Genomic DNA, 115343 nt, shown 5'->3' with positions numbered 1-115343 from the left:
GCTCTTCTTTGCAGCGTACCTTTTCATCAGACTTCTATTTTACGGGATGAAAAAGCTTTTTAATAGACATTCCAAAGAAATAACAGTGGATGATTCTTCATCTGATAATACAGATCTTCCTATTTCTAGGAGTAAAAGATATCAGAGTAAATAAGCAAATAAAGGGACAAATTCTCCTATCATTTCTAGAATTTGTCCCTTTCTCTTCTCATATATAACCAATTGCATTCTGTCGTAGCATGTCTTCTAATTCTATCGCATTAACAGGTTCAGAAAAGAAATAGCCTTGACCTAAGTAACAATGATAATCTAACAATAAATTAATCTGATTTTCCTCTTCAATTCCTTCTACAATAACATTCAAGCCAAGATTATTGCCCATCTCTATCATTGTTTTTAATATGGTACGTTGATTATCATCATTAAGATTTTCCATAAAAGCTTTATCTATCTTAATAGAATTGATTGGTAGTTTTTGCAAAATATATAAAGAAGAATAGCCCGTTCCAAAATCATCAATGGATATTGATATTCCTAAACTTCTTAACTGACTTAATATTTTCGTAGATTCCTGTATATCCTGCATAATACTCTCTGTTATTTCTAATTCAATAATGCTAGTAGGTAAAGAGACATTCTCTAATGTTTTTTGCACATTTGCTATAAAATCATCTTGTTGTAGCTGTATAACAGAGACATTTACTGAGATGGTTAAATCCATAAAACCATTCTTTCTCCAAATCTTAATCTGTTCACACGCTTTCTTTAATACCCAATTACCAATTGCAATAATCTGCCCTGTTTCTTCTGCTATAGGGATAAATTCCACTGGGGAGACAAGTCCTAATTTTGGATGTTGCCAGCGAAGTAATGCTTCAACACTAATGATTTTTCTATTTCTTAAATCTACTTTTGGTTGATATAAGAGGAAGAATTGATTTTCTTTTACCGCTTTACTTAGCCCTTGTTCTAATAGTAGCTTCCGCTTAACGTTTGCCATCCGTTCTGAATGAAAATGCTGGAAATGATTTTTTCCTGTTTCTTTTACATAGTTCATAGCAATATCTGCGTTTCTAAGTAATTCTTCTGCTGATTTTCCATTCTCAGGATAAATACTACTACCAATACTCGTTGTTACCATTATTTCACAATCAGAAAGGAAAAATGGGTCACCAAACTGCCTTACTATCCTTTTCGATTGTTCTACACAATATTCTTCCGTTGTATTGGATAGTATGATTACAAATTCATCTCCACCAATTCGAAAGAGGTATTCCCCATTACTAATGAAAGATTCTAGCCTTTTCGCAGCCTGAACTAAGATTTGATCTCCTTTGTCATGTCCTAATGAATCATTTACTGTTTTAAACCGATCTAGATTAATTAATAGAATGCCAGTATTAGTGTCCTTTTTACATCTTATCAAGTGATTTAAGATTTCTAGAAAACTAATTCTATTTTTCAAACCAGTAAGTGAATCATGATTAGCTATATATGTATACTCTTTTCTTAATTTTTCATTTTTATTTAGCACAAAGGACTGGTATATAATAATAAAAAGAAGCAAAACGGATAATCCTAAGCTTATTGCATTAAATTCCCATCTACTAGTAAAAACTAAAAAAAGAAGCATTATGATACTTAAGTAAGGAAAAATAGAGATTTCCTCTTTTGCTCTATCATATACCATGTTCTCTTGGTGAGCGCTCTCCCTCTTCCGATCATAAACAGCTGCATAGCCAATAAATAATAAAGAAAATATCCAAAAAACATCTAAAATAGTACCGTATTGGAAGGTATTATGAATAGAGGAATAGACTAAGTATGTATCAGCAATAACCTGAAATAGAAAACCACAGCTAATTGTCAGCATTAACTTTTTCTCAGAACTGTATTTTGTAACATAATATAATACCGATAAAACAAATAAAATAATGATATTTGTGATTGGATATCCTAATGTTACCAGTCGTTTAAAAAAGGAGCCAGTAGTTGATTGTAATAGAGGCTGAATTAAGTAATCAATGCTAATAGAAAAGATAGTGATTGCATATATGATCATGTAAAAAAATTGAAAGCCAATAGAAACTTTCTTACTCACTGCCTGTATCTTAACAAGTAAGGCTGTTATGAAAAATAAATAGGCTATAAACCATAAACTATAAGAAATAATGGTCTGATTAATCATCCCAAACTTTAGTTGTCCATATAACCAAATAAAATTGGACAATAAATAAAATTGGACTCCAATCAGAATAAACCTCCAAAAGAGTTTTTTCACGCTTTTATTCTTCACTAAGGACCATATCCAGTAGAGACTAAATAATCCTGCTCCTATTTGCATGATATTTAATCCTAAAGCTATTAACCATTTGTTATCATAAAAGAGAATATTCCACCCCATGAAAATAAATAGAGTGCTAACAAATGTGAATCCTACTATTCTTTTAACACTCCACATGTCTTCTCCTCACTATTACTGCTTATTCGATTGCGCTCGTCATATTAACAGCTTTTAAGAAACATTATTTATTTCATCAGGCTTATATGATTTAGAGCATTAAGCAACAATCTTATAAAAACTGTAATACAAGATAAAATATAGTACTATTTTACCATCATTTGAAAAAATCTAACAATATTTTTCATGATATAGCCTATATTTATAGGGATTTAAATGAGAAAGAAAGCAAATATGTAAATGTCAAAGTAACTATGTGCTGCTATGACTGTTTTTATAAATTTATAAATACCCTATTTCTAGATTGCGGCTGTTTCAATCTTACAAAGTCATTGTGAGGAGCCTTCTAAGAACCGTTCCTCTTCATTTTTTTTGCTTTCATGGTTCTGATACCTCTTTAATGAACCGCTTTTTTAATTAGTTGGAGTTATTAAGATAATAGAAACAGTTTTCTGAATGCACAATAACCAAGTTAATTTAGCATTTCAGTCTGTTTACACTTATGATAGAGACTCTTTAGTGTAATACCAGTAGTTATTAAGAGGAGCAATAACAAAGTAGATAGGAGATAAAAAGAAGTGTTAGGATAATAGGAGAATTGAATATAATAGTAAATAGAAATGCCTATTAAAATAGTTAAAAACATTTCAAATACAAAAGCAACTAACATGAACATGATATATGGATATACTATCCCTTTATGATTTACATGTTCCAAAGTTATCCCTTCCCAAAAAAGATTAGCCAATCTATTTTCTTTCATGGAGTCCACTCCTTCGGAAGAATAGTTCTTCCCCTTATTTATAGACTATCTCCCGGCTCTTCATGAAGTCTTTTACCAACAGGCACTCGTCTTATCATCCTAATAGATGGACTCTCTCTATCCGTGAGACATTCTATAAATAATTCTATGATTCTACTTTGGAAATATCCCTATTAAATGAAGGTTTGTTCATTGTCTTGTTTTGCTAAATTGTGTAAGATAGACTCTTATTAGATCAAAAAAATTTATGTCCTGAGGTGCTAATATGTTTACAATGAATACCTATACAGACCGTGGAATGAAAATGGTCAAGTTAGAAAATAATGCACTACAATCTAAACTACTTCTCTCCCTTACTAGAGGAGGCATGATTACGGAGTTAACAATAAAAAATGAATCTCTCTTGTATATGGATAATGATTCTTTCTATGATATGAGTAAAAGCATTCGGGGTGGCATTCCTATTCTTTTCCCCATTTGTGGAGCTTTAACAAATAAGCAATATAGATGGAACAACCATACTTATGCAATGAATAATCATGGATTTGCTCGAGATATGGAGTGGGTCGTTGAAAGAACTGAACTAACAGAGGATTATGCTGAGATTGATGTAAGTTTAACTTCAACACAAGAAACCTTGGATGCCTTTCCATTTGCTTTTACCATTCTATTCACATACACACTTAATGCTTCTTCACTTATGATTAAGCAACAATTTATCAACGATTCAGAAGACGAAATGCCAATATCCGCTGGTTTCCATCCATATTTCAAAGGAAATCATAAGAAAATTAACTATACTATTCCCTCTACTAAACGCTTCGATTACCATGATAGACAATGGAAGGATAAAAGTGGTTTTCCAACTGAAGTATCCCTCCATGAAGCACAGGTTTTCACTGAACTAAAAGAAAATGTAGTAATATTCCAAAATGAAAATCATTCTTCTATTCAATTAACCTTTAGTCCAGAATATAAATATATAGCTGTATGGACAGAGAAGGAAGAAGAATATGTATGTATCGAGCCTTGGATGGGCTTGATGGATGAGATAAATACAAATAGAAATATAACTACCATCTCACCAAAAAGTGCATTAGAGACAAACTTTACGATAGAAATGCTATAAAAAATGAAGATGAATAATTTATGTGGCATTAGTCTGTCGAGAACTTGCATAGGTAATGAACTAACGGAATAGGGGATGATTTCTGTGGGGCTCGCGCTGAGCCGCGGTCTACACATGCGCCTGCAGGGGCTCAGCTGTCTCGCAGATCCCACAGGGAGTCTCACCCATGGAACGTAGATCATCTGGATAAAAATTCTATTTTATCTTTCTAAATTACTTTTGCGTCAAGCTGATGCCATAGATCTTTTTGGGATGTTAGTTTTCTTAAGTATTTCATTGGTCAACCTGTTCGAAAGGGATAGAAGACTTTCAACTGTCTCATTACAAAATCCAATATCACCGCATCGATTTTAATTTTACTATTTACATTTGAATAGGTGACGTACATACAAGCTCTCTCGTTTTCTATTGAATATACCAGGGGTTTCACCGTTATTTTCACTTTTTTTCCCATAGACAATTTTGTTTTTCAACATTATGAGGATGAGGCCTAATTCGTTTGGCCTCATCCTTTCCTACTCTCACTTATAAAGATCTCGACTCTTATAGCCAGCTGCTAAAATTACGTTCTTCCACATTTTTACCCGTCATTCATATAAATTCAATCCAAAATCCCTTCATTTATTTTTCTCCAATTATCTTTGAATACAAGTTTACTATTCTTTCATTACGTCTATATAGAGAGAAAGACGAAAGGTGTGATTAAAATGGTTACAAACAAAGATTTAAAGGATAAAACGGTTGACCGTGATTTTAAGGTTACAGATGAACAAAGGAAGGTAAAAGAGGAGAAAGAAAAGAAAAGTAAAAAAGAAGATAAGTAATTAGCCTTAATAAGAAGGAACAGTCTCCTTCTTAACAGAAAGTAACTGTTCCTTCTTAATTATTGTAGATTTTCACTTAACAAATCATGTACTTTTTCTTTTTCTTCTTCAGAAACAATCAAGTAATATGTTTCTCCTGGTGGGGTCCCTTCTCCAGTAACTTCATATTGTTCAATAGATGATAATACTTTTCGATAATTTTTTTGGATATCCATCATTTGATCAAAAGCAATATTTGTTTTAACATTTTTACCTAAAGCATCTAGGATTTCTTTGAAATTTTTGACAGAGGAAACACTGGTTGCTTTATCAATAATACTATTTAAGACCTTACGCTGTCTTTCATTTCTTCCAAAATCACCGTTAGGATCCAAATGACGCATTCTAATAAACCCAAGTGCTTTGGCTCCGTTCAATTTTATTTCTCCCTTTTTATAATGGTATCCTGGTTTATAGTATCCTTCATCATACCAGTCCAAATCATTTTGAACTGTTATGCCTCCAAGAGCATCAACAAGTGCGCTTAATGCTTCCATATTAACTTGGATATAATAGTCCATATGAATACCAGTGAAATCTTCTACAGTAGCTTTTGCCATATCAACTCCGCCATAAGCATATGCAGAATTAATTTTTGTCACTTTTCCTTTTCCAATGATTTCTGTTTTAGTGTCACGTGGTATGCTTACTATTTGCATTTTTTCTTTTTCAGGATTAAGTGTTAGTACCATAAGTGCGTCGGATCGTCCAACGTCTCCTTCTCTTTCGTCTACTCCCATAAGTAAAATAGAAATTGGTTCTCGCGCTTCTAAAACTTCTTCTTTTTCTTGACTATTACTATTCTTATCTTCCTCAGTCGGAGTATACATGTCTTCAGCTGTTTTTTCTACACTATTATAAACATAATAAACATATGACCCTAACACGATGACAATTATTGCCAAAACGGTAAATATAGTATATCTAACTCTTTTCCTATTAATTCTTCTTTTTGCTCTCATTTTAAACTCTCTTTCTTTTATGTTTTATTTCAATAGTTTCTTTAATCCACAATCTTAAAAATAACATATACTTGAAGTATTATAAAGAAAGAAAATGAAAAAATGATGAAAAAAGGATTATTTTGGAGAAAAATGTATTATTAACTCAATCTTTGTATCAATTAAAACAAATAATTTCAACAAGCAGTATTTTCTAACATATAATAACAACATTCCATGTTAGAAAAATAATCACAAATGTATACTGAAGAGGTTTCTTTTTATATAATAGCCAATCATGGCACATCTATGCATTGAATAATATCTCCCGTTTAATGAACTAACTACATTAGTAGTAAGAAGATATTTCGATATCTTCTTACTGGACTTTTAAAATACACCCCAAGTGCTGGAGCATTCCTACTCCTCCGTCATTTGCTGCACTTCCCCCAATACCTATTAATATCCTTTTTACACCATGTCAAGAGCATGCTTAATTATGTGTAGAAAACAGGCAATTTCCCTTATCTTCATTTATTAATGTTAAGACATAGCATGGTGTTTGTTATCAAACTTCCATCCTGGGAAATAAAACTGCATTTCTATTAAATCACCTCGGGAATTTAACCCCATTTCATTTGCTTTTAAAATTAGCATAGGTACCTATCATCAAGGAACAATTCGTGCACTAGAAAAGGTGCTATTGTTTCTATCTATATAATGGAAAAAGCGACGGAACCAGGTATAACTAAGAATGATTGGATTAAGCGAGGAACCAGATCACTCATTGCAGAGTTAGTTCGGGTAACAGCAGAATTTCTAATAAGTCAGGAGTTTTCTATCCAAACACTGTATATCTAATACAGACTAATGATTAAGAGAGGTTAGCAGATAATGTAACCTCTCTTCTCTTATGCATTGTTATTGCCAACCAATTAATACAAGGAAGCCAATGATCCATATCATGGGAATACAATGAATGATAATAGTATTCTTGTTTTTCTTAATCTGTATACCCAGCCTAAAATGGAACATATAAGCACTGCTACAGGATAAAGACCAATTCCCCCCACAAAAGCAATATTAGTAAATCCAACACCATTATCAAAGCTCATAAAGGATAATCCAAACACAATTAACCAAGGTAGCAAGCTTGCCACATATATTACTTCACTTATAATCAAAAAGATAATCATTTTTTTACTCCTTCAAACAAGTACGTCCTGCCTAATCATTTGTTTTCTGCTTTATTTAGCCCCACTCACTTTCAGGTGCCCAATAGAGAATATTAGTGCTGCTAATCCTAACCAGAAGGATTCTCCTATTATAGCGGCAAGAAAGAATATACAACAAGGTAGTACTGCCATTGGGATTGGAATAAGCAAAAAAGAACAAAATAAAAAACTATACTTTCTTCCATTAAGGAGATATCTTACCCAAAGAAAGTAGTATGCACAAAGACAAAAAACTAATAACATCCACCAAATATTCAATGATATAAATTCTATTGGGGTAGTAATCACAAAAAACAGACAACTTACTTGCCCTAGTCTTTCTATTGCATAAAAGAAGAAATGACTCTTATTACTTTCAGTGGGAACATCTTTTGGTGGGAATAAACTTAAAAATAACAAATTAGGAAGAAGTAATAATACACTTATCAACAAGCCATTATAGGAGACTAATAGAGACATGGATTCTCTCCTTATTTTATTATTAACGATTTTCAAAGTTATTAGTAGCTAGTTAAATGGTAAGATGATTCTAATTCTTAACTCACCATCTCAAGCACTTTCTCTAATAGAACAACTTTATCATTATTATAATCACTAACTGTCGCTCTGGATATAGTTATATGTATATATAAATAACTCTCTAATATTCAAGCACAACGAAAGTCTACTTTCTTGATTATTATAGGTAATAAAGCATAGAATATAAGCGTAATCAATGAAATTGGGAAGATTAAGATGAAGGAAAAGGAGTTGCTTATTTTGGCTCAATCATTACAAGGTAAAGTTGCTTTTATTACTGGAGCAGGAAGAGGGATTGGAAAAGCAGTGGCTATTGCTCTAGCAAAAGAAGGTATAAATATCGGATTATTTGGTCGTACAGAAGAGTCACTTAAAGAGGTTTCTATGGAGTTAGAGCAATATGGTGTTCAATCATCCTATGCAATCATGGATGTATCCTCTTTAGAGGATGTTGAAAAAGCTATAGAGAATGTTACTACTACATTAGGCAAAGTCGATATTCTAATCAATAATGCGGGAATTGCAAAGTTTGAATCCTTAGTGGATATGGATCCTAGCACTTGGAAAGAAATTATTGATGTGAATTTAATGGGTCCATACTATGTAACAAAGACTGTACTGCCTCAGCTAATAGAAAAAAATGCTGGAGATATTATTAATATTTCCTCTACAAGTGGCCTTAATGGTGCTGCAACCTCAAGTGCTTACAGTGCATCTAAGTTCGGATTGATTGGAATGACTGAATCGTTAGCGCAAGAAGTTCGTAGAAACAATATACGTGTTACTGCCTTAACTCCTAGTACTGTAGTGACTGATTTAGCTGTCGAAACGAACTTAATAAGTGGAAATCAAGACAAATACATGCAACCAGAAGATATAGCAGAAATAATTGTTTCCCAATTAAAATTAAATCCTCGTATTTATATTAAAAATGCTAGTATGATAGCTACTAATCCATTTTAATGTAAGTGTCTCCTTGAGGTTAATTACCTGTAGAAGAATAGTCGGAGGATTTCCGACTATTTTATTTTCATCTTGAAATATAGCTCCAATAGGCGGAGTTTTTCCGACTATTTACTATAAACGCATAAAATATATAGATTTTTCTTTACTTAACCGGAAAAACTCCCCTTAATATCCTCAAAATAGGAGTTAATCTGCACTTAACCGGAAATTTTCCGCTTATTTTTCTGATTGCTACAGTTTTGATGGTGTGCCAAACATATTTTAGCACCTAAGGAATTGGCCAGGGGTTTCTTTTCTAAAAAAGAAGTCTGGAATTGACCAGGCTTCTTCTTATTTATTAACGCATATTTAGTTCGTTTGGATGTGGCCCTTTACGTCTGTTCTTATTAATGCCATTTATTTCTCTCATCTCATCAGCACTTAACTCAAAGTCAAAGACTTGGAAGTTTTCTTCAATTCTAGAAGGAGTAACTGATTTAGGAATAACAATTGTGTTATTTTGCAAATGCCAGCGTAATACCACTTGTGCAGGAGTTTTTCCTTTTGCTTCTGCAATGTTCGTAACAACTTCGTCTTGCAAGACCTCTCCACCTTGGTCCAGTGGACTCCATGCTTCAATAAAAATATCATGATCAGCACAAAATTCTTTTAATTCTGTTTGTGCTAAATATGGATGACATTCTACTTGATTAAGTACTGGCTTCACTTCACACTCTTTTATAATACGTTCCAAATGCTCTATTTCAAAGTTACAAACGCCAATTGCTTTTACTCTGCCATCTTTATAAAGTTTTTCTAATGCTCTATATGTATCCACATACTCATCATACTCAGGAGTTGGCCAATGGATCAAATACAGATCAATATAATCAAGACCTAATCTCTCTAAGCTTTCATCAAATGCTCTTAACGTGTTTTCATATCCTTGATCACTATTCCAAACCTTTGTTGTAATAAACAAATCTTCACGAGGAATAGAAGAATCCTTGATTGCTTTTCCAACACCCTTTTCATTCTTATAAACCATAGCGGTATCAATGGAAGTATACCCAACCTTAAATGCCGTACTAACTGCAACTGCAGCCTCTTCATCTGCAACTTGCCATACACCGAAACCTAGCTGAGGCATCTTCAAACCATTATTTAATGTAACAAAGTTCATTCTACACACTCCCTTATTCTTAATCACTTACTAGTGTACCGTGCTAAAAAAATTATTACAAAAATAATGTTCTCCCTTTAGAAGAAAATCATACAAAAAAGGCTATCCTTTATAAACTCTTAGGAATAGCCTTCTAATTAATTAATAAAACTTAACAATTTTTTCTAATGGTAATCTACTTGAGTTAAAAGCAGGTGCTTTTGCTTTCCCTAAAGCAATTAGAGTAATTGGGAATTGATTCTCTGGAAGTTCGAAACGCTTTGCAAACGCCGCTTTATCGAATCCACCCATTACAACTGTGTCATATCCACGCTCTTTTGCTAATAATAGAATTTGCATAGAGATTAAACCTGCATCATGACTAGCAATTTGAGATAACACTTGCTGTGGAAACTTAGAATATGAATTATAAGTATTAGCAGCATATTTTTCTGCAGTGTCTTGATCCATATATCCTAGAGCAACATTTTGTGCATAGATATTTTCTGCATTTTCATATGCTTTTGTATCTCCTAAAACTGCAATAATAGCAGATGATTCTTCAATTTGTGCTTGATTATTTCCAATAGCTCTTAATTCCTTTTTCATTTCTTGATCTTGAATGACAATAAATCTCCAAGCCTGTAGGTTACTAGAAGATGGGGCACTAGAAGCAATTTCTAGAATCTCTTCAATTTCTTTCTTTTCTATTTTATATTCAGAGTCATAAACTCTAACTGATTTACGTGCTTTCATAACTTCTTCTAAATGGGACATTTTATCTCACTCCTTCTAATGTATCGATAGTACATTGTATATAAAAACTAACTTATCATTAGTAAGTTAGCTTGTCAAAAAAGTTGACTTACTATCTGTTTAAAGTATTAAATAGATTCATACACCATTCATATATAGCTCTTTAATCTACTTTTTAATTTTTCCTTCGCACCCTTCTTCCACCATTTTACTGCTGATAACGAAACCTGCTCTTTCTCCGCAATTTCTCTTACAGTCAGTTGATAAATAAAGGTATCGATCACCCATTTTGTCTCATATTTAGATAATCCATAGCAAAGTCCCCTCATATAGTCTTCCTCTTCTTTGTATAACTCAGGACTTATTAGTAAGTCCCAAAACTCATCTTTTGGATAAGCACTCCTATCTGCTTGTCTTCCTCTTTTCTTCAGTTCATCTAGAAAACGACCTCTCATATGCCGATACAAATAATTACTATATTCCCCCTTTTCTTGGTTAAAATTTTCACTCGCTTCCCATATACTAATAAGTCCCATTTGCATAAATTCATCTTTATCCTTGTAAATAGCTAATTTTTTAATCATGTGATGAATCATTGGTGTAAATTCACGTACTAATTGATCATAGCTTTTCCTGTCCACAAGCTTTTCCTTTCAGAAAAGTACTTTTCTTCTGTTTTCCTAGGTAGCTTTACATTACTAAAAAGTAATATTTTATACCTCTATAGAAATAAACAGAATGCTTCATAGAAACGAAATATTTCTTTTATATGAATGGCATAAGTGGAAAAATAAAACGTTAAACTTGCAAAATAATTGTAATTTAGTGTTTTACTTATATAAATTCATGGGTAAAAACAACTAACTAAATAGCTAGCTCTTGGTATTCCATTCGGAGTTAGTTTTAAGAATATTAAAAATTTTTCAATGTTATTTCAACTTAATTCGCAAGTGTGTTCACACCAGTAATGACATAGCCCCAGCTAACTTTACAAATATTTCCTTCGACGTTTTACACTGTTTTTCGACTGCAAATTTATTTGACAGGCGCAAAAATGTTCGCGATAATTGGAAGCATAAAATTTTTGGGAGGGGTTGCGTGAATATTATTGAAACATTTATTTCAAATGGAAATACGTTACTTTGGGGGTATGTACTGATAGCACTACTGCTTATACTCGGTATTTACTTCACCATTGGCTCGAGGTTTGCACAAGTAAGGTATATTAGCGAAATGTTCCGACTACTAAAAGTCAAGGAAAAAGAGACCGAAAATGCTAGCACGAAACAAATTTCTTCTCTACAAGCATTTTTTGTAGGGGCAGGTACTCGAATTGGTACAGGCAATCTTGCAGGAGTAGCCATTGCCTTAGCAATTGGAGGACCTGGAGCAGTATTTTGGATGTGGATGGTAGCCATTCTCGGTAGTGCCAGCTCTTTTGTTGAAAACACTCTGGCACAAATTTATAAAACGAAAGATAATGGACGATTTAAAGGTGGTCCTGCTTACTATATGAAAAAACAGCTTAATAAAAAATGGATGAGTGTCATTTTTGCTGTTATGATGATCCTTTCATATGGTACCACCTTTAACGCAGTACAAAGTAACACAATTGCAGTTGCATTAGAAAATTCCTTTGGTATCAGCCCAATCATTGCTGGAATTGCATTAGTTTTTCTTACTAGTTTAGTAGTATTTGGTGGTATTAAACGAATTGCTGATATCTCATCAATAATTGTTCCCTTTATGGCCTTTGGCTACATTCTCCTTGCAGTCTTTGTAGTAATCACAAATATTACAGAGATTCCTCATGTTTTAGCATTAATTTTTAAGAGTGCTTTCGGTTTGGAACAAGTAGTTGGCGGAGGTATTGCCGCAGCTATTATGAATGGAGTAAAAAGAGGACTTTTCTCCAATGGCGCTGGGATTGGCGGAGATCCGATAGCTGCTGCTACAGCATCCGTATCCCACCCAGCTAAACAAGGATTTATTCAAGCATTAGGAGTATTTTTTGATACATTGCTTGTATGTTCAGCCACAGCATTTATCATACTAACCTCTAATGCATATGGAACTGGCCTGACTGGTATTGAATTATCACAAGCTGCCATGGCTGAGCATTTTGGCACTTGGGGCGGAATGTTTTTAGGAGTAGCCATCTTCTTATTTGCCTTTACTTCTATCATTGGCTGTTACTACTACGGAGAAGCTAACTTACCATTCATCAATAAAAGTAAGATTTTCTTACAATTTTATCGTATATTAGCACTAGGAATGGTCATGTTCGGTGCGGTTGCAAATTTACAAATTGTTTGGGATTTGGCAGACTTTACGATGGCCATTATGGCAATTGTCAACCTAATTGCCATTGCAATCCTTGGTCCTATTGCCTTTAAAGCCCTTGACCATTATATGAAGCAGCGGAAATTAGGAAAAGAACCTGTTTTCTATCGAGATGACATTAAAGGATTAAATGGCGTAGAAGCTTGGCCAACAAGAAAAAAAGAAACAATAAAAGAAGTTATATAAGAGAAGATAATTAGTAAAAAAGAGCTTTGCCAACCAGGCAAGGCCTTTTTTACTGTGATGAAGAACAATGTAGCAATTGAGTATAAGTTGAAACCATTTGAAAGATATCGGTAAACCATTGGATTTGAACTTAGCAGCTCAATTCAAATCCACTTCATTCAAAAAAGCGCAGAGAGTGAATCTCTACGCTTCAAACTATCAACAACCACTAAGATTGCGGTTGTTGTTTTACTCATCTGTACTCCATCAATGTACGTAACGACTTCTAGAGTTCTTATAATACCTTCTCCAAGAAATCTCTTGTTCGCTCATTTTGAGGATTCCCAAAAATCTCCTGTGGTGTCCCCTCTTCTACGATAAAGCCTTTATCCATAAAAATTACTCGATCTGCTACTTCTCTTGCAAATCCCATTTCATGAGTAACAATGACCATTGTCATTCCCTCTTGTGCTAGCTGCTTAATAACATTAAGTACTTCGCCAACCATTTCAGGATCTAAGGCACTAGTAGGTTCATCAAATAGCATAATATCAGGGTTCATTGCTAGTGCACGGGCAATCGCTACCCTTTGCTTTTGACCACCAGATAAGTTAGCTGGTCTAGCTTGTGCTTTATCCTTTAGTCCTACTCGCTCTAACAATTCAAGTGCTTTCGCTTTTGCTTGTTCTTTTGTAGCCTTTTTTAACTCAACAGGTGCAAGAGTAATATTTTCTAGAACCGTTAAATTTGGAAATAAATTAAAGTGCTGAAACACCATTCCAATGTTTTCTCTCACTTTGTTTATGTCTGTATTCTTATCTGTTAGATGTGTATTATTAACCAATACATCTCCACCAGTTACTTCTTCTAACATGTTCAAACAACGAAGAAGTGTACTTTTTCCAGATCCAGAAGGTCCGATTAGACATACTACTTCGCCTTCTTTGACTTCTAAATCAATTGACTTTAATACTTCTAAACTTCCATATGATTTCTTTAGATCAGTTACTTTAAGCTTGGCCATTTTTAATCCTTCTTTCTAACACATTTGAGACTTTGGTTAAAATGATAATTACAATAAAGTACATAATACCAACGATTAACCACATCTGGAATGACTCAAGGTTTCTAGCGATAATAATCTTTCCACTTTGAGTAAGTTCATTAATTCCGATAATGGATAATATAGAAGTATCTTTCAACGTGATAACAAACTGGTTAATAAAAGATGGAATCATTAATTGTACTGCTTGTGGTAAAACAACTTTAGCCATTGCTTTTCCATAAGGAAGACCTAAACTTCGAGCTGCCTCCATTTGACCTTTATCAACTGATTGAATTCCACCACGAACAATTTCCGCCATATAAGCACCCGCATTTAAGCTTAGTGTTATAAGACCTGCAGCGACTGCAGAAATTCGGAAATCTAGTGCTGCTGGGATACCAAAGTAAATAAAGAAAGCTTGAACAATTAAAGGTGTACCTCTAAATATATCAATATAAATGATAGCTAATGTACTTAATACTTTGTTTTTTGCAATTCGGAATAAACCAAACATTATACCTAAAATAGTCGCAATAATTAATGAAACAACTGTTAAAAATAAGGTCATACCTAACCCAGAAAGTAGGCTTGGCATACTTTCTTTTATTAGCCCAAAGAAGCCTGTATCTACTTTTGCTTCATCAGATCCTGTTTCTAGATACTTGTCCAAAATCTCTTGGTATTCACCAGAAGCCTTAAGGTTAGTAAGTCCGTTATTGAACATCTCTAAAAGTTCCGTATTTTGTCCTTTAGAAACAGCAAATCCATATGAAGCACCTGCTTCTTTATCTGTAACACTCTTTAGTCCATTTCCTTGCTTAATTCCGTAAGCTAATACCGGATAATCATCAAATACGGCAACAGAGTTCCCTGTACGTACGTCCTCATACATATTTGCTGAATCATCAAATGTAACAATTTGAAAACCGTATTGATCTTGAATACTTTCAGCAAAGCTAGCTCCCTCTGTACCTGTTTTAACCGCTACTTTTTCGCCTTTTAAATCTTCATAAGAAGTAATATTGTCATTTTCACTATCAACAGCCATTATGATGCCTGAATCAAAGTATGGATCAGAGAAATCAAACTTCTTTTGTCTTTCCTCTGTAATGCTCATACCTGCGATAACAGCATCTACTTGTTGTGATTCTAACGCTTGAACTGCTGCATTAAAGCCTAAAGGCTTTACTTCATATTTAAATCCTTGATCTTTTGCTATTGCAGCTAAAAGATCCATATCTATCCCAACAAAATCCCCATTAACATCTTGAAATTCAAATGGAGCAAAGGTAATATCTGTGGCAATCTGATAGGTTTTCTCCTCTGCTTGAACCTTAGAAGTAGGAAGGATGATATTAAATGCAGTAAAGATAACTGCGAAGAATAATATAAAACTGGTTAACCTCTTGCTTACTTTCATATATCTAGCTCCTTACAATAATGTATGATAAGAACAGAATTTGCTCTTTCCAATTTTCATGTCAGAAAATCTAACAAAAACATAATTTACATAATACTATGTATTTGAAGAATTGTACAGATAGGATTTTTTCACAAGTATCAAGAAGCTTTCCTAGTAAAGCAAACTAATAACAAGGGAACTTTATGATTTTTATTATTTCTAAATAGAGAAGAATAGATGCAAACATTTTCATTTACTACCTAAAACAATATAAAAAGTAATAAAGGAAGTAGAATTTACATTGCAAAATATACTTATATTATTTAATTAAGATAGCCTCAAGAGGGCACATGAACAACTAAGCTCTAACCATCAATGCATGGATTTAGAATCCTTTTTTACTGATTATGATAAACATCTTATTACTACTTCCCATGAACAATTGGATCAACCGTTTGTATTTGAACATGCAAACAGATACTTCTTAGTAAATTCCATTGACTTTGTGTACGAAGAAGGACAAGCAAAGTTACATGCTCTTGTTGACATTACTCAGGAAAAAGAAAATGAAAGGCTAATAATTCGAATAGAAAAAATGCCGACTATACACATAGTCGACATTTTCTTACAAACCCTTTATTAATTATGTTCCACTTTCACTCTTTTAACAAAGAAAGCAAGAACTAAACCAATTACAGCAATAATGATAGCAAAGATAAATGATCTATGAACACCTTCTGTAAATGCTAATAATGGATTTAATGGGTTAGCTGGATCAGCAGGGCTGCTTAAATAAGCTTTAGTCCCTGAAGACAATAAGGATATGGCAATAGCAGTTCCGATTGCACCAGCAACCTGTTGCAATGTATTCATAATAGCTGTTCCATCTGGATATAATTCTGGCGGTAACTGATTTAAACCATTAGTTTGAGCTGGCATCATTATCATTGAAACACCCACCATTAATACAATTAACATTCCAATGATAAAACCTTTTGATGTCTCTAAATCAATCGTAGATAAACCGAATAACGCGCCAATAACCAATACAAGACCAGGAATAACTAACCATCTAGGTCCGAACTTATCAAATAGCCCACCCATAATTGGAGATAATAATCCATTCATTAATCCACCAGGAAGTAAAAGTAACCCTGCAGTAAATGTGCTAAGTGCTAATACATTCTGTAAGTAAAGTGGTAATAAAATCATGGACGAAAGCATAACCATCATAACAATTACTACTAAAATTAAGCCAAGTACGAACATTGGATATTGAAATGCTCTTAAGTTAATAACAGGCTGCTTCATTTTCAACTGACGAATTGAGAATAGTAATAAACCTAGTACACCAGCAACTAAGGCAATGATTACTTCATGACTTCCCCAGCCTCCGCCTTCACCTGCACTACTAAATCCGTAAACAATTCCTCCAAAACCAATAGTAGAAAGTATGATAGATAAGATATCCATTTTTGGTTTAGTAGGAGTTGTAACATTTTGCATAAAGAAACTCCCAAACACAAGAGCAACTACTAAAAGTGGTAAAGAAATCCAGAAAATCCAGTGCCAAGTTAATGATTTCAGGATTAATCCTGAAATAGTTGGACCAACAGCTGGAGCAAAACTAATTACTAACCCCATTAAGCCCATTGTTTTCCCACGATTTTGTGGTGGGACAAGTACTAATATTGTATTAAACATTAACGGTAATAGTAGTGCTGTTCCAACCGCTTGCACAACACGAGCAATCATTAGTATGGTAAAAGTTGGTGCAATTGCTGCAATAACTGTCCCTACAATAGAAAAAATGAGTGATGTAATAAATAATTGTCTAGTTGTAAACCATTGTAGTATTAATCCTGATACAGGAACTAAAATACCAAGTGTTAATAAATATCCTGTTGTTAACCATTGTACTGTTGTTTCCCCAATACCAAAATCACCAATAATACTTTGTAATGCCATATTAAGAGCAGTTTCACTAAAAAGACCAATAAAACCTGCAATTAGGAATGAAGCAATAATAGGCATTGTTTTTATATCATCTCTAGCAATAGCTGAGCCATTATTAGCAGACATATCAATATTCATTCTTGTGTTTTCCCCCTTTTAATCTGTAAAAATTATTGTTTCAACAACATTTCTAATTGATTGGAAATACATCGAAGTGGATAACTACTTTTATTTGTAACAGCAAGCATGCAACCACCCTCAATTAAAGCATTTAGAGTGACCCCTAACTCCCTTGCTTGATCTGCATCAAACCCAAAATCCTCTAGCCTTTTTGTATAGAGATCTTGCCAAGCATTAAAGGTTTCTGCACAAGCTTTACGTAAAGACTCATGTGTACTGGCAGTTTCTGATGCAATTAAGCTAATTTGCAACCCTTCTACTTCCATGCTTCCATGCTGATCACACATATTGGCGATAGAATTCACATGGAGTTGAAATGACTCAATAGCTGACTCACCTTTACACAAGTCTTCTCTTGTCTTTTCCAGAACAAGCTCTTTCATGCGCATAATAGCCTCTCTTGCAATTTCCTCTTTCCCGTTTGGAAAATGATAATAGAGAGAACCTTTTGGTGCACCACTTTCCTCAATGATTTGCTTGAGACCTGTAGCGTGATATCCTTGTAGTTGAAATAAATGAGTAGCAGTCATTAGTATTGCATCTCTTTTACTATTTTGCTTCTTCACGTATAATCATCTCTTTTTTGTAGAATAAAATTATAACGACTGGTCTACATAATAATAATGCGATGTTATTTTTATGTCAAGATAATCTAGGTATCTTTTTTACATTTTAACTATGTATATATTATTAACACCTCCTGATACGTTCATTCTCATTATGTCTAATAAGATACTTGTTTTCCACATTACATCTATTAATTTTTTGTAAATAATTTATCAACAGGTTCATCATTTAGACAGGAAGAATTTCTATAATGAAGACATTACACAAATTAAGATAACTAGCTACTGTGGAGCACTTTCACCTATACATTACCGTTACTGGTAATCACCCGATATGGAATACATAAAAAAGGAGGGAAATTGAAAACCATCCCCACCTTAGCACTTAGTAAATATTCTTCTTTACCAAACCTAATACAAAACATTTCTCATATTGATTGATTTATTTATTTTTTCTTCTTTCCATGTGATCGCTTTCCTTTAGATTTACCCTTGCCTCCACATGACTTGCTTCTTTTAGACTTGCCTTTGCCTCCACACGATTTGTTTCCTTTAGACTTGTCTTTGCCTCCACACGATTTGTTTCCTTTAGACTTGTCTTTGCCTCCACACGATTTGCTTCCTTTAGACTTGCCTTTGCCTCCACATGACTTGCTTCCTTTAGACTTGTCTTTGCCTCCACACGATTTGTTTCCTTTAGACTTGTCTTTGCCTCCACACGATTTGCTTCCTTTAGACTTATCCTTGCCTCCACATGACTTGCTTCCTTTAGACTTGTCTTTGCCTCCACACGATTTGTTTCCTTTGGACTTGTCTTTGTCTCCACACGATTTATTCCCTTTGGACTTGTCCTTGTCTCCACAGGACTTATCCCCTTTGGACTTGTCCTTATCTCCACAGGATTTATTCCCTTTGGACTTGTCCTTGTCTCCACAGGACTTATCCCCTTTGGACTTGTCCTTATCTCCACAGGATTTATTCCCTTTGGACTTGTCCTTGTCGCCACACGATTTATTCCCTTTGGACTTGTCCTTGTCTCCACAGGACTTATTCCCTTTGGACTTGTCCTTGTCTCCACAGGATTTATTCCCTTTGGACTTGTCCTTATCTCCACATGACTTGTGACCTTTAGATTTTCCTTTCTCATTTGATAATGTTATGTCAGTTTGCTCCCTACTTTCTTCTACTGGATTATTATTCAAAAAAGATTCTAAACCATTTTTCATTACGTCTTTTATAGCTTCTTTTATTAACTGACTTTGGCTCAAAACTCCCACCACTTTCATTCAATTTAGTACAGTCTATGCTCTGTGTGAAAGTACTGTTTAGACTCCTAACCAAGTTAGAAAAATTTATATTAGCCCATTCTGCAACTTTCTAGATAAACACACATATCGTAAAAATAAATAGTGAGAGGAATAAATAGTATGAAATCATATAACATTTATATTCAACCTAATGATTATAAATATTTGAGAAGTAACGTCTGGACCGATGAATATGTACCAGGTTATTTAAAAGATGGGAAAAACAAGTACCAAATAGATATTTCGTATCGTGGACATTCTATAAGGAATTATGATAAAAAATCATATAATATCTTATTTCAGAATCCCCATACGATAAAAGGTGCACATGAAATTCATCTGAACGCTGAGTCTAAAGATCCTTCTTTGATTCGAAATAAACTTTCTTTAGATTTTTTCCATGAGATTGGTATTATAGCTCCGCAATCTCAGCATGTTACCTTAACGATTAATGGGCAACGAAGAGGATTATATCTTCAGTTAGAGTCTTTTGATGAATATTCATTACGAAGAAGGAATCTAGCAAATGGGAGCATTTTCTATGCCACAGATGATGATGCGAATTTTTCACTTTTAACAGCTGAGGGAGATCCTAAATTGGAATTATTACAAGGCTACACGCCGAAATATGTAGTGTCGAAGGAAGAAAAAAAATTATTCGCAGAGCTAATATTAAGTCTTAATACACTTTCTAACCTGGAGTTTGAAGAAAGAATTCCTAAAATATTGGATGTAGACAATTATTTAACATGGCTTGCTGGGGTTGTCTGCATACAGCATTTTGACGGTTTCGACCATAACTATGCCATGTATTATAATAGTTCGACACAATTACTTGAGATCTCTCCATGGGATTGTGACGGAACATGGGGCAGAAATAGGCATGGAAATTCACTGCTTTATGATGTGGTACCAATACAAGGATATAACACCTTATCTGCAAGACTACTTCATATTAATCACTTTAGAAATAAATATAAAGAAATAGTCGAGAATATATTAAGCAATCAGTTTACTATTGAAGCACAAAATCCTATAATTGAAAATTTATTCTCCACTATAATACCTCAACTCGAAAACGATTATTCTACAGTACAAAACACTCTTGAAAAAGAAAAACAGCTTATTCTTACATTTATCGAAAACAGAAATAAATATCTATATAGCCAGTTGCCTATTATTTAGTCCACCTATACGGAATGGTCATTAAAACCTCGCTCTTCGCTTCTTCCAAGAGAAGTTTAAATATATTTACACGAACTATTAGACTAATATCCCTTGTAGGAAGTTACCTAGTAGTTCATGTACTTTCATTAGCTGAGTTATTCCCCATTCTTTTTCCTTTTGTTATTGTGATTTCTGGCTACAATTATGGATATATCATTTACCAAACACTGTGAAAATCAGTAAAATAGGCAATTGCAATAGTACCTTATCTTCTCTCGGCACATATACATACAGGGAAAACATCATGGGAGGGAAAATGGGGAATGAATCTGGCACTGTTACAAACATTAGTAGGAAAAGTAGTTAAGGTCGATAGAGGTGGCCCTGAGTCAAAGGTTGGTAAATTAGTTGCTGTAGGAGAAGATTTTTTTACAATCTTAATAGAAAAAGACGGAATTGTATATTATAAAATGCAGCATGTAAAAAGCCTTACTGAAAATGCAAAGAAAAGTCTTCCATTTGAACTTGAAATTCCAGCAGGTTTCGAATTCAAATATAGCACTTCTTTTATAGGTATACTTGACTCTCTTAAATATTTTTGGGTTAAAATTAACCGCGGTGGTAAGGATAGCATTGAAGGAGTATTAGAAGATATTACTAGCGACTATATTACAGTTGTGTCCAATGAAGAAATTATTAGACTATCTACATTCCATATCCGTAATATTAGCTATGGATTAGTAGTTGAAAAACCAGAAAAAGAAGAGAAGAATGAAGAAAAGAAAGAAGAGAAAGATTCTAACAAAGAAAGCTAAGAATACAACTATTATCTTCATTAGAGTTAGAATTATATAATCGTTAGAAGGCTTTAATAAGCCTTCTAACATTTCTTCTTTAGGTAAGAACACATATTAGAGTGAGGAGGTTTATATAATGAAGGAACTGAGTTTTCCCCAAGCCCTAAAACAATTAGAAGGCTACAAAGTTAGAACATTTATCAATCATTCAGAAATAGTGGATGGCATTTTAATTAAAGCGGAAGATGACCATATTGTACTACAAATTGAAAATAAAATTTTTTATTATTCCTTTAATCAAATTCATGCCGTTACAAAAAATGCAAAAAACATCTCGCAGCATAACTCTGTACTGCCTCATGAAAGTAAACAATATTTACTCGATATATTACATGAATTTAAATATAGTTGGATCACTATTCAAAGCATCAATAATCAGTTTTTCTCAGGTTTATTAAGCAGAATAACAGATGGATATGTCATGCTCATAAACGAGGATGACCAGATTTATATACAAAAATCTTTTATTGTTGGCGTTTATAAAGGCAATCAAGAAGATATCGAAAATGAAGAAAAAGAAGATTCTTTACAAACAGACAATGTAGACCAAAATTTAGCTATTCAGGAGGAAGAGAGTAGTAGTTTAGAACCTCAAAGAACAGAAAGTCAATTAGAAGACACAGAATCTTTTTCTCTGAAAGACTCTCAAACGGACACTATCCATGCAGAAGATCCCCAAACAGAAGAAAAACTTATTTTAAATGAAGAGAGCCCTATCCAATCTAATCATACACTAGACATACTTAATCAGAGCCTTAAAGAAAATAACATTACAGAGCAAGATAATAATATAGAAGATGCAAACATATTACCTTTAGTTGAAGATATTACACCTACTGCAGTTGAGATAGAATCCATCAATTCTTCACCTGACAATCAAAATAAATTCAATAATAGCCCCTCAACTAAGAATATTTTCGATTTAAATATGCTTCCACTACTACCTAGAAAAAAGAAAGATTCCACCGAGAATGTTAAAAAGAAAGATTACAGCATTATGCCAAAAACAGATAACTTATCCGATTATATTTCTCATCCATTAAATCCACTAGGCAATTCTAATTTACATTTACAAAGAAAAAAAGACCAACAAAACCCACAACCTCAAGATACTATTGAAGAGCCAGCATTAAACATCCGTCCAGTTAACACAATAACAATAGACTTAAAAGAACAAAATTACCAATTAGAAAAACAATATTATTCTCTTATGAAACATGCCGAGTTTATGTATAAGAAATTGAGGAATGAGCGCTTAAAAAAGTAATGTCCTTATTTAATAGCTGATAGATTGGAAGATTTCAAACTAATTGAATGTTTCCAATCTATCAGCTATCCCATTAAGAAGATTATATATAAATCTCTATTTCAGATTACTATATATCCAACATGATTTAAAACATAATAAAGGAGCTATAAGAAATGAATAGTTTCAAGCACTTAATTGATGAGGATGTGGATGTAGAAATTTCCGGAAAAACATATTTCTCTGGTATTTTAATTGATAATGGACTAGATATATTAGTTCTTTACAATGAGCAAAAATACATGTATATCCCTTTACTTCATATACACAATATCAAAAAGCGAAGTAACTTAGAATACTCGCTTGAGAAACCCTCTGCTGAAATGCCTTTTCAAATGGAGCAAGAATCAATTTCCTATCGTAAAATATTAATGAACGCCAAAGGGCAATTCATCGAACTATGTGTTACTGGAAATAGATCTATACATGGTTATATTACTAATGTATTGAATGACTATGTTCTTTTTTACTCTCCAGTTTTCAAAAATGTCTTTATTTCCTTACAACATATCAAATGGCTTCTGCCTTATAACACAAATCTAACACCCTATACTTTAAGCAATGCAGACTTACCAGTTGTTCCTTCCAACATTCCGCTATCTCGTACTTTTGAAGAACAATTAAAAAAATATACTGGTCAATTACTCGTTTTTGATTTGGGAGACAACCCAAACAAGATTGGATTAGTAAAAAGCATCTCTAATAATATAGTGGAACTAGTAGACGCTGAAGGGCAATTAATATACTGGAAACTTTCCCACTTAAAATCTGTTCATTTATCTTAGAATTTTATGCTATTATAATCATATATTTTAATATATTCCCCTAAGATAAACTCTTCCAAAACTTTTTTGTCTTAGGGGATTTTTTGTTCTTTTATTTTAATTGAACTACATCATTGCGATTTACATAAGTATTCTTTTAAAAACAAACGAACGGCCTTAGACCTATGGTATAGTATAGTATAGAGCTAATGCCGCTTAAGCTGTTTGTATTTGTATGTTCCCTACTGTCTTCTTGCTACTTGCTTTCATTTGTATGGTTAATTATTACTTTTAAGTAATCTACTAAGCTTTAGAATCTGCCTTCATCTTATTTTAATTAGTAAAAGAATAAATCTAACCAAATATATAGAATCACAATGGAAAAAATTACAGTTGCTGGGATCACGATAAGAGTAACCTTCATATAATTCCCCCATGAAACTTTTACATTATGTTGCTTTAAGATATGCATCCAAATTAATGTAGCTAGTGTTCCTGTAGGAATCAACAATGCTCCTATATCACTACCAATAATATTTGCTAGATATAAAGTTTGTAGCACAATCGGTTCTAAATTCATTTCTGTCAAAGTAAACGTACCAATCATTAAAGCAGGATGATTATTAAAAACATTTGACATGAGTGTTAATATCGAACCCATAATTAGACTTACTTTGAACAAATGATCATCCATTATCGGTTCTAAATGTTGCACTAAAAAATTCGTAAGTCCAATATTGTGGAGCCCATAGACAACAATATACATAGCATAAGCAAATACAAAAATATCCCACGGTGTTTTCTTCACCATATCACTAGGATTGATTTTCAAGTAAAACCATCTCCACCCTAAAAGGAGAACAGAGCTACTTACTGCAACAATTGAAATAGGAATATCATAATAGGAAGCTACAAACAGGGCAATTCTTACCAGAAAAATAAAAGCGAATACACCAACCATTAGTTTTGATTGTCGCTTCAGATCTTCTACATTCGGTTCTGAGTGTAATGGATGCAAGGAAGGAATCTTTCTATAATCTATATTATTCTTAATAAGAGGTATTTTTTTGGGTAGGTGTCTATAAAAGACTCCGAGCAGAATGAAATAGAGGAATGCCAGACCAACTATCCCTGGGATAAACATCATGGCAGTTTGCATATATAGATCTAACCCAATCATATTTAACGATATTAAATTAACAATATTACTAACCCCAATAGGTACACTAGAAGCAGTGGCAATAAGTGCACCACTTATTAAATAAGGAAATTTCTCTTTTTGTTTCAACCCAATTTTTCTAAAAAGCATTAATAAAACAGGAGTAGTAATAATAATGCTGCCATCGTTATTTAGAAATAAAGTCATAAGAAAGCAAAGAAGGTTAGTAAGCCAAAAGAGTCGTATACCAGATCCTTTTGCAGCAATCAATAATCTCGTAGCAGCCCAATGAAAGAAACCAATGCTCTCCATTGTCAAGGCCATAACCATTGTAGCAATTATGGTTAGCGCGGCTCCGGTAACCTTTGATCCAATATCTGCGACATCAGCTAACGATACACTTCCGCTTATAAAGATTAACACAGCACCAATAGTTGCTGCTGTTGCTTCATTCATGCCTTTCGGACGAAAAAAAATAAGGATCATCGTTATTAGAAAAGAAATTAATGTAAATATAGAAGTTATATCATTCAAAATATACACACCTCCAGGCTATTGAACTACGATTCATATTTTCACACTCCTTCATTTGTCTTTAATCCATGCTTGTACTATATGATACGTTAACTATACAAATTTGATATAAACAATCATCTAGTTGTTCCTAAAAATCAACTAGTATCTTTATAAGGTAAATGACCTAGTAAGATACATTTACTAATTTCTTAAACGCATTTTCATAAAAATAAGGTTGTACTACCATTCAGAAAGTGAATAATAGTACAACCTTGCTCAATCAAGATATTTTATAGTCAATCCTTTATACTCTGTTAATGTTACAAATTTTCTCCATTCGAACATATTACTTCTTTATACCAATCAAAACTCTTTTTCTTCGTTCTCTTAAAACTTCCATTACCATAGTCATCTAAATCTACATGTATAAAGCCATATCGTTTACTCACCTCAGAAGTAGAAACACTAATAATATCAATTGGTCCCCAGCTTGTATATCCCATTAACTCTACACCATCAGAGATAGCTTCTCTCATTTGTACAATGTGCTCTTTTAAGTAATTAATACGATAATCGTCTTCGATAAAACCATTCTCGTTTGGTTTATCAATAGCACCTAAACCATTTTCTACAACAAACAATGGAATTTGATAACGGTCATACAGTTTATTCAAAGTAACACGTAGTCCAATTGAATCAATCTGCCATCCCCAATCAGATGATTCAAGATATGGATTCTTCAATCCAGAAAATAGATTCCCAGGAGCTCTTTCCCCATGAGGCCCAGCACTTTCTACTAAAGACATATAATAACTGAAAGAAATATAATCTACTTTATTTTTTAAAAGGATATCTTCATCTGTTTCTTCCATTACTATTTCAATATTATTCTCTTTAAAGTATTCTTTAATGAAGTTTGGATAGTATCCTCTTACTTGTACATCTGTATAGAAGAAATTCATTTGCTCTTGTTTTAATGTTTTTAACACGTCATGTGGATTACATGTTTCTGCATATGTTTCTAATCTTGCCAGCATACAGCCAATTTGTGCATCTGGATTAATCTCTCTACAAAGCTTAACAGCTAGTGCACTTGCAACAAACTGATGATGTAACGCTTGATAAATTGCTTGATCCAAGTTTTCAAATCTATCTGTAATTAAACCTCCACCATTATATGGTGCTAATGCAATTGCATTAATTTCATTAAAGGTTAACCAATATTTCACTTTATTACGATATCTAGTAAATACGGTTTCTGCGTATTTTGTGAACATATCTATGACACGTCTATCTACCCAACCATTAAATCTATCTACAATAGATGCAGGCATTTCATAATGAGATAAAGTTACTAATGGCTCTATATTATATTTTGCAAGTTCATCAAAAACATCATCATAGAATTTTAAGCCTTCTTCATTAGGTTGTAAATCATCTCCATTTGGAAAAATACGTGCCCAAGAGATAGACATGCGGAATGTTTTAAACCCCATTTCGCCAAATAAAGCAATATCTTCTTTATAGTGTTGATAAAAATCAATTCCCCATCTTTTTGGATAAAGTCTATCTGAATCTTCTTTAAAAGCTTCTAAAAATTGCTCTGAAGTAACATGTACAGCATTATCTCCGTGACGTTCTTCTTTTGGAATAAAAGGAATCATATCAGCAGTTGATAGCCCTTTACCTCCAAGATTATAACCACCTTCTAGTTGATTGGCAGCTGTTGCGCCACCCCATAAAAATCCTTCTGGAAATCTTTTTGCCATTGTAGTACACTCCTTCTTATTTTTTTATAGTAAATAACACTTCTTCTGCTTGAATTTCCTGATGTTCTATGTCTGTTTTATCAATAGAGCTATATTGATCACTATTTGTCATAATAACTAATGTCACCATTTTATAGCCTTCACTTCGAATTGCTTCTCGATCAAATGTAATAAGTTCTTGCCCTCTTTGCACCTTTTGCCCTTGTTCAACCTTTACATCGAAATATTTACCTTCTAAATTAACGGTTTCAAGTCCAATATGAACGAGAATTTCTGAACCATTTTCTGAACGTAGACCAATTGCATGCTTTGTTGGATAGATCATTGCAACAGTTCCGTCAAATGGAGCTACTAATGAATTTTCAGAAGGCTCAATTGCCATACTTTTTCCTAATATCTCACCAGAAAAAGTTTTATCTGGGACTTCTTGAAGTGGTACCACTTTTCCTGTTAAAGGGCTGCTTATTTCCTCCCTTTCAGTAGAAGAAATAGCTTCCACTTTATCTTCGTTCTGTTCTTGTCCTTCTTCTTCAGCAGGAACATCTTCAAATCCTAAAACAAGTGTCATAACAAATGCAATAATAAATGCCACAATAATAGAGATGATTGTATACACTAAATTCATCGAATTGGCTGGATCAATATAAACTGGGAATGCCTCTAAGCCTTGTAGAATAAAGCCAAAACATTTTACTCCAAAGTAAACAACCATTCCACCACTTACAGCACCAGCAATCATGGTCGCATATAATGGACGCTTAAGCTTTAAGTTCACTCCAAAAACAGCAGGCTCTGTTACACCTAATAATGCAGAAACCCCTGTAGAAATACCAAGAGATTTTAATTTTTTATTCTTCGTTCTTAGAGCAACAGCAAATGCAGCACCTGCTTGTGCTAAACTATTTACAATATTTAATGGTAAAATAGCAGTATCATAACCATATTTACCCATATTTTGCAAGATTATTGGAGCAAAACCATAATGCATACCAGTTACTACAAACACAGGCATTAAACCACCTATTAAAATACCTGCAAAAACACCACCATGCTCATAAATCCAGGCAACCGCGATTCCTACATAATCTCCAACTACAAATCCGATTGGACCAGCAACAATTAAAGTAAAAGGAATCATAATTAGGAATACAATAGTCGGCGTTAATACTACTTTTACGGTATTAGGAACTATTCTATTAACTACCTTATAGACATAACTTAAAACCCAAACTGCTATAATAATCGGAATAACGGTTGCGCTATATCCGATAAATGGAACTGACAATCCTAAAAACTTTAAGCCAGCCTCACCACTTGCAACTCCAGCTGTAATAGTTGGATAAAGTAAAGCACCTGCTAACGCCACTGCTAAGTATTCACTTACTTTAAATCTTTTCGCAGCTGAAATTGCCAATAAGAATGGAAGGAAATAGAAAGCTGCATCAGAAATAATTGTAAAAACTTGATATGCATCACTTTCTACTGAAATCCAGCCTAACACTTGCAATAAAGCAAGTATCCCTTTCATCATTCCAGCCCCAGCAATAGCTGGAATAACTGGTGAAAACACCCCAGAAATCATGTCAAAAAATCTACTTACTAGCTTTTTCTTGCTTGCACTTGATACATCATCTACACTTGGATTACTATTACCTACTAAAGCTTCTACTTCTTTGAATACTTCCATTACCTTATTTCCAATAATGACCTGAAACTGACCATTTTGAAATTGAGCACCCATTACTGCGGAAATCTTTCTGATACCTTCCACATCTACTTTGTTTTCATCCTTGACATGGAATCTCAGCCTTGTAACACAGTGCCAGGATCTTGTGACATTTTCCTTACCACCAATTTTTTCTATAATGTCTTTTGCTAATTGTGCATTACTCATTTTCTTTACTCCTATTCTGTCATCTATTTATTTTGCACAAAATAAAAAACCTAAATATATTAAAAGAACAGTAGTTGTTCTAAAAATATACTTAGGTAATGCCTGATTGAACAGTAACACCCTAATTTGTTGCTTCTCTTCTGGAAGTCATACGATGTATATGAATGGTTAAATAGGCAAGCTCATCATTAGAGCATTGCCAGTTATACTCTATGTGCAAATACTTCTCAATCTTCTTTACACAATTATAAGCATCTGGATATCTTTCTTTTATAATGTTATATAAGGACGTAATTTCTTCTACTATTTTTTCTTCATGATTTAATTGCCTTAAAATAAAATAGCGTAAATGCGTGAGTAGCCTTGAATAGTTAATAGAATCTTCTTGTATTTTCATTTGATAATGATAGCTAATGATTTCAAGAATTTTATTTGTAATTTCTGCTATTCGCAAGGTTTCTTTCATCTCTTCACTCTTATGCTGTGCATTCACAAAGTGTAAAGCAATGGAGGTTGCTTCATATTCAGGTAAATCAATATTCGTAAATCGCTTAATTAATTCGAGAGCCTTCATCCCTATCTTATATTCTTCTTTGTAAAGATTTTTCACTTCCCAATGAAGGGGATTCTTTATTAATAAGCTATCCTGATACCTTTCTAGTGCGAAATTCAAATGATCAGCCAATGTGATAATAAATGCATCACTTAATTTCTTCTGCAATATATCTTCTCCTAACCGAATAATTTGATTTGTTAGGAAAATATAATCAGCAGGAATACTATTTAGTATGCTTGTTAACTGATTGGATTCAGGAGAATCTAATGAATATATTTTATCAACTAATTTAGGTTCAATTTCTTCATATTTTTTCTTGTTAAAACCAACCCCTTTTCCCATCACAATGATTTCGTTTCCACTATTATCTAAGGCAAGAGCAACATTATTATTAAATGCTTGTTTTAATTTCATTGATAATCCCTCTTATTTTATGAATAAAATAAAAAAACCAATTACAATCGTAAGAACATAGTTTTCCCTAGTTCTTTACAATTATAATTGGTTATGCCTGATCGAATCAGTAACAATCCTAAATTTTGATTTTATTTTATCATGTAAAGAAAACGTTGTCAATGATAGTTTTCCCACTATTCTTTACCCATATTAACTAAACTCACCACTTTGAAATTTGTTAGAAAAAGAGTTTGATTTATATAGCTTTATGCTTCTCCACTTGAAATTCCCTTATATCAGGCCTACCTATCGAATAATAATTTAGACCTGCTTTTTTAGCGCCTTCTAATGTGAAACAATTCCTACCATCATATATGAAAGGAGTTTGCATTTTTCCTTTAAACAAGTCTAAATCCATGCTTTTTATTTCATCCCACTCGGTAAAAATAAAGCAAAGATCTGCGTTATCCACCGCAGCTTCTGGGGTTTCTTCGTACTTAATTTGTGTAGGATACAGCTTTTTAAAATTCTCTGCTCCCACAGGATCATAGGCATGAACTTCTGCTCCCTCACTCAACAATAGCTTTATATTTGGAATAGATGGAGCATCTCGCAAGTCATCTGTACCTGGCTTGAATGTGAGCCCAAGAACAGCAACTTTCTTTCCTTGAAAAGCTGAAAAATCATTGCGTGCTTTAGAAATTAATTTAAACTTTTGTTTTTCATTCACTTCAATAGCAGCTTTCACTGTTCGTAATACATATCCTTCCTCTTCTGCTAACCAATGCAATGCCTTTGTATCTTTTGGAAAACAAGAACCCCCATAACCAATACCCGGGTTTAGAAATTTGTCACCAATTCTCACATCATAACTCATTCCTTGCGTAACATCCTCTATATTTGCTCCAACTGTTTCGCATAGATTAGCAATATCATTGATAAAAGAGATTTTTAGTGCTAAAAAATCATTAGATGCATACTTCACCATTTCTGCACTACGACGATTCATTACTACTATTGGTTGGTTGAATGGTTCATATATATTAGTAAGAACTTCCCTAGCATAGTCACTTTCGACACCTATAACGATACGAGAAGCACGTAAAGTATCTCTTATAGCTGTTCCTTGAGATAAAAATTCAGGATTAGATGCAACTTCAACATATACATCTTGTTTCAAATGCTGTTTTACAAATGCCTCTACACGGTCATTTGTACCAATTGGCACAGTTGATTTAATTACTATTAAACAGTCACGTGTCACTGACTCCGCAATTTCGCGAGCCACATTAAATACATAATTCAAATTTGCTGATCCATCCTCATTTTCAGGAGTGCCAACACCTATAAAGATGACATCTGACTTTGCATAGGCACTTTTATAATCTGCTGTAAATGCTATTCTCTCTTTATTTCTTTCCATTAAAACATCTAACTCTGGTTCATAAATGGGCGAAATACCTAGGTTTAAGAGTGTTATCTTCTCTAAAGACTGATCGACACATGTAACCTGATGACCTAAATCTGCTAAACAAACCCCTGTCACTAAACCAACATAGCCAGTTCCCGCCACAGTAATATTCATTCTAATAATCTCCTTATGTAGTATTTAAACATACTCTTGGACTATTATTATTTTAGAAGATTTTTATATTCTCTCTATATTTTTTTTGTATATCTTTATTAAAACCATGTAAAGGATAAATAAAAGCACAGAAGAATAACTCCTGCGCCTGATTATAAGTCTTATTCATGATGAGTTTTATCTACTTTTTCCTTTATATTTCGCTTATTGCCTTTACTGTTATCTCCACTTATTTCTGCCGATTGGTTACCTCTTGGCGAATTCTGATTTTTACTTCCATTATTGAATTTCTTCGTCATTATTATGTTTCACTCCTTTCTTTAGTTCTATTAGGGTTTCCTTAACACTAGAAATTTATTAATTCATTTCGAGTAGTAAGCTAACTCAAAAAAGATATTCAAGCTATTATTACTTGAATACCTTTTTTGAGTTTTATAACAAAAGCATTAAGCATCCATCACACATCTAAACCCAGTATTCCCACTAGAACTATCCATTGTATTACTTGTTCTAGCAGCTACGCGATATCTATTGCAATAGGAATCATGACAGAGATAAGAGCCACCTCTTAATGATTTAGTGTTTCCCATTGGCGGTCCTTTAGGATCTTCTAATGAATCCTTTTGATGATAAGTAGGATGAAACCAGTCTGAACACCATTCCCATACATTACCTGCCATATTATAGAAGCCATAACCGTTACTCACAAAGCTATCTACAGGGGCTGTCCCTAAAAATCCATCTTCTTCTGTGTTAATCCTCGGAAACTCTCCTTGCCAAATATTACACATGTGCTTGCCGTTAGGATGAAGCTCATTGCCCCAAATATATTTATTTTGTTCCAATCCTCCACGAGCTGCAAACTCCCATTCCGCTTCAGTTGGAAGTCTTTTACCTGCCCATTCACAGTAAGCTATGGCGTCATTCCATGAAATATGGACAACTGGGTGATTCCATCTATTTTCTAAAGAGGAGTTCGGACCTTCAGGGTGCTTCCAATAAGCTCCTTCCATCACACGCCACCAAGGTGTGTTTCTTGGGACTCTTGTGTAGGTTGCAGCATCACGCTCTGATAAAAGTAAATGAAAGACAAAAGACCAGTCGAACTTTTCGGCATCTGTTTTATAATTAGTCTCCTCGACAAAACGTGCAAATTCTTTGTTGGTGACAGCATATATATCCATATAAAACGGACTAACTTTGACCTTTCTTATTGGACCTTCTCCGTCTAAAGGAAAACCGTCTTTATCTTCAGTTCCCATTAAGAACTCTCCACCCTCAAGAAAAATCATATCTTCTTTTTTCGGTGTCTCACTCTTTTTAATAACTAATTCTTCTTCATTTAATTCTACAAAGTCCATAGAACTTCTACTTGCCGTACAACATGAATTTACTTTTATATCCTTTTCCATAGCTATCACCCTTCTAGAATATAAATGCTCCTACAATACCTGCCCCCAATATAACAAATAAAGGATGTGCTTTCCATCTCATTAAGAAATAAAGTGATACAAGGCATATTAATAATAGCCAGATCATTTCCATATTAATATGGAAAGAAATAACATTATTGGAATAGGCAAATTTAATGGCAGCATAAGCAATTAAACTCGTAACAATTGGTCTTAGCCCATAAAAACCCGCTTTAACAAGTTTATGCTCATTTACTTTCTTAAAGAAAATTGCCATCAATAATATAATTACCAAGGATGGAATGGTCATAGCTAATGAAGAAATAATTCCACCAGGTATTCCTGCTAGTTGATAACCAACCAAAGTTGCGCTATTTGTAGCAATTGGTCCTGGTGACATACCTGCAACTGCCATGATATCTGTAAATTCACTTGTATTTAGCCATCCTCTAGAAGATACTCCTTGTTCAATGACAGGAATCATAGCATAACCACCACCGAACGAAACAGTACCAATTAGAAGGAAAAATAAAAATAATTGAATAAGCATAAGATTCTCCTCTTTCTAGCTTGCTTGATCGGTTTGGCTAGCATTAGTCTGCTGCTCTTCTTTTTCAAACTGAACCACAATTCCTAGTTTCTCTTTTATCTTTGTTATCAAAATCCCAAGTATAGCGCCTAATACAATCACTAAAATAGGATGAAGCTTTAATATAATCATTCCTAAAACCATAATCATAGATAATATTGCTGTAGATTTATCAATAATAGATGTCTTACTAATTTTAAAAGCAGCATACGTAATTAAAGCTACTACAGCCCCACTTATTCCTTTAAACGCTGCATTTACATACGTATTATCTTGAAAATATAAATATAAACTACCTAATGTTACAACTATAATAAAGGTTGGTATAAGTGCTCCGAACATGGCTATAAGTGCTCCAAGTATTCCTCGAATCCGATAACCAATATAAATGGAAGCATTAATTGCAATAGCCCCAGGTGCAGTTCCTGCTAAAGCTAATGTATCCGAAACCTCTTGCATTTTCATCCACTTTTTTCTAAAGACAATTTCTCTTTCAATAATAGGTATCATGGCATAGCCACCACCGAAAGTGATCGGACTCATCCTAAAAAACACCCAAAAAATTTCTAACAATGATACTTTTTCTTTCATGATATCTCCCTCAATCTATTTTAAGAATAGAACGAATGAGCTTCCTGTTCTTTATTTATATCATAACACACTTTTATCCATTTTGGATAAAAGTAAACATATCTTTATAAAATTAATATTTATCCAACATTTATATAAGAAGAAAATGCAGAATTTCTATTTAATAAGAACCTACTTTTTCCCCTACTTCAACTTTTTAGCTCCTTTGTTAGCACAAAGGAGCCCATATAGTATTCTAAATTACTTACTATTTTTCTCTAATCCCAATCGCACATATTGTTCTTCTGGTGCATCACTTTTTTGCATTAAATCCACCAATTTCTTACTCATTTCTATCTCTAGTTTATCGTCAACAATAGGATTCTCCTGTTGTGGATCCTTTTGCAGATCAAATAACAAGTTTCCAGTCTTAAAGGTGTTGTACCAGTTCTTCACAGGGATCTTAAGATGTGGTGAATTGTTTGTAAAAGCCGTTCCTGGTACGAGTTCTGCATCATTTATTAATTCTTGACTTAAGAATCCTCTCATATTGGTAACCGCTAATGTATGGTTGAATAATGGGCCGTTCTCTTCATTAGTAGAAGCTCTCATATACGTGTATCTACCATCATGAATATTTACATAGGAGCCATGTGTTCCAAATAATACAGTGTCATGATTTTTTTCTTTTTCTTTCTCTAAAACTGGAAGAAGAGAATTTCCAAGAACCATAGTATTTTCAAATGGAACATTAAAGTAATCCATCAAAGTAACTGGAATATCAATGGTCTGGGAAAGCGCATCACATCTAGTACCAGCCACTGTTACATTTGGTACATGAATAAAGAAAGGTATATGAATAACTTCCTCATATAATGGAGCAATGTTTTTTCCAATCCAATTATGTTCTCCTAATAAGAAACCATGGTCAGTATCGACAATTAGCATGGTATCTTTCCACATATCATGCTCATCCATATAATCTAATATCTTTCCAAGATGGTAATCACACATACTAACTAAAGCAGCATATTCTTTTTGAAGAGCTTCGAAATCTTTTTCTTCGTAATCTCCTTCATTTACAGACTGATATGCTGGCCAGTAAGGTATATCCTTGCTATCTACACAATCATAAATCTTCCTATATTTTTCTGGCACATAGAAAGGTTCATGTGGATCGAAGCATTCTATTTGTAAGAACCAATCATCTAGATCTTTATGTGATTGTAAGAAGTCAAGACCGGCAGCAATTGTTTGAACACTAGACATATCCTCTTCCTTTTGCTGTCTAGTTCTATTTGCATAATGCTGAAGGACAGATAGGCCATTTTTATTCATTTTATGATTATTCTCATTTGGAAGGGCTTCGCCTCTTGCAATCCATCGATCCCCTTCCTGCCCACGAAATCCTTCCCAGGTAGAATAGCGATTATGATAGGTTGCTCCCCCATCCTCAAAATAGTGGGAGTGATCTGTTACTAAGTGAGTATATATTCCATCTTTTTGCAAGTTTTCAAACACAGATCCATCAAATGACTCAAGTGGTCCCCACGCACGATGCAAGAAATTATAATTACCTGTATGCAATTCCCTTCTTGCAGGCATACAAGGCATACTCCCTCCATAGAATTGATCAAATGTAACCGTCTTTTCCTGTAAGCGTTTAAAATTAGGTGCATATACCCATTCATTATTATAATTTGGAAGAAAATTTCGAGATAAAGTATCAAACATCACCATTACTGCTCTCATATTATTTCTTCTCCTCTCATCTAGTAAATTATTATTATTTTTATTACTTTCTATTATATAGCCTTTTCGCTTATTTTTGGCTTGATGCGTTCAAGTTGGGAAATTACCCGCCATTTTGGGAAAAGTTATTTAGTGTTCGTTGAAATACCCCACTGTGATATTTATCATAGTAGTTTCAAAAATCTTTATGCTGTAATAAAGAGATACAAAATCATCTAAGGTGGTAATCTAGAATGAAACAAAATCTACTTTCTGCACCAATGGGAACTGTCCTTTTAAAGACTGTATCTGAAGGCTGTAATCTAGCATGTGATTATTGCTATTATAGTAGTCTTGAGAATAAGAACAATATTCAAACCTTTGATTTGATGGTTTTAGAGAAATTTATTAAAGAATATGCCGATTATAGCACTGGATATATGTCTTTTGCATGGCAAGGAGGAGAACCTCTTCTCGCCGGTCTTCCTTTCTTTGAAAAAGTCATAGAATTGCAAAAAAAATATGCCAAAAAAGGCACAGTAATAAGTAATGCCTTGCAAACAAACGGTACGCTTATCACAAAGGAATGGGCAAAGTTTTTTAAGAAATATAACTTCCTAGTTGGCGTAAGTCTTGATGGTCCTGCCGAAATACATGATAAAAGAAGACCAAATCGTGGTGGAAAAGGAAGCTTTGCTCAAGTAATGAACAGTATTCAGCATTTAAAAGAGGCAAGTGTGGATTTTAACATACTTACAGTCATTCATGAAGATAACGTGTTAAGAGGCCAAGATTTAATGAACTTCTATACAAAAGAGGGATTCCAGTATATTCAATTTATCCCTTGTATGGATTTTCGCTCACAAAATATCCATACACCAGGAAGGTTTCTAATTACACCACAGGAATATGGTCAGTTTCTCTGTGACGCATTCGATATTTGGTTTAATGAGGGAACTCCTGAAACCTCGATTCGTTTTTTCGATGAATATTTAAGTGTCTCCTTACATCAAGAAGGTTCCTTATGCACGCATAGAAAAGCATGTCCAAAAATGTTAGTTCTAGAGTCTAATGGAAATGCCTATCCTTGCGACTTCTATATAGATCAAGATTTATGTTTGGGAAATATCGGAACAGATAGTTTAACAGACATTCTAAATAACACCATTTATGATACCTTTCTAACGAAGAAAGAGAATGTATCATCTAAGTGCAAAGAGTGTGAGTTTTTTAAATACTGCCATGGTGGATGTCCGAGAAACAGGAATGAGCAGGAAGGGAAGAATTTCGATTATTTCTGTGAAAGCTATCAAATCATCTATGCTTACTCAACCAATCGCATGAAATTATTAACAAATACTATTAAAGGTCAATGGAAGAAACAATTTATCCAAACTGGTCACACGCTTCCAGATCGAAATGATATGTGCTTTTGTAGGAGTGGTAAAAAGTATAAAAAATGTTGTGCTTTATTACCCGTTTAAGTAAAAGACATCCTTTTAGTGAATAAGGATGTCTTTTTTATTTCTATTAGAAAAAGGGAAAGTTCCCCTCTCCCTTTTTTACTTTTATACAGTTACTGTTATAATTTTCCCACCGAAATCAACGGCTTGTTCATCAGCAACAATAATCTCTTTATACTGATCATGATTTGTAACCACAACTGGTGTAACAATAGGATATCCTGCTGCCTTAATTGCTTCTATGTCGAACTCTATCAACAGTTGGCCTTTTTCTACTCTATCTCCCTGTTGGATGGATGTAGAATAATATTTACCCTCAAGTTGCACTGTGTCCATTCCAATATGCATCAAGACTTCTGCTCCAGTATCTGTTGTTATCCCAATAGCATGCTTTGTTGGAAATATTGCGGAAACCGTCCCATTAACAGGAGAAACTAATTTGCCTTCTGTTGGAACAATGGCAACTCCTTTTCCAAGTAGGCCAGAAGAGAATGCAGCATCTTCAATACCAGATAATTTTTTCACTTCTCCCTTTAAAGGACTAGCGATATCTTCATTGCTAATAGTTATCGTTTTATTTTCCGTTGTATCTTCTTTAGCAGCAGCTTTTTGTGCTTGTTTCTCTAGTTCTTCTTTTTCTTTCTTTCTATCAATTCCGAAGAAGTATGTTAATGTAAAACCTACTACTAAGTTAGATGCCATTGCAATAACTGCACCCCAGAAGCCCATATCTAAACCGCCATCTGGGCTAATTTTTGTTGGAAGACCAAAAATCCCCAGTCCGCCCATCATATATGCTTTTGTACCCATGATTCCCATAATTACTCCACCTATAGCAGATGTAATGAGGGTGATGATAAAGGGTCTTTTTAACGGAAGTGTCATTCCATAAAGTGCTGGTTCTGAAACCCCGAATACTGCAGAAATAAATGCAGGAATACTTAACGTTTTATATTGCTTTTGCTTTGTAGCTACTAATATACCTAATACCACACCTGCAGTTGCTAAAGATGTTGCTGAGTTAAATGCTAAAATGTAATCACTACCGTGTACACTAATATTGTTGATCGCAATTGGTACTAATCCCCAATGCAACCCGAACATAACAAATACTTGCCATAATCCACCTACTACTAATCCTGTAAGAATTGGACTTAAATCATATATCCAAAGAGTTCCTTCTCCTAATAACTTTCCTACCCATGTTGCAATTGGTCCAATGACAATAAATGTTAATGGAACAATAACTAATAAAGTTAAGAATGGTACTAAGAAGTTTTTTACAACATCTGGAATAACCTTTGCTAACCATTTTTCTATTTTTGAACCAACAAAAGTTGCTAAAATAATTGGTATAACAGATGACGAATAAGACATTAAAATAACCGGAATACCTAGAAATGTAATATGAATTGGTGATTCAAATAAGGTGCCAGCAAACAGCGTGTAAAGCGGCTCACCAGCTGTCAAACCGGCTAAGCTTGGATAAACTAATGAAGCTCCTATTGCCATACCAATAAAATGATTACCACCAAACTTCTTCATTGCTGTATAACCTAAGAACACGGGGAAGAAGTAAAATAACGAATCTCCTACTGCATTTAAGATGTAATAAGTTCCTGTTGTATTTGCATACCATCCTAATGCCACAAATAAAGCGTTGAACCCTTTAATCATACCAGTTGCTGCTAACACACCTAATGTTGGTGCAAAGATACCAGAGATCATATCTATAAATTTATTAAAAAGTCCTTGTTTATCCCCCTGAGTATCTTCATCAGTTGCAACTTGTGTTTTATTTTCAAAACCCCCAATTGCAACTACGTCTTTATAAACGTCTGGAACATGATTTCCAATAACTACTTGATATTGTCCACTGCTTTTCATAACGGTTATAATATCATCCATTTCTTTTAAGACTTCCGTATTCGCTTTACCTTCATCCTTTAATTTAAAACGCAAACGTGTGATACAGTGTACTACACTATTAACGTTTTCTTTTCCACCGACATTCTCTATTATGTCTTTTGCTAATTGTTCGTATTTCATATTTTCCTGCCTCCCCTATATTTGCTTCCTGAGACAAATCCATTTCTGGACTAATAAGCTACTAATATTGTGATCAAAATTAATTCTCTTATCATGTATATCATTTATGAAAGCGCCCTCTATACGTATTATATGTTATTGCATTAATTTTTGGAGACCTTTTCACTAGTTTGGGAAAGCGCTTCATAGTTTGGGAAGTTATTTTAAAACCTATAAGCAATGAGAAAATCATCCACATTATAAAAAAACCTTGCCGTTTTAAAAGACAAGGTTTTTAAGAAGAAGCTGACCATATAGGGTACTTTTTATATTCTTCTATTAATAAATTCTACATAATTGTAAACAATTACTTCAATAATAACGTGAATGGGACTATATAAGGAATAGATAGCAGTATCCGTAGTGGGTGCGTCTATTTGTGCATTTATGTGAAAGGTAGAATTATTTGCTAACCAGTTATTTTCACTAGCTGTTATCCCTAGTATTTTGACATTCTTTAATATAGGTGTCGTTAACGCTTCCTTTAATAAAGGATTATTACCTGATCCTGAAAAGATAATTAGTAAATCCTTCTCACACATTCTTTCAATCATAACTTGATAAAGACTAGTATGCCCAAATGGCAGTACCTGCATCTCTTTTCCCATACCTAAGAACATTCGCTGTAATTCTGATGCTTGATTCTGTTGTGCCCATCCAGTCCCAATAATATAAATATGTTCACTTTCCTTAATAGCTCTAAATAGTTCTTCCATATTAGCGTTTTTTAAGTGCTCTATCGTATTAGTAACACTAGTTATAATCCGTTCATCTAGATTACTATTTTCTACCTGTTCATCGGAGAAGAAATTTCCCCATTTCATAAAGTTCTTTAATTCTGTAAAACCGGAAAATCCTAATTTCTGTGCAAATCGCAGAACCGAAGATTTAGATGTTAGGCTATTATTCGCAAGTTGGTTAATGCTTAATTTATGGATTATTTCTTTATTTTCTAAAATGTATTTGGCAATCGCAAGCTCTCCTTCACTTAGAGAAGCATACTTTTCATTAATAAGGCCTTCTAGCTTCATATGATTGCCCCCTTCTACTCCTATATTATTAGTTCATCATATCATAACTTATACTCAAAACGGATAAAAGCATTGAACTTACATTAACTATCTTTTCTTGGAAAATAAAAAAAACATGATTTCTCATGTTTTTTATCTTATGTTTGTGAATTTAAATATGAATTAAAAATCTCAATAGCTCCACCTAATGCAACCGACTTCTCTCCTATAGTGCTTTTTTGAATGGTGATATTGGTATTTATATATAGGTTGTCTTTTATCGTTTTCACTACTTCTTGATAATAAGCAGGATACTGGTAAATCAGCTTACCATGAAGAAACACTTTTGTTGGATGTAAAATATTTATTATATTACTTAAACCAATACCATAATAGGAAGCAGAACGTAAAACAATCTCTTTTACATTAGTGTCATTTTTTTCTAATGATTCCATAATATACTCAAATGCATTAACCTGATTATCAGATACAGTCAACCCTATTTGCTCTTGTATTTCTTTTATTAATGCATCATAAGTAGTATATGTTGCTAAACATCCTCTTTTTCCGCAACTACACTCTTTTCCATTGATATCAATTACAATATGACCAGCTGCGCTAGAATCACCAGCTTGACTATTACCAGAGAGTCCTCTTTCTAAAAATCCCGTTCTAACCCCATACCCATTAATGCAATAAAGAATGGAATCCTCTACCAAGCTATTTAAGTAATATTCAGCATATGCAGCTGTATTTGCCCCATTGTTTAGAGTAATGGGCACAGAAAATTCTCGTTTCAACATTTGCACTATTGGTACATCAAGCCATGCTTTAGCTACAAAACTATCAGGGTTTAAAATAACTCCTTTTTCCCTATCAAGTGGTCCCACAGAACCAATCCCAATTCCTAATAATGTATCTTCATTTATTTGATGCTTTTTTAATATTTCCTTTAAGGAATCAATTATGTCTGGAATCACCTTTTCAGGAGTATCCTCTCTATTTAGCTTAAAATGAATTCTCTCTAATTCTTCAAATAGCATATTTGTTAACATTGCAGTTACATGGGTTCTTGATATATCAACACCAATAATATAAGCAGCATCTGGTACGATTGCATAATAGGTAGGTGGCCGCCCACCAGATGGCTCTCCTTTTCCCACATTTAAGATATATCCTTTATTCTCTAACTCGTAGATCATGCGGGTTAAGGTTGTTTGAGGAAGATGAAAGGCTTGGAGCATTTCAATTTTGGAAGTTCTTTTATGAGTATGTATAAATTTATATAGCTGCTTTTTTATATTATTTTTTTCTGAGCTATCTAATAAGAATTGCTTTAACATCTTATCACTCTGTTCCCTGTTTTTATTAATAATATATCATAGATAAGAGAGAATTTGGAAGATAATCTAGTAATATCAAATATGAATAGTAGGGATTTATTATAATGTTACTTTTTAACGCAAAAAAACCTTTCACCTATTTGACTAGATGAAAGGTTTTTCACTCTTTAGTTAGTTGCTAGGTCTAATAATACTTCTCCCTTTTTCACTTTTCCAGACATTACTGCTGTAATATCTGCATATGAATTGGTGTTTGTAATAATAACAGGAGTAATTACATCATAACCTTGGCCTTTAATTGCTTCAATATCAAAAGAAGTAATTTTATCTCCAACGTTAACTCTTGCTCCTTCTTCTAGATGAGTTGTAAAGTATTGACCATTTAATTGTACTGTATCTAAACCTACATGAATTAGAATTTCAGCACCTGTATCACTTGTAATACCAATAGCATGCTTTGTTTTGAAAAGTGTTGTTATAGTACCTGATACTGGTGAAACTACTTCTCCCACCTCAGGATAGATTGCAATTCCTTTACCCATTAATTCTTGTGCAAAAGTTGGATCATTAACTTCACTTAATGGTTTTACTTCTCCAGTGATTGGGCTATGAACTTGTGTAGAAGTGAAAGCAGTCGCTACTACTTCTTCTTTAACAGTAGTTGGAGCTTCTTCTTTTGTCCCTTCTTCTACAACGTCTTCAAATCCAATTAGATAAGAAATAATAGTTGCTGCTATGAAAGCAATTACTAAACCGATCATTGCATGAACAAATGTTGGTCCGATGAAAGCTGGGATACCTGGTAAACCTGCAGCACCTGCTAGAATATATGCTGCTACTTTTGTTATACCCATATATGCACCACCGACTGCTGCACCTAATAATGCTCCAATAAATGGTTTTTTCAGACGTACGTTAACTCCATACATTGCTGGTTCTGTAATACCCATTAATGCTGTAACACTCACAGAATAAGAAAGAGATTTAAATTTTGGACTTTTTGTTTTTAATGCTACTGCAAATGATGCCCCTGCTTGCCCCATGTTCGCTAAGAACATTGCTGGAATCATATAATCAAAGCCATTAACTGTAATATTGTTAATCATGATTGGAACTAACGCATAGTGCATACCTGTCATAATAATAACAGAGAATGTACCTGCTAAAAGAATCATCGCAACTAAACCTGCATTTTCAAATAAGAAGTTAATTCCAGTTGATAAATACTCACCAAGGATTGCTCCAAGCGGTCCTACCGTAATTAATGTTACTGGTACTACTACTAGTAATGTTACTGTTGGAACAACAATTAATTTTAGTGATGCATGTGTTACACGATCAATCCATTTTTCTACATAGGAAGCAATCCAGATTGCTAATAGAATTGGAATAACAGTTGAAGAATAAGTTGCAATCGTAACTGGTAGTCCGATAAATGAAATTGGGTCACCTGCTGCAAACAATGCCGATAAATTCGGGTGAAGTATAGCCGCACCTATTGCTGCCCCAATATACATGTTGCTTCCAAATTTTCTTGCTGCACTAACTGCTAGGATAATTGGCATGAAATAAAATGCCCCGTCTCCAATAACATTTAATATAGTATGTGTTTGACTTCCTTCTGCTACCCAGCCAAGTAATACAAAGATGGCTAGAATCCCTTTGATCATCCCCGCACCAGCGATAGCTGGTAAAATCGGAGTGAATACACCAGAGATAACATCAAAAATGGCACTTATTACATTTTGTTTTCCTCCACTTTGTGTACCACCACTTGATGCTCCATCACTAAGTTTGCTATTTTCTAAAATAGCTTTATAAACTTTAGGTACTTCATTTCCGATAATAATCTGAAACTGGGCACCGCTAATATTCGTTCCCATTACTCCGTCAAGAGACTCTAATTGTGAGCGCTTAACTTTGTTGTTATCTTTTAAATTAAAACGTAGTCTAGTCATACAATGGATAACGTTGTTAACGTTTTCTTCTCCACCTACAAGTTGCAAAATATCTTTGGATAATTTATTATGATCCATAAGGATACCTCCAGAATTTTTTAGGTATTTAATTATTTTCAAAAAGGATTGGGGTGGCCGCCCCGATTCTTTTTCGTTTAGAATTGTTTCATTTCCTAAAACAAGTCTTATTCAATAAAAAAAACCTAAACTACCTCTATACATAGAATATTAGTTTACATACAATAAAATATGCATTCTAATAATTTCTATTTAGTAAAGGTAGCTTAGGTTTTGCCTGCTTATCAGTAACAATCCTAAACCGAATAATTAATTTATGTTCTTAATTTACCACCGTACTAAAAATATGTCAACGTTTTCTTTTCTATTTAAAAAAATTATTTTATGACAGTTACAATTCGTTCTCCTACTGCCACATTCTCAACTTCTACAGTCAAAACATCTAGATAGCCTAAATAGTTTGTTACGATAACAGGTGTGATAATATTAAATCCAGAAGCCGTAATCTCTTGAATATCAAATCTACCTATTAACTCCCCTTGCCCAATCTGCTGCCCTTCTTCTACAAGAGTCTCAAAATATTTTCCGTCTAATTGCACCGTATCAATTCCTATATGAATTAATATTTCTACTCCATCATCAGATCTCAGTCCGATAGCATGTCCTGTTGGGAAGACAGTCGAAACAACTCCACTAATGGGTGCATACAATAACCCTTCAACAGGGATTATGGCAACGCCTTTCCCAATGGCCTCTGAAGCAAAAACTGGATCAGGAACTTCTGATAAAGGAAATAATGCACCTTGAAAAGGACTTTGAAGAATTATTCCGTTAACACCTTTATTATCATATTCCAGAGTGGTCAAATTAGGCTTCATATTATCATCGGTTTTATCCTCTTTAGCCTCAAATCCAATAATATAAGTCAAAAATGCAGCTACACCAAAGGCAATAGCAATACTTATAAGGAATATTCCAAATCCTTCTCCAAAAAATACGGGCAAAGATGCCAGTCCAGGAAAAGACATTCCAGCCGATTTAGCTCCAGAATATCCAGCAAGTGCACCTCCTATTCCACCTGAAACACAACCAATAATAAATGGTTTTTTATAACGGAGGTTTATACCGTATATAGCTGGCTCTGTCACACCAAAGATTCCAGCTAAGCTTGCAGAAGCAGCTATTGATCTTACTTCTTTCTTCTTCGCTTTTAACCAAACACCTAAAGCTGCTCCTGCTTGTGCGAATATAGCTGGGGTAATGATAACTGCCAATGTATCATAGCCAAAACTACTTAAATTATTGGTGACAATAGGTGCAATTCCCCAATGCAATCCAAATATAACTAAAATTTGCCATAAGGCTCCCATAAATGCTCCTGCAAGGACCTCACTACCATCATAAATCCATTCATACATATAGGCTAACCAGTCACTAACATAATTTCCAACTGGCCCAAACACTAACAGAGTAAATGGAACCATTATAGTAATTAAAACCATTGGAGTAAAAAAAGGGCGTATAGCAGCATGTGACCACTTGTTTAATAGTGGCTGAATTTTTGACATACTATATACAGCCAACACAATTGGAATAACAGAAGAAGAATAGTTAGTTAATAAAATCGGTATACCGAAGAAATCCAATTTTATTTCGCTCTCATAAGCAACTATAAGATCAGGATAGATAAGTGATCCTGCTATTACTACTGCTACAAAAGGATCTGCTTTAAATTTTTTGGCAGATGTAAATGCTAGTATAAGGGGTAAGAAATAAAATAAACTATCAGATGCAGCATAAAGTACCAAATATGCTCCATCCTCTTCAGAAAGCAATCCTATTGCTAATGCAATGGTTAATAATCCCTTTAAAATACCTGCTCCTGCTAAAGCACCAACCATTGGTGAAAATACACTTGAAATAATGTCAATAAATTTACTCAAAGGACCTTCTTTGTGAATAGAAAGGTTGTTTTTTTTCAATACATGATCCAAATCAGCAGTCTCCATTAATTCTTTATATATTTCGTAAACATCACTACCAATCACTAATTGAAATTGCCCACCTACCTCCATTACTTGTATAATTTCTGGTAGGCTTTCTAAAGCCTGTTTATTTGCCTGCTTTTTGTCTATTAACTTAAATCTGAGCCTAGTAGTACAATGTACGACAGAGTAAACGTTTTCTTCTCCACCGATTAAATCTAGTATCTTATTAGCTAATTGCTTATAATCCACTATAAATCCTCCTTGCTTAAATAAAAACCTAAATATTTGACTTAACTCAAGCATCCATTCACTTGCTAAGTCAGATATTTAGGCTTTCTCTCTCTATTTCTTTTGTTCATTCCACTCATGACGGTTCGTAACCCGTTGAATATGGATAATAAGATAAATTTTATCATCATTCGTAATTTCCCAATTATACGTTTTCCTCACAAAATTCGCGATTTTCTCTGTACATTGATAGGCATTGTCATACTTATTTTTTACTTGCTCGAACAGAAATACATCTGCTTCTTCCTCTGTTTTTTCTTTTCTCAGATAGCGTAGAGCAAAGAAACGTAGATGTGTTAGAAAGCGCTCATAATTAATAGATGTTTCATCTAAAGTCATATTGAAATGATATTTCACAATACTTAGGATACTATTTACCATCTTGGTAACATGTACAGCCGCTTCTACATTTTCTCCAGTCAACTGACTATTAACTAAATGAAGAGCAATGGAAGCTGCTTCATCCTCACCCAGTTTCACATTTGTCTCACTTTCAATAATTTCTAATGCTTTTAATGCTACTTTGAATTCTTGCTTATAGTATTTTCTTATTTCCCAAAGTAAGGCATTCTTTAATTCAATTCCTTGCTTATGGCGACTAATGGCAAAGCTTAAATGATCCGTTAGTGCCACATATAAATAATCATCTAATTTATAGGATAATTGCGATTTAGCGTACGTTAAAATTTTGTATGCAATATCAAGATATAGCTCAGAGGCATCTGCTAACAAATCTGCTAACTTATCAGAAACACCCTGCTTTTCTAGAACAAAGGTCTTCTCTACTTTTGATAAATCAACCATGTCCCCTACTTTTTTTTGAAAAGCTAGTCCTCTTCCCATTACTACAATCTCTTGATTATTAGCATCCTCTGATAGAATAACATTATTATTAAGCACTTTTTTTATTTCCATCTACACTCGCCCTTATATTTTGAATAATTTAGTCCATTCTATGGTCCTTCTTGGAGCAACCCTTATGTTTCCCTATCAGGGGGTAGATTCTCCACTATTAAAAAACAGTAACTTTACTACAAAAAAAACCTAATAAAATAATAGAATACCCTTTCAAGTATCCAATTATTCTTTAGGTAACCGTACTAATTTTGTTACAAACAACTGTAAACGTTTAATCTTTTTATAACATTTAGAAAAATGACTGTCAACTAGGTTTTTGTAAAGTGCAGTGGAATATAAAGAATAATTGAGGACTAAACATGTGATTTGAAACGATTTGTTAGGAAGTGGCATACTCCGTCTTCATCACAAGTTAATTCCGTCACTTCTAATGCTAGTTCTTTAATATGATCTGCTGCATTTTGCATCGCAACTGGCATGGAGACATATTGAAGCATTTGAATATCATTGTTACTATCTCCGATTCCCATTGTGTCTTCTACAGAAATGTGAAATCTTTCTAACATTTCCTTTATTCCTGTCGCTTTATGTACATTTGCTACCATTACTTCCACATTATGTTCAGAAGAGGAAGACGAACTAAAGTTTATTTCCTGTTTCATCTGTTCTAATTCTTCAATCCACTCTTGAATATGTTCTTTAGATCTAGAAAAGAAATAAAACTTCGAAAATTTGGTTCCTGAGATAGATTCCTTCCAAGAAATCTTATGTTCAATGGCTTCTTTTCGAGACAACCACTCATTAATCCCAACGCTTTCAGGCTTTGGATCTCTAATTTCATCCATCATATAGGTTTTATCCTGAATCAATGTCATTCTTTGCTCATCATATGGAAAAAGCTCATAATATACTTTATTTGCACGTGCTCTTTCCACTATTTTTTCAACTAATTCTAAAGAAAGGGTATGCTGAAATAATATTTCTTCCCCCACATATCCAGCCATTCCATTCGATGTTACATATCCATCCACTTGGAAACCTTCTGGAACAACGGAATGTATCTCATCATAGGAACGACCAGTGGCGATAAACACAAAAATTCCTTCCTTACGTAAATCATCAATTAGTTCTTTTGTCTTCAGACTAACTTTATTCTGATGATTTAAAATGGTTCCATCCATATCTAAAAAAATTGCTTTTGGTTTTTTTAACAAGTTATTTCCCTCCATTCCATCCTCTTTCAGTATACACTTTATTTTATATTGCCCCTACAAAAGATACGGAAATATACATTAAATTTACGTTTAATGAAAAAAAGTAATTGAGTTTTCACCCAATTACTTTTTAGCTCTTATTATATTTAAGCAGAAGTAGCCCCTTGACCACCATCTATACGGTAGTAAGATCCTGAGATAAAGGAAGCTTCTTCTGATGCTAAAAATGCCATTAAATTAGCAATTTCTTCAGCAGTTGCGTAGCGTTTTAGTGGAACAGATGCTTCAAATTGTTCCTTAGCGTTACCTTCATTCCCTGGCATTGCATTCGTTTCAATAGATCGCATCATTTGTGTATCTACTCCAGATGGCGCAACAGCATTGACTCTTACATTGTATGGAGCACCTTCTAAAGCAGCTGTTTTTGTTAAACCTATCACTCCATGTTTAGAAGCAACATATAATCCCATGCCAGGAGCTCCCAGTAATCCCCCATTAGAAGCTGTATTTACAATTGCACCACTTTTTTGTTCATTCATTACTTTTAATACATATTTAAGGCCATAAAATACACCTTTAAGGTTTACGTTAATTACTGCATCAAAATTTTCAGATGTTTGATCAACAAGATTAGCAAATGCTCCATTAATTCCTGCATTATTTATAAATACATCAATGCTACCGAAATGATCTTTCGTTGCTTGCACAAAGCTTTTAACATCTTCTTCTACTGCAACATTTCCTTCTAATAATAAAATATCATCACTATTTATTTCTTTAGCAATGTTTGTAAGATTCTCTTTCTTTAAATCCACTAATGCTAGCTTTGCTCCCTCATTAGCAAACTTCTTAGCAGCCGCAATTCCGATTCCACCAGCTGCACCTGTTATTAATACTACTTTACCAGAAAAACTCATAATAAATTCCTCCATTAATAATGTTAGTTAATCTTTAACTGCCCTTCTATCTCAGTATAAGACTTTTAGATTTACGAATCATTTATTTTGCTCATCATTTTTAAAAACTCTAAATGCGTTCACTCTGGCTGGCAATAGTTTAGGATTAATAGAAAAGTAGTTCCAATTCCCACATGGCTTTCTACTTTTATTTCACCTTTCATTTCACGAATAATTCGATAGGTTAAGGTCAACCCAACACCCGTTCCTTTATCTTTAGTGGAATAATAAGGAGTCCCTAATTGCTTCACCTGTTTTTCTGTCATCCCTATTCCATTATCACAGATTTTTATATACACCTTATCTGATTTCTTATAGGCTGCTATTAGTAACATACCCGATTCTTGCATGGCTTCTACGCTATTTTTCATTATGTTGATTAATGCTTGTCTAAATTCATTTTTTCTTCCTAATGAGACAAGACCTTCTTCAATAGTTGCCTCAATTTGTATATTATGTGTATATGTATAAGATTCCATAATATCTTTTATCTTTTTTAATTCTGACGTTATATTTAAATATTCGTGTTCCTCTTTAGTTAATGGTTTTGCCAAGGATAAGTAATCATTAATAATATCTTCTGTACGACTTAGCTCCCCTAACGATATTTCCATAAATTTCAATTGCCTTTCTGAAAGGTTCGTGTCCGTTCTCATTAATTGCAAGAAGCCTTTAACAGATGTCATCGGGTTTCTGACCTCATGGGCTACAGAAGCAGCAAGTTGACTTACTGTATTTAATCTTTCTGCTGCTTGTAATTGCATTTGATTGTCTAGTTGCCAATCATAATAATTTATAATATATACAACAATGGCTATTGTAGCTGTTGATAAAGTTACATAAAAAAACAATAAATAAACCTGTTCTATCCTTTCAGAATATAAAAGATATACTACTCTAGTGATTGTAATAAACCAATAAACGCAGGCTAGTAGAAAGAGTTTTCCTTTCAAAGAAAGCGCATCCAACTTTTAGTTAGATATATCATTATGGTGGAAGCAATGGAGTAATTTAACATTGTAATAAGAAAATGCATAGAGTAAGAAAAGTGGAAACACAGTAAGATCATAATTAACGCGATACCAACTCTCGTTCCTCCGTAAAAAAAGCCAATTATTATTGGAATTACTTTAAAATCAAATTGATAGCTATCTGTTATGCGGATGGGATTTAGCATGGTTAGTATGAGCATAATACTCAAAGCCACAAAGAATTTAGAGCAAATTTGGCTCCTAAAATTCTGATTCTCCCTAACAAACAAAAGATAACAAACCAAAGGCAGTACCGTAACTAATAAATGATAAGAAACATGTTCAATGGTCAGCACTTAAGACCAGCCTTTCTGGATATGCATGTAAAATTTCATGCTACTATTCAATTTTGTATGTATCTAAAAATCATCTAGGATAAGTTTCCAAATAATTGAACTGATGACTTAATGTAAATTTCGCTTTCAAACTTGTTAATTCCTGTATAAAATGAAAAAAAACGTTAGTTCCTTCAAAGAGGACTAACGTTTTCTCTTTCTACATTTATATCCTTATGCTCCCATTGTCTCTTTCAAAACTTTTACAGAATGAGCAAATTGTTGTTGCTCTTTTTCTGTAAGTGGAACTTCCATTACTTCACGAATACCATCTCTATTGACAACTGCTGGGGCACCTATGAAAACATCACTTTGTCCATATTCTCCATCTAAGTACACAGAGACTGGAAGAATAGCATTCTCATTCCCTAGTATAGCTTTTGTAATTCTTACTAGAGACATTCCAATTCCATAATAGGTAGCACCTTTACGATCAATAATATGATAAGCTGCGTCGCGTGTTTGAATAAAGATATCATCTAAATCTTTTTGGCTATATTTCTCATTTTTATTTAATAATGCTTCCATACTTTCTAAGCCAATTGTAGTACGGCTCCATACAGGTAATTCTGTGTCACCATGCTCTCCAATAATAGCTGTATGCACATTACGAGTATCTACATCGAAGTACTCACCAAGCATATAACGGAAACGCGCTGTATCTAATGTAGTACCTGAACCAATAACTCTTTCTTTTGGAAGTCCAGATTCTTTCCAAGTAACATATGTTAAGATATCAACTGGATTCGTTGCAATTAAGAAGATACCATTGAATCCACTATCCATTACACTTTTAACTATATCTTTAAAGATAGCTGTATTTTTCGCCACTAAATCTAAGCGAGTTTCACCTGGTTTTTGTGGGAGTCCTGCAGTAATAACAACTAAATCAGCTAGTCCACAATCTTCATAATTTCCACTCCATACTTTAACAGGAGATGGTGCGAAAGGTGCACCGTGATTTAAATCCATTGCTTCTCCTTCTGCTCTTCTTTCGTTCACATCTATTAAAACTAATTCTTCTGCTACCCCTTGATTAATGAAAGAATAAGCATAACTACATCCAACTGCTCCAGTTCCAATTAATACTACGCGATTAATATTTTGTTTTTTCATTTTAAATTTCTCCTCTGTTTGTTTTTTTATATTTTTTGCAGATTTAGTTATAAAATCATTTTAGATAGAGATTGTTATCTTAAAATAACATCCAGCTAATTATTCCAATTAGAACTAAGAGAATAAGACTGTATTTAATAGTGATGCTAAACAATTTACTTTCTTGCCCAGCTAATCCCACCGCAGCAGCTGCTACAGCAATCGATTGTGGAGAAATCATTTTAGCCATTGTTCCTCCCATTACATTCACAGCAACCATTGATTCTGGTACAATTCCAATTTGAGAAGCTGTAACGGATTGTAATGGAGCAAATAAAGAACCACTGTTTACTACAGATCCTGTTAGGAATACCCCTAACCATCCTAAGATTGGTGAGAATAATGGGAAGATAGAACCTGTTGACGCAAAAGCTAGTCCAAGTGTTGAAGACATGCCAGAATACGTACAAATATAAGCAAATGCTAGAACACTACAGATAGTTAATACTGGTGATAATAATTCTTTACCTGTTTCCTTAAATGTCTCACCTATTAAAGATTTACTAGATTTAAATAAGATACAAGCAAATATAATAGTAATTACAATTGCTGTTGTTGTAGATGAAAATAAATCTAGTTTAAACACAGCAGCATATGGTGTTGCCTCAGGTACAATTGGTGCTAGTTTTATGACATTGTTATTTAAAAACGGTATTGGTAATAAGAACACTAGTTTTTCTAAAGGACGGCCAACAATAAATAAGTTTTTCACAAAATTTAAGTTAAATAGTGTCACTATAATTGTTAAAAAAATGAATGGTAACCATGCATGTGCAATGGTGCCAAGAGAATATTTAATGCTTTTAGATTCTACTTTTTCTTTATTAATACGATAGATTTCTTTTGGTTGCCAAAATTGTAGAAATACTGCAAGAGCTATTAAACTAACAATAGCTGCAAAGATATCTGCTAAAGCTGCGCCTATGAAATAAAGTACAGCTGCTTGAGTGATTGCAAAGGATATACTACTTACTAGAATAGCTGGGAATGTTTGTTTAATTCCATTCATTCCATCAATGATAAAGATTAATAAGAATGCTACAACGATACTAAGAACTGGTATAACTAATGCTGTATATCTACCAACTAGAAGACCATCAAGTCCAGTTAGTAATGCAGGTACTGTAACTGGTATCCCCATTGCTCCGAATGATCCACCAGCAATATTTGCGATTAAACAAAGACTAGCTGCATATAAGGGTTTAAATCCTAAACCTACTAAGATCGCAGCTGTAATAGCAACTGGAGCTCCAAATCCTGCTGCTCCTTCTAGAAAAGCTCCAAAGGAGAAAGCAACTATTAAAACTTGTAAACGTTGATCTGATGTAATAAAAGAAATAGAATTTTCAATGATAGCAAATTTGCCTGTTTTAACGGTAATTTTATAAAGGAAGATAGCTGCAAATACGATGGATGCAACTGGCCAAATACCAGCAACCATTCCATAGAATGCTGACATTGCTACTAAAACTACTGGCATTTTGTAAAAAAGGATTGCAACAAGAGCAGCAACAATAATACTATATGCACCAGCAATATATCCTTTTAGTTTAAAGACAGTAAGCATTAGAATAAAAAAGATAATTGGTATTGCGGCAATTATTGCGGAAACCCAGATATTGTTCATTGGATCATAAACTTGATTCCATGGTGCCATGACAAATGTCACTCCTTAAAATTTGTAATATTATTGGTTACAGGTTAATTATATATTCTATCTTGTAAAATACATCACATAATTATGTCTATATTTTGAACACTATTATAAAACGTTTACAATAGACTATCTCCAGACAAAATTTAGACACAAATATAGAATTCACTTGTAGATTAACCTTTCTACTAAAAAATATTCTCAAGTTGTTTAACTTGATTAAAAATTCATTCTTTTCTACCATTAGAAATGTACATATATATAACTAGTGAAACAAAGGAGGAGAAAAAATCATGAGTAGTAAAGTAGCCATCATTACAGGCGGAGGAAATGGCCTTGGCAGAGCAGTTGCCATTAAGCTAGCTAAAGCAGGTGTTAATAGCACCATTGTCGATGTTTCGGAGCAAGCCGGTAAAGAAACAGTACGTCTAGTAGAAGAATTAGGAGCAAAAGCCATTTTTGTAAAAGCTGATGTTAGTAAGGCTGAGCAAGTGAAGAATTATGTAGATCAGACAGTAGAAGCATTTGGAACAATAGATATGTTCTATAATAATGCAGGGATATCTGGACCTGGAAAGCGATTTGCAGAAAACACAATAGAAGAAATTGATCAGGTTCTCTCTATTAATTTATCTGGTGCTTTATATGGACTTAAATATGTATTAGAAGTAATGTTAAAAAACGGTGGAGGTTCGATTGTAAATACTTCCTCTACTGCAGGTTTAGTAGGGCAAGAAACAGTTGGCTCTTATTCCGCTACAAAGCACGGAATTGTTGGTATAACCAAAACAATTGCAGCAGAATATGCTAGAGAAGGCATCCAAATTAATGCCATTGCACCAGGTACAACAGAAACTCCAATGGTAAAGGAATATCGTGAGAAAAATCCAGAAAACTTTAAACTTGTAGAGGCTGGTATTCCACAACGACGACTTGGTCAATCTGAAGAAGTCGCAGAATTAGTAGTTTTCTTATTAAACGGAGAAGCTAAGTATATTAATGGAGCAGTTGTTCCAATTGATGGTGGATTTACGGCTCAATAAAAAGCGAAAAAAAGAGGTACCGATAAAATATAGGGTACCTCTTTTTTTATGCTTTTTAGAATAGCTACTGTTTTCCTTTAAAACTATGACTTAATATTGCTTAAATTAACATACATTGGCTATAAGAGCTTAACACTTTCACCAAAACCCCTCCCGTAATCTATCTAAGTAGTAACTATCTTATTGCTATTGCTCATAAAAAATAGAATAGCCTAGTAAAAAAAATATTCTAATATCAAAACTCTTTAATTGACAAGTTTCGATAATAGAAATAAAATAGGATTGTTCACAAAATCGACATATAAAAAGAAACATAATGGGAGGAATTATTCATGGCAAACTTACAAGGTCAGGTTGCAATTGTAACAGGGGGAGCTTCTGGTATTGGCTTAGCAACAGCAAAAGCATTTCTAGATAAAGGGGCAAAGGTTGTTATTGCGGATTACAATGAAGCTGCAGGAAAAGTAGTAGAACAAGAGTTAAAGAAAAATTATAAAAACGTTTTATTTGTTACTACAAATGTAGCAGATGAGCAATCTGTTGAAAATCTAGTAAAAACAGCTGTTGATACTTTTGGTCAATTAGATGTTATCTTCAATAATGCAGGTATTGGGGTACAAACTCCTACTCACGAGTTAACTACAGAAGAATATAAACGTGTTATCGCAGTAAACCAAGACGGAGTATTCTACGGTGTGAAATATGCGCTTCGTGAAATGTTAAAAACAGGTGGCGGTGTAATCATTAACACTTCTTCTATTTTAGGATCTGTTGGGGAGCCAACCTCTATTCCTTACGCAGCAAGTAAAGGAGCTGTAAACCAAATCACTAAATCAGTAGCAATCGAATATGGCGATCGTAATATTCGTGTAAATGCTGTTGCTCCTGGATTTATTGAATCTGGTATGGTTAGTAAAGAAGCATTAGGTGATTTCTATGATGGCTTAGTAGCTAAGCATCCTATTGGTCGCTTAGGAAACCCAGAAGAAATTGCACATGCAGTAGTATTTTTAGCAGAAAATGATTTCGTAACAGGAACTACTTTGTTTGTTGATGGTGGATATACCGCTATCTAATATATGAAAGGAAAAAGTCAGTTGGTTGTCACCAATTGACTTTTTCTTCTATTATTATACTTTCTCCTGACGTTACCTTCTCATCAGTATAACTCTAACCTCTATCCCCTATAGACATACTAACTTCATTCAATAATGAAGCATAATCCACTGTTGCATAGTCTGTCACATCTACTTCAAACAGTACTCCTAACTCAAAAGTATCATACCCTCTAGTTGTGCACCTTCTCATAAATTCTTCGTAAGTTAATAGATTATCGGCGTCTTTACGATGCTCGAGGTTATCACCTTTTTTATACGATTTCACTATGTGACTTAAATGTCTACTTGTATCTAAATCACGATTCTTTTGCCTTTCAAAAAGTACATCTAAATCTGCTATCAACCGAATAGTAATAACTTGATAATGATACATTTCACTCATTCTTGAGATACTAGGTTTTTGCTTGTCACTGAAAGGATAATCCAAAATGACATTATTCCCCATTACCATTTGAGATTCCAAAACATCATAAAATTTTTCCCAAGCTAGATTGATTAGTTCTTCCTTTTCGTCTAAATTACGAAAGCCATAATAATCAAAGAAATCTTCTTTTATTTCATCTGGAGAAATAACTGTTAGAATTCCGAGTTTTTTCTTAATAATAGAACCAAGAAAACTTTTTCCTGTACCTGGAAAACCCGCTAATAGAATTAAGACTCTATCCAAAATATCACCCCATTACCAAAGAAAGAGAGTCCATCCTCATCCCATGCACTCTCTTTCTATTTTTACTTAAAATGGTGAAATGCTTTTATACTAAACTATTAATCTTGCCTTCTTTATTCATAAAGATATCGATTTTATGCTTCACTATTTCCTTTACTGCTTCATTACAAGGGATAATATTATGTCTTAAGGATTTATTTTCTTTCGTTTCTTCAAATTTCTGTTTAGCTGTTTTCGTCCACGTTACTAGTAACTCTGTTCCCACGTTGAATTTTCGAATACCATTATCAATTAATTCTCCGATATCCCTCTCATTAACCCCAGTACCACCATGAATAACTAATGGTACATCTACGATTGCATCAATTTCTTTTAATAGAGGGATATTTACTTCTGTTTTGGACTTATATTGTCCATGATTTGTACCAATGGCAATGGCAAGTGCATCTACACCAGTAGCTTGCACAAAGGCAAGTGCATCTTTCGGATCTGTATAAACTTTGTCACTTTCTTCTACATGAATTCCTTCCTCTGTTCCACCAATTGTACCGAGTTCTCCTTCTACAGAGACACCATGCCTATGTGCATATTCTACAACTGCTCTTGTTTTCATGATATTTTCTTTAAAAGGTAAGTGAGAGCCATCAAACATAACGGAAGTATATCCCTTATCGATTGCCTCTTTAATATCATTAAAGTCTCTAGCATGATCTAGATGGAGCACTACATCCACCATCTCTTTTTCTGCCATTGATTTACAAACTGCCACAAGATTTTCATGGCCAATATACTTCGCTGTATCAATACTTGTTTGAATTATAATCGGTGCTCCCTTTTCTTTTGCTGCTCGAATCATATCTGGAAGCATCTCCAAATTATGCGCATTAAAGGCACCTACTGTATAATTTAATGCTTCTGCTTTAGTTGTTACTTCTTTTAATGTAGTATACATACTCACTTTTCCTCCTTTATATTTGTTCCTATCTCGCACCACGAGTGACATCTTTTGAAATTTGCATTAATTCATCCATTTTCTTTAAGTAAACTTGTAAAGTATCCTGATCATTAGCTTTAAGAGCCTCTGTTCGTTTCTTGTTATACAGCTTTAATAACGTTTTATAGCTAGCACCAATTGATTTTTTTACTTCTAAGCTTTTTTCAAAAGCAAGAATGGCCTCATTCTCTTCTTCTAGTTCATCATAAGCTAAACCAATCTCTTCGAAAGCCTTTGCTTTCTCCACTTCTACTAAGGTAGTAGCCTCCGTGGTTTTAGTGGAAATAAACTGTAGCAATTCTTCTTTTCTCTCTTCTGTTAAAACTTGCTCTTGAATCTTTTCTGGAGCTTCTTTCTCTTTCTTTTTCTTAAACCAAAGCATCACAATCCTTCCTTTCTACTAAGATATAGTTAAAATGCTTTCATCAACGGACCAATAAGCCAAGCGTATAAAAGAGCTACTGTTACTGTATCTACATCTGTTGCTGTTGCATTAACAAAGCCCATGGAATTAAAGATTGTAACTAATAGTGCTGGTAATAATGTAATGAAGAATCCGTGAAAGATACCCCCTATAATGGCTCCTCGACGTCCACCTGTTAAGTTACCAAAGATCCCTGCTGTACCTCCTGCAAAAAATGCAGTTAAAATACCTGGTAGAATCATGGCTAATCCAAAGACTGGAAGTACAAACATAGCGATAATAGAACCAATAGTTGTTGTGATAAAACCTACGATTACTGCATTAGGGCTATATGGGAATAAAACGGGACAATCTAATGCTGGTTTTGCATCTGGAACTAATCGCATTGCAATACCTCTGAATGCTGGAACAATTTCTCCTAAAAGTAAGCGAACACCAGCTAACAACACATAAACACCTACAACGAATTGAATAGATTGCAAGAATGCATACATAATGTAGTTTGTTTCACCTGAAAAAGTAGAACCGAAATCTTCTCCTGCAAAAATTGCTGTAATGATAAAAAGTGGAACCATAACGGTCATTAAAGATAGATACGTATCTTGCAAGAATTCTAATTGAGCTGGTAGTTTTAAGTCTTCTACTGATTTTTTCTTTTCGCCTTTTTCTCCAAATACTTTTGCTACACCTGCTTCAAATACATAACCAATTGTGCAGAAATGCCCAAGAGCAATTTCATCCATTCCAGTAATTTTTCTAACAAATGGCTGTGCAATAGCCGGCATCGCTACAGCAAAGATACCTCCAATTAAACCACCTACTAAGATCAGTACAATACCTCTTAATCCTGCAAAATATCCGAATACAGTAGTCATCGTAGCCATCCAGAGAATTGCCTGACCTGTTAGGAAGATATATTTCCATCTCGTGAATCTTGCAATAAGGATATTAAAAACAAAGATAGCTAAGAAGGTTAACGCAATGTCACGCCCTAATCCTAATTCATTCATCGCCTGACCATTAATAGCTTCGATAGAAGGAATGATTCCCTGCATATTGAATCCTTCACTAAATATTTCGCCAAAGTAAACTAAGCTACCAACGATAATGCTTGAACCTGCAGACAAAACCATAAACCCAAGTAAAGTCTTTAATGACCCTGAAATAACATGACCTACTGACTTTCTTTGAAGAATTAGTCCTAGCATAGCAATCAAGGCAACTGTTATAGATGCTTGTGTTAAGATATTTTGAATGATAAAGTTTACAACACTCATCGAAATCCCTCACCTTATCTTTATAATTAAGCAATTAACCCTTTTTCCTGTAAAAATGGAGTGATTTTTTCTTCTATTTCCTGTTTAGATACAATGTTTTTCAAATAAATAATTCTTGTATGTTTTGGATCAATGGAGAATTTCTGAAATTGTGTTTCAAAATTTTGTGCTGTGATAATAACATCTGGTTTCGCTGCAGCTGCTGATGATATATCACTATGATCAAGCTTTGCATCCACTCCTAATTTATTTAGAACATCCTCTGCCGCCATTTGACAAGCAAAGCTGCTCCCTAATCCTGCACCACAAACAAACAATATATTAAGCTTTTTCATTTATTGCACTCCCCTTTAATTAGTATTTAATTTTTATACCATCTATCAATTTATTAAAAGTTTAATTTCATTCGATATTCAATAGTTCTTTTTTAAACGCTTTCAAATCTTCTAGTCTCAATAATTTATTCACTTTATCTCCATCATTGATTAACTCTACTAAGCTTCTCATAATATTTAAGTGTGAGTAAGAATCTACTGCTGCTAAGCAAAATACGATTTTAACAGGATCATTTTCTTCATTACCAAAATGTACAGGCTCTTTTAAGGTCATTACACTGACTCCTAACTTATGAACCCCATCTTCTGGTCTTGCATGTGCTAAAGCTAAGTTCTTTCCTATTACGATATATGGTCCATATTCTTCTACAGACTTAATCATTGCCTGAACATAATTCTCCCCTATGGAACCTTCAGAGACTAACGGTGACGCGACTCTTCGAATCACCTCCTTCCAATCTTTACAGTGTTGATGAAGTAAGATATTTGTATCCTTTAGGACATCCTGTAACATTGGCTGTATCTCCCTTGTATTAATTTTCAAGCGGTGTTCTTTAAATGTATTTACTAAACTTAAGTAGCTTTCCTTTGTCACTTTGCCATTACTAGTTCCCATTAGGCTTAATATATCTTGCAATAGCTTCGTTGCATCTAATTCAGATGACACTATTCTGCGCTTAGTCTCATTTTCTTTTAGGAAAGCTTTATTTTCTTTTTTATCACTATCTCTAAGAATTGGATTTAGTAAAAGCATTGGTTTCCTTTGTTGTTCAATAGGAATGGTTGTGAATATTAAATCCACATCTAATTTTCCTATAAAATTTAATTCATATGAGCTTAAAACAGCCACTATTTCTATATTGAATTGCTCCTTTAGATTTGCAGCAAGCAACCTTCCAGTTGAAATACCGTGATTACATACAACCACTGCTTGGTAAACATATTGTTCATCTTGCTTCATTCGACTAGTAGAAGTTGAAAAGTAAATCGTTAAAAAGGCAACTTCATCATTAGAGAGTGTCTTTTTGGTATACTCCTCTATATGTCTACTAAAGCTAGCTACTGCCTGATATATAGCAGGATAGGAATCTCTTATTGTATTTTTCAGAGGATTAAATGCTTTTACCTGATGCTTTGCTCGACTTAATAAGCCAATAATGTGTCTATACAAGCCTTCATATAAATCCTCTTCCTCTAACGAAAAAGGAATTCCCGTTTTTTTCTCTACATGGGCTATTAGCTGAATGGTTAATAATTGTGCTGAAACCCAATCTAAGGAATTGTTCATATCCTTAGAATGAAATGCTTCTACAGTGAACGTGATGTATTTAATTTCATTTAAGGAGGGATATAGATCAATTGCCTTACAAACTTCATCTATATAATGTCGTACTTCTCCTTCATTCAGCTCTCTTCTTATCTTTGCCACTTCACTCACTGTGTTTCCATCTCTTACTCTTTTAACCCAAACAGCTAACAGTAGAGTAAGTTGATTTCGATAAACATCATTCATATCCGGTCTGAAATTTTTCAAATGCTCCTCATAAAGCTCATGAAGTCTCCTAATTGTTTCTTCTCCTAGATAGTTGACCACCATCCGTTCAGAGTAGGACAATTCACTAATTTGATCTTTTCCCGACATTAGATTCTCCATAACTGTCATAGAGTTGATCACATCAAATAACATAGAACGAATGGATCTTTCCTCTCCTTGAAAGACAATTCCTTGTTTGGTAAGGCTGACCACATTCACTGCGTATTTATCTAGATATTGGCGCAGTTTTCTCATATCATCGTCTAACGTACTTTTAGAAACTTGTAATACTTCTTCCATTTCGTATAACAATGTGACCTTGGAAGACTCTGCGATATTTAATATTAATGCTAGAAAACGTTCTTCAGGTAGGAAATAATCTCGCTCTTTCTCACCATTAAGCTGGGCTAATAAATGCTCTCCATCATGAATAGGTATCGGTAGTTTCATTCCAATTCCTCTCTTAGTAGAAACAAGAGGGTAGCTATTATTGGAAAGGTAATCATTTATCAAGCCTAATTCATTTCGTAAAGTACGCTCACTAATATGAAATTCTTCACTTAAATCTTGAAATGTTAAATAGGTATTTGCCGTTAGAAACCTTTTTAAAACTAGCTTTGTTCTTTCCTTCATGAAGAGTAACCCCTTTCATAATTTCATTATAGTTTCCTAATTGATAGAAGTTTAGTATATGTTTTTGCAAGTTTACTTTGCAAAAATGTAAACGCTTAAAATACTTATGTAGGTTTATCATATTTTCATTAACATATTAGTTTATTATGCCAGACTTTGTAATAATATTAATGGTATAAATCTAACTTCATTTTTAAATATTTGAAGAATCTTATTCTAATGTAGGAAATAAATTTTCTAGGGGCCACTGTGTGCCCTTGCCTACAACTAACCTGAAGGAATCATTCCAGAAGATTTTTGAAATAGTAAGAAAAACAAAACAAAAAACCCGAACTATTAGCCTTATTGCCTAATAGTTCGGGTGTATCATTGGCTGATATGCCCTCTCCAATCTAAATCATGATATTTTTATAGAATACTTGTAAAATAAGTACCACCTGTGGGGATGAGTGGTTTGCTCTGCGACTAAAAGTCTTTCTTTGTTACTTGATTAAATCCTAAAGAGCTACTGAAGGTACAGCTTCTACTAGTCAGATCCCAAATGCCAACTGTTTATGCGTTTTTCTAGCTTTCCTTCTTCCCCTGTAAATGAATCCATACATTCCATACAGCTATAATGTTTATCTTCTTCTATTACCGTATTCCAGCTTACATCTTGAGTCCAGTAGATTCCAAAAAGTTAAATAAGCGGAGGAATTCCGGCTATTTCGTTCCCTATGTGGAAAAGTAGTTCCATTAACCGGAGATATTCCGGCTATTTTCTAAAAACATAGGAAATCGGATGATTTTTTGTACTTAACCGGAATTTATTCCCTTATTTCCTACAAATTGAGCACTTTTTTGTATTTAACCGGAAATTCTCCGCCTATTTTTATAAATTGTGAATATAGCGAACAAAAAATTACTTTGCACCATAGGGAGGTTTTTTTACTACCTCGCTATAAGCCTTTTGAAACCCTAGGCATTAGCCTAGGGTTCTCTCTTTTTCTATAAATAATGCTTTCACGTTTACAATTTATCCTCTCTCCATGCTAATACATTCTCACTCTGATAGACAGCTGCTTTTCCAACTGATTGGAATAATTTCATTTTATATTTCACCACTTCTTTTGCTGCATCAATACAGGCAGGGTAGATAGCATTTGGATCCCATAATTCAGTTTCTGCTAAAATTTCTCGGCACTTTTTGTAAAATGCATGTTTATAATCGGATGAAATATTTACTTTTTGGATACCGATTTGTACTGCTTCTGCAATTTCCTCGTCTGGATTAGCAGATCCACCATGTAGGACTAATGGGATATCGACTCTAGACTTAATGTCTTTGAGAATATCCATTCTTAACTCTGGCTTCATATCTTTTGGATAAATGCCATGACAGGTTCCAATAGCAACAGCCAATGTATCAACACCTGTTTTTTCTACAAATTCACTTGCATCCTCTGGTCTTGTATAGATTACTTCTGATACCCCGCCTTCGACTGATGTTCCTGTATTTCCAATCGTTCCTAATTCTCCTTCAACAGAGACACCTAACGGATGACTTATTTCAACAATCTGTTTTGTTAGTTTAATATTTTCTTCTAATGAAAGGAGAGATCCATCAATCATTACAGAGCTAAACCCAACATGAATAGCACGCATAATATCTGCTAAACTTCCACCATGATCCAAATGTAATACAAATGGTACATGGCTATTTTTTATTCTTGTTAGTACATAGGAAAAGAAATCATCTTTCACAAATTCTAATTCTGTTGGATGAACAGCAATAATGGCAGGTGAGTTATTATTTTCTGCTTCTTCCACTACTACTCTTAGAAAATTACTATCTGCTACATTAAAGGCTCCCACAGCAAATTGATGCTCTTTCGCTACTTCTAATAATTGCTTCATATTTAATAACATAAAATCTCCTCTTTTCATCTATTATTATAAGGATTTACCTTCTGATCCAGCTAAACGAATATAATACTTTACTATTTCTTTACCAGCTTCCATACTTCGATGAATGATGTCAAAGTAGTCAAGTTGATTATTATTTAAGTTTTCTCTTACACTATTTGCTTGCGCTTTCATAAAATCAGAACCAACATTTATTTTATTAATACCTAGTTCAACGGATTTCTTAATATTTTCTTCCCCGGATCCTGATCCTCCATGTAAAACTATAGGCATACCTGTTTCCTTTTTTATTTTTTCTAAAATATCGAAACGAAAAGGTGGTACATACCCATCTGGATAATTACCGTGGCTAGATCCATAGGAGATTGCTAATGCATCAATACCTGACTCCTTTGCGTATCGAATAGCTAAGTCTGGATTTGTATACATCTCATCTTCTGTCATATGGTTAGAAGAAATAGAACCAATACTTCCTATTTCGCCTTCCACACTAGCATCAAAAACTTGTGCAAATTCAACCATCTTCTTGGTAATCGCGATATTTTCTTCTATTGGGTAAGCAGAAGCATCCATCATTACACTAGAAAATCCATCTCGTAAACAGCGCTTAACAAACCCAACATCTTTTCCATGGTCTAAATTCACGGCAACTTCTACACTTGCTGCATTTGCCATTCTAATAATAGGCTGTGTTAATAATTCACTTCCTAAATGCTGTATTAAATGATCCTGTAGTAAATCAATGATAATAGGTGACCTTAATTCCTGAGCTGCTGCAATAACCGCTTTAGCTGTTTCCAAGTTAAAGCAATTTATGGCCATAATGGCATATTTACCTTTATTAGCGCGCTCCAGCATTCCCTTCATAGAAACATACATTATTAGACCCTCCTTTTATTGCTGTATGTTTATCTCTACTCCAAGCCATCTCCCTATCAAAAGGAAATCTTAACATCTGATAAATCTACTTCCTCTTCTTCCATTGAAGACTGATCTATTTCAGCAGCTGGCTCCTTTTTCCATAAAAACAACATCAGACCTGTAATCAAAGAGCCAATCAATAAAGCAACACAGAATAATAATGGGTTTGTCATTGCTGGGACAATAAACATTCCACCAGAAGGAACAGGTGAACCTACTCCCCACATCATCGAAAATCCTCCACCTATAGCAGCACCTAATGTACAAGACGTTACTACTCTCACAATGTCTACAGCTGCAATGGGAATAACACCTTCCGTAATCATACAAACACCCATTGGTAATGCAATTTTAATATTATCCTCTTCTGATTTTGTATATCTTTTCTTTCGGAATAGCTTAGAAAGCCCCCAAGAGATTGCGACACCAAAGGGAGGAACCATGGATGCCAATATTTTTACAGCCTCTGGTTCATAAATTCCTTCTAATAAAAGTCCATCTGCAAAAAGGGATGCCACCTTGTTTACAGGTCCCCCAAAGTCAAAGGCTGCCATCCCACCTAAAATTGCTCCAAAAACAAATCGCATGGAACCCTGCATACTTGTTAAGAAAGAAGTTAATCCATCTGTAGCCCAAACTATCGGTACTCCTAGCACGAAAAACATAAGTAATCCAATAACTAAACTCGAGATTAAAGGAATAATCATCATTGGCATTAATCCTTCTGCCCACTTTGGTACTTTTAAATTTTTTCTTAAGAATAAGACAAAATAACCAACTATGAATCCACCTAACATACCGCCTAAAAATCCAGCACCTATTGCATTCGCAATTAAGCCCATTAATAATCCTGGTGCGATACCAGGGCGATCTGCTATAGAATAAGCGATCGCCGCAGAGATGACAGGAGCTAGTAATCCCATTCCAAGGACTCCCAATGAGACAAGAGCTGATGGAATATCAAAGGATTCTTTATAATTTTCGATAACAGTACCACCAGTTAGATTTCCAATTGCGATTAATAAACCAGAAGCTACTACAAGCGGTAACATAAAACTAATGGCAGTTAATGCATGTCTTTTTATCTGAAGTTTTTTTAACATGTATAAGACCTCCTCACTGTTTTTTTAATTCAGCTTCAATCTTTTGATACAGTTGCTTCGGTGCTTTAATGGCAATATGAGTTGGAATCTCGACAATCTTCTTCCCTTTAAAGCGTTCTTTACCACTTATTTTAATATCAGCAGCAATAATGACTAAATCTGCTTCTTTAATTTCTTCCTTTGTTAGTTCATTTTCAATTCCAATAGTACCTTGTGTTTCAATTCGAACTTTATGACCTAATTCCTGACCAGCCTTGATTAATTTTTCTCTGGCAATATACGTATGAGCAATTCCTGATGTACAAGCTGAGATTCCTACAATATTCATATTCTAATCCCCCGTTTCATTTGATAAGCCTTCAGTAGATTTAGATAGTATTTTTTAACCATTTATAGAAAGTACTTCTAAAAATGCTTCTTTTGTTTGGAGTGTCTGAAATTTTTCCATGATTTCTTCATCAGCAAGAAGAATCGCTACTTTCTGAAGTAGCTTAATATGGGTAGTTGTTTTGTCAGAGTCTTTTACTGCAAATAAGATAATAAGATTTATTGGTTCTCCATCTAACGATTCCCATTCTACCTTGGTATTTGTCCTACCTATCACTATGGAAGTTTTTAACACATACTCCGATTTTCCATGAGGTATGGCAATCCCCTTTTCTAGCCCAGTTACTCCTTCATTTTCACGAAACATAACATCCCGTATAAAACCTTCTTCGTCAGAAATGCAACCGTTTACAAAAAGTATTTTTGTTAATTCTTCAATTACTTCTGTTTTAGTTGTTGCCTGTAAGTTTAATTCAATCAATTCTTTTGAAATAACCTTACTAAAATCTAAATTTTCCATGCTTATCTCCATCACCTTAACTCCTTATTGTTATTAATTTGTATTGTATTGAATAAAAACTATTGATTATAGTACTCCCGAATAAACTGATCAATTTTATACTTATCCTCGTGATTTAGAATGGGGCTCACAAGAATAGTAGGTTTATCAATAATACTGTGTCTTTTAACAGTTGAAATAACTAACTCAACATCCTCATAATCAGACTTTTTAATACGCTGCTGAGCAATAATTTTCTTAATATGGATATTAGGGAAATTACGTCTGATTTTCTCACTTAGAAGATGAGAAGATCCTATTCCACTTGTACACTCAATTAAAATTGGTATTTGATTAGCAAATCTATCATCATATGATATTTGAAAATAAAGGGTTATATAGCCAATTTCTTCGTCTGTAAAATCTCTATTGACCAGCCCTTCTTCTTTTAATTCTTGTGCACTTGTTTTAATAAACTCAAATATATAACTAAAATTAGCTTTAATCGATTTTAATATTGGATTTATAATATATATTTCATGGCTTATACGGTAAACCATCGCATGCATATGCAAAGTTAAGCGTTCTAATAATTCACTATCCTCTACAAAACGATATCCACTGTTTTCTGTCACTCTAGTGACCAAGGCTCTTGCCAAGTTAGTTACATCCTTACGCATATACGCCTCTGTATCTTCATTTAACAAGAAACGTGAATTTAATTTAAAAGCCTTTAAAATATAGTAAAGAGTATGAATATCTTCTTCTATTAACTTCATGTTATATAAAACTTCCATTTTTCTGACGATATCTTTTGTTATTTTGAAGATGGGACTACTTTGATCCATCTCTTCATATATCATGACATCTTTTATAAGAAGACGATGTTTCATTCCATGTTTTTCTATCATAGAAAGAAGGGAACAGAATAGTGTTAAATAATAAGGCTGATCTAAACTCATATCATGCTTAATTTGAATCTCGTGTAATATTCTTTTTATTTCATATAGCTTATTATTTTTCACTTGTATTCCTTTGAAGTGCTCTGGAATGTCGTATTGACGAAAGGGATCACCAATTTGGGTTAAATAACATTCAATGATGATGGCCATGAGACGATGAATAGAAAGTTGATCACCTTTAATATAAGTACCGTCACTATTTTTTTGTAGCTTCAAGTGATAGTTTTTCAGAATCTTATCAATATAATTAAAATCATGAAGAATGGAGCTTTGACTAACAAAATATCTTTCTGAAATCTTTTGAATAGAGGTTTTACAAGGTGCAATGGAAAGCAGGAATAACATTAAATTTAAACGTCTTTCTTCCGTGCAATCAAATGTATATGTTTCGAGGGTGTCAGTTTCACTATTTGATTCTAGATAATAACCTTGGTTTTCTCTTTTTACTAACCGACAATTTGTTAAAAGCATTTCCGATATTTGCTGCATATCTCGATAAATCGTTTTCGGGGAAACATAAACCATCTTAGCTAACTCTTTAGCCGTTACATATCGTTTCTCCTTTCTTAATATTTCGAGTATTCTTGTATGACGTTCGTGCATGTAGTCACTCACGTAAGCCATTCACCTCTTTTCTATACTCTCTATGTACATTATCTTATCAACTTGGAAGCGCATTCACAATTACAAAAATTATAAAATAATGATGTCCCTATTAGAATGACGTCATCTTCCATTGCTCAGAAAGAGCCTTATAAATATCTAAACTCATGCTTCTATTGGTTGAAAAGCATGAGTTCTCTTATCGCAAACAAAAACAAGCAAGCATGAAACAACTTACCCGTCTATTTTATCTCCATTTATAATTGTTTCTTCTCTTTTATTAACCGATCTTTATCCATTGTTCCAGGTGGCTGTTCAAGCCATTCGTTTTTAATCATTAAATAAGCTATGTCCTTTGCATATTGTGCAATTTCTAAAGATAGGCGTTCATAATTTACTATTAGATCACTTCTTTGACTAGCAGCTGCAGCGGCTGCATAATTTCCTGTACCTGCTGCAGTTAAAAAACCTTGATGAAAGATAATTAATCTATCCGAAAAAACCTGATCTGTTGAATTAGTAATAGAAACATCCGCTGATATTGGTGATTGTGTATCATTATCAATTAAAGTAGAAGTAAATATTTTTGTATGCTTCTCTGAGATATCTTTTCCTTGTATCATTAATTGTTGGACTTCTTTTCTTGGAGAAGATTGACCAAAGCTAGTACTTAACTTGGCCCCTATTAAATTGTTTTGGATATTCATATGTAAATGGCTTAACTCTACCGTATTGAGTGGACGTTTAGTTGAAAATGGGTTTAATCCACTCAAGTAGCTTTTGCTATCAACATAATCTGTCTCCTTTGGATAATCAATATATGGAGAGCGAATGAACATTCCCTTTTCAAGTAATACTTCGGAACTGTCCTCAAACAAATCTACTGTATGATGAAGTGCCTTCTTAAAAATAGTTCTTACATCTTTTCTAGCAGTCATAGATAGAAAACCACTATAGCCAAGCATTCCGGCTTTAGACATATGATTTAAATAGGTAAGCATAAAGGGGTCTGTATAAAGCCGTCCAGCTTGAATATTAACATCACTTTCTGTAAATCCATTTGGAATAGGGATATTCTCACTTTGAAACAAGTTTGTTAACTTTTCAAGGTGATTAGTAGAAATATCTAGCGCTAACTCAATAATTTGCTTTATTGCTATATCCTCCACATTATGTTGAAAATACCTTAGTATTTGAATGGACATACTATTGTTTAAGTAGGAAGTCCAAATAGACGCTATCTCTGATGAAGTAAGAAGAATGTTACTATTTTCATTCATTTTTGAACTCCTTTCAGCATTAAGATATTATTTTTATTTCTTATTTTAAACAAATGAATGAAAACTATTCTAAACATTTACCAAGCCTTACTACCAAAACCACTTATATTTTGATTAAAATAGCTCTGCCAATAATCTATAACTTTGTATTTTATCTTCAAACGAGTATACATTTGTGATAACCATAAATTCATCTGTCTGATAATACTCACTAAGGTGCATTAAATCCGCTTTTACTTTTTGCTTTGTTCCTACGATCATTCTTTTTCTATTCTCTTTTATTATTTTATGATCTTGTTCTATAAGTATAGTTTTCTTTGCATCTTCTGTACTAAGTATCTTTGTGCTTTTTCCCTTTGAAATAGCTAACAACCACAGATCCTGACTCAGCGCGAGTTCTTCTGCCTTCTCCATTGTTTCTGCACAAATAATAAAGATACAGATATTTGCTCTAGGCTTATTTAATGTTTGAGAAGCTTGGAAATGCTCATAATAATATTCTATAGCTCTCTTCCCATTTGCTGGAGCAATAAAATGACCGAATGTAAAAGCAGTTCCATTTTCTGCTGCTACCCTTGCACCTCTATGGGTAACACCAAGTAACCAAACGTCTGGAACTGTATTTGTTATTGGATAGGCTATCACTTCATTCGTTTCTTGATTATTATGCAAATAGCCTTGCAAATCCTTTAATTGTCTTGGAAACTCATTCAGGCTTTTACGAAGCCCATCAGTTAGTGCCAAACGGGTTTCTGCATTTCCTCCTGGAGATCTGCCTATTCCTAAGTTAATTCTACCTGGGAATAAAGCTTCTAATAGCTTGAAATTTTCAGCTACCTTATATGGACTATATTGTGGCAATAATACTCCGCCAGATCCTATTTTTATTTTGCTTGTTTTAGAGGCTATATGAGCAATAAGAATTTCAGGTGATGTACCCGCTATTCCGTCTGTATTATGGTGCTCTGCCACCCAAAAACGAACATAGCCAAGCTCCTCTGTTATTTGTGCCAATTTGACTGTATTTTGTAAAGTTTCTTGAGCAGATGCCCCCATGCTAATGACAGATTGATCTAGAACACTTAGTTTCATTTTCGCTCTCCTTTCAATATAATTATAATCATCATGACATATTCAATAACGTCTCTTATATTATTTTTTCCAATATATCATCAAAGAAAGAGAGAGTATATAAAAACACATGGAATACATCTAAGGGGTTCCGTTTAGGGAGAGAAAATAGCAAATAGCATTATAAATAGCAGGCTAATTCGCAGAAGAATTAGACCTGCTTTATTTGTTGTTATATCAATGTTTTTATACAATTTCGGGGTGAATAAGCACCTCAAATAGCACCTTAATTAACAAGCGTACAATAATTATTGTACAGCTAAAAAATGAGGTGCTAATTAGGGTGTTAAATGACTTGTCAATCCGCATCCTGTTCTTGTGGATATCAGCTTCTATTGAGGAATTGTGTGATACAATTGTAAATAAAGGATATTCCATTAAAGGGGAGGATTATTCAACAAGAGTGGAAATTTAAAATTTCATATTGGGGAGAGAGAGATGAAAGGATTAGTTTGGACTTTGATGCTTTTTTACTTACTCGTTACCGTATTTTGGGTAGCAAATTCACCATATTTATTTTCTCTGTGGGGAGTAATGGTATGGTTGATATCGATTTTGTTAGGTTTTATTGCTTTTAAGAAGATAAAAGAAAAAGAGATTATGAGGAAACTTATGTTATATTCAACATCCTTTATGGTGTTTTTGCTTATAGTAACAGGTTTAATACATTTAGCGGTTACTTCTATGCCGTAATTGATGTTCAACTAGCGGGGACTTTAACGGAATAAGAAGTTATTAAAGACATAAAAACCCAGAGTCATTAGTACTCTGGGTTTTTTACTGTTAAATATAGTGCTATTTACATCGTTATTTCTGCTGCTAAGTGGGGTGGGATTTAAGGTTTTCCCTCTCTCAACGGAACCCGTTAGAATACATCTCTAGGTTTTTTTAGTAATTATGCAAAAAATGACTCAAAAAAACAGGTGGATTGTGAAATCTCCACCTGTTTTCTTTCATACTAAGAACGTTTTTGTTTATTTCTTGAAGAATCTTCCTTCTTACTACCTGTCTCTCTTGTAGTAGTCCCTTGTCCTTCTACTTGAGATGAATTTAAACCAATTGTTGATGGATCTGCTTTTGTTTTTGCCATTGTACTCACCTCCAATTTTAGTTTTCCAAAAAAGAAGGATCTTATGATATCATTATCTGCACCATAAATTTAAGAAGGCAAGATATAATTTCTACAATAAGTACTAGTGAATTTTCTTAAATACAACAAGCCCCTTCTAATGAAGGTATTTGATCTTATAATTACTCAAAAAGTTATACCGGTTAAGATTGTATCCTTTTCTCTTCTAATTCTGCAACGATATCCTTATGAATGCTATCCAGCTTATAAAATGAAATAGCGATGATTTGCAGGATACTTATCAAAATAGGAATAAAGAAGTAACTAAAATTAATAGAGCTTTTAGCAAATCCACTTACATTCTCTGCATTATATCCAACAAGAGCCAATAAATATCCAACTACAGCTCCACCAATTGCCATTCCAACTTTAGTAGCAAAGCTGTAACCAGCATATAAGGTTCCTTCAGAACGCATACCAAACTTCCACTCATTATAGTCTACAGAGTCTGCTGTCATTCCAAAAACCGATCCTGCACCTATTCCATTGAATACATTAACTATGAAGTAAACGGTTACAAAAATGGCTGTTTGGCTAGAGAAAAACGGCAGTATGCACATTCCAGCAATAAAGATTCCTAGTGTTAGAATATTACCTTTTCTATGTCCAAATTTATTCAGAACAGGTGTTGTTATGGCAGCTGATACCAACATTGAAACATATAATAATGGCAACAGAATTGAAACCATTGCAGGATTACCCAATACTTGTATACAGTAATAAATTGTTATAGATACAACTGCGCCAATCTTAATAAATAGTAATAATGAGAACAACATGGTAGATACCCAAGGAGTATTTTTAAAAGCACTTTTATAAGTATTTCTTAAACTTTGCTTCTCTTTAGATGGAGCTATAACTTCCACATATCGCTCTTTACAGTTTTTAATGATTAATGTAAAAGCTATAATTCCTAAAATTGAATAAATAATTGCTGTGAAGAAGAAACCTCTTTGCTCGTCACCTTGGCCAAATGCTCCCACCAATGGCATTGTACATGCTGCCACTAATGTATTTCCTATTGCCATACCACCCATTCGGAAACTCGATAGTTGGTTTTTTTCACTTGAATCTCTTGTCATTAAAGGCATTAGTGCGCCGTAAGGAATGTTTACAACAGAATATAAGAGCCCCGTAATAATAAATGTAATATATGCATAAATAATCTTGCCTGAATCTGAAAAATCAAAGGATGTAAACGTTAATACATAAAAAAAACATAAAGGTAGTATCCCAAAAATAATATATGGCTTAGTCCTGCCCCATTTCGAATTAGTTCGATCAATAAATCCACCAATAACAGGATCTATGATTGCATCTAAAATTCTTGTAACAAGTAGCAATGTACCTGCTGCTGCAACCGGTACTAATGTAACATCTGTATAAAAGTATAATAAAAAACTTCCCACTAATCCCCAGATCATATTCGAAGCAAAATCACCGCTGCCATAACTCATTTTTTCTATCAGACTCATTTTTTTGCCATTAACTTGCGTCTTTGGTATTGAGATGATCTCTGCCTTATTATCCATTATAAAACACTCCTTATTAATTCTTTTAGATTCACTTATCTTTTACATCTCTCATTTCATCCGATTAGAATTTAAAGCATACTAAAACGCTTTTATTTCCCTTGTAATTATTCACCTTTTTTCTTTGGTATCCAAGCACATAATTATATTGATGATCCCCCTTTAGAATGTGAATTCGGTACTTGATTACTTTTATACTTAATAAAGTAATCAAGTAGATGACACTAGTTTGATTACGCTTTCATTTTAATACATCTTGCTTACTATCACTTCCTACTTTTTCACTTAGTAGTAATATCCATTTATTCATTTTCTCTGGAAATAAATGAACCAGCTACAGGGTTTAAAAAAGATTACGCAATAATTAATCTGTTCATAAAATTCATTCCTATAGTTTTTATTAGACTACTAGATATACAAAATGGCACCCAGTTATTTTCATAATCTGAGTGCCACTTATTTTACAAAATCGAAACTTCATTATAAAAAGTACCTCTATTTAATAAAAGAGTCAGCCTTCTAATACTCTACTGATTTCATTGTTTGTGCAGATTCTCTAGCCAGTTCCATTACTTTTAAAACTTTTCTAATCTGTTCAGGTTTTATCTCTAACTCTTCTTTCCCTTGAAAAGCTCGATAATAATTATCAAAGAACATTCGATGTTCGGTTTGTACCTCTGGTAATTCTTCAGTTACTAAACGGCCTTCAGGAGGAGGTCCAAACGAGCGAGTCGGTCCTGCATAAGACATGGTAATTTTTCCAGGTACATTCTTTAGAAGTTGAGAAGTTCTAGTGATATTTCCTTCTATATTGAATCCGTCAATATTTAAGCTCCCTTTATCTCCACCAATAAACCAGTGACGCTCAAACCACTTCTCTTTTGTAGACAGATAATAGGTACCTAACTCTAGTTGACCCGTAATTCCATTAGCAAATTTAATTATGATATGGAAGTAATCATCCACGTCTTTGTTAATGACATTCTTAATATCAGCAAAGACGGAAACAATCTCTGAATCAACTAAATTTAGTAACTGATCAATTAGATGAACGCCCCAATCATATAACATCCCTCCACCATACTCAGGAAATACATGCCAATCATGCATATTTCCATTAAACCCATAGAGGGTTGACTTTATGGTATAGACATCTCCTAAAGCCTGTTCTTTGTAAACCTTTTTAGCAGTTTGATAATCTTTATCCCATCGCCTTTGGTGATGAATAGTAAATCGAACATTCGCTTCTTTTGTAACTTCTACCATTTGATCAAATTCTTCTACATTCATTGCTGCAGGTTTCTCACAAATGATATCTTTCCCGTACTCAGCACTTTTCTTTACCATTTCTAAATGAAGATGGTTAGGAACAGCAATAATGACTGTATTTATTAATGAATTTGATAGCAATTCCTCTAATGAATCAAAAACTTTAATCTCTTCTTGAATATCTTCTGTCTGTTTAGCTTCTATATCGTACACACCAACTACCTCGGCATAATCAAGTTCGCTAAGCATATCTTTGTGACAATGCCCCATAAATCCGTAACCAATAATTCCAACATATAACATGAATTACAGCTCCTTTTTATTTAAGGACTTCCATTTCTAATGTTCTTGTTCCAGAGAATGGTACTGGAATATATGGCACCCTAGAGACTTGTGTAAGTTTAACTTTGTGTTTTCCTTCCGATAAACCACCTGGTTGTTTAACAAAGATAGTTCCTGGATCTCCATACTCCCATTTATAAGTAGTTACCGTTTCCATTTCATCTAATGTAAAGAAAGTTTCTCCATCTGGAGAGAATGCAATTTTCTCTCTTTCTACTGGTTGATCGTCCAACTCAATTTGGATATCATGAACCATGGATAATGGAATACCTCGATAATACGTAATAAATGTCTGCACTTGATAACCAATAACTTCATCATCTTTCACAACATTACTTAGAGTATTATCTTTCAACACATAATTATCAAACATGACTTATTCAACTCCTTCAATGCATTGTTTTAATAATTCCTGATGTTTGCGTACTTGAGATACAGCATCTACCTCTATTCCTGGTAAAGCAAAACGTCCACCTTCGTACTCACTTGCTATATATCCGTTATAATTCTTCGCTTTTAAGTAGTCAATTAACTCCTTATAAGGAATGGAATATTCCGTGCCATCTTCCATTATTTCAAAGAACTTTCCATGAAAGTGATAGATATAAGGCATGTATTCATCCATGACAGAGAAGTCATTTTGTTCATAGCCATCTGAGAATAATAAATACATTCTATCTGTTCCAGACTTAATTGCTTGGCGAATATTCTCTGGTAATACGTCTTCTGAGCTTTTCCCACGTGGATCTGATCCAGCTTCAAAAATGGAATCAATATATTCTGCAATTTCTTCCGACAATCCTTGATCTTTAAAGAATGCAGTTGATACTCTCGGATGTTTTTTGCAGAAGATACCTGTATCAACAACTAAACCACAATAAGGAGATTTCAACTTCAGCATGATATCTATATATGCTTTTGTCTTTGGATGATCAAAACCCATTCCTGCGTGGATTTCCTGAGCTATTGCTACATCTAATTCTTCACATAATGGTATGGCAGCTTCTATAATATCTGCAGGAGTAGCTGAAACTAAACGAATTAATTTTATGCCTAATTTATGTGCTAAACGTATCTCATCTTTTAGTTGATCTAGATTTTCACTCTGCGTTCTTTCTCGATTTTTATATAAATTTGTGTTAATGAATATATCATTACATACAGGGTCTACTTGGTATTTTCGAACTAAATGTCTAAAATCTTTAATATCTTCCTCAGAAACAAAAGGTGCATTTTTCAACATCTGATCACTAATAATTTCTACACCTTCTACCCCTAATTCACTTAATTCCTTCATGCAATCTTCGAGATTTAATTTGCCACGTACATATTCATCTTGATAACTGTAAAGACTTACAGCTCTTTTAATTCTTGCCATAATGATCCCCTCCTTCTTATAGTTCCACTACTTTACCAGTTTCTGCAGATTTATAAATTGCTTCTAGAATCTGAGTAACTACTAAGGCTTGTTCAGGTTTTACTAAGGGCTCAGTATCATTTATAATTGCATCTACCCATTGAATAGCTTCTGCATCACGTTGCTCTAATTTTCCACCTTCGAATCCAAATACACCGCCAGCATCAGAAGGCTTCGTTTCTTCCAACTGGTTATGTGCAGCTTTATTGAATACCACATAACCTCTATCAATAAATGCCTGGCCAAACATCTCCGCTCCACCCTCTGTACCGCATAGTGTAACTTGAGCTTCTTTTGGATTAATCATATTTAATGCCCATGCTGCTTCCAAGAAAATCGTAGCACCATTTTCCATTTTAATAAGACCAAATGCAGAATCTTCCGTTTCAAATGTTTCTGGGTTCCAAGGACCGAACATATTAGCCTCTGGATTGTTTTTTAGTTTTGCATAAGTAGAACCTAATACTGTTTTAGGCTTATAATTGTCCATATACCAAAGTGTAAGATCCAGTGCATGTGTACCAATATCAATTAATGTCCCTCCACCTTGCTTTTCTTTATCAGGAAATACTCCCCAAGTTGGAACACCTTTACGACGTACAGCATGTGCTTTAGCAAAGTAAACTTCACCTAATTCACCTTTTTGACAAGCATCATAAGTTGCTAGAGAATCTGCTCTAAATCTATTTTGATATCCAATTGTTAATTTCTTTCCTGTCCGTTTTGCCGCATCTAACATTTTCTTTCCTTCTTCATAATTAATTGCCATTGGTTTTTCACACATTACATGTTTTCCAGCTTCTAATGAATCTACTGTAATAAATGAATGAGAGATATTTGGTGTTAAAACATGTATAACATCAATAGACTCATCTTTTAATACTTCTTTATAATCTTCCGTTACTAAAGAGTTTTCTACACCATATTCAGCAGCTGCCTTTTCAGCACGTTCCAAGATAACATCACAGAAGGCTACAATTTCTACTTTATCTTTCAATTTTGCTAATGCAGGCAAATGTTTTGTATTGGCAATTCCTCCACAACCTATTATTCCGAATTTCAACTTTTTCATATATTAATGTCCCCTTCTATTTGAAAGTGTTTACAATTTAGATTTTAATGGATTTCTAAGGAAACTTCTTATTCATATTTGATGAAAACTTCTGTTTTATTTAACTATTTAACAAAATAATAAAATAAAAAGGATAAAAATGTGTTGTTCATCTTTATCCTTTAAATAATTTTAAATTTAGTATATATAATCAACTTCAATCAACATTACTTCATGTGGATAAAGTAGCTCTTTGATAACTAATCTATCGCTTTGAACATTAACTTCCTCCAGCGTCATTAATGGCAAACAGGTTGAGCGATAATAGGCAATTTCTTCTTGCTTAATATGGTGGTTTTTTTCAAATGTACTTAACTTATCTATAATACTTCCATCCTTCTTATTAATTACTCTCTTTTTCATTTTATATTGCCCTTTTTTCATACCTGTAATATTTACTTGAAATGTTCTACTTTCCCTATTGTATAAATGTTCGACGTCCTGATCATCCTTCATACTTTTCTCGCTTAGGAAATTGTTCTCTGCTCCAATATGTGAATAGTGGTATAACAATACTTGTAGTCTCTGTCCTAACTTTCTAGTAACAAAAATTCCATCTTCTTGATGAAGCAGTTGATTACCTAAACTATTCAAAAATTCAAAAGCAAAATAAGGAGACTTTTGAATTCCGTCCCTTGAAATTATTCCTGTTCCCCCAAATAGCAACCTTTTAGAGTCTTCTGAGTAACTAAAAATATCAGAAAAGAGCCAATAACTCATTTTAGTATTATGCTCCATGTTCTCTATAAAGTTCTTTATCAAATAACTTGCTTTAAATATACTATCATTTATTGACGCTCTACTAGAAACTGTACAATTGAACTCTGCAACTATTAATTCTACATCGGATTTTAATTCTCTGAAATATTGAAAATTATCTCTTATTTTCATGTAAATATAATGTTCATCTGATGAAATCCTCGTTTCGGAGAACGTATGATTACATTGATCTAAAGGAAATATAGTAAAGGTGAGAAAATCCGGTTTAACATCTAACTTTAACCATTTTTCAATTAAATTTACTGTATCTTCTTCATCTATATCTAAGCTAAAACCTCCTCCTCCAACTTTCACCTCAGAGGCAACCTGTTTAATAGCTCGATATATCACTGTAAAATAATCTAAAAAATATTTATTTCCAATCATAGATTTATCCAATTGTTTTACTCCCTGAATACTGTTAAGTACCTTTTCACTCGGCTTCCATAGTTCAAAGTACCAACTAGATACCTCCTCATATCCAAATTTATTGACACAATGTGAGACAAACTCCTTAACTATTAATCCCCATTCATCAATTGTTCTGCATTTCTGACTAAACGAGGATGCATGAATAGTAAACTCTTTTCCTATAATCATTTTTGGTTTAATACCTAAGTCTAAAAATGGTTTCATTTTGTTCTTAATTAAAATCTCAATCACTCGATCAACTTTTCCAAAGTTCAACAGTTTACCATCAATCTCATCTTTCTCAATAATCATGTCATCACTTAAAATGCCCCAAACTCTACCATACTTAAATGGAATACTAGTTTGCATTAATCCTATTTGCTGTTCTAAATTTGCTAATAATATATCTGCTGCATAGCCAATATTTATAATCTCATTCCAATTCTTTGTGTAGTTTTTATAATGGTTAGCCTGAATAGTAATTGTATCTTCTAAATTTGTATTAATTGTATCCTTTAACTTGTAAGATACTACGGCTTCGCTATTTGGTGAAAGCTTTTTTAAACCTTCTAGCACTGATATAGTATTCTTGCCAATCTGTGAATCATCTTTCTTTATATAATTTATTTTTTTATAATCAGAAGGTGTTATGCCAAACGCAGCTTTAAAAGACTTATTAAATGAATTTACATTTGAAAAACCATTATTAAAAGCTACTGTTGTAATGAACTCATTGGTTGTTTCTAGGTCTTTTTTTACACCTTCTAATCTTCTCCTCATAAGATATTGCGTAAAAGAGATTCCAACTACTTTTTTAAATGTCTTTGATAGGTAGGGCTCTGATATATAAAATAATGCAGCTACTTCTGATAAAGATATCTCTCGTGAATAGTTCATATTCAAATATGAAATTACTTCATTTATTCGAGCGTTAAATTTCTCTTCTGAACTGCTCTTTGCATGTTTTTTCCTAAAATACTTCTCTAAATAAGCAATTACTCCAAAATATATTTCATACATCGATGAATCATTATCTTCATTTTGAGAAAAATAGATTCTTAGAAAGCTATGTAGTTTTTTGGATAGCTCTAATTCTATAGAGGAATGATGATTATTTGAATGACCACTGAAATGAGAATGATGATTTCTCCATTTAAAAAACACGTTTTCATATTGAAAAGATATTAGAACTACGTTTCCCTCCAGTTCTATTATTTCATAAACTTTAGAAGGTTCTAAGATTATAAACTCTTCCCTTTTCAAATGAAATACATCCACAGATTCGCATACGGATGCTTGGCCTTCTATTACATAAATAATCATGATTTGCTCTGTAATAGGCTGTAATATTTGATTTTGCTCTAATATATTTACTTGAACTAAATCCCATGGCGAACTAAATCTCACCTCATCCACCCCTCATATTAACCATAATGTGGTACTTAATAGGATAAATTCTTTCTATACAAAAAGAGAAAGAAGAAAATACAATTGAGCAAATTGTTTTTCTCCTTTCCTCTGATTTTTAAAAAGTCTAGGCAATCATTTTCCCTTCCATTCAAAGATACTACTCATACAAAATACTTTCTCAAGTAATTCTTGCTAATGATAATAGAATCTTTTCTTCGTTCAATTGACTCTTCAAAAGCCTTGTCCTCCACTTCAATAACAGCATACCCCCGATAACCAATATCAGTCAGAGCAGATACATAGCTATCCCAATTCACATCTCCAAAACCTGGTAACTTTGGAGATAAATATTGAAGTGGTGTTGCCATAATTCCCACATCATCTAATTTATCTTTATACACTTTGATATCTTTAAAGTGTATGTGGAATATTCTTTCCTTAAACTCATAAATCGGTTTTAGATAATTAATTTGTTGCCATACAAAATGAGAAGGATCATAGTTTAAACCAAAGTGTTTGCTTGGGATCAACTCAAAAACCTTTCTAAAGATAGCAGGAGTTGTCATTAAGTTTTGCCCACCTGGCCACTCATCTGTTGTAAAAAGCATTGGACAATTCTCAATAGCAATTTTAACATCTAGCTCTTCAGCCAACTCGATGATAGGTTTCCATACTGTTACCACCTTTTCTAAATTTTCTTCCACTGTTTTAAATTGATCACGTCCTAAGAAGGTGTTTACAAACTGGACGTCTAAACTTTTTGCAGCCTCTAAACATTTTTTAATATGAGATACATAGTAATCAGCTTTTTCTCGATCACTGTCTAAAGGATTAGGGTAATAGGCAATTGCTGATATTTCTATCCCTTTTGATTTAGTGTAGCTTTTTACATATTCTCCATCTAAGTCGTCTACATTAATATGTGTTACACCAGCATACTTTCTCTCCGCTTTCCCCGTTGGCCAAGCACATAATTCCACACAAGAAAACCCATGCTCTGAAGCAAAATCAATTACTTCTTCAAAAGAACATCCATCTAAAATAGCACTGTTAAATCCTAATTTCATTATCTATTCCCCTCCAATTATTTATTTCTAGAAATCTATAAATATAATTTATCCTTCATTATGAAAGATGAATTGGTTCCTTACGGATAGCAGATTCATAAAATTGATCAATAATTTCCATCATGTATACTCCATGTTCAGCTGGAGAAATTAATTCTTCTCCATGAAGAATACATTGAACAAAATGATCAAATTCATTCATTAAATGGCTAGTAGAATCTAATATAGGAGTTATATTTACACAAGTGTCAGCTATCTCAGAATAAATTTTCAACTCACCATTAATTAAACTCGCACCACCCTTTGTGCCAAGCAATTCTATTTTTGTAACATCTTTTTCAATATTGGAAGCCCAACTAAATTCAAATTGCACAGATGCTCCATTATTCAGACCCATAAAACCAATTGCTGTATCCTCAACATCAAAAACTCCGTTTAAATTTCCTCTATAGCCATTTCGGTTTCGATTAGTTGAATTATTAAAATGATTATACGTCGAACCTGTAACATAGGTTGGGTTTGGCATGCCCATTAAATATAAGGCTAGATCTAAATAGTGGACACCTAAATCAATCATAACCCCTCCACCAGCAAAATCCTTATTAGTGAACCAAGTACCTCGTCCTGGTATTCCACTTCGTCGACTCCACCCTGCTTTTGCTCGATAAATTTCACCTAAACATCCTCTATCTATGAAACTCTTTAAAGTAAGAGCTTCTTTAGTAAACCGATTATTTAATCCAACCATTACTAATTTGCCAGATTTATTTTTCGCTTCTACAATTTTCTTTGCAGAATCTGCATTGACTGCAAGTGGCTTCTCACAATGGACATGAATACCTTGCATAAGAGCTTGTATAGTAATTTCTTCATGGGTATAGTTTGGTGTACAAACACTTATAAGATCTAACTCTTCGTTCACTAGCATTTCCATATAATCATTATAAATATTGGTTATGTTGTACTTATTTGCTAATCTATTTGCACTTTCAATATTTACATCACATATAGAAACAAGCTCTACATTAGGAATATTCATATAATTATTTAAGTGCTTTCTTTCTGCATTACTACCAGCTCCAATAATTCCATACCTTAATTTTCTAATGGTCATATATTCTGCTCCTTCCACCTAAAATAGTAATTTCTTCATATAGTCAATAGTGTAGTCAATACCTTGCTCACCTAACTCACCAGTCCATATAGATGAATGAGGCTCTATACTTAAACCTCCTGTATAGCCCTTTGCACGTAATAATGAAATAAATGATTTCCAATCTGTTTGATCTAAGCCTGCTGGAGGATCATCAACTCTAGTCCCGTTAACGATTAAGGATCCCTTTAAATGAACATGGTTAAAACGATTTCCCCAATCTAGAGTTTCCTGTAAATAATCCCCACCATAATATCTACTATGGGATGGATCAAACTTAATTCCTAATTCATGTAAATGACCATGAACAATTCTCCAAGCTTCAGGATTATGCACAAAATTCACTTTTCTACAGTTGTAAGAGGAAACATTTACCCCTCTTTCTTTTGCATATTCTATTAGTCGAGAGAAAAAGACAATCGCTGCTGTACAGTTTTCGTAGTATGAAAGGTTGTCCACAAAGTTGCAACCGCTAACAAAATTAATGCAACCTAATTCACTTGCTACATCTATTAATCGATAGCAACTTTCCAACTCCGCTTTTATGACATTACCTTTTTCATCAATACGAATCGATTTCCATCTACCAATAGAGCCAACTTTAACTTTATATTTGTTTTGCCACTTTAAAAGGTTATGACGATTTTGATAGAATTCTTGAACATCTTGACCTTCGTTTACACATAATTCTATAAAAGCTAATCCTTTCGTATTAGCTGATTGAAAACTTGATTCTATCGGGCTTGATATAATGCCAAGTTGCATAATTCAGGCACTCCTTTAACATATAATCTTTTAAATACTATTTAATTTAACAATTTTCTATTTCATTATATCGTTAGCTTAACGTTATTTCTTTCGAGCTATTAACCAATAAACCAATGAATTTCATTATTTTTTCATAAATTCCTGATAATAATTAAATAAAGAGGTAAAAAATATGGTGTGTATTTTTTACCTCTCCACTATTTTTATTAACTTTGATTATGGTTCACCAGAGAAGCAGCTCCTATTACTCCTGCCTCATTGCCTAATTGAGCTAATTTTAGCTTTGTATTATTTCTAATTTGTGGAAATGTATATTTGTAAAAAAACTGTTGGACACCATTAATTAAGATATCACCTGCAGCCGAAACACCACCACCAATAATAATGGTTTGAGGATGTAAAATATTTGCAATGTTGCTGCATGCTAAACCTAGATAAAAAGAAAATCTATCTACAACTACTGTAGCCAGATCATCCTCTAGCTTAGCTTGGTCAAATATAATTTTTGCTGTAACTTCTTGTCCATCATCAATTAACCATTTCAGTTTAGAATCTCCCGTATATTCTTCGGATAATTTTCTTGCTAAACGAACTACACCTGTAGCACTTGCTACGGTCTCTAAACATCCAACATTACCACAAGTACACGTATAGCCGTTTGGATCTACATTAATATGTCCAATTTCACCTGCAGCACCGAGCCCATGAATTATATTACCCTCTGAAATAATTCCTCCTCCAACACCTGTTCCAAGTGTAATAAATACGACGTTTTCGCCACCTTCTCCTGCACCCTTCCAAGCTTCTCCTAAAGCAGCCACATTCGCGTCATTATCCATATAAAAAGGAATATTCGTTCCTGCTTCTATCTGTTCCTTGACTGGTTGTAAAGTGTGCCAATTTAAGTTGTAAGCACCAATTACACTACCTTTTTCCACATTTACAGATCCTGGAGATCCCATACCAATTCCTTTGAAATCACTATGTTGTAAACCATGTATAGATAAGTGATGATTAATGGAATCAATAATATTAGGAATTATCTTCCCTCCTTCATCTTTAGTGTCTGTCTCAATACTCCACTTCTGCTGTATTACACCTTCTTCTGACAAAATTGCAAATTTCACAGTAGTCCCACCTAAATCTACCCCTATTAATTTTTTCATTCTTCTCACCTCTTCAATGAATTCTGTCTTTTTATACATTACGTTAAATTTTAGCTTTTCTATCCTGGATTTCCCTATCGCTTTATTAACCTAAAAACTTGTATTTTTGCCTCCTTTAAAATTAGCTCCTAACTTTAAAGGTGTAATTGCTAATTATCGATATATAATTCTTATCTTTTATTTCTCACTACCCGAAAAAGGTCAGAAAATCAACTGATTTTCTGACCTTTTTCATTACTTATTCCCTAATAACATATGAATCTCAAAAAGACGGACTTCATGGGGCTCTAATTCTCTTTCAATTACAATAGTATTTTCTTCAATTATAATATGCTGAACTTTCATATCTGGAATACAAATTTGTTTAAGAAAATCAACTTCATCTTGTTTCATATCCGTAACTGCTCCAAACTTAAGCCACTCATCTAAAATGCTTCCATGTTTACGGTTTTGTTTATGTTCTTTTATTCGATACCTACCATTAGGAATACCCTTTATCTCAAGTGTAAAAGGTAGAGAGTCATTGTCTTCAAAAATATCGTATTGCTCATTTATCCCCACACTTGCATCAGGATGTAAATAATAAGAGTTCTTAAAATGCTTATAATTAAAACATAATACTTGATACCTATCTCCTGATTTTTTCGTTACAATAAAATTATCTCCCTTTGCTACTATACTATTACCTAATTGTTTTAAAAGAACAAAAGCATGATAGCTTGGTTTTTTTATTCCACTTTTAGTAATTAGCCCAGCTCCACCATGCAAAATGTTTTTCGAATCTTTAAAATCACTGAAGATATCAGAAAAAAGCCAGTAGCCAATCATATTCACTTGATTTTCCTTTATATTATCTAATATATTTTTCACTATATAGGAGGCCTTAAAACAACTGTCGTGAAGATAATCGCGATTAGATACCGATATATTCCACTCTGTAACATTAAGTTCTAGATTAGAAAACCCTGTATTGCTTAAAATCTCTCTGAGTTTACTTAGTTTGTTTTGTACAAAAATTGGATTAGCCGACTGTAAATTTCTTTTGGATCCATGTTGTTCTCTACTTTCCATTTCAATTGGATATAAGTAAGCAGATAGAAAATCAGGATGCACATCTTCTGTATACCATTGTTTTATAAATGATACTAATATATCTTCTGTTACATCTAATGTTAATCCACAGCCGCCAACTTTAGCTAAAGGAACAAGTTCTTTAATGTCATTCCTTAACACACCAAAAAGTTCAAAATATTTTTTGTACTTCCCTTCATTAATGAGAAATGTATTTGTATTTCTATCATTATTTACTATATTTTGCTCGTTACGAATCGGGTCAATATATGGATTCCACAGTTCAAAATACCAAGTTTCTACTTCATCTACTCCATAACGTTCCATGCAGTGTAGTAAGAATGTCTTGATTAAATTTTTCCATTCCTCTACATTTCTCCTACGACTAATCTGAACATTGATTGCCTTCTCAATCGATTTGGAAATTATTTTCGGCTTTGGACCAAGTTCAATAAAGGGTTTCAAATTATTTTTTATTAGAAAATCTAGCAATTTATTTACATTATTAAAATTATAGGTTAATTCATCTTCAGAAGAATCTTCAACATTCATCTCATCACTGAATATCCCCCAAAATCTAGCATATCGAAAGCCAATATCACTTTGCATAAGTTTAATTTGTTCCTGCATATCTGAACTCAAAATATCCTTAGCATAGCCTATATTAATAATATTCCCCCAATTTTTTTTATAAACATCTATATTTCTATCTATATATGCTAGTTGTTTTTTACCTGGTTTAACTTCACCATTCTCTACCTCTAAATACTCACGCAGCTCTGTTAAAACTTCATCATTTTTTTCAATAACTAACTCTGTTTCTACTTTTTGAGGTTGCATAATTTGCTTGAAATAGTGCTTTCTAAATTGACCTGGTTTCATTTTATAATAATCATTGAATACCCGGTTGAATGCAGCCAAATTAGGAAATCCATTATCTAGAGCAATTCGAGTTATCGAATAATCTGAGTTGATTAACTCATCTACAGCATGAGCAAGACGTATTTCATTTAAGTACCGAGAAAAAGTCATTCCTGTTTTATTCTTAAATAACCTAGACAAGTATGGGCTGGAAAGATAATGAGCACTAGCTACCCCTTCTAATGTCAAAAAGTTGCGATAATGTGCCTGTATATATTCTTTTATATCAGATAATCTGTTGTTGGAATCATCTCCATATAACTTATTTTTCATTTCTAAGGCATTTTTATTAGTTAAGTAATACGCTTCCAAAATAGAGATTAGTTTGAATACTTTACTTAAAAATCCAACTTGAAGGTTATTTGATTGCTTCAAATACACAGAAATTAATTCTTCCATCACCTTGCGTAATTCCAAGTCTTGAATTAAGGGTCTTTCTATTGTATTACATGTAAAGAGTAATTTACTTTGAGCCAAAAGCTCACTCAACTTTATATAGTCCAACTGGAATAAGATAAATAAGTTTTCTTCATTCGATGTGAAAGAATGTAATTCATTTGAATTAATTAATAGGAAATCAGATCTTCCCAAATCGTATTCCTTTTTTTCCACACATACTTGTAATCGGCCTTTTATAACATATATTAATTCAATATCTTTATGGGCATTTTCCAAACTATCTTCTTTGTTTAAAACAGAAATGATTACAAAATCCTTTAACAACTGATTTATTGTCATACTCAACTAAATCCTCTCCTAATAAAAAGAGCAAACTAATTTTTGGTAACTCTATTAACTATAGTATACTACAAAGAGAAAATTAGGTAGATTATGCTTATCTCGCAAAAGAAAAAAAGAATCCTCAAATTGGATTCTTTTCATCTACTTGTATTAATTAATAAGTTACAATATTTCTCCATTAGAGGCTATTACATTTTTATACCAATTAAAGGATTTCTTCTTAGTCCGTCTTAAACTTCCATTACCATCGTCATCTAGATCAACATAGATAAAACCATATCTTTTACTCATTTCACCATTACTTGCGCTTACTATATCAATACATCCCCACGTAGTATAACCCCAAAGGTCTACTCCATCTTCTATTGCAGCTTTTAAAGCTTTAATATGTTCTCGCAAATAAGTAATTCTATAATCATCTTCAACATAACCATTTTCATCCGGTATATCTTTCGCGCCAAGGCCATTTTCTACGATAAATAAAGGTTTTTGATAACGATCATATAATTCATTTAATGTAATACGTAAAGCTAGTGGATCAATTTGCCATCCCCATTCACTTGTCTCTAAATAAGGATTTTTCAATGAAGGAACAATATTTCCATCTGTCTGATCCTTCATTTTTGGATCTGCACTAATTAAACGTGAAGAGTAGTAGCTGAAGGAAATAAAATCTACTGTATTCTCTCTTAGTATATCTAAATCTCCGTCTTTTACATCTAATACAATATTATTATCTTTAAAGAACTTGTTACTATAGCTTGGATAATAACCCCTAGCTTGAACATCAATAAAAAAGTATCCTTCTCTATCTGCTTTGTAAGCTTTCCATACATCATTAGGGCTACAGGTATAAGGATATGTTTTACCAGCGCCTAACATACAACCTATCTTAAACTCTGGATTAATTTCATGTGCCATCTTAGTAGCTATAGCTGATGCTACTAGCTGATGGTGAGCAGCTTGATATTTTACTTGCTCAATATTATCATCCTCTTTAAAATCTATTAACCCTCCAACAATGGGTAGATGGATAATCATATTAATTTCGTTAAAAGTCAGCCAATATTTCACTTTGTTTTTATATCTTCGAAAAACTACATTGCAATAGTTTTCGTAAAAATTTACTAATTTTCTATTCTTCCAGCCACCGTACTTCTCATACAATGCTAAGGGTGTGTCAAAGTGATTAAGTGTTACTAATGGCTCTATCCCATATTTCAAGCACTCTGAAAATAAGTCATCATAAAATGCTAACCCTTCCTCATTAGGTTCTAAATCATCCCCATTTGGAAATATCCTTGCCCAATTAATAGAAGTTCTAAATGTCTTAAATCCCATCTCGGCAAACAGAGCAATATCTTCTTTATATCGATGATAAAAATCAATCGCTTGATGAGCAGGACAGTATTCATAATGTGTATTTACTGCTTTTTTTATATCTTTAAGTGCACCCCATCTGCCATGATTTGCATTAGGTAATATATCCGTTAAAGTAAGTCCTTTACCGCCTTCTAAATATGCACCTTCTGCTTGATTGGCTGCAATAGCCCCTCCCCAAAGAAAGCTATTATTCATATCTATCTTCTCTCCTTTACCAAGTTCTATCTATACTTAAAGTAGAATGAAATAATTTTTTATTTATTAATATTTGAAGAATAGCTTAATTCGGTTTGATTTTTTTCTCTATAAAACAGTAAAGTACTAATGAAAGCTGCTAAAAAAGACCCTATCATTACAATAACAATAACTATTAATCCTGTTGGGACTCCTGATCCTTCAGATTCTATGAAACTTGGTATTGCAAAGATTCCTTGACCACTTATTTGAAAGAGTTTCGTGCCAGTGTAGCCAATTAGGCCACCACCAATCCCCGAAATAATACATACAAGTCCTAATAATTTCTTATTGGTGATCAGAAACCCGTATATTGCTGGCTCTGTAACTCCTACTATTCCAGCAGATATACCAGCAGATAAGGCCAATCCTTTTTTCTTCTTATCTTGAATTTTTAAAGCCATTGCTAGAACTACACCAGCAGCTGCAAAACTATGACCAGTTATCATTGGTAATATTACATCGTATCCCATAGTAAAGTAATTTGCGAATGCTATAGGAACAACTGCACCATGTAGTCCAAATATAACTAAAGGAATCCACAAAGCACCTACAATCCCACTAACAATAGCTGGACTTATCTCATATGTCCCTACAATAGCCGACCCAATTGCTTCACTCAAAATAACGGCAATCGGTCCAATAACTAAAAAGGTAAAAGGAACAATAATGATTAGCGTAAACATCGGAACAACAAAGCTTGCAATTACTGCAGGTGTGATTTTTTTAATTGCTTTTTCTAATTTTGATGCTACATATGTTGCTAAAATAACAGGAATAATTGTAGCGGAATAATTCATTAAAACTACTGGAATACCAAAAAATGTGGTAAACACAGGTGATTCAAATGGTGTCCCTACAAAAAGTACTTGTAAAGGCTGACCGCTTAACAATGTACTTATAGTCGGATATACTAAACATGCACCGATTGCCATACCAACAAATTCATTCATTTTAAACTGTCTTGCTGCTGTAAATCCTACAAAAATAGGAAAAAAGTAAAACATACAATCTGCTACAGTATAAAGCAGTTGATAGGCTCCACTATCGTTAGCCATCCAGTTTAATGCCGTTGCTAGAGCTAAAAAGCCTTTAACAATACCAGTCGCAGCCATTATTCCAATAAGTGGGAACATTATGCCTATAAAGGTATCTAGTATTCTATTCATTGCTGACTTTTTCTCTGCATTTTCCTCCACTAAATCTACCTCTGAAGAATGATTATCTGTTTTTAAATCTGCCATCTTTACTACAACTTTATAAACATCTGCAACGTGATTTCCTATAATTACTTGATATTGACCACCAGCTTGAATGACAGAAAGGACACCTTCCATGTTATTTAGCCCTTCGGTATCCGCAATGGTTTGATCCTTTAGAGTGAATCTTAATCTTGTGGCACAGTGAATAAGAGAAGAAATATTCTCTTTTCCTCCTACTTTTTCTATTATTTCCCCTGATAATTTTTCATACTTCATAGGATTGAACCTCCAATATAAAATGATAATGTCTAAAACTTAGGACTCTTCATTTTTGTATACCTTTTCATTATTATTCATTAAAATATATATCTACCTAACTTTTCCTATATAATCTGCTTCTTTAGCATAACCAAGCTCTTCAATTAATAGTTCTTTTCCTTCATCTATTTTAGTAAATATAATAATAATCGAAGGATCCTTTTTTTCCTTTTGCAATAATTCTAGATTAATAGATGCTAGTTGAACCTTTTCATTCACCTTATCTCCTTCTTTAACAAATATCTCAAATGGTTTTCCCCCTAAACTTACCGTATCAATACCCATATGAATGAGTACTTCCTCACCGTTAGTTGTAAGAATACTTATTGCGTGTTTCGTTGGAAAAACACTGACAATTCTACCCTCAACTGGTGCAAATACGTCGGAAGATTCAGGTATAACAGCATAACCATCTCCCATCATTTTTTGAGAAAATACAGGGTCTTCAACACTTTCAATTTGTACAACTTTCCCACTAGTAGGTGCAAAGATTTTTGTAATAAGGTTCTCTTTGTTTTTTTTATTTTTATTTTTATTTTTATTAAGAAAACTTAGCATAGTATTACTCCCCCCTTCACCTATAATCTTAATTAACTTTATTCTGTATAAAATATAATTTTAAAATTACCTTAACTTAATAATATATGAATAATCTCCTCTCAACCTTTTAGTAAACGCTATCACACTTACTGACTGCGCTTACAAGTTCTATAATACTTGTATTTCATTTCTTTTTCTTACCTTTTTTTATCCTATTAAGCAATATTAGAGCACCTTAATTAATTACTATCTACAGATTATTAACTAGGAGGTTAATAATTGACATATAAATTTTTACTATCTATGTGTTCAGTTTAAGTAATAGAGAAAACATATATTTTATTTCAGATGACAAAATTATTATTATAAGTATTTACTGAACTTGCAATTTTTTAGACGAAAAAGCTTTCTCCATAATTTTTGTGTCTTTTTTTACTCTATGTTTCCTTTAAGCATAATGGTTGAAAATATAATCTACTGGTGGTATTTTTTAAACAGTAAAAATTATGTATGGAAAGAAGGAAGATTGGTATGAAGGACTTGTTCACCCCTTTTTCTTATAAAGATTTATCGTTACAAAATCGGGTAGTAATGCCACCAATGTGTCAGTATTCTGTAGAAAATAAAGACGGAATTGCGACTGATTGGCACTACGTTCATTACGTAAGTAGAGCTATCGGTGGTACAGGATTGATTATTATAGAAATGACAGATGTAGATCCTGATGGACGAATAACCGATTATGATCTAGGTTTATGGTCAGATGAACAAATTGCTCCTCTGAAGAGAATTGTCGATGCTTGTCATTCTTATGGAGCAAAGGTAGGTATTCAAATTGCGCATGCAGGAAGAAAAGCTGAAGATGCCGAAAAGCCTGTTGCACCATCTCCTATTGCTTTTGATGAAAACTCAAAAACTCCAAGAGAATTAAGTGTGACAGAAATAAACGTAATGGTAGAAAAATTCAAGAATGCAATTGCTCGCGCCATTCAAGCAGGTGTAGATACTATTGAACTACATGGAGCTCACGGCTATTTAATTCACCAATTCCACTCTGCCTATACAAACAAACGAACAGATGAATATGGCTTAGACCGAACTAAATTTGGTGTAGAAGTAATCAAAGCTGCAAAAAGTGTTATGCCAGAAAACATGCCATTAATTATGCGTATTTCTGGAAAAGAATACGTAGAGGGCGGCTATGGTGTAGAAGAAAGCATTGAAGTCTCTAAGAAATACAAGGAAGCTGGCGTAGATATTTTCCACGTTAGTGCTGGTGGAGAAGGACCAATTGCAGCAGCAGGAAGACCTGGAACTCATGTAGGCTATCAACTACCATTAGCACGTGCTTATAAAGAAGCTTTAGATGTTCCAGTAATTGCAGTTGGTCGTTTAGATACACCTGAACTAGCAAATGCTGTTATAGGAAATGAAGATGCAGACTTAGTTGCAGTTGGAAGAGGCATGCTACGCAATCCATATTGGACATTAGAAGCAGCTTCACAATTACAAAAAGAAACAGCTATATCAAAACAGTATACTGCAGGATTTACTAGAAAATAAATAAAAGCTTAGAAACAGAGCAAGAGATATATTCTCTTGCTTCAGCTTGTTGAAAAAAGAGAATGTCAATGATAATGCCTCCAATTTTTATATCATGAGTGTGTCGAGAACTTGTATAAGTAATCAACTTGCTAAATAGGGTTTTGGTTACTGTTACAGGCGTTCAGTTCGCTTTCCATGGGGCTCGAAGATTTAGCGGAGGTCTGCCTTTTGCCTGCAGGGTATAAAGCTTTCGCAGATTCCATAGGAGTCCCACCACTGAAACATAAATCATCTGTATAAAAAATAAGCGGAGAATTCCGACTAATGGCAAATATAATGTTAATTTCCTTGCTAATAAGCGGATTTTTCCGGTTAAGTAAGGAAAATTCCTCCGATTTCATGTGTTCTAAGGAAATAGGCGTAATTCTCCGTCTATTTCCTTTGTTTTTCATGGAAGTAATGATAATAAGAGGATTTCTACGACTATTTTTCTTAAAGTAGGTTTTTCCAAATTCTTCATGTTTGAAGCATCATACATTATTTCATAGCTCGTCCGATTTCCTACTATTTCCATATTTGAATGGGTGAAGTACATAGAAAAAACCCTCGTTTTCCATTGTGTTACGAGGGGAGTTATCTCTATTTTCACAAATTGTCCATAGACAATTTTGTTTTTCAACAGTATGAGCAAGAGATATATTCTCTTGCTCTTTTATGAAAAAATTAACAAAATAATATTTAGTACCTTGCAATGAATAATAGTTGATGATATATTATAGCTAAGAAGTTGTTTTTCAGTACTGTTTATTATTTAGTACTGAATAAAATATAAAAGGATGATTCATATGAATGTTCAATTTAAAAAAGGTGTATTAGAGCTCTGTGTGCTTGCTCTATTGGATAAAAAGGATCGCTACGGATATGAACTTGTGCAAGCTATATCCCATCAGATAGAAATTTCTGAAGGATCTGTATATCCCCTTTTAAGAAGATTAACAAAAGAAGAATACTTTACTACTTACCTACAAGAATCTACAGAAGGTCCATCTCGAAAGTATTATAAATTAACAGAAAAAGGAAGGATATATCTTCAAGAACTCTTATTAGAATGGAATGAATTCACAAATGGAGTGAATGAACTTATCAAGGAAGGTGTTAATCCATGAATAAAGAACAATTTTTAAAACAGTTAGCCATATCACTGGATAAATTAAGCAAGCAAGAAATACAAGAAATTCTAAAGGATTATGAAGAGCATTTTGCATTCGGATTAGAGGAAGGCAAAACAGAAGAAGAGATTTCAGCATCACTTGGATCTCCACAGCAAATCGCTAAAGAAATAAAAGCTACCTACTATATTGAAAAGGTAGAGAATAATAGAACAGTTGGCAATGTCATGCGAGCGATATGGGCAGCAATTGGTTTAGGCTTTTTCAATCTTATTATTGTACTTGGTCCCTTCATTGCAATTGCTTCTCTTATCTTTTCTGGTTGGATTGCAGGTATTTCCTTTATACTCTCTCCACCGTTAGTGATTATTAGTGCTATTCTCCAACTCGATTCCTTTGAGCTATTTGAACTGTTTGCTTCCTTGGCTCTATGTGGATTAGGTATATTCATTTGCAGGGGTATGCGCAATGTTACTAGATTATCCATAAATGGCCTTGTACGATATTTAAACTTTAATGTATCTCTTGTGAAAGGTGGATTAAAAAACAATGAATAAGAAAAAAATCTCCTATTTAGCAATACTTTTCATTATTGTTGGTACAGTTGGCGGACTTTTAACCTTCCAATTTAGAGAAAAAAATGCCTCCTTTTCGGAAAATAAAACAATAAACAGTAATTCTATAAACTCTTTAGAAATTAAAGCAGATAATGCAGAAATAGAAATTGAACCTACCAAGAATGAAGAAATATCCCTTGCACTAACTGGTGAAAATAAAAATACACCAACATTAACAGCAGAAGTCAATAATTCCAACCTTGTCATTAATGTTAACAAAGAACATGCATTTGATCTATTTACCTTTGATTTTTACTCAGAACCTACTACACTAAAAATACTCCTTCCAGAGAAAGAATATGAGGCTTTACATGTAAAAACAAATAATGGTGCAGTTGCTATAAATGATGCAAAAATTAATACCTTACAAGTTAATACCGATAACGGACGAATTGTACTTCAAGATCTTCAGACACAACAAACGGAAGTTCAATCCCATAATGGAAGAATATCCTTTGAATATGTAGATGGTACCATTAAAGGTGAAACGAATAACGGGAGGGTTTCTTTTAAAACAGCTGATTTAGAACGAAACATACAATTAGAGTCTAATAATGGCAGAATCGAAGTAGAAACTGATAAAGATCCGATTAATACAACCTTTGATGTTAGTGTTGATAATGGATCAGTTGATATCTTAAATCAATATAGTGGTAGTACTGTTATTGGAGATGGCACGAATAAAATAATATTAAGAACAGATAATGGAAGAGTAACAGTTTCCAAATAAAGTAGTCCCTTCTGAATACAATAAGCAAAACAGCTAATAAATACGCACTTTGTGTATACTAGTTGTTTTGCTTATTCCTCTTATAAAATAACTACTTTAGACACATCCCTACTTAAAATAGCTATATATTCTTACTAACCCCTTATGCTAAAAAATATATGTATTTAACTTTCCTCCATTCTATCTCACACTCTTTATTAGTAAATAACCTTTCAAGAAATCTACAATACTACTGGAAATAGTATTATAATTTACTTAACAAAGACCAAATCATGGTAAACATTCCATCTTAACAACAGGTAAAGGGAGATCTCAATGTGGAAAAGATAAAAAAAGTAAGTATTCCTAAAGAGAGTAGAATAATTGTCATTTCTGATATTCATGGAGAGATACATCTTTTTAAAAAGTTACTAAAAAAAGTGGACTTTACAGAGAAGGATTACCTAATCATAAATGGAGATATGTGTGAGAAAGGTGAAAATAGTGCAGAGGTTGTTCATTTAATCATGAGTCTTTCTACTAACAATTCAAGAGTTCATATCACGGAAGGTAATTGCGATGCATTAGTAGAAGAGCTTCTAGACGAAAACCCTCAAATCATAAACTATTTACTTCATAGAAATTCTATTATGAAGGAGTGGCTAGAGGCAGTTGGATATATCCTCACAGAGACTTCAACTGCACAAGAAGTAAAAGCAATTTTATTGAAGCAATATAGAAAAGAAATAGACTGGCTAAACCAGCTACCAACTGCTATAGAAACAGAAAATTTCATCTTTGTTCATGCAGGTTTAGAGGATATATCAAACTGGCAAGATACACCTAGAAAGACAGCTATCACTATTCCTTCCTTTTTGAGTAAAAAGCATCAAGCCAACAAGTATGTGGTAGTTGGTCATTGGCCAGTTATCAATTACTCCACAGATATTCCATCCGATAATCCTATAATAGATGATAAGAAAAAAATCATTGCAATAGATGGCGGAAATGTAGTGAAGCAAACGGGACAGTTAAACGCACTTATTATAGAAAATAAACATTTTTCATACACATATGTCGACCACTTTCCTACTAAGATAGCAGTCAAAGATTTTCAAGCAGCAATAAAATGTTAGGTTCCATTAATTATCCTAACTACTCTATTATTCCTTTAGAAAAAATGGAATACTTTACTCTTTGTAAACAAGTAGAAACAGGATTTGAATACTATGTGAAAAATGAATATATTATCTCTGGAGAAGATGGATACTGTGTGAAAGCCGATGTATCCTGTGTACAACTAAATGTTACAAAAGGAGAGAAACTATCTATAGTAGACGATACATGTAGAGGATATACTTTAATAAAGAAAAATGGCTTATTAGGGTGGGTACCTCAAGAAACATTTAGGTAGGGATACGCTCATATGAAAAACAAATTGTCTATGGACATATATTGAGATTTTGTAATGAACCAGTTGTAAGTCTTCTATCCCTTTCGAATAGGTTGACCAACGAAATCCTTACAAAATCTAATATCCCATAAAGAACTATGGCATCAGCTTGAAGCAAAAGTCATTTAGAAAGATAAATTAGAATTTTTATCCAGATGATTGTAGTGGAAGGGGTGAGACTCCTGTGGGATCTGCGAGACAGCTGAGACCCTGCAGGCCAAAGGCAGACCGCGGCTCAGCGCGAGCCCCACGGAAAGCGAACCCCTGTAACGGAAATCATCCCCCTATTCCGTTAGTTCATTACCTATACAAGTTCTCGACAGACTAATGCCATATAAATTATTCGAATTCTTATGGACCTATTCTTTTTTCAACAAATTGAAACCGACAAAGAACTTGTACTTTGTTGGTTTTCATATTTCGAAGTGAAATAAGTGTAAAAGCATATAATTCTGAAATAACCATTAAACATACTACAGCAAAACTCTTTCCACTTCATATCAATCAAAGAGATTCTTCAATCACCTTTTTATACCAATCGAAAGAATCCTTTTTCATTCTTTTCATCGATCCATTCCCTTCGTTATCACAATCAACGTAAATCATTCCATAACGTTTTTTCATTTCTCCAGTTGTGAAGGAAACAATATCAATAATTCCCCAAGGTGTATATCCTAGTAAGTCTACACCATCATAATTCACCGCTTTTTCTAGTGCATCTATATGTGCATCTAGATATTGAATTCTTTCTGGATCATGGATAGAACCATCTTCTTCTACTTTATCTATCGCTCCAAAACCATTTTCTACAATGAAAAGTGGAAGTTGATAGCAATCATAGAAACGATTCAATGTATATCGAAGACCAGTTGGATCAATTGACCATCCCCAGTCACTTGATTTAATATACGGATTTTCAACAGAGTTCATTAAACCACCGTTTACGATATCTCCAGATTGACCGTTTATCACATCACTCTTCACAGTAGTAGACATATAGTAACTAAATCCTAAATGCCATATTTCAATAGTTCATCAAACACGTCATCATAAAATTTTAGCCCATCCTCATTCGGCTCAAGCTCGTCTCCTTTAGGAAAAATTCTACTCCAGCCAATAGAAGTTCTTATAATTCAATCTAACTAGAATGAATAAATGGGGTATAACCATGTTAAATTACCAACAAATCGCACATGACATAGAAGTATATATAGAAGAAAACAACCTAAAGCAAGGAAGTAAGCTACCAGTTATCGAAACATTGATGGCACAGTATAGTGTAAGCAAAAGTACCATTACAAAAACATTGGATTTATTAGAAAGAAAAGGCATTGTTTTTCAAGTACGAGGAAGTGGAATTTTTGTAAGGAGGCAAAATAGAAAAGGCTATATAAGCCTTCTCTCTAATCAAGGCTTTAAAAAATATTTGGAGGATTTCTCCATTACATCAAAAGTATTGGAGTTAGATATTAGAAAACCTACATTAGAGGTAGCTTCTAACTTACAAGTTGATATCGAGGAAGATATCTATTATGTAAAACGAATTCGGTATATCGATCAAAAAACTCTATGTCTAGAGGAATCTCATTTTAATAAATCCATTATTACGTATTTAAATAAAGAGATTGTCACAGAATCGATTTTTCATTACATTACAGAAGCATTAGGATTAAAGGTTGGATTTTCTGATTTATATTTTCATATAGACCAATTAAGCAAAGAGGAAGCTGATTACTTAGGCTTAGAAGAGAACTTACCTAAATTAGTAGCAGAAAGTATCTTTCACCTTACAAACGGCCACCCTTTTAACTATTCCATTGTGACGTATAACTATCAACAATCGCAATTTTTCGTGCAAGCTAATAGTCAGTTTTTGTAAGAAGGAAAATGGAAATTTTAAAAAAGCAACTTCAAACAAGGGATATACATTGCCCTTGTTTTTTTATTTTTCTAAATAAATTTGCAAAGCTTATTTCTTTTCTCTTTTCAAGTAATTTAAATATAAATTGAAAAGTTCCACGCATAGTTTTTCATCTATTATAAAAAAATATGCTTAGGAGGTTGGATATGAACTTAAAAGCATTTTTAATAAAAATGACCATTTCAGTAGTTGCCTACACCATTGGCTTAGATTTATTTTTTGACGCAAGCTTGGCAGAAATTCTATCCTTTAGTTTGGCTTTAACCATTATGTCTTTCCTTATTGTAGACAAAATGATCCTTCCTACTTTAGGCAGTACCAAATCATTAATAATTGATTTCTTTCTGGCTTATGGGATTGTTTGGTTATTTGGAAATATTGTCTTAAATAATTATCTACAAATTGCTTGGGGAAGTATTATTTCTGCAATCATAGTGACTATTGGAGAAGTTTATGTTCACTACATGCTACGCCATACTGCTGCTGAGGAAGAACTTATTATTCCACAATCCACTATTAACAAGCTTGCTTATGGAATGGAAATCTCAGAAGAAAACGAACCAATGAACAGAGATGATTATAAATATTCTAATAAGAATGAAAATGAATAAGGTATTTAAACTAAAAGATAGGACATAACCCTATATTTACATCCAGAAATATATCCATTTATTAAAAAGCAGAAGGTTGACTTCAAAAAATTATTCTCTAAATAACTTTTTTGAAGTCAACCCTCATTTCATTAGATATACCTATCTTTATATACAAATAATCTGATATTTTATCATCTCAATCCATTTCCGATTACCAAAAGGAAGCTTTTTAGGGTATCCATGTTTAATTACAAATTAGTATATTAGAGCGAAAGACCAGACATAAAAATTCTCTCTCTTGTACTTATGAAAGAATCTCGACAAATTTGCTTCACCCTAGCATAATCCTGCTCACATAAAGCTGAATATATAAATTGATTGATTTGGTTAGCAGAGTAGTGTTTTTGTTGTGGGGTCAGTCGCCAATTGACCATTGCCATTCGAACAAATTTATCTTTTAAGGAATCCATAAAGTCTAACATAATTTTGTTATTTACAGTGGAAATCATACAACGGGTAAACAAAATGTGGTTCTGAATATAGTTATAATATTCGTCATTCTCTTCTGCTTGTAATTGTTGGTCTAAGTAACATTTCAATTCTTCTAAATTAAAGCTAAATCCTCTTGTAACAACTTCTTCAACAGTAAACTCAGTTAAAAATAGAATGACTTGACTAATTTCTAACGCTTCTTTGAGAGAAATTTCTTTCACTATAATCCCTCGATTTTTCATAGAGGTTAAAAATCCCTCTGACTCTAATCGTGAAATAGCTCCTCTGATAGGCGTTCTACTCATATTAAATTCTTTTGCTAGTATGTTTTCCGACAAAATTTCCCCTGGTAAATAATGAGCATGAATTAATTTTTCATGGATTTTTGTATATGCAATTTCAACCAATGATTGTTGTGCCATTCTTCCAAAGTCCTTTCATACTAAAGTACCATCTCTCTATCATCCTATAATAATCCATTTAAGTATATTTATGAAATAAATTGTTAAGAATAGGAATAAAAAAAGAAGTGTAGGAACACTTCTTTTTTCTATCCAAGTACTTCTTATAGTATAACAGTTTCCTCTTGATGTAATAATCGTTCCTTCACTTTGTCTATAACATCTTGATCCACGTTTTTGGATAGTAAATATTGGTCAAAACTTTGATAGTTTTGAATAATATAATCATAAGCAAGTATGATATTATCTCGAGTAGAATATAAAAATTCCTTTGGAACGTTCTCATACACGGTCTCTAGATTATGCATGGATTCTAAATTAGAATAAGTGACCTCATAGTTTGAAACTATATCTTTCTTTTCTACTCCTACTAGTCCTAACAATAGCATAGCTAATAATCCCGTTCTATCTTTACCAGCTTGACAATGAAAGATAATGCCACCTTCTTCCGCATGGCCAATCACATCAAAAATTTTCTTTAACATATCATTTTGTTCTAGCAAGTCAACATAAAATTTTCCAATAGACATTTCTAAGGCTGTTGAGAAGGTAATATCCGAAACCTGTGTCGTAATAAGTGGAATATTATGATAGTCACAAAAATTTTCTTCAGCAAGTGGATTTTTATGAGTTGCCAGTTCATCTATTCCTCTTAAATCAATAATGGTTTTTACTCCATAATCCTCTAAGAACTTGATGTCGTCTTTAGTGAGCTTACTCATATCACTAGACCTTAAAAAAGTATGCCATTTCGTTTGTTGTCCAACTTGCGTACTATATCCACCTAGCTCACGACAGTTCTCAATTCCTTTTAGTGGTAATCGAACCCAATTTAATTTTGCATTCTTCATTTTTTTGTACCTCCTAATTTGTTTTTCCAAATTTTATTGTGTTCTTGATCTTAGTCATCACGAGTTCAATTACAATCATGAGTAAACAAATCATGATAACAATCGTAGTTGTTTGTCCATAATTGTATGTATTAATGGCTTGGTTTAAAAGTAGACCAATCCCTCCAACACCGATGATACCTAATCCAATGGACTCTGAAACATTCATTTCAAAACATACGGTAATCCATGCTGTAAAAGCGGTAATACAAAGCGGAATCAGTCCGTGACAAATGATTTGGAACCAAGAGGCACCTGTTGATCTCATAGCTTCGATTATCTCTGTTCCTGTCTCTTCAATGCTCCCAGTAAAAGTTTTAGTCAGGTAACCAACTGCAGAAATTAAAATCGTAACAAAACCTGATACATTGCCAAATCCAAGGCTTGCAATGACCATCAATCCCCAAACCAATGCAGGAACGGATCGTATAATGGCGAAAAATCCTTTTATAAAAATGGCGACATATGGATTAGGTGCAATATTAGAAGCTGCTAAAAAGCTTAGTAAGATAGCTAATATGATAGCCACAAACAAGGTTAATAAAGCTAATGATAAACTAGTTACTAAATTCAATAATGCATCTGGAACGATGGAGAGATCAATGGCCATCATTCTCCCAATTACTTCAGGAACATTTTCTAAACGTTCATAAAACTTTTGGAAATCTAAGTCAATAACCTTCACTGAAACTAGGAATAATACTCCCAATAGGAATACAAGAAGAATAGTTTTACTAACACTTCCTTTTGCGGTAACACGAATTTGTTCCATTACTAGCCTCCTTCCCTTTGATTAGACAATTCTTTTACGAATGGAGTTGGTTACAAACTCCGTTAACAAAATAATGCTTACAACAACCGCTATGATTGTAAGTGCCTCATCATATTTAAATAAATTAATATTAGTAGTAATTAAAACACCAATACCACCAGCACCTACCAGACCAAGTACAGCGGAAGCTCGAACGTTAATTTCGAAAGCAAACAATGTCCAATTGATCCATGCTGGAATAAACTGAGGAATGATACCATGGAATAAGATTTGAAGATAACTAGAACCATTTGCTCGTAATGCTTCTAGTTTATCTTTAGATATCTCATCAATGGATTCTGCATAACTCTTACTTAGAAAACCAATTGTTACAAGAATTAAAGCAAGAACCCCCACAATTCCTCCTATTCCAAATATATAGACTAATAAGGCTCCCCAAATAATAAATGGTATATTTCGTAATATGGAAATAAAACTACGTGTAATTATTCTTAAACTCTTAAATTTATTGGTATTTTCAGAGATTAGAATGCCAAAAATAAAAGCTATAAACGTAGAAAAATAGGTTGAAATAACGGCATATCCTAATGTGTCCAATACTGCTGGGATATATTGTTTTATATTTTCTAAGCTTGGTGGAAAGAACTTTTGAAAGAAAAACATAATAAAATTAGGCAAGCCCCAAAGCAACTCTACAAAAGAAATTTCTAGGTAAAAGACAGAGAAAATCAATACAGCGAGAATCACTGCTATAACAGCATATATTTTCTTTGAATTCCTTTGATGAATGGGTATAGTAAGTGGTGTATTATTCATCATTTTGTCCCACAGCTACTAATATCTTCTCGTTCTTATCTATCATCGGTTCAGTTTCACTTTGTAGCTTCATCTGAGATTCTTTTCCTTTGTAAATCTTCTGAATGATGTCATCTGTTAACCTAGATGGTGCCCCATCAAAGACAACTTCACCTTTTTTAATTCCAATAATTCTAGTTGCAAACTTTTTAGCATAATCTACTTGATGTAAATTAACTATACAGGTTAATTTCTTATCCTGAGAAATACTATGAAGCTGCTGCATGACAATATTGGCAGAGATTGGATCTAGTGATGCAATCGGCTCATCTGCAAGCAGTAATTTCGGTCTTTGTAAGATGGCACGACAAATTCCAACTCTTTGCATCTGGCCACCAGAAAGCTCATCTGCACGTTTATAAATCTGATCTTCTAGTCCTACCTTCTTTAGCAGTTCAACAGCCTCTTTCTTGTCCGCATAATCATATAAGCCAAATAAACTCTTATATAAAGGGGTATTGCTTAGTTGACCATGCAACACATTTTTGATGACATTGGTTCTACCGATTAAATTATAGTGTTGAAATATCATTCCAATCTTTGATCTTACTTTCCGTAAGTTTCGTCCGTTTAAATTCTCAAGGTGTTGGCCATCGAATACAATTTCTCCTTTTGATGGGTCAACAAGTCGATTTAAACATCGAATAAAAGTAGATTTACCCGCACCAGATGGTCCAATTACTACGATAAATTCTCCAGGATAAATATCTAATGAAATTTCATTTAAAGCTAGCGTATTTTCACCATAAACTTTTACTAAGTTTTTAATAGATAATAGTGTTTTCATCGGCTCATTCCTCTAATGCATTTATTTCTTCTAGCATGGTAAGAGTAGAATCATAATAATCTTGTTCAGTTGCTACAAATCTAGCATTTGGATCACCATGAACTGCTTCAAAATATTTCTCATCTTCAAACGATACAAATGCTTCTCTTAAAGCTGTAATAAAATCCTCTGGTAAATCTTTTCTAACGATATACGATGCATCTGGAATATCGTCTGTTCGACCAATAATTTTAAAATCGTCTTCTGAAATCGTACCTGCATCAATCATCATATCCAGCGCACCCCCTGTTACTGCAGCTGCATCATAATCTCCCATTTTTACACCCATAAGGCTATTTGGATGAGACTGTGAAAAAGTTACATTTTCAAAGAAGTAACCAGATTGCTCCACTAAAGCTGGATCTAGATTAAACTCTTTAACTAGTGTTCCCTTTGGATATAGATAACCTGATGAGGAAGCTGCATCAACAAATGCAAAGTTTTTCCCTTTTAAATCCTCTAAATCATTAATTTGATCATTATCTTTTTTTGCAATAAATGCTGTATAATAGCTAGTTCCCTCTACTTGAGGAGTGACTAACAATTCAGCACCAGCCAATTGATTTGCTTGATAATAGCTCATCGGACTACCAAGCATGACATCTAAATTACCACTTGCTAAAGCTTCAATTCCAACCGCATAGCTTCCGCCCTCATATTCCTTTACTTCAATACCTAATTCCTCTGATAGATATTCACTGAGATTTTTATGCATAGAGGCTACTTTAGGATTGTTTTCATTTGGCATTTGAACCAAAGTCAATTCTTCTGGCCATCCCTCATTTTTAGTAGTGGCTGAACTTTCATTATTTCCACATGCTGCCAAAGTAGATAATAGCCCTATTGATAATAAGAATGTTGATAATTTTTTCTTCATTTTGTACATCTCCTTCATCGAATTTTTCTGTATTCATTTTAAAAATGACATCATGACTTTATGAAAAACTATTATTCCCAATCCAAAATCCACTTCCTAAGTAACTAACTATTAACTCTATGTAACATTTGCAATCAGAGCTCATCCACCTCACTGGTATTCAAGTTGTATACAACTAAAATATACAAAGAAATTGTTAAGATAATTTCCACTTTAAGTAAAGATTAAATGAATAAATCGTAAAGAGATGCTAATTAATAATCTCTAATAAGATACAAGAAGCACTTAAATGAAGTAAGAAAATCTGACAAAAGACTAGTAAATATTTAATCAGTATATTATGTTTACTACATGCATTTATTAGCTTTTTCGGGGTTTCCGAGGTAATCTCGAGAACATGCCCCTATTACTATAAAGTTCGTGTTTTATTCTACTAATCTCTACAAAATCCATTACTACCGATTTTTTTCGACAAAATTCCGCACATTCTATTGAAAATAACCAAGATAATATGTATAATAACCAATATCAATAGTTTGGCAGGTGATTTTTCATCGATACTAATGAAATGAAGAGATTTCTTTCCCAAATCTATAATAAAATCTCTAAAGAACTGTTTGGTGCTGGTACTACCTTATTAAAGGTGACGATTGACCAAAATGTAATTACACTTCAAGCTAAACATCCTCGTGCATCTCGGTCTGCTGCTCTTGAAGGGGAGATACCGAGCTTAAAAAAAGAGGTAGACTTTCATTTATCCTTACTTTTTAAGAAAAAGCTTAAAGAACAACTAGAAGCAAATACAAAATGGAATATTGAAGCGATTCTTAGAGATTACGATTCGTTCACACAGCTTGCTTTTACAAATATTGTTTTGCAAAAAAATTAAACTTTGGATTTCTTCTTGGATTTATCTAAGCAAGAACGCCGATATATACAAAAGATAAGTTTAATCTTTGTTTACAAAGAAAAGACAATCTTAAGTAGAAGAATGATTCTATTTAAGATTGTCTTTTTTTGCTAGGTTGCTTTTCCATAAATGTGCATACAACCTTTTCATATCATCAGGCCAGCAAGGAAAATGTTACACCAATTTAATGAAACCAATCGGAGGGAAAAACATGAAAATCAAAAAACTATTTAGTGCAGTAGCAGCATCATCTCTATTATTATTAGCAGCTTGTGGATCAGACGATACTACAAGCAGTGAAGGAAAAAAAGAAAAGCTAGTTATCTCCACTTGGGGATTCAATGAAGATTTTTTCAGAAGTGAAATCTATGCTCCATTTGAAAAAGAAAATAATGTAGAGATCGTTTTAGATACAGGTAATAATGCAGACCGCCTAAATAAGGTTCGTCAAGGAAACTCAGATGTGGATGTTATTTTCCTATCCGATTATTATGCGCAACAAGGAATTGCAGATGAACTATTTGATACTATAGATCGCAGTAACATACCTAATCTAGAAAATATTTATGAGTCTGCAAAAGCTCCACTTGGTGAAGAATATGGTCCTGCCTACACAATTGCTCAATTTGGAATTGCTTATAATCCAGATGAAGTAGACAGCCCAATCACGTCTTGGAAAGACTTATGGAGAGATGATTTAGCTGGAAAAATTACTATTCCAAGCATTACTTCTACTACTGGTCCAATGATGGTAGATATAGCATCAAAGGTTAATGGAGAATCAACATTTAATGAAGATACTGCTTTTGAAGAATTAAAAACATTAATTCCAAGCGTTGTAAAAGAATATGGTCAAACATCTGAATTTGTAAATATGTTCGCACAAGGAGAAATTGCTGCTGGTCCTATTATGGAAATGTATTTTGCAGACTTACAAGACGCAGTTCCTAATGCAGAGTTCATCTCTCCAGAAGAAGGCGGCTATGCTGTAATGAATACGATGAATATTGTAAAAGGCTCAGACCAAAAAGACCTATCGGAGAAATTCATTAACTATATCTTAGGAAAAGAAGCACAAGAAAAATCTGCTAAGAACAAAGTAGATTCGCCTGTAAACACAGAAGTAGAACTATCCTCTGAAGAAGCAGAAGGGTTAACTTATGGCGAAGATGTTATTTCTAGTTTAAATACGGTTGATATGAAATTTGTAAATGATAGCTTAAAGGGTTGGATTGATCGCTGGAACCGCGAGCTTGTTCAATAATGGAAAAGAGGGTCATCATGAAAGAAAAGCTAATATTGGATGTAGATACTGGCATTGATGATGCTATTGGCATTCTACTTGCCGTTAAAAGCAAGAAATTCGATATCTTAGGAATTACTACTGTAAATGGTAATGTATCATTAGATCAAGCTACCATCAACACTTGCAAAATACTAGATCTATTAAATTCTAATTCTATACCTGTCGTAAAAGGGGCTTCTACTCCCCTTCTTCGTGAACCTTTCTTTGAGCATCGAATTCACGGAGAAGATGGTTTAGGCGGTGCCTTAAAAGATACAGATGTCACTCACCCTGTCAGTGATGGCTTTGCACCTGACTTTCTAATCAATTCCATCTTAAGTTTCCCAGGAGAAGTTACTTTAGTGTTTACAGGTCCCTTAACCAATTTAGCTCTTGCTATTAAAAAATGTCCTCAGATAACCAAACATGTAAAAGAGGTTATTTTCATGGGCGGTGTAGTAAAAGGGGGTGGCAATGTCACGCCAACCTCTGAATTTAATAGCTATGTAGATCCAGAGGCTGTCAAGATAGTGCTGCATGCAGGCTTCCAGTCTCTTACACAAGTTGGGTTAGATGTGACAAGACAAGCGCTATTAACAAAAGACCATATTAAGTTACTAAGCGATAAAAAAATCGCCGATTATATTGATCAAAGCACTAGTGATTATCAACAGAAATATAACGCCAGATATGGAGTCCATGCTTGTGCCATGCATGACCCACTTGCAGTTGCTATTGCGCTAAATAAAGAACTGGTGCAAACAGAATGGCATTATGTAGATATAGAAACGAGGAGTGAACTATGTGATGGGCAGCTTGTGTGTGACTTCCAAAACCGTTTAAACAAACAAGCAAATTTACTGGTTTCCTTAGAAGTAGATAATGAAGCCTTCTTTAAAATGTTTATTGATATTTTAAATGGCCATTTTGAGGAAAGGGAGTGAGAACTTGAAGAAAAGATATTTATATTTACTATTGCTTCCAGGAGTTTTATTTTTAACCGTATTTTTAATCATTCCGATATTATCCATGATCGGAACAACCTTTCATAATGAAGGAAGCTTCAGTCTAGAAGGTTATATAACCTTCTTCAAAGATGATTACTTTATTGACATTCTTTTCACTACATTACGCGTAAGTTTACTCACCACGCTCATCTGTATACTGATTGGATTTCCAGTTTCTTATTATATTGCAAAGCTTCCAAGCAGAAGAAAAGCCGTACTTTTACTATTTACGATTTTCCCTCTATTAACAAGCCCAGTTGTTCGCTCTTTTAGCTGGATGATTATCTTAGGAAAAAATGGTGTATTAAATAAAGCTTTATTGAGTATTGGGCTTATACAAGAACCACTTAATATTTTATATACTCCTAATGCCATCATTATTGGTTTAATTCATTTATTTCTTCCTTTAATTATTGTCACATTAGTGGGTGTAATGGAGAATATCGATGGTGATTTACTACGCGCAGCAGAAAGTCTTGGCGCATCTAAACTTGCAGCTTTTATGAAAATCATTGTGCCATTATGCGTTCCTGGACTTGTAATCGGCAGTATCTTAGTGTTTGTGGGTAGCTTTACGGCATATACCACCCCTGCACTTTTAGGAGGAAAACAGCGCGTTATTTCCACCTTTCTTTATCAAAATGCGATTACATTAAATGATTGGAAGCTTGCTTCTATTGTAGCTACTATCATGATTGTAGTGACCTTTATCATTATTTCCATTATGAACGGCGTTGCAAGAAAATTAAATCCAAAGGGGTAAATGTGTATGCAGGAGAAACATAGAGGATTGGCCCTGTTTACTATCCTCGTCTTTATTTTTTTACTAGGGCCACTTGTCATAATATCCATTACTTCTTTCGAGAGCGGAAGCATTTTGAAGTTCCCTCCAGAAGAATACTCTTTTCGTTGGTATGAAAATATCTTCAAAGTGGAAATGTTCTTAACTACATTTAAGACTTCTATTTTGGTTTCATTACTTGGAAACATTTTAGCATTATTACTTGGGGTACCCGCAGCCTATGCGCTTAGCCGCTTTAACTTTGCAGGCAAAGGAATTATAAATGCTATATTTGTTTCTCCTATCCTTATCCCTGGGATTGTACTAGGTTTTTCGTTCTTACGCTATATTGTCGTAACATACAATCTACCTATCTATTTATCCCTTTTTATCGGACATACCGTTATCATGCTTCCATTTATTATTCGTGTGATTTCTTCTAGTTTATCAAACTTTGATTTTTCTATCGAAGAAGCGGCACTTAGTCTTGGGGCAACACGGATAGGGACGTTCTTTAGCATTGTTTTACCAAACATAAAATCAGGCATTATCGCCGCTGTGATGATCGCCTTTTTAGAGTCTTTTAATAACGTGGATATTTCTGTTTATTTGACAGGGCCTGGAGTGAGCACCTTCCCAATTCAAATGCTGTTATATGTAGAAAATTATTTTGATCCTACCGTTGCAGCAATTTCTGTCATGTTAATGTTGATTACAGCCATCTTTATGTTCGCAGTAGAAAGATTAATGGGCTTGTCTTATTTCACGAAAAGATAATGGAGGATAAATATGGCTTTATTTACTTTAGAAAATGTATCAGTAGCATATGAAAAGAAAAATATATTAAAAGATTTTAATTTAAGCATAGAAAAAGGACAACTTGTTTCCTTACTTGGTCCAAGTGGATGTGGAAAAACAACTACACTTCGATTAATTGCTGGTTTCTTAGAAGCTAGTGAAGGAAAATTTATGTTTGAGGATAAGGATTATACAAAAGTCCCTGTAAACAAAAGGAACTTTGGGTTTGTATTTCAAAACTATGCACTGTTTCCTCATCTATCTATATTTGACAATATTGCATTTGGTTTAAAATTACGCAAGGTTGGAAAAAAAGAAGTCGAAAAACGTGTACATCAAATGTTAGAGATTGTGAATCTAAAAGGATTTGAGACTAGATTCCCTGGGGAATTGTCAGGTGGACAAAGACAGCGTGTAGCAATCGCAAGAGCATTAGTCATTGAACCAGATATCCTATTATTTGACGAACCTTTAAGTAACCTAGATGCAAACTTAAGAGTAAACATGCGTGTAGAAATCCGTAGAATTCAACAGGAGCTAGGAATAACAACCGTCTATGTATCTCATGATCAAGAAGAGTGTTTTTCCATATCTGATCAAGTAGCCATTATGAATCAAGGCGTGATTGAACAATTGAGTGATCCTGCAACCATTTATAAATATCCAGAAACAAAATTTGTCGCTGATTTTATTGGTTTTAAGAACTTTATCTCTTTTGATAGCCGTAGAACAAATGGTGACAAAATAGAATTAGAAAAAGCAGGCTCAATCTTCACTGTCAATAGCCATGCTCATATGGATAACCCGAGTAAGTTAGTTGGTGCCATTCGTCCAGATGATTTTATTTTAGAAGCTAATACAAATATCATCGCAAATAGTATTCAAGGAAAAATTAAAATCACTACATTCCTAGGAAGAAGCTATCAATATGTGGTAGAAACTGCTCTTGGTGAATTTACAATCAACAAAGAAATGGTGCAGCCATTCCAGAACGGACAAAGTGTAACAGTGACTATTCCTGAGGATAAATTGGTTCTTGTGGAGTAGTTAGTGGGATGAGTGATATTTTGGGGATGTTAGTATGGGGGGAATGGCTTTAGGGGGCTTTGATTGGCCTTCTCTCTTCTCTTTTCATTTGAAAATCTGGGGATGGGCTCTGAGCTGGATTCTCTCTTCCCTTTTTACTTAAAAACGGGTAGGCGGGCTCTGAGCAGGACTCTCTCCCCAACTACACACAAAACATCTTTAAAAAGAACAGCTAAGACTATCAAATTACAATCACCACTCTTATTAAAACTATTCTACAATGTATTTTTCCCATATAGGTTTTCACTTTCCCCACATTAAGGGGATGAAGGAGGTTTTACTTGTGCAAGTAGACACACTCGTTTTAAATGGGATGGTGTTTAATAGCTATTTCAAAGAATTTCGAAATGAAAACATAGCAATAAAAGATGGTAAATTCTTTTATGTTGGACAAAAGGGTCTGGATTTTTTCCAAGCAGATGAGGTTGTAAGTGCTGATGAAAAATATATTATCCCTGGCTTAATCGATATCCATTTGCATATTGAGAGTACGATGGTAACTCCTGCAACCTTCTCTCATGGTTTAATAAAAAACGGAGTTACCACCATTGTTCCTGAACCACATGAAATGGCAAATGTATTTGGTATTTCAGGCGTAAAAGAAATGATTAAAGCAAGTAAAAACCAAGCTGTTGATATGTTCTATGGTATTCCAAGCTCTGTTCCTGCAACAACAATGGAAACAACAGGTGGTGCCATTGAAATAGAAGATATCGAAGAATTAATGCAAACAGAGTCCATTAAGTGCTTAGGAGAAATCATGAATTATTATGATGTGCTCACTAAGCCATCTAGCAAAACAAATCAAATTCTCTCCTATATTCGTGAGCACTATCCTCAATTAATTATTGAAGGACATGTTCCAAAATTACTGGATACGGAATTACAAGGGCTTGCTTATGCTGGAGTTGGATCTGATCATACACATCAAACAGTTGAGGGCATGAAGGAACGAATAGCTATTGGCATGTTCCTAGAAATCCAAGAAAAATCAATGACATCAGAAGTAATGAACTATTTAATCGAAAATCCTGTAAAAGAGCATTTTTGCTTTGTTACAGATGATGTCATGGCTGATTACTTAGAACAAAATGGACATTTAAATGTTTTATTGAAAAAAGCAATCTCCATGGGAATGTCTAAGGAGGATGCTATTTACGCATGTACCTATACCCCTGCAATGCATATGAGAATGTACGATCGAGGAGTCATTGCTCCTAGTAAAATAGCAGATTTTCTACTAGTTGATAATCTAGCTGAATTTACTCTGAATGCTGTATATAAAAATGGTAAAAAAGTGTTTGACAGCCAGTTACCATATGTGCAAAATGCAACACTTAAACAATTCCCTGCTTCATTCTATGAAAGTGTCAAACTTTCTCCACTGCAGGAAGATGATTTTGATATAAAGCTGGAGAGCAATCAAGATTCTGTTACAGTCCGCACAATAGAGGTTCAAAACGGTTCTACTTTTACTAAAGAGAAGCAAGCTACATTGCCTGCGATAGATGGTAAACTAGCATGGAGTGAGAGCCCATATAGTCTTATTAAAACCTTTGAACGATATGGAAAGAATGACAATAGAGCCCACGGGTTAATTGGTGGAGATATATTAAAAAGAGGTGCGGTTGCTACAACCTATTCTCATGATAATCATAATCTATTAGTAGTTGGCAAAGATAAGAAGGATATGCAACTAGCTGCTAATGAGGTAATTAAAAACCAAGGTGGAATTTGTTGTGTTCATAACGGGGAAATACTATCAATGGTACCACTTCCTGTTGGAGGAATTCTTTCAGAAGAGCCACTAGAAGTGATTTCCTCCCAAGTAGAAAAGTTAACTATTTCCTTAAAATCACTTGGTTATGAGCATTATAATGTGATCATGTCTTTAAGCACCTTGTCCCTGCCTGTTAGTCCAGCTTTAAAGATTACAGATTTTGGGTTAATTGCAGTGAATGAAGGGAAAGTTGTTTCTTTTGAATTGTAAGCAAGGGAAAGTTCTTACGCATCTATTAAGAAATGCGTGAGGACTTTCTTTTTGTTCACTCTTCCTTCTCTTTCACCATAACTTCTCCTAAAATGGTCGAATATTCTACACATATAAAAGGGAAGAACTAACTGCTTTTTAGCTAGCTGTTCCCTTTTCATTTTCAAGAAAAATTTTCCTATCGTATCTCTTTCTCACCTCACCTCATACAAATACACATGCCAATAACTTTCCTCCGATTCAAACTCCTTTAAAAATCTTAAACCTGTTTGCTCAGAATTATTAACAGGTAGTGCAGAGAGAACATATTGTCCGCCCATTGCCTTAAGCTGGTCTACATTAAGCGTAAGATTATTTATTTCTTTTTCCGAGTTCTTAGAATACTGATAGTTTTTCCCCAGTTCATCCACAAAAATATAGCTTCTTCCACCCCAATCATCAAAATATGCCTTCAAAGCATTATTTTTGTTTAGTTCTGGTTCAATAATTTTTCTAAATTGATTCTTATATGTTAGTGGATAGATATTGCTATAAGAATCTAGTGTATATAGCCCATTATATTGAGCAACATTTGGGTGCATACCAATGCTAACTACTCTATATTGATCAAGGGGTTGATTAATATACCTTTTTATTTGGTCAAATTGCTTCGTTGCAAAGTATGCTTTATAGGTTGGTTGATTTTGATATTGAACTTGTTCATTGTATGGAACTAATACAGCAAGCTGAGCAACAAGTAATAGATAAACCAATCTTTTTCCATATCTTCTATTATCCCAAATCATTTTTAATGAGAGTGCAAATAAAGAATAAATAATCATTGGGCGAAGATAATGAAATCTACCAAAATTAAAACTTGTAAGAATACCTACTTTTTCCTTTAACGGCTGCCATCCTTCATAGAACCAGAAGGCATACCAAGTAGATAGGAAAAGATTTAAGATATGTAACAATACAAATAATTTATGCTCTTTCCAGGTTTTCTTTATGATGACTACGACTAAACAAATAAGAGAGATTGGTAGAATGATAAATTGGTGAATCGTTCGGTCCTGATTATGACTAACAACATAATTTTTACCAATCAAGCGTATGGTTTCTAAAAAGTTATTCTTTGATTGAAAAAAAACATCTCGATTTGTTAATGCATCAGAAGCTGGCATTATCATGGAAATCACTAACCGATAATCAATAAGTAAATACACACCTGTCATATAGGCAATTGCTAGGAAAAAGAACCAATTCCACTTTCGCTTCACTATTACATCATACAGCCATAAAAGCCCTATTCCTGCTAGGAGAAAGAAAAAACCAATGACAAAAGTTGAAAAGAATGGTAATAGTGTAAGTACTATAAAGTCCTTCCAGCTTCGTTCCCCTTGACGGATATTTAGCATGCTCCATAAAGCTAGTGGCATACCAAGAATACTAAGCATTCCAGAAGGCCAATAAGGAGTTATACTAAAGGTTAAAGCAACACCAATGGTAATCAAAAAGTGTTGATGATGCTTTTCTTTTAAAACATACTTCTTTAATAATAAATACAATCCTAGAAATGCAATAAACCTTGTAATAGCTTGACTGAAGCCGTAGGCAATCATAGGATCAAAAAGTTGAAATAAAAACACCATCGCATAGTATTCAGAATAATAGGTATCTCTATTAAATTCTCCATTCATTATTTGCTCTACTGGTGTATTAATAGGAGCAAACGCAAGGTCATTATCTTTTATGACTTGATACCAGCCTAAATTGGAATCTAAATTATCATGTACACGCATATGTGCATTTTCATTTAATAGGAAATAAGGCGATACCCATAGCAAAATAATGATCAAAGAAATCACGATATATGTTTGTTCTTGTTTTACATGCATTTTTATTTTGTTCATTTTAGAGCCCTAGTATTTTCCTCTCTACTTGGGAACACATAGTATTTTTGTCCAAAGTAATTTAATAACGTATAAAATCCACTACCCAACAATACGGCAATTTCATCCATATAGTCTTGTAAGCTGTTCATTTCCCCTATGAAAAATCCTACTATTTCTAAGCCCACTTTATAAGCAATTAAATAAGATAGTAATACGACAAAAAGAAAGCGGACAGCACTTGCTGCTATTCTGGAATCACTTTTAAAGGTGAAGCGTTTATTCAAAAAATAGCTAATGCAAGCACCTATTGCATTTCCTAAGAAAGTTGCCACCCAGTATGGCAACTGAACTATATTTAAAAAGAGATAGATACAAGATAATCCTATCATGGTATTAAGAATGCCCACTAGCAAAAAGGTGAAAAAGGACTTGTCCATCATTTATTATTCACCATAGACTTTTTTTTCATATGCTTTGATACGTTACTTTCTACTATATATCGAGGTCGACTTTTTACTTCTTCATAAATCTTTCCTATGTATTCTCCAATAAGCCCAATACTAATTAGTAAAAGACCTCCGATTAACCATAGTGAGATCATAATAGAAGCCCAACCCGATTCTGTTTGACCAGTGAATTTTTGGATTAAAGTGTATACACCTGCCACAACACTAATAAGGGAGAAACAAAATCCAATTAATGTAATAAACCTGATAGGCTTTACACTGAAGGAAGTAATGCCATCTAATGCAAATGCTAACATTTTCCGAATAGGATATTTCGACTCACCAGCTGTTCTGGCAGTTCTTTCATAGTAAACTTTAGTAGATTTAAAGCCTAATAAAGGAACAATTCCTCTTAAAAAAAGATTAGCTTCTTTAAAACGAAGCATTTCTTCAATAGCTCTTTTACTTAATAACCGATAATCAGCATGATTATAAACAACAGAGAGACCTAGTTTTCCCATTAGTCGGTAGAATACTTGAGCTGTATTTCTCTTGAAAAATGTATCACTTTCACGCTTACTTCTAACTCCATAAACCACTTCGTTTCCTTTTAAATATTGAATAACAAACTCTCTAATAACGCCTATATCATCTTGAAGATCTGCATCAATACTTATGACACAATCGGAAAATTTCGCCGCTTCCTCTAATCCTGCTAACAATGCTCTTTGGTGCCCAAAATTTCGAGAAAGCTTAATACCACTAACAAGTGAATCGAAATAGGTTGCACCCTCAATCTTATCCCAAGTGGAATCCATACTCCCATCATCAACAAAAAGCAGCTGACTATCACCACTTATTAATTGTTGTTGAATTAAATCAGCTAATACATTTCTGAGCTTCTTATAGCTTTCGTCAAATATCTCTTCTTCATTGAAGCATGGAACTACAATTGTTAATAGGGTTTTGCCCATTGGCTGACCACTTCCTATTCTTCATTCTATTATTTTTTATATATACCCAGAAAGTGTATTTCTATGACGAGTTATCTACAATAAAAGTATCAAAAATTAAGAATAAAAATGTATAATTAACCATTATTTTACAATAAATTAATTATTTTTAGAAATAAGATTTATAGCTTGTAAGCTCTAACAGAATATTTTTTAGCTTGTTCTTGTTATATTAATTTTATGTATAAATTGAAAAGGTAGTGAAAATATGATTGTTCTTTTTAATTGTGAATGACCTTTTTTCTTCCTACCCACCATTTCGGGCTTTCATTCCTCTTATGAACGACCTTTTTCTTTCCTACCCGCCATTTTGGGCTTTCATTCCTCTTATGAACTACCTTTTTCTTTCCTACCCGCTATTTCGGGCTTTCTTTCCTCTCATGAATGACCTTTTTCCTTCCTACCCGCCATTTCGGGCTTTCATTCCTCTCATGAATGACCTTTTTCCTTCCTACCCGCCATTTCGGGCTTTCATTCCTCTCATGAATGACCTTTTTCCTTCCTATCCGCCATTTCGGGCTTTCATTCCTCTCATGAATGACCTTTTTCCTTCCTACCCACCATTTCGGGCTTTCATTCCTCTTATGGACGACCTTTTTCTTTCCTACCCGCCATTTCGGGCTTTCATTTCTCTTATGAACGACCTTTTTCTTTCCTATCCACCATTTCAGGCTATCATTTCTCTTATGAACGACCTTTTTCTTTCCTATCCACCATTTCAGGCTATCATTTCTCTTATGAACGACCTTTTTCTTTCCTATCCACCATTTCAGGCTATCATTTGGTCTTCTGTCAAGAAAGTAGACACAAAAAAATGAGATATTTTTCTTCTCCAGCTACTACCGCACTTCGTTTGGTGGGGTGTTAGAAAGAATCACTCAAAAATCATGACTGATCCTTTCTAA

The 115343-nt window shown here is 33.6% G+C and carries 101 protein-coding genes and 3 pseudogenes (1 of these 104 running past the window's edge); 28 read left to right on the top strand and 76 right to left on the bottom strand.

Annotated elements, in window-relative coordinates; genetic code table 11:
* On the top strand, positions 1 to 154 hold the 3' portion of the coding sequence (locus F9279_RS13510; protein WP_152113855.1) for a hypothetical protein. Its footprint begins 320 nt before the window's first position; only the last 154 of its 474 coding nucleotides appear in the window; its start codon lies beyond the left edge, outside the window; it ends in the stop codon at positions 152 to 154.
* Positions 155 to 208: 54 nt separating this feature from the next.
* Here F9279_RS13510 and F9279_RS13505 read toward each other — a convergent pair whose 3' ends face one another.
* Both F9279_RS13505 and F9279_RS13500 read right to left on the bottom strand, forming a co-directional pair.
* Positions 209 to 2461: an EAL domain-containing protein gene (locus F9279_RS13505; RefSeq protein ID WP_152113854.1), complete on the bottom strand. Its 2253-nt coding sequence runs from the start codon at positions 2459 to 2461 to the stop codon at positions 209 to 211.
* Between the two features lie 472 nt (positions 2462 to 2933).
* Complete coding sequence (locus F9279_RS13500; RefSeq protein ID WP_152113852.1) at positions 2934 to 3224, bottom strand: hypothetical protein; 291 nt, start codon at positions 3222 to 3224, stop codon at positions 2934 to 2936.
* 265 nt (positions 3225 to 3489) lie between these two features.
* Here F9279_RS13500 and F9279_RS13495 point away from each other — a divergent pair, with 265 nt between their 5' ends.
* The gene (locus F9279_RS13495) at positions 3490 to 4353 is read left to right on the top strand and encodes a hypothetical protein (RefSeq protein WP_152113850.1); all 864 of its coding nucleotides are present in this window, start codon (positions 3490 to 3492) and stop codon (positions 4351 to 4353) included.
* Between the two features lie 883 nt (positions 4354 to 5236).
* Here the strand turns inward: F9279_RS13495 and F9279_RS13490 are convergent.
* Together F9279_RS13490 and F9279_RS13485 are read right to left on the bottom strand one after the other, a co-directional pair.
* Complete coding sequence (locus F9279_RS13490; protein ID WP_152113849.1) at positions 5237 to 6178, bottom strand: LCP family protein; 942 nt, start codon at positions 6176 to 6178, stop codon at positions 5237 to 5239.
* 367 nt (positions 6179 to 6545) lie between these two features.
* Positions 6546 to 6638, bottom strand: a pseudogene (locus F9279_RS13485) (glycerate kinase); the annotation flags it as partial.
* A 239-nt stretch (positions 6639 to 6877) separates the two neighbouring features.
* Between F9279_RS13485 and F9279_RS25205 the strand changes: the two are divergent.
* Positions 6878 to 7018: a hypothetical protein gene (locus tag F9279_RS25205; RefSeq protein WP_193224569.1), complete on the top strand. Its 141-nt coding sequence runs from the start codon at positions 6878 to 6880 to the stop codon at positions 7016 to 7018.
* Between the two features lie 101 nt (positions 7019 to 7119).
* On the opposite strand, the gene F9279_RS13480 is transcribed toward F9279_RS25205, so the two are convergent.
* Both F9279_RS13480 and F9279_RS25700 read right to left on the bottom strand, forming a co-directional pair.
* The gene (locus F9279_RS13480) at positions 7120 to 7353 is read right to left on the bottom strand and encodes a hypothetical protein (RefSeq protein ID WP_152113847.1); all 234 of its coding nucleotides are present in this window, start codon (positions 7351 to 7353) and stop codon (positions 7120 to 7122) included.
* A gap of 51 nt (positions 7354 to 7404) precedes the next feature.
* Positions 7405 to 7542, bottom strand: coding sequence for a hypothetical protein (locus F9279_RS25700; RefSeq protein WP_226793495.1), 138 nt, complete (start codon positions 7540 to 7542; stop codon positions 7405 to 7407).
* A 609-nt stretch (positions 7543 to 8151) separates the two neighbouring features.
* Between F9279_RS25700 and F9279_RS13475 the strand changes: the two genes are divergently transcribed.
* Positions 8152 to 8874, top strand: coding sequence for a 3-ketoacyl-ACP reductase (locus F9279_RS13475; protein ID WP_152113845.1), 723 nt, complete (start codon positions 8152 to 8154; stop codon positions 8872 to 8874).
* Positions 8875 to 9214: 340 nt separating this feature from the next.
* Here F9279_RS13475 and F9279_RS13470 read toward each other — a convergent pair whose 3' ends face one another.
* The 3 genes from F9279_RS13470 to F9279_RS13460 form a co-directional block, all read right to left on the bottom strand.
* Positions 9215 to 10039, bottom strand: coding sequence for an aldo/keto reductase (locus tag F9279_RS13470; protein WP_152113843.1), 825 nt, complete (start codon positions 10037 to 10039; stop codon positions 9215 to 9217).
* Positions 10040 to 10180: 141 nt separating this feature from the next.
* The gene (locus tag F9279_RS13465) at positions 10181 to 10795 is read right to left on the bottom strand and encodes a nitroreductase family protein (protein ID WP_152113841.1); all 615 of its coding nucleotides are present in this window, start codon (positions 10793 to 10795) and stop codon (positions 10181 to 10183) included.
* A 128-nt stretch (positions 10796 to 10923) separates the two neighbouring features.
* Positions 10924 to 11415 (bottom strand): sigma-70 family RNA polymerase sigma factor, encoded by a 492-nt coding sequence (locus F9279_RS13460; RefSeq protein WP_152113839.1) that lies wholly within the window; start codon positions 11413 to 11415, stop codon positions 10924 to 10926.
* Between the two features lie 463 nt (positions 11416 to 11878).
* Between F9279_RS13460 and F9279_RS13455 the strand changes: the two genes are divergently transcribed.
* Positions 11879 to 13303, top strand: a complete 1425-nt coding sequence (locus F9279_RS13455; RefSeq protein ID WP_226793505.1) for an alanine/glycine:cation symporter family protein — start codon at positions 11879 to 11881, stop codon at positions 13301 to 13303.
* Positions 13304 to 13577: 274 nt separating this feature from the next.
* Here the strand turns inward: F9279_RS13455 and F9279_RS13450 are convergent, their stop codons facing one another.
* A complete protein-coding gene (locus tag F9279_RS13450) occupies positions 13578 to 14306 on the bottom strand; it encodes an amino acid ABC transporter ATP-binding protein (RefSeq protein WP_152113835.1) in 729 nt (242 codons plus the stop codon).
* Entirely contained in the window at positions 14293 to 15747 is a 1455-nt protein-coding gene (locus tag F9279_RS13445) for an amino acid ABC transporter substrate-binding protein/permease (protein ID WP_152113833.1), read from the bottom strand. The genes F9279_RS13450 and F9279_RS13445 overlap by 14 nt, the downstream gene beginning before the upstream one ends.
* 361 nt (positions 15748 to 16108) lie before the next feature.
* On the opposite strand from F9279_RS13445, the gene F9279_RS25200 reads away from it, so the two are divergent.
* Positions 16109 to 16372 carry a hypothetical protein gene (locus tag F9279_RS25200; protein WP_193224568.1) on the top strand — a complete coding sequence of 88 codons (264 nt, stop codon included), beginning with the start codon at positions 16109 to 16111 and terminating at the stop codon, positions 16370 to 16372.
* On the opposite strand, the gene F9279_RS13440 is transcribed toward F9279_RS25200, so the two are convergent.
* From F9279_RS13440 to F9279_RS25195, 3 genes are all read right to left on the bottom strand, one after another.
* Positions 16369 to 17811, bottom strand: a complete 1443-nt coding sequence (locus F9279_RS13440; protein ID WP_413463212.1) for a DHA2 family efflux MFS transporter permease subunit — start codon at positions 17809 to 17811, stop codon at positions 16369 to 16371. The genes F9279_RS25200 and F9279_RS13440 overlap by 4 nt on opposite strands.
* Before the next feature lie 44 nt (positions 17812 to 17855).
* Entirely contained in the window at positions 17856 to 18431 is a 576-nt protein-coding gene (locus F9279_RS13435) for a TetR/AcrR family transcriptional regulator (protein WP_152113830.1), read from the bottom strand.
* Between the two features lie 442 nt (positions 18432 to 18873).
* Positions 18874 to 19578, bottom strand: coding sequence for a hypothetical protein (locus F9279_RS25195; protein WP_193224567.1), 705 nt, complete (start codon positions 19576 to 19578; stop codon positions 18874 to 18876).
* Between the two features lie 280 nt (positions 19579 to 19858).
* Between F9279_RS25195 and F9279_RS13425 the strand changes: the two genes are divergently transcribed.
* The 4 genes from F9279_RS13425 to F9279_RS13410 all read left to right on the top strand — a co-directional run bounded on the left by F9279_RS13425 (position 19859) and on the right by F9279_RS13410 (position 23853).
* Positions 19859 to 20923 carry a CotH kinase family protein gene (locus tag F9279_RS13425; protein ID WP_152113826.1) on the top strand — a complete coding sequence of 355 codons (1065 nt, stop codon included), beginning with the start codon at positions 19859 to 19861 and terminating at the stop codon, positions 20921 to 20923.
* Between the two features lie 305 nt (positions 20924 to 21228).
* Complete coding sequence (locus F9279_RS13420) at positions 21229 to 21720, top strand: hypothetical protein (protein WP_152113824.1); 492 nt, start codon at positions 21229 to 21231, stop codon at positions 21718 to 21720.
* A gap of 118 nt (positions 21721 to 21838) precedes the next feature.
* Positions 21839 to 23029: a DUF2642 domain-containing protein gene (locus F9279_RS13415; protein ID WP_152113822.1), complete on the top strand. Its 1191-nt coding sequence runs from the start codon at positions 21839 to 21841 to the stop codon at positions 23027 to 23029.
* Between the two features lie 155 nt (positions 23030 to 23184).
* On the top strand, positions 23185 to 23853 hold the full coding sequence (locus F9279_RS13410) for a DUF2642 domain-containing protein (protein WP_152113820.1): 669 nt from the start codon (positions 23185 to 23187) through the stop codon (positions 23851 to 23853).
* 316 nt (positions 23854 to 24169) lie between these two features.
* On the opposite strand, the gene F9279_RS13405 is transcribed toward F9279_RS13410, so the two are convergent.
* The 10 genes from F9279_RS13405 to F9279_RS13365 all read right to left on the bottom strand — a co-directional run bounded on the left by F9279_RS13405 (position 24170) and on the right by F9279_RS13365 (position 36030).
* Positions 24170 to 25525, bottom strand: coding sequence for an arsenic transporter (locus F9279_RS13405; protein WP_264298249.1), 1356 nt, complete (start codon positions 25523 to 25525; stop codon positions 24170 to 24172).
* A gap of 302 nt (positions 25526 to 25827) precedes the next feature.
* The gene (locus tag F9279_RS13400; protein WP_152113818.1) at positions 25828 to 27276 is read right to left on the bottom strand and encodes a glycoside hydrolase family 1 protein; all 1449 of its coding nucleotides are present in this window, start codon (positions 27274 to 27276) and stop codon (positions 25828 to 25830) included.
* A 16-nt stretch (positions 27277 to 27292) separates the two neighbouring features.
* Complete coding sequence (locus F9279_RS13395) at positions 27293 to 29170, bottom strand: beta-glucoside-specific PTS transporter subunit IIABC (RefSeq protein ID WP_152113816.1); 1878 nt, start codon at positions 29168 to 29170, stop codon at positions 27293 to 27295.
* Positions 29171 to 29291: 121 nt separating this feature from the next.
* On the bottom strand, positions 29292 to 30140 hold the full coding sequence (gene licT, locus F9279_RS13390) for a BglG family transcription antiterminator LicT (RefSeq protein ID WP_152113814.1): 849 nt from the start codon (positions 30138 to 30140) through the stop codon (positions 29292 to 29294).
* Positions 30141 to 30378: 238 nt separating this feature from the next.
* Complete coding sequence (locus F9279_RS13385) at positions 30379 to 31707, bottom strand: UDP-glucose dehydrogenase family protein (protein WP_152113812.1); 1329 nt, start codon at positions 31705 to 31707, stop codon at positions 30379 to 30381.
* 161 nt (positions 31708 to 31868) lie between these two features.
* A complete protein-coding gene (locus tag F9279_RS25190) occupies positions 31869 to 32006 on the bottom strand; it encodes a hypothetical protein (RefSeq protein ID WP_193224566.1) in 138 nt (45 codons plus the stop codon).
* Between the two features lie 147 nt (positions 32007 to 32153).
* On the bottom strand, positions 32154 to 33119 hold the full coding sequence (locus F9279_RS13380) for a formylglycine-generating enzyme family protein (protein WP_152113809.1): 966 nt from the start codon (positions 33117 to 33119) through the stop codon (positions 32154 to 32156).
* A 13-nt stretch (positions 33120 to 33132) separates the two neighbouring features.
* A complete protein-coding gene (locus F9279_RS13375; RefSeq protein WP_152113807.1) occupies positions 33133 to 33669 on the bottom strand; it encodes a chromate transporter in 537 nt (178 codons plus the stop codon).
* Between the two features lie 15 nt (positions 33670 to 33684).
* Complete coding sequence (locus tag F9279_RS13370) at positions 33685 to 34299, bottom strand: chromate transporter (protein ID WP_152113805.1); 615 nt, start codon at positions 34297 to 34299, stop codon at positions 33685 to 33687.
* Between the two features lie 240 nt (positions 34300 to 34539).
* Positions 34540 to 36030: a sulfatase-like hydrolase/transferase gene (locus F9279_RS13365; protein ID WP_152113803.1), complete on the bottom strand. Its 1491-nt coding sequence runs from the start codon at positions 36028 to 36030 to the stop codon at positions 34540 to 34542.
* A gap of 233 nt (positions 36031 to 36263) precedes the next feature.
* Between F9279_RS13365 and F9279_RS13360 the strand changes: the two genes are divergently transcribed.
* On the top strand, positions 36264 to 37493 hold the full coding sequence (locus tag F9279_RS13360) for an anaerobic sulfatase maturase (protein ID WP_152113801.1): 1230 nt from the start codon (positions 36264 to 36266) through the stop codon (positions 37491 to 37493).
* 84 nt (positions 37494 to 37577) lie between these two features.
* On the opposite strand, the gene F9279_RS13355 is transcribed toward F9279_RS13360, so the two are convergent.
* From F9279_RS13355 to F9279_RS13300, 12 genes are all read right to left on the bottom strand, one after another.
* On the bottom strand, positions 37578 to 39521 hold the full coding sequence (locus F9279_RS13355) for a beta-glucoside-specific PTS transporter subunit IIABC (protein WP_152113800.1): 1944 nt from the start codon (positions 39519 to 39521) through the stop codon (positions 37578 to 37580).
* 305 nt (positions 39522 to 39826) lie between these two features.
* Positions 39827 to 40591 carry a MurR/RpiR family transcriptional regulator gene (locus F9279_RS13350; RefSeq protein WP_152113798.1) on the bottom strand — a complete coding sequence of 255 codons (765 nt, stop codon included), beginning with the start codon at positions 40589 to 40591 and terminating at the stop codon, positions 39827 to 39829.
* Positions 40592 to 40728: 137 nt separating this feature from the next.
* Positions 40729 to 41913, bottom strand: a complete 1185-nt coding sequence (locus F9279_RS13345; protein ID WP_152113796.1) for an ROK family transcriptional regulator — start codon at positions 41911 to 41913, stop codon at positions 40729 to 40731.
* 167 nt (positions 41914 to 42080) lie between these two features.
* Positions 42081 to 43949 carry a beta-glucoside-specific PTS transporter subunit IIABC gene (locus F9279_RS13340; RefSeq protein WP_152113794.1) on the bottom strand — a complete coding sequence of 623 codons (1869 nt, stop codon included), beginning with the start codon at positions 43947 to 43949 and terminating at the stop codon, positions 42081 to 42083.
* A gap of 317 nt (positions 43950 to 44266) precedes the next feature.
* On the bottom strand, positions 44267 to 46126 hold the full coding sequence (locus F9279_RS13335) for a beta-glucoside-specific PTS transporter subunit IIABC (RefSeq protein ID WP_152113792.1): 1860 nt from the start codon (positions 46124 to 46126) through the stop codon (positions 44267 to 44269).
* A 93-nt stretch (positions 46127 to 46219) separates the two neighbouring features.
* Positions 46220 to 47080, bottom strand: a complete 861-nt coding sequence (gene licT / locus F9279_RS13330; RefSeq protein ID WP_152113790.1) for a BglG family transcription antiterminator LicT — start codon at positions 47078 to 47080, stop codon at positions 46220 to 46222.
* A 296-nt stretch (positions 47081 to 47376) separates the two neighbouring features.
* Positions 47377 to 48237, bottom strand: a complete 861-nt coding sequence (locus tag F9279_RS13325) for an HAD family hydrolase (protein ID WP_152113788.1) — start codon at positions 48235 to 48237, stop codon at positions 47377 to 47379.
* A gap of 146 nt (positions 48238 to 48383) precedes the next feature.
* The gene (locus tag F9279_RS13320) at positions 48384 to 49154 is read right to left on the bottom strand and encodes an SDR family NAD(P)-dependent oxidoreductase (protein WP_152113786.1); all 771 of its coding nucleotides are present in this window, start codon (positions 49152 to 49154) and stop codon (positions 48384 to 48386) included.
* 119 nt (positions 49155 to 49273) lie between these two features.
* Positions 49274 to 50146 (bottom strand): ATP-binding protein, encoded by an 873-nt coding sequence (locus tag F9279_RS13315; protein WP_152113784.1) that lies wholly within the window; start codon positions 50144 to 50146, stop codon positions 49274 to 49276.
* Entirely contained in the window at positions 50143 to 50520 is a 378-nt protein-coding gene (locus tag F9279_RS26260; RefSeq protein ID WP_152113782.1) for a LytS/YhcK type 5TM receptor domain-containing protein, read from the bottom strand. Before F9279_RS26260 ends, F9279_RS13315 begins: the two co-directional genes overlap by 4 nt.
* A 213-nt stretch (positions 50521 to 50733) precedes the next feature.
* A complete protein-coding gene (locus F9279_RS13305) occupies positions 50734 to 51675 on the bottom strand; it encodes an L-lactate dehydrogenase (protein ID WP_152113780.1) in 942 nt (313 codons plus the stop codon).
* A 79-nt stretch (positions 51676 to 51754) separates the two neighbouring features.
* A complete protein-coding gene (locus F9279_RS13300) occupies positions 51755 to 53371 on the bottom strand; it encodes a lactate permease LctP family transporter (RefSeq protein ID WP_152113778.1) in 1617 nt (538 codons plus the stop codon).
* A 290-nt stretch (positions 53372 to 53661) separates the two neighbouring features.
* Between F9279_RS13300 and F9279_RS13295 the strand changes: the two genes are divergently transcribed.
* Both F9279_RS13295 and F9279_RS13290 read left to right on the top strand, forming a co-directional pair.
* Positions 53662 to 54411: an SDR family NAD(P)-dependent oxidoreductase gene (locus F9279_RS13295; RefSeq protein WP_152113776.1), complete on the top strand. Its 750-nt coding sequence runs from the start codon at positions 53662 to 53664 to the stop codon at positions 54409 to 54411.
* A 332-nt stretch (positions 54412 to 54743) separates the two neighbouring features.
* A complete protein-coding gene (locus F9279_RS13290) occupies positions 54744 to 55487 on the top strand; it encodes an SDR family NAD(P)-dependent oxidoreductase (protein ID WP_152113774.1) in 744 nt (247 codons plus the stop codon).
* A gap of 94 nt (positions 55488 to 55581) precedes the next feature.
* On the opposite strand, the gene F9279_RS13285 is transcribed toward F9279_RS13290, so the two are convergent.
* The 14 genes from F9279_RS13285 to F9279_RS13220 all read right to left on the bottom strand — a co-directional run bounded on the left by F9279_RS13285 (position 55582) and on the right by F9279_RS13220 (position 70085).
* Positions 55582 to 56196 carry an AAA family ATPase gene (locus F9279_RS13285; RefSeq protein WP_152113772.1) on the bottom strand — a complete coding sequence of 205 codons (615 nt, stop codon included), beginning with the start codon at positions 56194 to 56196 and terminating at the stop codon, positions 55582 to 55584.
* A gap of 85 nt (positions 56197 to 56281) precedes the next feature.
* On the bottom strand, positions 56282 to 57148 hold the full coding sequence (locus tag F9279_RS13280) for a class II fructose-bisphosphate aldolase (protein ID WP_152113769.1): 867 nt from the start codon (positions 57146 to 57148) through the stop codon (positions 56282 to 56284).
* A gap of 28 nt (positions 57149 to 57176) precedes the next feature.
* Positions 57177 to 57572 (bottom strand): hypothetical protein, encoded by a 396-nt coding sequence (locus F9279_RS13275; RefSeq protein WP_152113767.1) that lies wholly within the window; start codon positions 57570 to 57572, stop codon positions 57177 to 57179.
* A 29-nt stretch (positions 57573 to 57601) separates the two neighbouring features.
* Complete coding sequence (locus F9279_RS13270; RefSeq protein ID WP_152113765.1) at positions 57602 to 58891, bottom strand: PTS sugar transporter subunit IIC; 1290 nt, start codon at positions 58889 to 58891, stop codon at positions 57602 to 57604.
* Positions 58892 to 58917: 26 nt separating this feature from the next.
* Positions 58918 to 59226: a PTS sugar transporter subunit IIB gene (locus F9279_RS13265; RefSeq protein ID WP_152113763.1), complete on the bottom strand. Its 309-nt coding sequence runs from the start codon at positions 59224 to 59226 to the stop codon at positions 58918 to 58920.
* A 67-nt stretch (positions 59227 to 59293) separates the two neighbouring features.
* Entirely contained in the window at positions 59294 to 61393 is a 2100-nt protein-coding gene (locus F9279_RS13260) for a BglG family transcription antiterminator (RefSeq protein WP_152113762.1), read from the bottom strand.
* Positions 61394 to 62401: 1008 nt separating this feature from the next.
* On the bottom strand, positions 62402 to 63301 hold the full coding sequence (locus F9279_RS13255) for a ketose-bisphosphate aldolase (RefSeq protein ID WP_152113760.1): 900 nt from the start codon (positions 63299 to 63301) through the stop codon (positions 62402 to 62404).
* 24 nt (positions 63302 to 63325) lie between these two features.
* A complete protein-coding gene (locus F9279_RS13250) occupies positions 63326 to 64177 on the bottom strand; it encodes a class II fructose-bisphosphate aldolase (RefSeq protein ID WP_152113757.1) in 852 nt (283 codons plus the stop codon).
* Positions 64178 to 64233: 56 nt separating this feature from the next.
* On the bottom strand, positions 64234 to 65322 hold the full coding sequence (locus F9279_RS13245; protein WP_152113755.1) for a PTS fructose transporter subunit IIC: 1089 nt from the start codon (positions 65320 to 65322) through the stop codon (positions 64234 to 64236).
* A 13-nt stretch (positions 65323 to 65335) separates the two neighbouring features.
* The gene (locus F9279_RS13240; protein ID WP_152113753.1) at positions 65336 to 65650 is read right to left on the bottom strand and encodes a PTS fructose transporter subunit IIB; all 315 of its coding nucleotides are present in this window, start codon (positions 65648 to 65650) and stop codon (positions 65336 to 65338) included.
* A gap of 54 nt (positions 65651 to 65704) precedes the next feature.
* On the bottom strand, positions 65705 to 66175 hold the full coding sequence (locus tag F9279_RS13235) for a PTS sugar transporter subunit IIA (RefSeq protein WP_152113924.1): 471 nt from the start codon (positions 66173 to 66175) through the stop codon (positions 65705 to 65707).
* A 53-nt stretch (positions 66176 to 66228) separates the two neighbouring features.
* Positions 66229 to 67725 carry a BglG family transcription antiterminator gene (locus tag F9279_RS13230; RefSeq protein ID WP_193224564.1) on the bottom strand — a complete coding sequence of 499 codons (1497 nt, stop codon included), beginning with the start codon at positions 67723 to 67725 and terminating at the stop codon, positions 66229 to 66231.
* 245 nt (positions 67726 to 67970) lie between these two features.
* On the bottom strand, positions 67971 to 68993 hold the full coding sequence (locus F9279_RS13225) for a DUF3231 family protein (protein WP_152113749.1): 1023 nt from the start codon (positions 68991 to 68993) through the stop codon (positions 67971 to 67973).
* Between the two features lie 114 nt (positions 68994 to 69107).
* Complete coding sequence (locus F9279_RS13220) at positions 69108 to 70085, bottom strand: LLM class flavin-dependent oxidoreductase (RefSeq protein WP_152113747.1); 978 nt, start codon at positions 70083 to 70085, stop codon at positions 69108 to 69110.
* Between the two features lie 477 nt (positions 70086 to 70562).
* Between F9279_RS13220 and F9279_RS13215 the strand changes: the two genes are divergently transcribed.
* Positions 70563 to 70817 (top strand): hypothetical protein, encoded by a 255-nt coding sequence (locus F9279_RS13215; RefSeq protein WP_152113745.1) that lies wholly within the window; start codon positions 70563 to 70565, stop codon positions 70815 to 70817.
* Positions 70818 to 71082: 265 nt separating this feature from the next.
* Here F9279_RS13215 and F9279_RS13210 read toward each other — a convergent pair whose 3' ends face one another.
* The 15 genes from F9279_RS13210 to F9279_RS13140 form a co-directional block, all read right to left on the bottom strand.
* Positions 71083 to 71214, bottom strand: a complete 132-nt coding sequence (locus F9279_RS13210) for a YuzL family protein (RefSeq protein WP_152113743.1) — start codon at positions 71212 to 71214, stop codon at positions 71083 to 71085.
* A 182-nt stretch (positions 71215 to 71396) separates the two neighbouring features.
* Entirely contained in the window at positions 71397 to 72785 is a 1389-nt protein-coding gene (locus F9279_RS13205) for an MFS transporter (RefSeq protein WP_152113741.1), read from the bottom strand.
* Positions 72786 to 73304: 519 nt separating this feature from the next.
* Positions 73305 to 74357 carry a Gfo/Idh/MocA family protein gene (locus F9279_RS13200; protein WP_152113739.1) on the bottom strand — a complete coding sequence of 351 codons (1053 nt, stop codon included), beginning with the start codon at positions 74355 to 74357 and terminating at the stop codon, positions 73305 to 73307.
* Between the two features lie 16 nt (positions 74358 to 74373).
* Positions 74374 to 74769, bottom strand: coding sequence for a DUF6379 domain-containing protein (locus tag F9279_RS13195; protein WP_152113737.1), 396 nt, complete (start codon positions 74767 to 74769; stop codon positions 74374 to 74376).
* A 3-nt stretch (positions 74770 to 74772) separates the two neighbouring features.
* Positions 74773 to 75774: a sugar phosphate isomerase/epimerase family protein gene (locus F9279_RS13190; RefSeq protein ID WP_152113735.1), complete on the bottom strand. Its 1002-nt coding sequence runs from the start codon at positions 75772 to 75774 to the stop codon at positions 74773 to 74775.
* Positions 75775 to 75790: 16 nt separating this feature from the next.
* Complete coding sequence (locus tag F9279_RS13185) at positions 75791 to 76885, bottom strand: Gfo/Idh/MocA family protein (protein WP_152113733.1); 1095 nt, start codon at positions 76883 to 76885, stop codon at positions 75791 to 75793.
* A 177-nt stretch (positions 76886 to 77062) separates the two neighbouring features.
* Positions 77063 to 79501, bottom strand: a complete 2439-nt coding sequence (locus tag F9279_RS13180; protein WP_152113731.1) for a GH39 family glycosyl hydrolase — start codon at positions 79499 to 79501, stop codon at positions 77063 to 77065.
* A 164-nt stretch (positions 79502 to 79665) separates the two neighbouring features.
* Positions 79666 to 80571 carry a sugar phosphate isomerase/epimerase family protein gene (locus F9279_RS13175; RefSeq protein WP_152113729.1) on the bottom strand — a complete coding sequence of 302 codons (906 nt, stop codon included), beginning with the start codon at positions 80569 to 80571 and terminating at the stop codon, positions 79666 to 79668.
* A gap of 58 nt (positions 80572 to 80629) precedes the next feature.
* Entirely contained in the window at positions 80630 to 81685 is a 1056-nt protein-coding gene (locus F9279_RS13170) for a Gfo/Idh/MocA family protein (protein ID WP_226793491.1), read from the bottom strand.
* Positions 81686 to 81703: 18 nt separating this feature from the next.
* Positions 81704 to 82489, bottom strand: a complete 786-nt coding sequence (locus F9279_RS13165; protein WP_152113727.1) for a sugar phosphate isomerase/epimerase family protein — start codon at positions 82487 to 82489, stop codon at positions 81704 to 81706.
* A 209-nt stretch (positions 82490 to 82698) separates the two neighbouring features.
* Entirely contained in the window at positions 82699 to 83658 is a 960-nt protein-coding gene (locus F9279_RS13160) for an ROK family glucokinase (RefSeq protein ID WP_152113725.1), read from the bottom strand.
* A gap of 234 nt (positions 83659 to 83892) precedes the next feature.
* A complete protein-coding gene (locus F9279_RS13155) occupies positions 83893 to 86388 on the bottom strand; it encodes a GH39 family glycosyl hydrolase (protein ID WP_226793502.1) in 2496 nt (831 codons plus the stop codon).
* A gap of 165 nt (positions 86389 to 86553) precedes the next feature.
* The gene (locus F9279_RS13150) at positions 86554 to 87969 is read right to left on the bottom strand and encodes a 6-phospho-beta-glucosidase (protein WP_152113721.1); all 1416 of its coding nucleotides are present in this window, start codon (positions 87967 to 87969) and stop codon (positions 86554 to 86556) included.
* A 59-nt stretch (positions 87970 to 88028) separates the two neighbouring features.
* Positions 88029 to 89486, bottom strand: coding sequence for a PTS transporter subunit EIIC (locus tag F9279_RS13145; protein ID WP_152113719.1), 1458 nt, complete (start codon positions 89484 to 89486; stop codon positions 88029 to 88031).
* Between the two features lie 93 nt (positions 89487 to 89579).
* Entirely contained in the window at positions 89580 to 90086 is a 507-nt protein-coding gene (locus F9279_RS13140; protein WP_152113717.1) for a PTS glucose transporter subunit IIA, read from the bottom strand.
* A 513-nt stretch (positions 90087 to 90599) separates the two neighbouring features.
* On the opposite strand from F9279_RS13140, the gene F9279_RS13135 reads away from it, so the two are divergent.
* From F9279_RS13135 to F9279_RS13115, 5 genes and pseudogenes are all read left to right on the top strand, one after another.
* Complete coding sequence (locus F9279_RS13135; protein ID WP_152113715.1) at positions 90600 to 91631, top strand: NADH:flavin oxidoreductase/NADH oxidase; 1032 nt, start codon at positions 90600 to 90602, stop codon at positions 91629 to 91631.
* Positions 91632 to 92458: 827 nt separating this feature from the next.
* Complete coding sequence (locus tag F9279_RS13130; protein ID WP_152113713.1) at positions 92459 to 92779, top strand: PadR family transcriptional regulator; 321 nt, start codon at positions 92459 to 92461, stop codon at positions 92777 to 92779.
* Positions 92776 to 93339, top strand: coding sequence for an HAAS signaling domain-containing protein (locus F9279_RS13125; protein WP_152113711.1), 564 nt, complete (start codon positions 92776 to 92778; stop codon positions 93337 to 93339). Before F9279_RS13130 ends, F9279_RS13125 begins: the two co-directional genes overlap by 4 nt.
* Positions 93332 to 94129 carry a DUF4097 family beta strand repeat-containing protein gene (locus F9279_RS13120; protein ID WP_152113708.1) on the top strand — a complete coding sequence of 266 codons (798 nt, stop codon included), beginning with the start codon at positions 93332 to 93334 and terminating at the stop codon, positions 94127 to 94129. The genes F9279_RS13125 and F9279_RS13120 overlap by 8 nt, the downstream gene beginning before the upstream one ends.
* Before the next feature lie 317 nt (positions 94130 to 94446).
* Positions 94447 to 95522 (top strand): annotated as a pseudogene (locus F9279_RS13115) (metallophosphoesterase).
* Positions 95523 to 96065: 543 nt separating this feature from the next.
* Here F9279_RS13115 and F9279_RS13110 read toward each other — a convergent pair.
* A pseudogene (locus F9279_RS13110) lies at positions 96066 to 96578 on the bottom strand (family 1 glycosylhydrolase); the annotation flags it as partial.
* On the bottom strand, positions 96572 to 96664 hold the full coding sequence (locus F9279_RS26255) for a family 1 glycosylhydrolase (protein WP_413463211.1): 93 nt from the start codon (positions 96662 to 96664) through the stop codon (positions 96572 to 96574). The pseudogene F9279_RS13110 and the gene F9279_RS26255, both read right to left, overlap by 7 nt.
* Before the next feature lie 65 nt (positions 96665 to 96729).
* On the opposite strand from F9279_RS26255, the gene F9279_RS13100 reads away from it, so the two are divergent.
* Both F9279_RS13100 and F9279_RS13095 read left to right on the top strand, forming a co-directional pair.
* Complete coding sequence (locus F9279_RS13100) at positions 96730 to 97440, top strand: GntR family transcriptional regulator (protein WP_152113706.1); 711 nt, start codon at positions 96730 to 96732, stop codon at positions 97438 to 97440.
* A 188-nt stretch (positions 97441 to 97628) separates the two neighbouring features.
* Positions 97629 to 98093, top strand: coding sequence for a YndM family protein (locus F9279_RS13095; protein ID WP_152113704.1), 465 nt, complete (start codon positions 97629 to 97631; stop codon positions 98091 to 98093).
* Between the two features lie 245 nt (positions 98094 to 98338).
* On the opposite strand, the gene F9279_RS13090 is transcribed toward F9279_RS13095, so the two are convergent.
* From F9279_RS13090 to F9279_RS13065, 6 genes are all read right to left on the bottom strand, one after another.
* Entirely contained in the window at positions 98339 to 98989 is a 651-nt protein-coding gene (locus F9279_RS13090; protein ID WP_152113702.1) for a GntR family transcriptional regulator, read from the bottom strand.
* 143 nt (positions 98990 to 99132) lie between these two features.
* Entirely contained in the window at positions 99133 to 99879 is a 747-nt protein-coding gene (locus tag F9279_RS13085) for a tyrosine-protein phosphatase (RefSeq protein WP_152113700.1), read from the bottom strand.
* 13 nt (positions 99880 to 99892) lie between these two features.
* Positions 99893 to 100690 (bottom strand): PhnE/PtxC family ABC transporter permease, encoded by a 798-nt coding sequence (locus F9279_RS13080; RefSeq protein ID WP_152113698.1) that lies wholly within the window; start codon positions 100688 to 100690, stop codon positions 99893 to 99895.
* Positions 100691 to 100711: 21 nt separating this feature from the next.
* The gene (phnE, locus tag F9279_RS13075) at positions 100712 to 101506 is read right to left on the bottom strand and encodes a phosphonate ABC transporter, permease protein PhnE (RefSeq protein ID WP_152113920.1); all 795 of its coding nucleotides are present in this window, start codon (positions 101504 to 101506) and stop codon (positions 100712 to 100714) included.
* Positions 101499 to 102332: a phosphonate ABC transporter ATP-binding protein gene (phnC, locus tag F9279_RS13070; protein ID WP_152113696.1), complete on the bottom strand. Its 834-nt coding sequence runs from the start codon at positions 102330 to 102332 to the stop codon at positions 101499 to 101501. The genes phnE and phnC overlap by 8 nt, the downstream gene beginning before the upstream one ends.
* Positions 102333 to 102336: 4 nt before the next feature.
* Complete coding sequence (locus F9279_RS13065) at positions 102337 to 103248, bottom strand: phosphate/phosphite/phosphonate ABC transporter substrate-binding protein (protein ID WP_193224563.1); 912 nt, start codon at positions 103246 to 103248, stop codon at positions 102337 to 102339.
* Positions 103249 to 103816: 568 nt separating this feature from the next.
* Between F9279_RS13065 and F9279_RS13060 the strand changes: the two genes are divergently transcribed.
* The 7 genes from F9279_RS13060 to F9279_RS13030 all read left to right on the top strand — a co-directional run bounded on the left by F9279_RS13060 (position 103817) and on the right by F9279_RS13030 (position 111105).
* Positions 103817 to 104137 carry a DUF2294 domain-containing protein gene (locus tag F9279_RS13060; protein ID WP_152113692.1) on the top strand — a complete coding sequence of 107 codons (321 nt, stop codon included), beginning with the start codon at positions 103817 to 103819 and terminating at the stop codon, positions 104135 to 104137.
* Between the two features lie 232 nt (positions 104138 to 104369).
* Positions 104370 to 105422, top strand: coding sequence for an ABC transporter substrate-binding protein (locus tag F9279_RS13055; protein WP_193224562.1), 1053 nt, complete (start codon positions 104370 to 104372; stop codon positions 105420 to 105422).
* Positions 105423 to 105439: 17 nt separating this feature from the next.
* The gene (locus tag F9279_RS13050; protein WP_152113690.1) at positions 105440 to 106387 is read left to right on the top strand and encodes a nucleoside hydrolase; all 948 of its coding nucleotides are present in this window, start codon (positions 105440 to 105442) and stop codon (positions 106385 to 106387) included.
* 4 nt (positions 106388 to 106391) lie between these two features.
* On the top strand, positions 106392 to 107213 hold the full coding sequence (locus tag F9279_RS13045; protein WP_152113688.1) for an ABC transporter permease: 822 nt from the start codon (positions 106392 to 106394) through the stop codon (positions 107211 to 107213).
* Positions 107214 to 107219: 6 nt separating this feature from the next.
* On the top strand, positions 107220 to 108008 hold the full coding sequence (locus tag F9279_RS13040) for an ABC transporter permease (RefSeq protein ID WP_152113686.1): 789 nt from the start codon (positions 107220 to 107222) through the stop codon (positions 108006 to 108008).
* 12 nt (positions 108009 to 108020) lie between these two features.
* Positions 108021 to 109076, top strand: a complete 1056-nt coding sequence (locus tag F9279_RS13035; RefSeq protein WP_152113684.1) for an ABC transporter ATP-binding protein — start codon at positions 108021 to 108023, stop codon at positions 109074 to 109076.
* Positions 109077 to 109398: 322 nt separating this feature from the next.
* Positions 109399 to 111105 (top strand): adenine deaminase C-terminal domain-containing protein, encoded by a 1707-nt coding sequence (locus F9279_RS13030; protein ID WP_152113682.1) that lies wholly within the window; start codon positions 109399 to 109401, stop codon positions 111103 to 111105.
* 194 nt (positions 111106 to 111299) lie between these two features.
* Here F9279_RS13030 and F9279_RS13025 read toward each other — a convergent pair whose 3' ends face one another.
* The 3 genes from F9279_RS13025 to F9279_RS13015 are packed head-to-tail and all read right to left on the bottom strand — an operon-like array spanning position 111300 to position 114399.
* Positions 111300 to 112997, bottom strand: a complete 1698-nt coding sequence (locus F9279_RS13025; protein ID WP_226793488.1) for a DUF6044 family protein — start codon at positions 112995 to 112997, stop codon at positions 111300 to 111302.
* Positions 112994 to 113419 (bottom strand): GtrA family protein, encoded by a 426-nt coding sequence (locus F9279_RS13020; protein ID WP_152113680.1) that lies wholly within the window; start codon positions 113417 to 113419, stop codon positions 112994 to 112996. Before F9279_RS13020 ends, F9279_RS13025 begins: the two co-directional genes overlap by 4 nt.
* Positions 113416 to 114399 carry a glycosyltransferase family 2 protein gene (locus tag F9279_RS13015; protein ID WP_152113678.1) on the bottom strand — a complete coding sequence of 328 codons (984 nt, stop codon included), beginning with the start codon at positions 114397 to 114399 and terminating at the stop codon, positions 113416 to 113418. Before F9279_RS13015 ends, F9279_RS13020 begins: the two co-directional genes overlap by 4 nt.
* Positions 114400 to 115343 lie beyond the last annotated feature (944 nt).

It is taken from the genome of Bacillus sp. B1-b2, assembly GCF_009183415.1.
Taxonomy (GTDB): domain Bacteria; phylum Bacillota; class Bacilli; order Bacillales; family Cytobacillaceae; genus Niallia.
This window is presented reverse-complemented; position numbering and strand designations above follow the sequence as displayed.

What these genes read in the sequence shown, in the direction of transcription:
- F9279_RS13215 (WP_152113745.1), top strand. Translation starts at nt 70,563, where the DNA reads ATGAAAGGATTAGTTTGGACTTTGATGCTTTTTTACTTACTCGTTACC.
- F9279_RS13095 (WP_152113704.1), top strand. Translation starts at nt 97,629, where the DNA reads ATGAACTTAAAAGCATTTTTAATAAAAATGACCATTTCAGTAGTTGCC.
- F9279_RS13195 (WP_152113737.1), bottom strand. Translation starts at nt 74,769, where the DNA reads ATGTTTGATAATTATGTGTTGAAAGATAATACTCTAAGTAATGTTGTG.
- F9279_RS13065 (WP_193224563.1), bottom strand. Translation starts at nt 103,248, where the DNA reads ATGAAGAAAAAATTATCAACATTCTTATTATCAATAGGGCTATTATCT.
- phnC (WP_152113696.1), bottom strand. Translation starts at nt 102,332, where the DNA reads ATGAAAACACTATTATCTATTAAAAACTTAGTAAAAGTTTATGGTGAA.
- F9279_RS13160 (WP_152113725.1), bottom strand. Translation starts at nt 83,658, where the DNA reads ATGAAAAAATTAATAGGGGTAGATTTAGGTGGGACTACTGTGAAATTT.
- F9279_RS13185 (WP_152113733.1), bottom strand. Translation starts at nt 76,885, where the DNA reads ATGAAAAAGTTGAAATTCGGAATAATAGGTTGTGGAGGAATTGCCAAT.
- F9279_RS13380 (WP_152113809.1), bottom strand. Translation starts at nt 33,119, where the DNA reads ATGGAAAAGGATATAAAAGTAAATTCATGTTGTACGGCAAGTAGAAGT.
- F9279_RS13490 (WP_152113849.1), bottom strand. Translation starts at nt 6,178, where the DNA reads ATGAGAGCAAAAAGAAGAATTAATAGGAAAAGAGTTAGATATACTATA.
- F9279_RS13400 (WP_152113818.1), bottom strand. Translation starts at nt 27,276, where the DNA reads ATGGCAAAAAGATTTCCAGAAGGATTTTTATGGGGTGGCGCAACAGCT.
- F9279_RS13205 (WP_152113741.1), bottom strand. Translation starts at nt 72,785, where the DNA reads ATGGATAATAAGGCAGAGATCATCTCAATACCAAAGACGCAAGTTAAT.
- F9279_RS13365 (WP_152113803.1), bottom strand. Translation starts at nt 36,030, where the DNA reads ATGAGAGCAGTAATGGTGATGTTTGATACTTTATCTCGAAATTTTCTT.
- F9279_RS13505 (WP_152113854.1), bottom strand. Translation starts at nt 2,461, where the DNA reads ATGTGGAGTGTTAAAAGAATAGTAGGATTCACATTTGTTAGCACTCTA.
- F9279_RS13275 (WP_152113767.1), bottom strand. Translation starts at nt 57,572, where the DNA reads ATGCTTTGGTTTAAGAAAAAGAAAGAGAAAGAAGCTCCAGAAAAGATT.
- F9279_RS13040 (WP_152113686.1), top strand. Translation starts at nt 107,220, where the DNA reads ATGCAGGAGAAACATAGAGGATTGGCCCTGTTTACTATCCTCGTCTTT.
- F9279_RS13015 (WP_152113678.1), bottom strand. Translation starts at nt 114,399, where the DNA reads ATGGGCAAAACCCTATTAACAATTGTAGTTCCATGCTTCAATGAAGAA.
- F9279_RS13280 (WP_152113769.1), bottom strand. Translation starts at nt 57,148, where the DNA reads ATGTATACTACATTAAAAGAAGTAACAACTAAAGCAGAAGCATTAAAT.
- F9279_RS13130 (WP_152113713.1), top strand. Translation starts at nt 92,459, where the DNA reads ATGAATGTTCAATTTAAAAAAGGTGTATTAGAGCTCTGTGTGCTTGCT.
- F9279_RS13190 (WP_152113735.1), bottom strand. Translation starts at nt 75,774, where the DNA reads ATGGCAAGAATTAAAAGAGCTGTAAGTCTTTACAGTTATCAAGATGAA.
- F9279_RS13080 (WP_152113698.1), bottom strand. Translation starts at nt 100,690, where the DNA reads ATGGAACAAATTCGTGTTACCGCAAAAGGAAGTGTTAGTAAAACTATT.
- F9279_RS13370 (WP_152113805.1), bottom strand. Translation starts at nt 34,299, where the DNA reads ATGAAAGAAAAAGTATCATTGTTAGAAATTTTTTGGGTGTTTTTTAGG.
- F9279_RS13300 (WP_152113778.1), bottom strand. Translation starts at nt 53,371, where the DNA reads ATGGCACCATGGAATCAAGTTTATGATCCAATGAACAATATCTGGGTT.
- F9279_RS13415 (WP_152113822.1), top strand. Translation starts at nt 21,839, where the DNA reads ATGAAGGAACTGAGTTTTCCCCAAGCCCTAAAACAATTAGAAGGCTAC.
- F9279_RS13140 (WP_152113717.1), bottom strand. Translation starts at nt 90,086, where the DNA reads ATGCTAAGTTTTCTTAATAAAAATAAAAATAAAAATAAAAAAAACAAA.
- F9279_RS13175 (WP_152113729.1), bottom strand. Translation starts at nt 80,571, where the DNA reads ATGAAATTAGGATTTAACAGTGCTATTTTAGATGGATGTTCTTTTGAA.
- F9279_RS13305 (WP_152113780.1), bottom strand. Translation starts at nt 51,675, where the DNA reads ATGAAAAAACAAAATATTAATCGCGTAGTATTAATTGGAACTGGAGCA.
- F9279_RS13345 (WP_152113796.1), bottom strand. Translation starts at nt 41,913, where the DNA reads ATGTTAAAGCAATTCTTATTAGATAGCTCAGAAAAAAATAATATAAAA.
- F9279_RS25200 (WP_193224568.1), top strand. Translation starts at nt 16,109, where the DNA reads ATGGATTTAGAATCCTTTTTTACTGATTATGATAAACATCTTATTACT.
- licT (WP_152113814.1), bottom strand. Translation starts at nt 30,140, where the DNA reads ATGAAATTAAAACAAGCATTTAATAATAATGTTGCTCTTGCCTTAGAT.
- licT (WP_152113790.1), bottom strand. Translation starts at nt 47,080, where the DNA reads ATGGAAATAAAAAAAGTGCTTAATAATAATGTTATTCTATCAGAGGAT.
- F9279_RS13135 (WP_152113715.1), top strand. Translation starts at nt 90,600, where the DNA reads ATGAAGGACTTGTTCACCCCTTTTTCTTATAAAGATTTATCGTTACAA.
- F9279_RS13265 (WP_152113763.1), bottom strand. Translation starts at nt 59,226, where the DNA reads ATGAAAAAGCTTAATATATTGTTTGTTTGTGGTGCAGGATTAGGGAGC.
- phnE (WP_152113920.1), bottom strand. Translation starts at nt 101,506, where the DNA reads ATGAATAATACACCACTTACTATACCCATTCATCAAAGGAATTCAAAG.
- F9279_RS13450 (WP_152113835.1), bottom strand. Translation starts at nt 14,306, where the DNA reads ATGGCCAAGCTTAAAGTAACTGATCTAAAGAAATCATATGGAAGTTTA.
- F9279_RS13090 (WP_152113702.1), bottom strand. Translation starts at nt 98,989, where the DNA reads ATGGCACAACAATCATTGGTTGAAATTGCATATACAAAAATCCATGAA.
- F9279_RS13060 (WP_152113692.1), top strand. Translation starts at nt 103,817, where the DNA reads ATGAAGAGATTTCTTTCCCAAATCTATAATAAAATCTCTAAAGAACTG.
- F9279_RS13245 (WP_152113755.1), bottom strand. Translation starts at nt 65,322, where the DNA reads ATGTTAAAAAAACTTCAGATAAAAAGACATGCATTAACTGCCATTAGT.
- F9279_RS13260 (WP_152113762.1), bottom strand. Translation starts at nt 61,393, where the DNA reads ATGAAGGAAAGAACAAAGCTAGTTTTAAAAAGGTTTCTAACGGCAAAT.
- F9279_RS13210 (WP_152113743.1), bottom strand. Translation starts at nt 71,214, where the DNA reads ATGGCAAAAACAAAAGCAGATCCATCAACAATTGGTTTAAATTCATCT.
- F9279_RS13100 (WP_152113706.1), top strand. Translation starts at nt 96,730, where the DNA reads ATGTTAAATTACCAACAAATCGCACATGACATAGAAGTATATATAGAA.
- F9279_RS13480 (WP_152113847.1), bottom strand. Translation starts at nt 7,353, where the DNA reads ATGATTATCTTTTTGATTATAAGTGAAGTAATATATGTGGCAAGCTTG.
- F9279_RS13155 (WP_226793502.1), bottom strand. Translation starts at nt 86,388, where the DNA reads ATGACAATAAATCAGTTGTTAAAGGATTTTGTAATCATTTCTGTTTTA.
- F9279_RS25205 (WP_193224569.1), top strand. Translation starts at nt 6,878, where the DNA reads ATGGAAAAAGCGACGGAACCAGGTATAACTAAGAATGATTGGATTAAG.
- F9279_RS13145 (WP_152113719.1), bottom strand. Translation starts at nt 89,486, where the DNA reads ATGAAGTATGAAAAATTATCAGGGGAAATAATAGAAAAAGTAGGAGGA.
- F9279_RS13440 (WP_413463212.1), bottom strand. Translation starts at nt 17,811, where the DNA reads ATGTCTGCTAATAATGGCTCAGCTATTGCTAGAGATGATATAAAAACA.
- F9279_RS13410 (WP_152113820.1), top strand. Translation starts at nt 23,185, where the DNA reads ATGAATAGTTTCAAGCACTTAATTGATGAGGATGTGGATGTAGAAATT.
- F9279_RS13500 (WP_152113852.1), bottom strand. Translation starts at nt 3,224, where the DNA reads ATGAAAGAAAATAGATTGGCTAATCTTTTTTGGGAAGGGATAACTTTG.
- F9279_RS13240 (WP_152113753.1), bottom strand. Translation starts at nt 65,650, where the DNA reads ATGAATATTGTAGGAATCTCAGCTTGTACATCAGGAATTGCTCATACG.
- F9279_RS13085 (WP_152113700.1), bottom strand. Translation starts at nt 99,879, where the DNA reads ATGAAGAATGCAAAATTAAATTGGGTTCGATTACCACTAAAAGGAATT.
- F9279_RS13250 (WP_152113757.1), bottom strand. Translation starts at nt 64,177, where the DNA reads ATGTATGTTTCTATGAAGGGAATGCTGGAGCGCGCTAATAAAGGTAAA.
- F9279_RS13165 (WP_152113727.1), bottom strand. Translation starts at nt 82,489, where the DNA reads ATGCAACTTGGCATTATATCAAGCCCGATAGAATCAAGTTTTCAATCA.
- F9279_RS13385 (WP_152113812.1), bottom strand. Translation starts at nt 31,707, where the DNA reads ATGAATATTACTGTGGCGGGAACTGGCTATGTTGGTTTAGTGACAGGG.
- F9279_RS13035 (WP_152113684.1), top strand. Translation starts at nt 108,021, where the DNA reads ATGGCTTTATTTACTTTAGAAAATGTATCAGTAGCATATGAAAAGAAA.
- F9279_RS13470 (WP_152113843.1), bottom strand. Translation starts at nt 10,039, where the DNA reads ATGAACTTTGTTACATTAAATAATGGTTTGAAGATGCCTCAGCTAGGT.
- F9279_RS13350 (WP_152113798.1), bottom strand. Translation starts at nt 40,591, where the DNA reads ATGAAGCTAGAAGGCCTTATTAATGAAAAGTATGCTTCTCTAAGTGAA.
- F9279_RS25195 (WP_193224567.1), bottom strand. Translation starts at nt 19,578, where the DNA reads ATGAGAAAGGAAAATCTAAAGGTCACAAGTCATGTGGAGATAAGGACA.
- F9279_RS13465 (WP_152113841.1), bottom strand. Translation starts at nt 10,795, where the DNA reads ATGTCCCATTTAGAAGAAGTTATGAAAGCACGTAAATCAGTTAGAGTT.
- F9279_RS13355 (WP_152113800.1), bottom strand. Translation starts at nt 39,521, where the DNA reads ATGAAATACGAACAATTAGCAAAAGACATAATAGAGAATGTCGGTGGA.
- F9279_RS13420 (WP_152113824.1), top strand. Translation starts at nt 21,229, where the DNA reads ATGAATCTGGCACTGTTACAAACATTAGTAGGAAAAGTAGTTAAGGTC.
- F9279_RS13125 (WP_152113711.1), top strand. Translation starts at nt 92,776, where the DNA reads ATGAATAAAGAACAATTTTTAAAACAGTTAGCCATATCACTGGATAAA.
- F9279_RS13200 (WP_152113739.1), bottom strand. Translation starts at nt 74,357, where the DNA reads ATGTTATATGTTGGAATTATTGGTTACGGATTTATGGGGCATTGTCAC.
- F9279_RS13025 (WP_226793488.1), bottom strand. Translation starts at nt 112,997, where the DNA reads ATGAACAAAATAAAAATGCATGTAAAACAAGAACAAACATATATCGTG.
- F9279_RS13360 (WP_152113801.1), top strand. Translation starts at nt 36,264, where the DNA reads ATGAAACAAAATCTACTTTCTGCACCAATGGGAACTGTCCTTTTAAAG.
- F9279_RS13225 (WP_152113749.1), bottom strand. Translation starts at nt 68,993, where the DNA reads ATGAATGAAAATAGTAACATTCTTCTTACTTCATCAGAGATAGCGTCT.
- F9279_RS13320 (WP_152113786.1), bottom strand. Translation starts at nt 49,154, where the DNA reads ATGAGTTTTTCTGGTAAAGTAGTATTAATAACAGGTGCAGCTGGTGGA.
- F9279_RS13020 (WP_152113680.1), bottom strand. Translation starts at nt 113,419, where the DNA reads ATGATGGACAAGTCCTTTTTCACCTTTTTGCTAGTGGGCATTCTTAAT.
- F9279_RS13495 (WP_152113850.1), top strand. Translation starts at nt 3,490, where the DNA reads ATGTTTACAATGAATACCTATACAGACCGTGGAATGAAAATGGTCAAG.
- F9279_RS13220 (WP_152113747.1), bottom strand. Translation starts at nt 70,085, where the DNA reads ATGAAACTAAGTGTTCTAGATCAATCTGTCATTAGCATGGGGGCATCT.
- F9279_RS13340 (WP_152113794.1), bottom strand. Translation starts at nt 43,949, where the DNA reads ATGGATCATAATAAATTATCCAAAGATATTTTGCAACTTGTAGGTGGA.
- F9279_RS13295 (WP_152113776.1), top strand. Translation starts at nt 53,662, where the DNA reads ATGAGTAGTAAAGTAGCCATCATTACAGGCGGAGGAAATGGCCTTGGC.
- F9279_RS13150 (WP_152113721.1), bottom strand. Translation starts at nt 87,969, where the DNA reads ATGAATAATAGCTTTCTTTGGGGAGGGGCTATTGCAGCCAATCAAGCA.
- F9279_RS13055 (WP_193224562.1), top strand. Translation starts at nt 104,370, where the DNA reads ATGAAAATCAAAAAACTATTTAGTGCAGTAGCAGCATCATCTCTATTA.
- F9279_RS13270 (WP_152113765.1), bottom strand. Translation starts at nt 58,891, where the DNA reads ATGAGTGTTGTAAACTTTATCATTCAAAATATCTTAACACAAGCATCT.
- F9279_RS25190 (WP_193224566.1), bottom strand. Translation starts at nt 32,006, where the DNA reads ATGACGAAGAAATTCAATAATGGAAGTAAAAATCAGAATTCGCCAAGA.
- F9279_RS13120 (WP_152113708.1), top strand. Translation starts at nt 93,332, where the DNA reads ATGAATAAGAAAAAAATCTCCTATTTAGCAATACTTTTCATTATTGTT.
- F9279_RS13395 (WP_152113816.1), bottom strand. Translation starts at nt 29,170, where the DNA reads ATGAGTAATGCACAATTAGCAAAAGACATTATAGAAAAAATTGGTGGT.
- F9279_RS13050 (WP_152113690.1), top strand. Translation starts at nt 105,440, where the DNA reads ATGAAAGAAAAGCTAATATTGGATGTAGATACTGGCATTGATGATGCT.
- F9279_RS13255 (WP_152113760.1), bottom strand. Translation starts at nt 63,301, where the DNA reads ATGTTATTAAATATGAAGCAATTATTAGAAGTAGCGAAAGAGCATCAA.
- F9279_RS13170 (WP_226793491.1), bottom strand. Translation starts at nt 81,685, where the DNA reads ATGACCATTAGAAAATTAAGGTATGGAATTATTGGAGCTGGTAGTAAT.
- F9279_RS13445 (WP_152113833.1), bottom strand. Translation starts at nt 15,747, where the DNA reads ATGAAAGTAAGCAAGAGGTTAACCAGTTTTATATTATTCTTCGCAGTT.
- F9279_RS13425 (WP_152113826.1), top strand. Translation starts at nt 19,859, where the DNA reads ATGAAATCATATAACATTTATATTCAACCTAATGATTATAAATATTTG.
- F9279_RS13290 (WP_152113774.1), top strand. Translation starts at nt 54,744, where the DNA reads ATGGCAAACTTACAAGGTCAGGTTGCAATTGTAACAGGGGGAGCTTCT.
- F9279_RS13375 (WP_152113807.1), bottom strand. Translation starts at nt 33,669, where the DNA reads ATGCTTATTCAATTATTTTTATTTTTCCTTCTAATTGGTACTGTTTCG.